Source organism: Micromonospora nigra (genome assembly GCF_900091585.1).
GTDB lineage: Bacteria > Actinomycetota > Actinomycetes > Mycobacteriales > Micromonosporaceae > Micromonospora > Micromonospora nigra.
In genome coordinates, this window is the sequence record NZ_FMHT01000003.1 from 2,571,515 (window position 1) to 2,655,000 (window position 83,486).

An 83,486-nucleotide genomic window follows, 5' to 3' on the forward strand; every position below is an offset into this window, starting at 1 on the left:
ATGTGTCGCAGCTGTTGACCCTGCGCACATTGCGTCTTAAGTTGCTCGTGGGGCTACTCAGCTTGGCGGCCGAGTCGTCCTGCCGTGGGTGCCCTGTCTCCGGACACGGCTGACCGGGTGCCCACGGGATCCCCAACGCCGGCGGGAGGCGCGATGACCAGGCCGAACGATGCAACTGATCCGACCGCAGGTTCCGCGCGGGATGCCGGCTACCACCAGAGTCGGGACAACAGCCGGCGACGCGTGTCCTACGACCAGTACATCTTGGCGGCGGCGCTGACCCTCGCCCGCCGGCACCGGCCCATCTGGTCATGGCAGCAGTGGCGGCGCATCTGCCGCTGCGGAAGCGACCTACCCTGCCGAAGCCGCCATCCCATCCCGATCAACCGCGGCCACTGGCCGAGCCAGGACGCGCCGCGATGACGACACACCTCCCGGTCACACCGGGCTGGACCTGCGGCGGCTGCGGAGCCGACTGGCCCTGCAAGACCCGCCGACGGGAGCTACGGGCGGAGTACGACCGCGCCCCGGTGTCGCTGGCCCTCTACCTGGCCGCCCAACTCGTCGACGCCGCCCAGGACCTGACCCACGTCCCCGCCGGCCACCTGCACCACCGATTCCTCGGCTGGACCCGATGAGCATCCTGCGACACGGCGACGAGAAGTACCACTACAGCGACGGCTCCCACAAGTGGATCCCGCCGGACCCCGACTACGACCAGGAGGTCTGGGACGAACAGGTCCGCCAACACAAGCAGGGCCACCTGAGGAACGAACAACCCAAGGTCCGCATCCAACGGCTCGTGTGACGCCCGCAGTACAGCAGCGAAGTACAGCAACCGTGCGACCCGTACCCGACCGAAACGAACGCCAGCAGGCCGGTTGACCTCGGACGACATGCCATCCGACCGGCTCGCCGAGAGTTCGGGACGAAGAGGTCGTCGGCTCGAATCCGGCCACCCCGACCGAGGTCAGGGGCCACTCTCCATCGATGAGAGTGGCCCCTGATGCATTCGTACAGCAGTCGCGTACGGCAGCGGCGGTCACCGCAGGCTCTCCCCCAGGCGCTTGAGCGCAGGCGATCCGGCCGGCGGTCGCGCGCATCGACGGTTCACCGCATCTTGTGGACTGCGTAGACGATCTCCTGCCGCAACAGCGCCGCCTCCTCGTCACGGTCGCACAGCAGCAGCACCTTGAACGGGCTGCCCTTGCCCTCCGGCTGGCCGAGCGGGCTCGCCCAGTGACGAACGGCTTGATACAGGATTCGGAATAACGTGTGCTGATCCTCGACACTGCTCGACAGCAACTGGGGCGCGTTCTCGACCACGATCAGGTACCCGTCCGCCGGTAACCAGTTCAGATCACGAAGGCAGTCGGACAACGCATCCCAGTTCCAGCCGAAGTAGCCAGGAAAGAGGAGCGCGTCGGAGAACTCGTAGAGGGCGTGGTCCGCATCCGTCATCCTCGTTCCGTCAAGGTGGGCAACGACGAACCTGCCCGTTGCCGGTAGCACAGCGGCGAGCTCCACCGGGGCACTGCCCGAGCAGACCGCGAGCTGGTCAGTGGAGCCGCTCCACCAGCCGTTCATCATTCAGCCCCATCACGATCGCCGTAGTTCACGACCTCAGCGGCCTCGTGCACGCCGTGCCCCATGGCCTTCAGTCTGCCCGGGAGGCAGCACAGCACGACGGGCAGGCCCTCGACCGATTGACTGGGTGTGCCGCGATCAGCGCGCTGAGGCGTCGCGCAGTTGGCGGTCGGGTGTCGCATATCAGCCGACGGAGGACACTGAGTTCCCCCCGCTTCGATGGAGCGGTGGTTACCTGCTGCCGGCTGGTGCAGGGGTGGCGATAGTTGGTTCGGCTGGGTTGTGCTGGCGGGTGTGCCAGGCGGTTTCGTGCTCGTCGGGGCTGAGGTAGCCCAGTTCCTTCTGAATGCGGCGAGTGTTGTACCAGCCGTCGATGTAGGCGAAGATCGCGTTCTCGGCCTCGTCGCGGGTCCGCCACGATGTGCGGTAGACGAGTTCGATCTTCAGTGTCGACCAGAAGTTCTCCATGAGCGCGTTGTCGAACGAGTCGCCGACGGAGCCCATCGACGGCAGGATCCCGTTGTCCTGTAAGCGTTCCGCGAAGCGGAACGACGTGTAGTTCGATCCCCTGTCGCTGTGGTGGATCAACTGGCCGTCGCGGACGTCGCGCGACCAGATGCCGTATTCGAGGGCGGCGAGGATCAGGTCGGTGTCGCAGCGGTCGGAGGTCTTCCAGCCGACGATCCGGCGGGAGAAGGCGTCCCGGACCGCTGCCAACCAGAACACCCCTTCGCCGCAGGGGATGCGGGTGGCGTCGGCGACCCAGAGCCGGTTCGGCCCGGTCGCGGTGAACTGCCGGTTGACCAGGTCCGGCGCCGGCGTCGCCCGAGGGTCCTGTCGGGTGCAGCCGCCCCGCCAGCCGCGACGCAGGAACGCGCCCTGCCAGCCCTGTTGCGCCATCAGTCGTTCCACCCGCTTGCGGCCCACGCGAATGCCGTCGCGGCGTAGCTGCCGGTGCACCCGGTCCGCACCGTAGGTGTGCCCGGACGCCTCCCAGATCTCGTGGATGTTGGAGATCAGGCCCAGGTCGACCACGTCGCGGTCGCAGGGCTGTTCGGCCTGCTTGAGCCACGCGTAGTACGTCGAGGCGCCGATGTTCAGGACCCGTAGCAGGAGCGCGACCGCGAACTGGTCACGGTGTTCATAAATGAACGTCATGACCGTCGCCGGGTCGGGTCGAGCTCCGCCGCGAAATACGCGCTCGCCGCTTTCAGGATCTCGTTCGCCCGCCGCAGCTCAGCGACTTCCCGGCGCAGCCGCCGGTTCTCCTCGGCCATCTCGCTGGTGGGCCGGTCATGACGCTCACCAGCGTCGGCCTCGGCCTGACGGATCCAGTTCCGCAACGCCTCGTGATGCACGCCCAACTGCTCGGCCAGGCGCCGGATCACGGGCTTGGGGTCCGAATCGAGGTACAAGCGCACAGCGCGCTGGCGCAACTCATCGGGGTACTTCTTCGGTGCTGCCACGGACGACTTCCTCCCCACGGCCATCAGACCATGATCAAGAAGCTCCATGAAAGCGGGGGTGGCTCAAGCCTGTGCGAGAGGCGCCCACCACTGTGTTGTCCGTTTCGCCTGACCGGTGACGTGTCCACGTGTTCTCGACGCGACCGAGAAGGGCGGACCTCACCAGCATGGCAGCGAAGAAGCGATCGGTCATCGGTGGTGTCGACACCCACCGCGACACCCACCACGCAGCGATCATTGACAGCACCGGGGGTCTCCTCGGCGACGCCGAGTTCCCCGCGACCAGCGACGGCTACGCGGAACTGCTGGCCTGGATGCGTTCCTTCGGCCGCCTGATCGCCGTCGGGGTCGAGGGCACCGGCAGCTACGGCGCTGGCCTCGCCCGGCACCTGGCCAGTCGCAAGGTCACCGTCGTCGAGGTGGACCGCCCGGACCGCAGGACCCGCCGGGCCAAGGGCAAATCCGACCCGATCGACGCCATCGCCGCCGCCCGAGCTACCCTCGCCGGCACCGCCATGGGTATCCCGAAGACCCGCACCGGCCCGGTCGAAGCCATCCGCGCCCTGCGAGTAGCCCGCCAAGGTGCGGTCAAGGCCCGCACGGCGGCGATCAACCAGATGCGCGGCCTGGTCGCCGCCGCGCCCGAGCCTCTGCGAGCTGAGCTGACCAAGCTCAGCGTCGCCGTACTGGTCAACCGCTGCACCGCCCTGACCATCGACCCGACCCGCCTCAACGACCCGGAACACGCCACCGCAGCCGCCTTGGCCGGACTCGCCCGGCGAGTCGCCGCTCTGACCGGGGAGATCACCACTCTCGACCGGCAGCTGGCACCGCTGGTCCGCCAGGCCGCACCACGCACCAGCGCCCTGTTCGGCGTCGGCACCGACGTCGCAGCCCAACTGCTCACCACCGCCGGCGACAACCCCGACCGGCTGCGCTCCGAAGCAGCCCTGGCCCACCTCTGCGGCGCGGCACCCATCCCCGCCAGCTCCGGACGGGTGCGCCGCCACCGCCTCCACCGAGGAGGCGACCGCGGCGCCAACCACGCCCTACACACCATCGCGCTCTGCCGCCTGCACTACGACCATCGCACCCGCGCCTACCAACAACGACGCATCACCGAAGGCCTCAGCAAGCAAGAGATCCTGCGCTGCCTCAAGCGCTACATCGTCCGCGACGTCTACACCGCCCTACGCGCAGACTTCGCCGCCCTCACCCCTTGACCTCCATAGGAGCATCGGGATGGCAACACCGCGCGAGGGCTGCTGCCGCCAGCTTTAAGCAGGGTGGCTGGGGGCCTATGCAGCGGCGCGGCTCGCCGGTGGAGGCGGGATGCTCGGCGGTCTCCTGCTTTTCCCATAGCGCTAGGTGTCGACACAATTCGAGCCCCGCTTTGCGGGGCCCGAATCGCATTGTTTCTAAAGAGAAATCAAGACTTGGCAGCTCGTTTGGGTGCCCTCTTGCGAGGTGGCGCTTTAGCGCCAATAGCCCGAGGCTCCTCCGGGGTCGTCGATGAATCCGGATAGGGCAGTTTGAAGGTCGCAAGAGTCAAAGGTGGCAGGCCCATTCGCGAGCTCATGCTCTGCACGAACTCCCTAGCGTAGGGGTAGAGGGCGATAGTGCCTGTCGTCTTCGAAAATGAGTAAAGTTCTGCGCCTTCGGGAGGATTTCTTCCGTTGACATCGAGTCGGTAGAGGCTGCCGAGCTTAAAGGCTATCGTAGCAAGTTTCCTTGGCTGCGCGTCCTCGCTGGAGATTCCGTCAACGAGCTCTTGGATCTCAACCTCGTATTCGATCTCCAGGATAAAGAAATCGTCACCCTCGTCATAAGAAAAGGAGGGGGTCATTTCGAGATGCCAGGTCAAGTCATTCCCCTCTTCGGGGAAATGCTCGAAGTTGAGCTGAGCGTTGAAGAGACGCACGTCTGCAATGTCGGCCATTGCTGCGACGCGAGAAGCCTCACGCTGTGCTCTCGCGAGGTCGAAATCTTCGCTCACAGTGCTCCCACAAGCCGAGTACGAGAAGAATCGAGATGTGCAACGGGCGCAGCAGGAGCACTGCTGCGCCAATTGCGGGCGGTCGAAGTAATCGGAGCGGGAGGTCTCGCATCCTTCAGGCGCGTAGAAGCCGGCGACCTGGAGTAAAAGCGGGCTTCGCACCACGGCGAGTCGTGAGGCATATCAATCGCAACCACAAGCCTCGCCGTAACAGCGCGCGCGTATCTCTGAAGCGTCGAAAGCTGAGGATCGACGTTCCCGTTTTCCAGATCAGAGACAGCGGACTGAGTCGTTTCCATCCGCTCGGCGACCTTTTTCTGACTGATTCGCAGGTCTCGGCGGACCTTCACGAGCCGACGAAGGAGAGCTTGGCGAAGCGCGACGTCTTCAAGGGAGGCCGCAAAGCTGGGGCTTCTCGAAGCGGCCTCCGCCAAGACCTCGCCCAGCTCATCGTAGTCGTCGTCCGGGTCGAGCACATCGGGGTTGGTCTTCTCGATCACGTTCGACATGAGGATCCCCCTGCTTCAGAAGCGGGTGACTGCGGCCGGTCATGGTCATACGAGGCGTAACGACGGTGTCCGCTATCGGTTACGACCGATAGTACAGTCCAGAGGTCGGGCATGCTACACGAATCTTTGCGGCCCGCCCTACTTGCCGCCCCGCTTGCGCCAGGCGTCCATACGCTGACGCGCCAGGTCGAGGTCCGACTTGCGGGCCTTCTCCTGGTTCTTGTAGACGCAGAGCGTCACGATCACGTACTTGGGGCCATCTTGGAAGAAGTACGCCCGGTACGGGTTGTTACGCACGTGGGTCCGGAACTCAAGCAGGCCCTTGCCCACGGCCTTGATCTCACCTCGGTTCTCCAGCCCGTGCTCGTAGCGCCTGAACAGGTCACCAAGGGCAGCTTGGCCCTCCTCCTCCAGGGCGAAAAACTCCTCACGTGCCACGGGGTTCCCGGTCTCTGACTTGTAAAACCGCACCCGCCGCACGCGGGGAGAGTCGTACACCGGTTCGACTCCCTTCTGGCTTCATTGCCCAGGGGTGGGGAAGGGGAAGGTCTTCGCAGGTCTTGCCGCTGAGGGGAGATCGAAGTGTAGTCGGGACGTGACGAACTGTCAGCTTTGGCGCGCGCGGAGGTTCATGAGACACGAGTGTCGACGTGTAGCGAACCCGACACGCCGTGGGAGCGGGCACAGGGCTCCCTGGCGCGCCTGGCAACCGCCGGGGAGCCTAGCTAGTGACGGAAGTCCGACCGCCGGCGCCCGGGAATGGCAGGCGCAGGCGGCACGGGCTCCATCGCGCGATCGCTACTTAACGAGCTTCAGCACGGGCCGCATCTGATCCATGCCAAGCAGACTCCTCACCCAAGGCGTTGGCCAGGAGAGATCTTCCGCTAGCTCTGCAACGGTGAGACCCTGCTTCCTGGCGAGGGCGAAGGCATGAGAGAGCATGGCGGGCTGCTCGCCTGTGTAGGCAGCAATGGATTCACCTCGGAAGCCTGGTTGCTCACTGACCGCTTGGAGGCGCTGAAACGCGCGGCTCGCGGCGGAGTCGGAGAGGAGGCCGACCTCTCGCGAACGATAGAGAAGTGACTTCACCGATACTCCCCAGGTCAACTGAAGATCCGCGAGCTGGCCTAGGTCTACCCGCTTGGGTAGCTGCGGGATAATGCTTTCACGTGGAGTTAAGAACTCGGCAGCAAATGCATCGGCTTCGCGCTCCTGCTGTAGGTCGCCGGGAACCGCCTCCCCGTGCAGAACGATGTGCCCCAATTCGTGAGCAGCACTAAATCGGTGTCGATATACGTTGTCCGCTCTGTTGGGGGTTAGAACGATTATCGGTCGAGGGGTAGCCGAGGTTGAAAAGGCGTCCACTGAACGGGCGTCCGGATCTGGAGGTGGTGTAGTTGCCACTATTCCGTGAGACTCGATGCGGCGTACGAGATGGGAGATTGGTCCGTCGCCCAGCCCCCAAGCTTGACGGACAATACGGGCGGCCATGCGTGGCTCACGTATCGTCTCAGGCATTTCAGGCAGATTCACCGGAGGGAGCTGAACGCGGCGTTCGAGGGCGTTAGACAACTCCCACACAATCTCGGTAAAGGAGACGGCCTTCGCTCTTTGATATGAGCGAGTGGCGCGGAGGCTTCGAAAGTGTGCCTTGGATGCGTCAAGCCTCGCATGCGGTCGGCCTGCCAGGAAGAACGAGGTTGGTACTCCGAGCTTTTCCCCCATCCGGGATATGAGTTCGGGCCGTGGCCTCGAAACGCCCAACTCGTACTGTCCTACAGCTGCTGATGTGACCCCGATCTCCTCCGCGAGTCTGCTTTTCGTCCACCCCGCAAGTTGGCGTGCTTGCGTGAGCCGGCTCCCATCAAAGGCATGGTTAATGCCCGAGGCGGAGACGTTGCCCCGCCTCGGGCGATCCGTCTGAACAAGGGTGAGTTGCTCGAAATCCTTCATGCTGTGCCGATCGGGTTGCCATTGTCGTCTCTGCTAGCGGGCAAGTTCTCCCGAGTCACCGGGGAAGCCGAGCGGGGGCAGATCGCCCTCGTTGAACCGGGGGGTAGCCGCGGGCTGGCTGACCGGCACGTTGATCGGGCCGCTCCGGCGGAAGCTGAGCAACGCATGCGAGACGGGCAGTTCCTCGGGATCCTGCCTCCAAGCGAGAGTTCCGTCGGCCTCCATCATGGCTTCGCCCCACCATGCCTTCAGAAGGCCGGAGTGGGCGTGCGAGACGTAAGGCACGTAGATGACCTTGGTCTGAGGTGCCAGGTAGATCAACTCAGGCCGCTTCAAGACGGGCGTCTCCGAGAGATCCTCCGGACTGAAGAGGCTAAAAAGGTCGGCGGCCGGAGCGGCGGCGGCAAGCATCGCGGAGAGTTCCCTGGCGACCTTGGTCGTCAGCCTCGCCTTGCTGGCAGGGACCGACAGGCTGTCCGCATGCCTGAACGGCAGAAGCAGGCGGCCGTTCACGACCATCAGGTTGTAGCAAGCGCGAGGCGGCCGGAACCGCTGCGCACCGGGCACCTTGCTCAGCTGCAGCTCGACCTCCTGATGGACCTTCGGCCACATCCCGCCGTAGGGCTGCTTGGTGTCCAGGCCAGACATCTGCTGAATGAGCACAGCTCGGCCCTGAGACTGAACGAGGGCGTCAACCAACCGGTGCTGGACATCGGTCGCCTGCGGGCCGAAGTTCTGCTGAGCCCAGTGCGACGCCGCCGGTTCCTGGAGCATGCAACCTCCACGAGGGACATGACTTTCCTTCTGTGCCGAATCCTAGCACAGATGCTTTACTTTCATGCCCAGATTTCCCGATCTCGCGCCTTCCTGCTCAGCCGTCACCACTCGACGGCACTCGGCAGCTGTGGTCGGATCTCCCGACGGGATCAACGTCCGGGTCAGCGTCGCTGCATGCACAGCGGAGGCGTTGCCACCGCCTGCTCGTCAACGACAACCTGTTGCCACCAGTCGCCAACAGCAGCGGCGACAGCAACGTGCCGATTCTCTGGATGCCAGCGACGGGCAGAGACGGACGAACGATCGAGGTCGCGGACGAAGGCAGAGGCGCACGGACGGCCTGCACAGAGCTTGTAAGCGAGGCGTCCGCGCCTCAGAAAGCGACCCCGGCTTACCGGGGAAGCGGGTTGGCGACGTAGACGCCCTTGCCCTGCCGGCCGTCGATCAGCCCTTCGGCCTTGAGCAGGAGCATGGCGGCGCGGATGACGGTGTTGCTGACCTTGTAGTGCTCACAGAGGGCGGCGAACGAGGGCAGCTTGTCACCCGGCTTCAACTGACCGGAGCTGACTTGCTCGCGGATATCCCGGACGACCTGTAGATAGGCAGCTTCAGACATCGGTGGTGCTCCCAGCTTGGCGGCTGGTGCAAGCAGACCACACCCAAGACCCGACTTACAACGCTATGTGTCGCAGCTGTTGACCCTGCGCACATTGCGTCTTAAGTTGCTCGTGGGGCTACTCAGCTTGGCGGCCGAGTCGTCCTGCCGTGGGTGCCCTGTCTCCGGACACGGCTGACCGGGTGCCCACGGGATCCCCAACGCCGGCGGGAGGCGCGATGACCAGGCCGAACGATGCAACTGATCCGACCGCAGGTTCCGCGCGGGATGCCGGCTACCACCAGAGTCGGGACAACAGCCGGCGACGCGTGTCCTACGACCAGTACATCTTGGCGGCGGCGCTGACCCTCGCCCGCCGGCACCGGCCCATCTGGTCATGGCAGCAGTGGCGGCGCATCTGCCGCTGCGGAAGCGACCTACCCTGCCGAAGCCGCCATCCCATCCCGATCAACCGCGGCCACTGGCCGAGCCAGGACGCGCCGCGATGACGACACACCTCCCGGTCACACCGGGCTGGACCTGCGGCGGCTGCGGAGCCGACTGGCCCTGCAAGACCCGCCGACGGGAGCTACGGGCGGAGTACGACCGCGCCCCGGTGTCGCTGGCCCTCTACCTGGCCGCCCAACTCGTCGACGCCGCCCAGGACCTGACCCACGTCCCCGCCGGCCACCTGCACCACCGATTCCTCGGCTGGACCCGATGAGCATCCTGCGACACGGCGACGAGAAGTACCACTACAGCGACGGCTCCCACAAGTGGATCCCGCCGGACCCCGACTACGACCAGGAGGTCTGGGACGAACAGGTCCGCCAACACAAGCAGGGCCACCTGAGGAACGAACAACCCAAGGTCCGCATCCAACGGCTCGTGTGACGCCCGCAGTACAGCAGCGAAGTACAGCAACCGTGCGACCCGTACCCGACCGAAACGAACGCCAGCAGGCCGGTTGACCTCGGACGACATGCCATCCGACCGGCTCGCCGAGAGTTCGGGACGAAGAGGTCGTCGGCTCGAATCCGGCTACCCCGACGGAGCGCAGGAAAGCACCCCCCCTTGAGCAGGCCGAACTTTGCGGCGGCAGATCGTTGGAAGCTTGACCAGCGCGGCGGCGTTGACCTGTTCCTCGGTGGCGGCGTGCAGCCGGCCGGTGACACGAACGCTCTGCGTTGAGATCGGCGGCAGCGCTCCCGGAGGAACGCTGACGCCGACTCGAACTCGCGGTTCCCGCATGGCCGGAACCCCTCAGGACGACGAGAGGCGGTTGGACGGCCAGGGACTTCAGTGAGTCAGGCGCTCCAGGAAGCGCAGGCGTGCCAGATCGCGGGGGCTCGCGCTGAGGTCGGCGTTGATCGGGGTGATACTGATCTTGCCGGCCTGGAGTGCGCTCCAGTCGCTGCCGGGCGCGGGCGTGCCCGTGGGCCCGCCGAGCGTCAGGGCGTACGTCCCGGGCTGGCCGGGCGCCCCGGTGGTGTTGGTGAAGCCGAAGCGCAGGTAGCTGTTCGGGTCCATGCGCGTCAAGCTCGTGCCTGCGACCGAGGTGGTTCCGGGATGGTTGATGTTCAAGCCGAGGCCTTCGGGAAGGAGGGCCCGGCCGCGGGCGTTGCGGGCGAGCGCCGCAACGACGTCACTCGTGTACTCGGCGACCCTGTCCTTGACCGCCACGGGGCTTGTGCCGCCGATGCTCACGGCGATCGCCGGAACGTCGTTCTCGAGAGCGATGATGGCCGCGGCGACGGTCCCGGAGTGGTTGACGATTGAGCTGTAGTTCCCGCCGGGGTTGATCCCGGACACGACGAGGTCGGGTGGTTCACCGTCGAACACGGCGTCGAGGCCGATGAGCACTGCGTCGGAGGGCGTGCCCGTCACGGTCCACACACGGGGTTCGGGGTTGGCGACGTCCACCGTCGGGTAGGTGATCATCGTTCCGGTGCCGCTCTGGTTCGTCGCAGGGGCGACGACGGTCACGTCGTGGCCGTCGGCGGCGAGGGCGTCGCGCAGCGCCACGATCAGGGGGGTGCTCGAACCGCCCGGTCCGATCCAGCCGTCGTCGTTGGTGATCAGGATTCGCAGGCGGCGGTCGTCGGACTGCTGGTCGGGCTGGGGCTGGTGGTTGGGCTGGGCGGCGGCGGTAGCGTCGATCGACGGGACCACAGCGACGGCCAGGGCCAGCACGAGGGGGACGAAACGACGAGCTGCACGCAAGGCAACTCCTCTCTGAGATTCCAAGCGGGACCGGATATCGCGGTTTCATGCCGGGAGGGCGTGGGCCTGACGGGAGCAGACGCGGATTCCGCGGCGTACGCGATGGTCGACTGTCGATTGTAGACACAGGCGGGATTCGCTGTGCTCCGCTGCCGGTTGGCAAGGTCGCGCTGCCGGTTGGCATGGTCGCGGAGGGTGTGCACCACCGCAGTTCCCGAGCTGTGCCGCCCTCGGGGGAAGGCAACACAACCGGTGCGCCCCCGCCCGGTCAGTCGTGCTGTTCGCCGCGTTCGATCTCGGCGAATGCCGCCGCCAGGAACGGATCCAGCGCCGCCCGTGTCTGAGCGAGCAGGTCGGCGACGAGCAGTGGGCCGTGCCGGGCGATCGCGGCCGGGTCAGGTGGGCTGTCATCGGCGTCCGGGTCGTACACGCCGAGCGCACCGGCCAGCAGCACCAGCACCACGTGCGGGTCCACGTCGGGCTGCCAGCGGGCAGCCGAGCGGACGCAGCGCTCCAGCACCTGCCTGACGTCATCGCCGTCGAGGCCGTCCGGGTGGCCGGTTTCGAGCAGCCGCCGGACCACTCCGCCGAGCACCAGGCCGGACCGGTCGGCCGCCGCGAGCCGCGCCACCGCCGGGGCGTACGCCTCGGGGTTCTCGGTCTGGGCGGCGGTGACCGCCTCGACGGCCGCGACGGCGATCTCGCGGGCGGGTGCGGGCAGGTGTCGCCAGGTCGTGCTCATCGCTCCCAGCATTGCAGACCCGCCGGATCGGTGCCGGCCCCGTGGCGGGGCCGGCACCGGAAGCTCAGCAGGACGTGTAGCTGCCGCGGCTGCCCCAGGAGCAGGAGTCGATCAGCGTGCCGGACGCGTTGCGCAGGTACGCCTTGTCGCCGGTGTTGTTCCAGATGTACGCCGACGAGCCCCAGTAGCGGTGGGTCGAGGTGTTGGTGCCCCTGCCGGTGTGGATGACGACGCTCTTGCCGGGGGCCAGCTTGACGTCGGTGGAGAACCGGTAGACGTGGTTGGCCTTGTCGCGCAGGGTCCACGACTTCAGGTTGATGGTGCGGGTGCGCCGGTTGGTCAGCTTCACGTACTCGGCGTTGAGGCTGGTGTTCGACCGCGTGTCCGTGCCGGGCGAGTTGTAGTAGACCTTGGTGATCTGGATGGCCGGGGTTGCGGCCTGGGCGGGGCCCGCCGTGGCCAGCGCGCCGCCGGCCCCGACGACGAGCGCGACCGCGAATCCGATCAGCCTGTTCCTCATGTGTGACCCCCACTGGAAGCGCCGGACGCCGGCGCGACGAGCCGTGCCCACGCACGGCCGGCCGAGGCTATCCACGCCGTCGCGTGGTCGGAATCGGCCACGCGCGCGCTGCGGGCGAATGTGCCCGGCCGAACGATCATGCGCGGCCGTAAGGTCACGGACGGTGGCCCGACAAACGCGGATGGCGGCCGGACGGTGTCGCGGAGCCGCCCGAATCCGCCCCGGCGACGACCGGCGGGAGTCGTCCGCTCACCGTCCGGCCGGCCCGCTGCCGCCGGCCGGATCAGTGGCCGCAGGTCAGGCCGGCGGGCGACCCACAGGCTGCGTCCACACCCTGTGGATGAAACATGTGTACGAACACAGCCGGGCACCAGCCACGCTGAGTACGCTTGATCGGCGAGTTTCCCCTAGCCGACCTGGAACGACGTGCGAGTGGATCACCAGCGAGTCATCCGTGACGTCACGGTCCGCCTGTCCATGGCGTCGACCGTCGTCGAGGCGTGCCAGTGGACCGTCGCCGCGCTCGCCCGACACACCCCGGCGACGATCTCGGTGCTGTTGGACGTGCACGACCGGCTGCGCTGTGTGGCCGCGACCGGGTCCTGGCAGGTGTTCGCCACCGTTCCACCGAAGGCGGGGATCGTCGGTCGGGTGCACGCCTCCGGGCAGTCCGCCGTCGTCCACGACGTCACCGCCGACCCCGACTACATCCCGGTACGCCCGGACGTCACCGCCGAGGTGTGTGTACCGGTCGCGGCCCCGGCGGGCCGGCCGGTGGGGGTGCTGGACCTCCAGTGGGGCGACCCGACCGGGCCGGAGCCGTGGCGGGGCACGGCCGAGCGGGTGGCCGCCCTGCTGGGGGCCCGGATCGCGGAGCTGGGCGGGCCACCGGCGGAGAGTCGCAGCGAGAAGCTGCTGCGGCATGCCGCCGCGATGACCGACGCGCCGACGCGGTGGGACCTGATGACCGCGGCGATCAGCGCTGCCCGGGACGTGTCGACCCTCTCCGCCGCCGTGCTGGTGCTCGCCGGCCGTCAGGGGCCCCGGCTGGGTGCCCCCACGGTGGCTCCGGGTGATCTGGAGTCACGGGTCCGGGCGGAACTGGCCGCGGCGGATCCGGCGGTGTTGGGCCGGCTGATCGCCCGCGCCCACCGGTACGGGGCGGGCTACACGTTGGGCGAGCCGGGCCACCCGCCGACCGACGACCACGAGCCGCTGGTCCGGGCGGGGGTGTGCACCCTGGTGGCGGTGCCGGTGGGGCCGCCGGACAGCGGTGGCGTGCTGCTGGTCGCCGACGAGCGGCTGCTGCGTCCCGACCCGACCACCGTCAACCTGATGGAGTTGCTGGCCAGCCAGGCGTGGAACTGCCTGGACCGGCTGCGTGCCCTGGCCCGGCTGCGCGAGCAGGCCGCCTCCGACCCGCTGACGGGGCTGCGGCACACGGGGCCGTTCGGCCAGCGGATCGCCGCCGCCACCCCGGGGCGTACGGCGCTGCTGGCGATCGACGTCGACGGGTTCAAGTCGGTCAACGACACGTACGGTCACCAGGCCGGCGACCGGGTGCTGGTCGGGCTGGCGCGGGCCCTGGAGGGGGCGCTGCGGCAGGGCGACGAGCTGTACCGGATCGGCGGCGACGAGTTCGTCGCGGTGATCGAGGTGGGTCTCCCGGAGGAGGCGGTCGGCATCGCCGAGCGCCTCACCGAGGCGGCCCGGCGCACCGGTCGCACCATCAGCGTCGGCGTGGCCCTGGCCGGTCCGGCCGAATCCGCGGAGGCGACGCTGCGCCGCGCCGACCAGGCCCTGTACGCCGTTAAGCGTCGGGGGCGGGACGGCGTCCACCTGGCCGCGTCCTGACCCGGCCGCGTCCTGACCTGACCCTCGCCCGGCCCACGGGTTGCCGCATACGGCGGTATCACGGCCGCCTGACACCGCGACCTGCCGCATGTCGCCGGCGCGCAGACGGGGTCGCCAGCGCGCGGACGGGGGCGGCGACCGAGGCGGACCGGGAACGGGGGCCAGGACGCATGTCGGGGGCCGGGGCGGGGCCGGTACCTCAGCGGCGAGAGAGTTCTCTGGCGAGCAGTTCGGCGATCTGGGCGGTGTTCAGGGCGGCGCCCTTGCGGAGGTTGTCGCCCGTGATGAACAGGTCGAGCGCGCGGGGGTCGTCGAGGGCGCGGCGGATCCGGCCCACCCAGGAGGGATCGGTGCCGACCGCGTCGATGGGCATGGGGAACTCGCCAGCGGTGGGGTCGTCGACCAGGATCACCCCGGGGGCGTTGCGCAGCACCTCGCGGGCTTCCTCGGCGTCGACCTCGGTGGCGAAGACGGCGTGCACCGCGACCGAGTGACCGGTGACCACCGGCACGCGGACGCAGGTGGCGGAGACCTTCAGGTCGGGCAGGCCGAGGATCTTGCGCGACTCGTTGCGCATCTTCATCTCCTCGGACGACCAGCCGTCGTCGGCGAGTCCACCGGCCCAGGGCACCACGTTGAGTGCCAGCGGGGCCGGGAACGGACCCAGCTCGTCGCCGACCGCCTGCCGCACGTCACCGGCGCGGGAGCCGAGCATCCGGTCACCGGCGACCCTGGTGAGCTGGGCGTGCAGGGCGTCCGCGCCGCCCTGCCCCACGCCGGAGGCCGCCTGGTAGGAGGCGAGCACCAGCTCGCGCAGCCCGTACTCGCGGTGCAGTGGGGCGACCGCGACGATCATCGCCAGGGTGGTGCAGTTCCCGTTGGCGATGATGCCGCGCGGGCGGTTGCGTACCTCGTCGGGGTTGATCTCGGTGACGACCAGCGGGACGTCGCGTTCCATCCGGAAGGCGCCGGAGTTGTCGACCACGATCGCGCCCCGCTCGACGGCGACCGGTGCCCACCGGGCGGAGACCTCGTCGGGCACGTCGAACATGGCCACGTCGACGCCGTCGAGGGCCTCCGGGGTGAGCGCCCGGACGGTCAGCTCCTCGCCCCGGCAGCGCACCCGCCGCCCCACCGAGCGCTCGGAGGCGAACAGCCGGATCTCGCCCCAGACGTTGCGCCGCCCGGTGAGCAGCTCGCACATGACGGTGCCGACGGCTCCGGTCGCTCCGACCACGGCCAGGGTGGGCAGCGACGGCACGCGGGCTACCGCCCGGTCCCCGCGTACACCACGGCTTCGGTGTCGCCACCCAGGTCGAACGCCTCGTGGATGGCGCGGACGGCGGCGTCGAGGTCGGTGTCCCGGCAGACCACGGAGACCCGGATCTCGGAGGTGGAGATCATCTCGATGTTCACGCCGGCGGCGCCGAGCGCGGCGAAGAAGCCGGCGGCCACGCCCGGGTGGGAGCGCATGCCGGCGCCGATCAGCGACACCTTGCCGACGTGGTCGTCGTAGAGCAGACCCTTGAACTGGACCGACTCCTGGATCCTGCTGAGCGCGGCCATCGCGACGGGCCCGTCGGTCTTGGGCAGGGTGAAGGAGATGTCCGTGCGGCCCGTGCCCTCGGTGGAGACGTTCTGCACGATCATGTCGATGTTGATCTCCGCGCCCGCGACGGTGTCGAAGATCTTCGCGGCGGCGCCCGGCTCGTCGGGCACCCCGACGATCGTGATCTTGGCCTCGCTGCGGTCGTGGGCGACCCCGGTGATCAGTGCCTGTTCCACGCTGAGGTCCTCCATCGATCCGGTGACCAGGGTGCCGGTGTTGGTCGAGTATGACGAACGGACGTGGATCGGCAACCCCGCGCGCCGCGCGTACTCCACGCTGCGCAGGTGAAGCACCTTCGCGCCGCAGGCGGCCAGCTCCAGCGTCTCCTCGTAGGTGATCTGCGTGATGTGCCGGGCGTTGGGGACGATCCGCGGGTCGGCGGTGAAGATGCCGTCCACGTCGGTGTAGATCTCGCAGACGTCCGCGCTCAGCGCGGCGGCCAGCGCCACCGCCGTGGTGTCCGACCCGCCCCGACCGAGGGTGGTGACGTCCTTGGTGTCCTGGGAGACACCCTGGAAGCCGGCCACGATCACCACCGCGCCCTCGTCGAGCGCGCCCTTGAGGCGGCCCGGGGTCACGTCGATGATCCGCGCCTTGCCGTGCACCGAGGTGGTGATCACGCCAGCCTGCGAGCCGGTGAACGAGCGGGCCTCGTACCCCAGGTTGTGGATGGCCATGGCGAGCAGCGCCATGGAGATCCGCTCCCCGGCGGTGAGCAGCATGTCCAGCTCGCGGCCCGGCGGCAGCGGGCTGACCTGGTTGGCCAGGTCGAGCAGCTCGTCGGTGGTGTCACCCATCGCGGAGACCACCACCACCACGTCGTCGCCGGCCTTGCGGGCGGCGACGATCCGTTCGGCCACGCGCTTGATCCGCTCGGCGTTGGCGACGGAGGACCCCCCGTACTTCTGCACCACGAGTGCCACGACGGTGCGCTCCCTCCCGGTTGCCCTGAGCGTGCCGACGCCGCCGGCACCGGGGCCGGCGGCGCGGGTCAGACGACCTCAGGGTATCGGTCCCGCTTGACCGCCGGGTCAGCAGATCCCACGATCCGGCCCCGGCCAAGCGGCGCGGGTGACGCGCGACACGCCGGGGACGGCAGCCGCTCGGAGGTGCCGCCGAGCCACCGGACGTGGCGAGAATGGCCGGGTGGACGCCCACCTTCGTACCGCCCGACGCCTCGCCGCCCCGCTGGCGTTCGCCGCCCTTGTCGCCGGCTGCGCCGACGATCCGCCCGTGGCTCCTCCGCCCGCGCCGACCCCCGTGTCCGCCCCGGCCGGGGCGGACGCGGCGCGTGACGAGTTGGCCGCCCTGGCCGCCGCCGCGCAGGACCGGCACCTGGTGGCGTCCTACACGCTGAGCACCCCCGGGCAGGCCGACCGGTCGATCGTGGTGACCAGCGCGAACGACGGGAGTTGGCGGGTGGACGTGCCCGGCGGCGCGCTGGGCGGCACGGCCGACATCTCCCTGGCCACCACGGCCGACGGGTTGTTCCAGTGCGCCCTGCCGTCGGCCGCCCGGCCGGAACCGGCGAGCTGCGTGCGCCTGGGCGATCCGGGCGACACCCTGCCCCGCCGCCTCGACCCACGGGTGCAGCACCCCTTCACCGACTGGCTCGACGTGCTCACGGACCGACGGGCCCCGCTGGCCGTGTCTGCCGCGTCACCGCCGCCCGGGGCGGTCGGGTCGTGTTACTCGGTGGAGAGCACCGCGGCCTCCATCAACCCCCCGGTCGACGTGGGCATCTACTGCTATGACGCCGACGGCACGCCGACCGCGGTACGCACGGCGACGGGCACCCTGACGCTGGCCGGACCGCCCGCCCCCGCACCGACGTCGGTGCGGCTCGCCGGGCCGGTGGTGGACGGCGAGCCGTTGGGCCCGGAGTCCCCCTCGCCGCCAGCGCCGACCGAACCCACGGGAGCACCGGGAACGCTCTGAACAACCATCCGTTACGGGTGGCCTTGCCCACATTCGCGCAGCCCCAGCTGGGGGTTAAATCGCCCATACGCGACGCTATGCGGATGATTGACCTCACGCCGCTGCTCGCGTTCCGGTGGAGCCCCCGGTCCTTCGACCCCACGGCCGAACTGCGCCCGGGCGAGGCCACCGCGCTGCTGGAGGCCGCCCGCTGGGCCCCGTCGGCGGGCAACGGCCAGCCGTGGCGGTTCGCACTCGGGCACCGCGACGACGACACGTTCAAACGGATCCTGGTCAACCTGCCCCCGCTCGACCAGCGCTGGGCGGGACGCGCCTCGGCCCTGCTGCTCGCCGCGCACCTCACCCCCGACGGCAGCCCCGGCCGGGCGCACGCGGCGTACGACCTCGGTCAGGCGGTCTGCCAACTGACCGTCCAGGCGACCGCCCTGGGACTGCACGCCCGGCAGGTACGCGACGTCGACCGGCGTGGCCTGCTCGCCGACCTGGAGCTGCCGGCCGACCTGGTGCCGTACGTGGCCGTCGCCGTGGGCCAGCTCGGCGACCCGCTCAGCCTCCCCGCCGACCTGCGGCACCGCGAGACCGGGCTGCGCCGACGGCATCCGCTGGCCGCCCTCCTGGTGCCGTACGCGACTGCGAACTCCGTCTCATAGTCCGGACCAGCCTTCCCACCCCCCGTCTCATCACGTAGTGTCACCCTGTCATGTGGCAGGCGCACCTTCTCCTTGGTCGCCGCGACGGGGCCTGACGGCCGGCACCTCGTCGCGGAGTCGAACCGCGCCGCCCAGCACCTTCCCGGATCTTCCGCTCGGCATCACCGCCGAGTGTCGACTGCTGACGCCACATGACCTCTTGGGAGCACTCCGCCATGGCTCACCCAGCCACCGACGCCGGAACCGACGCGATCGCCCGCCAGCGCCCCAGCCGGATGCCGTACCACCGTTATCAGCCGTACCAGCAGCAGTTCCGCGTCGACCTGCCGGACCGCACCTGGCCGACCCGGCAGGTCGAGGCCGCCCCGCGCTGGTGCGCCGTCGACCTGCGCGACGGCAACCAGGCCCTGATCGACCCGATGTCACCCGAGCGCAAGCGCCGGATGTTCCAGCTCCTGGTGCAGATGGGCTACAAGGAGATCGAGGTCGGCTTCCCGTCGGCCAGTCAGACCGACTACGACTTCGTCCGGCAGCTCATCGAACAGGACCTGATCCCCGACGACGTCACCATCCAGGTGCTGACCCAGTGCCGGGAGCACCTGATCGACCGCACCTTCGACTCGCTGCGCGGTGCCCGGCGCGCGATCGTGCACTTCTACAACTCGACGTCCACCCTCCAGCGCCGGGTCGTCTTCGGGCTGGACCGCGACGGGATCACCGACATCGCCACCACGGGTGCCCGGCTGTGCCGCAAGTACGCGGAGATCCACACCCCGGACACCGACGTCCACTACGAGTACTCACCGGAGTCGTACACCGGCACCGAACTGGAGTACGCCCTGGAGGTCTGCGCGAAGGTCATCGACGTGATCGACCCGACCCCGGACCGCAAGCTGATCGTCAACCTGCCGGCCACCGTCGAGATGGCCATGCCGAACGTGTACGCCGACTCGATCGAGTGGATGCACCGGCACCTGCCCCGCCGCGACAGCCTGGTGCTGAGCCTGCACCCGCACAACGACCGGGGCACCGGCGTGGCCGCCGCCGAGCTGGGCCTGCTGGCCGGCGCGGACCGGATCGAGGGCTGCCTGTTCGGCAACGGCGAACGCACCGGCAACGTCGACCTGGTGACGCTGGGGCTGAACCTGTTCTCCCAGGGCGTCGACCCGATGATCGACTTCTCGAACATCGACGAGATCAAGCGGGCCGTCGAGTACTGCAACCAGCTGCCCGTGCACGAGCGTCACCCGTACGCCGGCGACCTGGTCTACACGGCCTTCTCCGGCTCCCACCAGGACGCGATCAAGAAGGGCTTCGACGCCCTGGCCAAGGACGCCGAGGCCGCCGAGGTGCCGGTCGACGCGCACCCCTGGGCGGTGCCCTACCTGCCGATCGACCCGAAGGACCTGGGCCGCACCTACGAGGCCGTCATCCGGGTCAACTCGCAGTCCGGCAAGGGCGGCGTCGCGTACATCATGAAGACCGAACACCAGCTCGACCTGCCGCGCCGCCTCCAGATCGAGTTCTCCGGGGTGGTCCAGCAGGTCACCGACCACTCCGGCGGCGAGGTCGACCCCGGCGCCATGTGGGAGATCTTCGCCGCCCACTACCTGCTCGACCACCAGCGCGACCCGGCCGTCACCCTGGACGACTACGCCATCGGCACCGCCGAGGGCAAGGTCGAGATCGAGGCGCACGTCGGGATCGGCGGGGACCGCCGGTCACTGGTCGCGGTCGGCAACGGCCCCATCGACGCGTACGCCAACGCGCTGGCGTCGGTGGGCGTGCCGGTACGCGTACTCGACTACCACGAGCACGCGCTGTCCTCCGGCGGCGACGCGCAGGCCGCCGCCTACGTGGAGTGCGAGGTCGACGGCCGCACCGTGTGGGGCGTCGGCGTCGACCCCAACATCGTCAGCGCCTCCATCAAGGCCGTGACCAGCGCCCTCAACCGGGCCCGCGCCTGATCCCCCCGGGGCCCCCGGCGTAGTCCGGGGGCCCCGGGGATCGGCGCTCAGTCGTCGCGGCGGGTGAGGTGGAGTCCGGGGCCCCCGGAACCGGCGGTCAGCCGTCGCGGCGGGTGGGGGTCGACGCCGGAAGGGTCGGGCAGGGCTGGGCGGGCGGAGCCTCGCGGGGTGGACGGCGGATCAGCAGGACGGCCATGGCCGCGCCGGCCAGCAGCAGCGCCGCGCACCAGAGCAGCGCGCCCCGGTAGGCCGAGGTCAGTTCGGCGCGCTGCTCGTAGCCGGTGCCGGACAGGCCGACCAGCAGGGGCAACGCCGCCACCGCCAGCAGGCCCCCGGCCCGCGAGGCGGCATTGTTGAACCCGCTGGCCACCCCGGCGAACCGGTCCGCGACGGCGGCCAGCACCGACGCGGTCAGGGGGGCCACCACCAGCGTCAACCCGACACCGAACAGGGCCACTCCGGGCAGCACGTCCCACCAGTACGACGCGCCCGGCCCGACCTGCCGCAGCAGCAGCAACCCGAGCGCGGCCACCACCGGCCCCACGGTCAGCGGCAGGCGGGGGCCGATCCGCGCCGACAACGCGCCGGCCCGGGGCGAGCCCACCAGCAGCAGCGCGGTCATCGGGAGCAACGCGACGCCGGTGAGCAGCGCCGACCAGCCGACCACGTTCTGCAGGTAGACGGCGAAGAAGAACGTGAACCCGCCCAGCGCGGCGTAGACGAGCACGGTGAAGAGGTTCAGCACCGAGAACAGCTGACTGGAGAACAGTCCGGTGGGCAGCATCGCCGTGTCACCCCGGCGGCGTTCCACCAGCACGAACAGCACGGCGGCGGCCACCCCGACCGACACCGCCACCAGCACCGGCCCCGAGGCGAAGCCCCGCGCGGGAGCGTCGATCAGGGCGTACGTGACGCCCGCCAGGGCGAGCGCGCCGAGCAGCGCCCCGAGCACGTCGAACCGGCGGTGCTCCCGGCCGGGGCCCCGCGTACGGGACACGTCCTCGTCGCGGCTCTCCGGCGCCCAGCGCAACGCGGCCACCACGACCAGCGCGGCCAGCGGCAGATTGAGGAAGAAGATCCACCGCCAGGACAGCGCGTCGATGAGCCAGCCGCCGACGAACGGGCCGAGGGCGGTGGACACCCCGGACAGCCCCGCCCAGGCGCCGATGGCGCGTCCCCGGTCGTCGGGGTGGAAGCTGGCCTGGAGCACCGACAGCGATCCGGGGGTCAGCAGCGCCCCACCGGCACCCTGGAGGAAGCGGGCGGCGACCAGCCAGCTCGTGTCCTGGGCGAGACCGCAGAGCACCGAGGCGACGGTGAACCAGACCACCCCGAGCAGGAAGATCCGCCGCCGGCCGAAGCGGTCGCCCAGCGCCCCGCCCAGCAGCACGAAGGCGGCCAGCATCAGCAGGTAACCGTTGATCGTCCACTGCAGACCCGACACGGTGGCGCCGAGTTCGGCGCCCAGCCGGGGCAACGCCACGTTGACCACGGTGCTGTCCAGGAACACCATGCCGGAGGCGAGCACGGCGGCGGCCAGGGTGCCCCGGCCGGCGGCCGTGCCCATCCGGAGGTTCACGCCAGGTTCGGTCATGGGTACCAATCTTCCGTGCACCATGTGGGAGACGCCACGAAACGCCGAAACCCCGCACGGGTACTGTGCGGGGTCGCCGAAAGCCCGCAAGCTGGAAGGGTGTCGTCTGTGCGTACCAGATCAGGACCTCGCGTCGCGGCCGTCGCGTTCGTCGCGGCGCTGAGCCTCGGCGCAGCCGGCTGCGTTCCGGTGCCGGAGCAGCAGGGGCCGCCACCGAGCAGCGACGGCAACTCGGTGGAGAAGCTGGGCCAGCTCACGGTGGCCGAAGCCGGGTCGATGCGGGGCTACAGCCGGGACAAGTTCGCGCACTGGCGCAAGACGGGCAAGAACTGCGACGTACGCGACAGCGTGCTCCAGCGCGACGGGGAGAACATCAAGCTCTCCGGCTGCAACGTGGTCGGCGGCCGGTGGGAGAGCGCCTACGACGGCCGCAGCTTCACCGACCCCTCCGACGTGGACATCGACCACATGGTTCCGCTGGCCAACGCGTGGCGTTCCGGTGCCGACGAGTGGGACGACACCAGGCGGGGCGAGTTCGCCAACGACACGGACCGGCCGCAGCTCATCGCGGTTTCCGCCAGCTCCAACCGGGCAAAGGGTGACCAGGATCCGTCGCAGTGGAAACCGGCGAACCGGTCATACTGGTGCCAGTACGCCGAAGACTGGGTGACGGTGAAGCATCACTGGCGGCTGACGGTCACGAGCGCCGAGAAGGCCGCCCTCACCGACATGTTGGAGGGCTGCACATGGGCGAACAAGCCGTGACCGGAGCCGGAGACCACCCGAACCCGGAGCAGGCGCCGGACGCCGACGGCACCACGGCAGCGGCCACCGGCAGCCCCGGACCGACCACCGCCGGGATGACCGTGGACGGCGCACCCGCCGGCGGGACCACGGTGCCGGGGGCCGGCATGACCGCCGACGCGGGCGGGGCGACCGGCGCGCAGAGCCGGACGACGGACGTCGTACCCGGCCCCGGCGGGGTGATGACCGACGAGGTGGGCGTGGTCACCGGCGAGTTGACCCTGCGCACCGAGTACGCCGACGGTCAGGTCACGCTCCGGGTGCAGTACAAGGACGCCGACGAGTGGTACGCGGTGACCGGCGGCCGGGCCCCGCTGGCCGACCCGGCCGGGCTGGACGCGGTGCACACCGTCGCCGTCGGCCTGCTGAACCGCCCCGAGGGCTGACGTGCGGCGGCCGGCAGGGGCGGCGACGGGCCACCCCTGCCGGGCCGCTCAGACGAACGAACCCGGCTCACTCGGCGCGGACACCACGCCGGGGTCGTCACCCTCGCCCTCGGGCCGCACGACCTGCCCGGACGTCTTGTGCGGGCGCAGCTCCCCGCTGGCGATGCCCTCGGCGAAGTGGCAGGCCACCCGGCTGCCCCCGATGTCCCGCAGCACGGGCCGCTCGTCGGCGCACCGGGTCGGCTGGGCCCACGGGCACCGGGTGTGGAACCGGCAACCCGACGGCGGGTTGGCCGGCGAGGGCAGGTCCCCGGAGAGCAGGATGCGCTCCCGGCGGTCCTCCACGTCCGGGTCCGGCACCGGCACCGCCGACATCAGCGCCCGCGTGTACGGGTGCAGCGGCTCGGTGTAGAGCCGGTCGCTGGGCGCCTCCTCGACCAACGCGCCCAGGTACATCACGCCGACGGTGTCGGAGATGTGCCGCACCACCGCCAGGTCGTGCGCGATCACCAGGTAGGTCAGGCCGAGATTGTCCTGCAGTTCGTCGAGGAGGTTGACCACCTGGGCCTGGATCGACACGTCCAGGGCCGAGACGGGCTCGTCGGCGACGATCAGTTCGGGGCCGAGCACCAGCGCGCGGGCGATGCCGATGCGCTGCCGCTGCCCGCCGGAGAACTCGTGCGGGTAACGGGACAACGCCCACTGGGGCAACCCCACGGCGTCCAGCGTCTCGCCGATGATCTTCCGTCGCTCGTCCCGGCTGCCGCCGATCCCGTGGGCGTGCAGCCCCTCGGTGAGGATCGACTCGACGTTCTGCCGGGGGTCCAGGCTCGACATCGGATCCTGGAAGATCATCTGCATGCGGCGGCGCATCGCCCGCAGCCGGCCCGCCGGCAGGGTGGTCAACTCGACCCCGTCGAACCGGACCTCGCCGTCGGTGGGCGGAATGAGCTGCAACAACGCGCGTCCCAGCGTCGACTTGCCACAACCCGACTCGCCCACCAGGCCGTACGTCCGGCCGCGCACGATCCGCAGGTCCACCCCGTCGACCGCCTTGACGTGACCGACGGTACGGTCGAAGATCACCCCCCGTCGGATGGGGAAGTGCACCTTCAGGTCGCGTACCTCGACGAGGATGTCGCTCTCGGTCACGGCTTCTCCTCCTCGCGCGGCGCAGGCACCGCACCCGTGGCGGCCCCCGCCTGCCGGGCGGCGGCAGACGGCGGACCCACGGGCGCCGGGTTGACGCAACGGTAGCTGCGCCCCTCGTGGGTGAGCACCAACTCCGGTGGCTCACCCACGCAGGCGTCCTCCCGGCGCGAACAGCGCGGCGCGAAGGCGCAGCCCTCCGGCCAGGGCAGCAGGTCACGGACCGAGCCGGGAATGGGGTTGAGCCGCTCGCCCCGGCCCGCGTCCAGGCGGGGCACCGAACTGAGCAGACCCACGGTGTACGGATGCCGTGGCTCACGGAACAGCGGACGACGCCGGGCCGTCTCCACGACCCGACCGCCGTAGAGCACGTTGATGGTGTCGCACATGCCGGCGACCACCCCCAGGTCGTGCGTGATCATCACGAGCGCCGTGCCGGAGGAGTGCACCAGGTCCTTCAACAGTTCCAGGATCTGCGCCTGGATGGTCACGTCCAGCGCGGTGGTCGGCTCGTCGGCGATCAGCAGCCGGGGCCGGCAGGCCACCGCCATCGCGATCAGGGCCCGCTGCCGCATGCCGCCGGAGAGCTGGTGCGGGTACTCCTTGAGCCGCCGCCTCGGATCGGGGATGCCGACCCGGTCCAGCAGGTCGGCAGCCTCCTTCGTCGCCGCGTCGCCCTTCATCCCCCGGTGCCGGGTCAACACCTCGGTCACCTGGATTCCGATGGGGATCACCGGGTTCAACGACGACAGCGGATCCTGGAAGATCATCGCGACGTCCCGGCCCCGGACGTCCCGGCGGGCCCGGTCGTCGAGTTGGAGCAGGTCGGTGCCGTCGAACACGGCCTTCCCGCCGATCCGCAGACCCGGCTGCTTCGGCAGCAGGCCCATGATCGCCAGCGAGGTCACGGACTTGCCGCAACCGGACTCGCCGACCAGGCCGACGACCTCGCCCGCGTCGACGGAGAAGCAGACGCCGTCGACCGCGTGCACGGCCCGCTGACCACGCCTGCCGAAGGTGACGGAGAGATCGTCGACATCAAGCAGTGCCATGCTGGGCCCGCCTTTCGTTCGCGGCTGCGGGGCTCGCAAGCTCACTCCTCGCACTCACCGGAGCCCGCCTTTCGTTCGCGGCTGCGGGGCTCGCAAGCTCACTCCTCGCGCTCACGGGTACCTACTTCCGCAGTTTCGGGTCGAGGGCCTCGCGCATCGCCTCACCGAGCAGGGTGAAACCCAGCGCGGTGATGATGATGCCGACCGCCGGGTAGATCGCCAGCGCCGGCCGGACCCCCAGGTAGGGCTGCGCGTCCGCGAGCATCACGCCCCACTCGGGCACGGCCGAGTCGGGATTGCCCAGGCCGAGGAAGGACAGCGCGGCGGCCTCGATGATGGCGGTGGCCAACGTCAGCGTGGCCTGGACGATCACCGGGGCGAGCGAGTTCGGCAGCACGTGGGTCAGTGCGATCTTCGACTTCTTCACACCCAGGGAGGTGGACGCGAGGACGTAGTCGCTACCGGCCTGGGAGATCATCGAACCGCGTAGCAGCCGGGCGAACACCGGCACCGACACCATGCCGACCGCGATCATCACAGTGGTCAGGCTCGCGCCGAGCAGGGCGGCGATGCTCACCGCGAGCAGCAGGCTGGGCAGCGCCAGCAGCATGTCGATGAACCGCATCAGGACCGTGTCGACCATCCGGCCCCACCGCCCACCGAGACCCGCCGCGGCACCGGCGACACCGCCGATGAGGGCACCGACGGCCAGACCGATCAGCGTGGCCACCACGCCGACCAGCAGGGTCTGCCGGGCCCCGACGATCATCCGGCTGAACACGTCCCGGCCCTGGTGGTCGTACCCGAACCAGTGGTCACCGGACGGGCCGGGAATGACACCGGGCTTGATCACGCCCTCCCGGATACCCATGGTGTCCGTCGGGCCGTAGGGCACGAGGAACGGTCCGACGAGGGCGACCAGGACGAACACGGTGAGGATGGCGGCACCGACGATGGCGGCCGGGTTGCGGCGCAGTCGGCGGAACGCCTCCTGCCAGAGGCTGACGCCCCGCTCGTCGCGGGCGGTCACCTCGGCGAGCCGGTCGATCTTTTCCTTCTTCTTCGCACCGGTGATCGTCATCGGACCCTCACCCTCGGGTCGATCAGGCTGTAGGAGAGGTCAACGATCAGGTTCACCATCACGTACACCACCGCGATGATCATGATGAAGCCCATCAGCACCGGATAGTCCCGCTGGCTGATGGAGTCGGCGAGGAACGCGCCGATGCCGCTGAACGCGAACACCGTCTCGGTGAGCACCGCCCCCGAGAGCAGTCCGCCGGTGAGCAGACCGACGGAGGTGGCGACCGGGAGCATCGCGTTGCGCAGCACGTGGCGTCGGCGGACCACGCTCTCGGTGAGGCCCTTGGCCTCCGCGGTGCGGACGAAGTCCTCGTTCAGCACCTCCAGCACGCTGGCCCGGGTCATCCGCACGATGATCGCGAGCGGGATGCTGGCCAGCGCGATGCCCGGCAGCACCAGATGCCAGATCGCGTCGGCGGCGGCGTCCCACTCACGGGTCAGCAGCCCGTCGAGGACGAAGAAGTTGGTGATCCGGGTGGCTTCGATGGTCGGGTCCTGCCGGCCGCTGGCCGGGAACCAGTTCAGGTTCTCGGAGAAGATCGCCTTGAGGACGTACGCCAGGAAGAAGACCGGGATGCAGATGCCGATCAGCGACCCGCCGACGGAGGCGTGGTCGAGGAATCGGCCGCGCCGGCGGGCGGCGAGGTAGCCCAGCGGGATGCCGATGCCGATGGCGATCACCATGGCCATCACGGTCAGCTCGACGGTGCCGGGGAAGCGCTGGAGGAACTCGGTGGTCACCTCCCGCTTGGTGGAGATCGAGGTGCCCAGGTCGAGGCGGATCAGCCGCCGCACGAACCGGCCGTACTGGATCAGGATCGGCTCGTCCAGGCCGAGGTTGCGCCGGATCGCGGCGCGCATCTCGGGCGTGCCCCGCTCGCCGAGAATGGCGGTCTCGGGGCCGCCGGGAAGCCGGCGGAGCCAGATGAACAGCAGGATGGAGAGCCCGAACAGCGTGGGTATGAGCTGGAGCAGGCGTCTGACGATGAACCGGAACACGGCGGCCTCGAAGGGGTGCGGAGGGTGGCGGGCGGGCGCCGTGTGGCACGGCGCCCGCCCGTCACAGGTGCGTCAGGTCAGGACTTGAACTCGGCGGTGGCGAACCGCTCGTCGGTGAGCGGGCTCGCCTTGACCCCGGTCACGTCCTTGCCGAACACGATCGCCGGCGGCGAGTGCGAGATCGGCACACCCGGCAGGAAGTTCATGATGTCGGCGTTGAGCTCCTTGTAGAGCGCCACCCGGGCCGCCTGGTCCGCAGTGGTGTCCGCCTTCTTGAACTTCTCGAACAGGGCCGGGTTGTTGAAGCCCCACTCGTCCTTCTGCCGGTCGAAGAAGGTGCCGATGAAGTTGTAGCCGTCGCCGTAGTCACCGGTCCAGCCGAGGAAGTGCAGGTCGTGGTCGCTGCCGGAGGTGGTGGCGTTGAGGTAGTCCGGGCTCCACTTCAGCGGGATCGGCTCGACCTTGATGCCGGCCGCCTGCAGGTCCGCCGAGACCAGCTCGAACAGGTCCTTCGGGTTCGGCATGTACGGCCGGGTGACCTCGGTCGGGTAGTGGAACTTCAGCGTCAGGTTCGACGCGCCGGCCTCGGCCAGCAGCGACTTGGCCTTCTCGACGTTGTAGTCGTACTTGGTGACGTCGCCGTTCCAGCCCTCGACGGTCTCGGGGAAGAAGTTCACCGCGACCTGGGCGCCCGGGGGCAGCTTCGAGTCGACCAGCGCCTGCCGGTTGATCGCGTGCGCGATCGCCTGCCGGACCTTCAGGTCGGCCAGCTTCGGGTTCCCCTTCTGGTTGATCGCCAGGTAGAGGATGTTGAAGGCCGGGCGGGTCAGGACGTTGAAGCCCTCACTCTTCAGCGGCTCGACGTCGGCCGGGCCGACCAGGTCGTAACCCTGGATGCCGCCGGAGCGCAGCGCCTGCTTGCGGGCGTTCTCGTCCGAGATGGTCTGGAAGATCAGCGTCTTCAGCTTGGCCTTCTCGCCGGCGTAGTCCTCGTTGCGCTCCAGGGTCAGCGTCTTGTTGGCGATGTCCCAGGCCTTGAACTTGAACGGACCCGTACCGGTCGGGTGCCCCGTCGCGTACGCCGGGTACTTGATGTCGTCGGCGCTGCCGGCCACGTTGCTGGCGTCGTACTGCTCCAGGGCCTTGGGGCTGTGCATGGAGAACGACGGCAGCATCAGGGCGGCCGGGATCTTGCTGGAGACCCGGGTGAAGGCGAGGTCGACCGTGGTCTCGTCCTTGGCGGTGCAGGACTTGAAGAGGCTCGGCGGCAGCGTGTCGTCCTCGTTGGCGGCGAAGCCACCCATGACGTCCTGCCAGTACGCCGTGACGTCGGGGCTCTGCATCAGGCCCTTGGCGTTGTACCACCGGTTGAAGTTGACGCACACGGCCTCGGCGTTGAAGTCGGTGCCGTCGTGGAACTTCACGCCCGAGCGGAGCTTGAACGTCCAGGTGGTACCCGCGGCGTCCGGGGTCCAGGATTCGGCGAGGCCGGGGCTGACCTTGGTACCGCCCTCCTCGGGGCGGACCAGCGTCTCGAACACCTGGCGCGCGACGCGCAGCGACTCACCGTCGCTGGCGAAGCTGGGGTCGAGCACCTTCGGGTCTCCGGCGACGCCGAAGACGAGGGTGTCCTTCTTGTTACCGCTGGAACCTTCATCATCGCGGTCGCTCTCGGCACAGCCTGCTACCGCGAGGGCCGCAGCCGCGATGGCCGCGAGCGCGACCTTCGGCCTGGATGCACGCATGGTGCTTCACCTCGTCCTAGGGGGTACGGACAACGTGGTGACAGGGGTCACCGATGGCGGTGACCTTAGCCCCCGTTAGGACCAGCCGGAAACCGCTGCCGAAGGGGTTGGTACCGGATCGTGTCCTACCCGACACGCGCCTGGCGTATGCCCAGCATGGACTACCTGCGAAGAGTCTTTTTGTCCGTTCTCAGATATGCGGATTTGTTACATCGATCGGCATCCGGATCAGCCCGCATGTCAGAACACACTGTGGAGTCCGACCGCCCCGCGCCCCCCACCCGCAACCCGCGGGGATCGAGGGACGGCGGACGGCTCAGACCGCCCGACGCCCCTCGAAGGCCCTACCGAGAGTGATCTCGTCGGCGTACTCCAGGTCGCCGCCGACCGGCAACCCACTGGCCAGCCGGGTGACCGCGATGCCCATCGGCTTCACCATCAACGCGAGGTACGTAGCGGTCGCCTCACCCTCGGTGTTCGGATCGGTGGCCAGGATCAGCTCCCGGACGGCGCCCCCGCCCAACCGGGCCATCAACTCCCGCACCCGCAGGTTGTCGGGCCCGATGCCCTCCAGTGGATTGATCGCCCCGCCCAGCACGTGGTAGCGCCCCCGGAACTCGCCGGTGCGCTCGATCGCCACCACGTCCTTCGGCTCCTCGACCACGCAGAGCACCTCGTCGGTACGCCGCGGATCCCGGCAGATCCGGCACTGCTCGGACTCGGCCACGTTGTAGCAGCTGGTGCAGAACCGCACCAGCTCCTTGACCTTGCGCAGCGCGCCGGCCAGCCGGTTGACGTCGGCCGGATCGGCGGACAGGACGTGGAAGGCGATCCGCTGGGCGCTCTTCGGGCCCACGCCCGGCAGCCGCCCCAGCTCGTCGATCAGATCCTGGATGGCACCCTCGTACATGAAGCGGCTCAGAAACCGGGCAGGCCGAGGCCGCCCATGCCACCCGCGACCGGGCCCATCTTCTGATCGGTCAGCTCGCGGGCCGCCTCGGCGGCGTTGTGCATCGCCGCGACCACCAGGTCCTCCAGGGTCTCCACGTCATCCGGGTCGACGACCTTCGGGTCGATCTTGATGCCCCTGACCTCGCCGGAACCGGAGACCGTCACGGTGACCAGCCCGCCGCCCGCCGTGCCGGTCACCTCCGCCTCGGCCAGTTCGGCCTGCGCCTTGGCGATCTGCTGCTGCATCTTCTGCGCCTGCTTCAGCATCTGCTGCATGTTCGGCTGTCCACCAGGGCGCACGGAGACTCCTTCGACTCGTCTGCTCGACCGCCGCCAGCCTATCGGGCGGCACCGACCGCACTCGTCGGCGCGGCAGGCACCCCGACGGGTTCCCCGGACGGGCCGGGGCGCGGGACGGGGCGGGGCGGGCCCGGGGCGGGGCCGTGTCCGGGGCGGGCCCGTGTCCGGCCTTCCGCTACCGGGTGTCCACCTCGCTGATCTTCTCCGCGCCGAACGCCTCGCGGAGCAGCCGTACGGCCTGCTCCTCGCTCGACTCGCGGGCGGTCTTCTCGTCGATCACCTCGTCCAGCGGCTCGTCGCCCGGGTCGAACCCCTCGTACCCCGGCCTTGTCGCCGGGGTACCGCCGGGGCGTCCCCCACCGCCGCGGACCGGGCCGTCGAAGTCCGGGTCGTACGGCGGCTCGCCGGCCCAGTCGGCGTCCGCCGTCTTGCGGGTCGCCTGGGCGGGACGTGGACCGCGCCCGGCCGCCGCCGCGCGGGCCGCCGCGATCGCGCTGCTCACCGGAGCACCGTTGGCTGCCGACGCGGCCTGAACAGGCACGGGCCGGGACGCCGAACCACCTGCCCCGGCGGCGCTCTGCGCCGTCGCGGCGACAGCCGACGGGCCAGCGGGCGTCGCGCCGGTGCCCTGGCGGCCGGCGGGTGCCGCGCCGGGGCCCTGCACACCGGCGGGAGTCTCGCTGGCCCCCTGCGGGCCGGCAGGCGTCGCCGCACCACCGGCGGGTGCCGGGCCGGACGGTGTCGGAGCGGGCGGTGTCAGGCCCCGGTCACCACCCGGGCGGGCCGCCTCCGGCCAGTCACCGTCGTCGTCCCCGGAAGCAGCGGCGGACACCGGGCCCGAACCGCCCGGCCTGGCCGGCTCGGGCCAGTCGTCGTCGGAAGACCCCGCCTGGGCGGCCGGCGCGCCGGGGCGGCCGGCCCTTCCACCCTCCGGTGGAGACGCGGCGGGCGGAGCGGGTGGGGCGGACGTCGGTCGGGCCGGTGGGGACGCGGCGCGCGGACCGCCGAGCGGCACCCCGCCCCGCTCGCCGGCCACCTCGCACCGGATCTGCCAGCGCCCGCCCAGTTCCTCGTAGAGCGCGTCGGTGAGCACCTGGGCATGGTCGGCCATCATCTTGGCCAGCACCGAGGACTTCACGGTCAGCACCAACGCGTCACCGTCGAGGTCACGGACGACCGCGTCGCGCATCAGTGCCGCGATCCGCTTGTTGGTGCGGTTGACCTTGCCGACCACCTCGGGCCAGACCCGGCGTACCGCGACCGCGTCCAGCGCGCCGGGGGCCGACGCGCCGGGCCGGGGCGGCTCCGGGGTGGCCGGGTCCGGCATGACGGCCGACGCCGGCACGGCCCGCCGCGCGGGCGGGTCACCCGGGCCGGAGTCGCTCCGGCCAGGGGTCCCCCGCCCGTCGGACGCGCTCGCCGCGACGCCGGCGGAGGGGTCGGGGGTTGCGGCAGCCGCCGGCGTGCCGGCGGCCCCGGCCGTGGACGCGGCGTCAGCCGCCGCCGGGGCGGGAGGCTGCGGGCGTACCGCCGGGGGGTGGACACCGCAGGGGCGCCGGCGGCGACCGGCGGCGCGTCGGTGCCGGCGAGGGTGAGCCGGCGCTCCATGCGTTCCAGGCGCTGGAGCAGGCCACCGGCGGAGTCGTCGGCGCCGGGCAGCAGCATGCGGGCGCAGATCAGCTCCAGCAGCAGCCGGGGCGCGGTGGTGCCGCGCATCTCCACCAGGCCGTCGTGCACGAGGTCGGCGCAGCGGGACAGGGTGCCCGGCCCGAGTTGCTGGGCCTGGGCGGCCATCCGCTCGATCTGGTCGGTCGGCCCGTCGATCAGACCCTTGGCGGCGGCGTCGGGCACCTGCTGGAGCACGATCAGGTCCCGCAGCCGCTCCAGCAGGTCGGCGGCGAACCGGCGCGGATCGTGGCCGGCCTCGGCCACCCGGTCGACGGTGGCGTACGCGGCGGCCCCGTCGCCGGCGGCGAGCGCGTCGCACATCTCGTCGATCAGCGCCGCGTCGGTGACGCCGAGCAGCGCGGCGGCCCGCGCGTAGGTGACGCCCTCGGGCCCGGCGCCGGCGATGAGCTGGTCGAGGACGGAGAGGCTGTCCCGGGCGCTACCCCCGCCGGCGCGCACCACCAGCGGAAACACCGCCGGCTCGACCTGCACGCCCTCGGCCTGGGTGAGCTGCTCCAGGTACGGCCGGAGGGTCTTCGGGGGATCAGCCGGAACGGGTAGTGGTGGGTCCGCGACTTGATCGTGCCGAGGACCTTCTCCGGCTCGGTGGTGGCGAAGATGAACTTGACGTACTCCGGGGGTTCCTCGACCAGCTTGAGCAGGGCGTTGAAGCCGGCGGACGAGACCATGTGCGCCTCGTCGATGACGTAGATCTTGAAGCGGCTGCTGGCCGGGGCGAAGAACGCCTTCTCCCGCAGTTCCCGGGCGTCGTCGACGCCGCCGTGGCTCGCCGCGTCGATCTCGATCACGTCGATCGAGCCGCCCCCGTCGATGGCCAGCGACCGGCAGGAGTCGCAGGTGCCGCACGGCTCGGGGGTGGGACCGTGCTCGCAGTTGAGGGAGCGGGCCAGGATCCGGGCGCTGGACGTCTTGCCGCAGCCGCGCGGCCCGGAGAAGAGGTACGCGTGGTTGAGCCGCCCGCTGCGCAACGCCTGCGACAGTGGCTCGGTGACGTGCTCCTGCCCGATGACCTCGGCGAAGGTACGTGGCCGGTACTTGCGGTAGAGGGCCAGTGCCACCCGTTCCGCCTCCTCTCGACCGAGCCATTCTGCGCCGGTGCGGCGCGGGTGACCACCCACCACCCCGTGACCCGACCCGCGGGAACGCTACCGACACCCGGAGACAGAAAGGCCTCCCGTGCACCCGGCAGAGCTCGCTTATCCTTGCTGCCTTCCGGCCCTGGGGAGGTTCACGAGATACCGCCGCACGGGAGGTGAGTCCCACCCTACCCGACGACAGGTCGATCTTCAGGGGGTGGTGGGGTGGCCCACGCCGGGGAGACCTGTATTCTGGCTCGCGGAGGATTCGCCTAGAGGCCTAGGGCGCACGCTTGGAAAGCGTGTTGGGTTCACACCCTCACGAGTTCGAATCTCGTATCCTCCGCTCTCCTGAGCAGCACGAACGACAGGGCCGGCCCCACGGGGACCGGCCCTGAGTCGTCTCTACGGTCGCTTTCGTCTCAGTTTTCGTCTCACTTGCCCTGTTCCGGCTGGTCGGGCGGCGGCTCGGCGGACCTCTCCCCCGGCCCGGTCGGCAGGTCGCCCCAGAGCAGTCCGCCGAGTTGCTGCGCGATGTCCCGGCGTACCTGGTCGGTCATGTGCTGGTACCGGACTGCCATCGCCGAGTTAGACCAGCCCATGATGCCCATCACGGCGCGGCCGGAGACGCCGAGGACCAGGAGCGCGGTAGCGGCGGTATGCCGAGCGTCGTGCAGTCGGCCATCCCGCACTCCGGCGAGCTTGAGGAGCCGTTTCCACTCGTCGTAATCCGTCGCCTGGTGGATCGCCTCGCCGGTCGGCGAGGCAAATACCCATCCTTCGTCCCGCCAGAGTTGCGCGGCGGTTTCGCGCTCGGCGTCCTGTTCTTTCCGGTGCCGCCGCAGCAGGTCGACCAGCGCATCCGGCAGACCGATTGAGCGTCGACCGGCACGCGATTTCGTGTCAGCCGCAACCGGGCGTTCGTTCATCCGCTCGGGGCATTGACCGGGCAACCTCTGTTCGCACTTCCCGTCGCAGCCGTGCCGCCATTTCGGCCGAAGCAGTGCCCGGCGGACGGTAAGCGACCCGTTGTCCAAATCCACATCCGACCACTTCAAGCCGAGCGCTTCACCCTGGCGCAGACCGAGCGCCAGCGCCACCGCCCATCGCGCGCTGTTCCGCCGTGACGATGCCGCACGCAGGATCGCCTGTACCTCCGGAACGGAGTACGGCTGCACCTCGGAATCCGGCAGGCGGGGCGGCTTGGCCAGGGCGGCGGGGTTCCGGGCGAGGTGCCCACGGCGGACCGCTTCGCCGAGTGCCGTGCGGATGGTCCGGTGCGCCTGGTGGGCGGTGCCGGCCGCGCTGCCGTTGGCCATCATGCGGACGTACAGCCGTTCCAGGTGTTCCGGCTCTAGGCGGTCAAGGCGGTGGGCACCGACACCGGGAATCAGGTGCCGACGAACGGCGACCCGGTAGCCGTCGAGCGTGTTCGTACGGACCACCGGGCCGGCGATGTTCTCGACCCAGTGCGTTAGCCACTTCTCGACCGTCCAGCGACTTCCCGGCTTTCGAACCGTGCCGTTGTCGCGCTCCCGTTCCAGGGCTCGAACCTTGCGAATTACCTCGGCCTCGGTCTTCGCCTGAACGTGCCGCCGGTCCGGCTTGCCGTCGTCCTTGACGCCGACAGTTACCCGGCCATGCCAGTAGCCGTCACCGCCCTTGTAGATGCTGGATGCGCCGTTGGGCTTTCTTCCCACTCGTCGGGCTCCTTTCGTCAGGCGGCGTGGTCGAGGTCGGTCGGTTCGGCAAGCAGGCTCCGCACGTACTCGTCGAGGCAGAAGGTGGGTACGCGGCGGAGTCGGCCGATGGTGACGGTGCGGATTTGGCCGGTTTTGATGAGGGCGTACATGGTGGTGCGTCCGATGCCGAGTCGGTGGGCGGCTTCTTCGATGGTCAGGACGACGCGGTTTTCTGGGGTGGGCACGGCTTTCTCCCCGTGGTTCGGTTGGTCTGAGAGCGCCGGTGGCGGGCGTTCTCCGTGGGCGAGGGTCAGATGCTGGGCGACGAGGACAGATCGATGGAGACCGTTGTGGCGGCCCGCCGAGAGCGCCGGAGAGCCAAGATCTCGGACAGGTCGGTGCAAGGCGATGCGCCGGGTCGACTCAAGGGCTCTCAGGGGGTCGCCTGCGTGGTTCGGCGGCAGGTGGTTGTGCGTTGCTGCGTGGGGAGGGCTGAACCATCTCCGCATCTCCGCATCTCCGCAAACAGGGCTGTGAGCTGGGCGGATGCTTGCGGAGATGCGGAGTGCCGCTGAGGGGTCATCTCCGCAAAGGGGTGTCATCTCCGCAGTGGTTGCGGAGATGCGGAGATCGACGGTCTTCGAGGTTCCGATCTCCGCAGAGTGTTTCCCCTGGTAGAGCGCCGTTGCTGCGGCGTTGCGGAGATGCGGAGATGGTTCAGCCGGTTCCGGGTCACCCTTGGTGGCGTTCGACCCAGAACACCGACCGGTCACCCCGGTCGTTGCGCCCTGCCCGGATGACGTGATCACCGCGCCACCGTCCGGCTTGCCCGGTGAGGAGCCGGCCGAGTTGCAGGGGGTTGGGTAGGCGGCCGTTGTGGGTGGTGATGAACTGCCCGTCCCACGGGTCATTGACGTCGCTGCCGAGGTGCATCGGTTCCGCGTCCTGCCGTAGCTCAGCGGCGGTCATCGCACGACCGCCGTGGCGGTCGTGCCAGCAGGTGAGGAACGCGCGCCAGCGCGTTTCGTCCTCATCGATCTCACGAATGTCGGCCGCGTTGGTGAGGAACCCGTCGATGCCGTGGTGGGCGAGGAATCCGCCGAGGGCTTGCGCCCACGGCGTGAACTGCCGCATCGACAACCCCGACACCCTGGGTGCTCCCCGCCGCGTCCAGTCCAGGACGAGGACCAGGAGGTGCCACAGGACGGTGAGTTGGTTGCCGGGGTCGGTGATCCATTGGTCGAGGTGCGGGATACCGAACCCGCGTTGATCGCGCAGCTCCGGGCGAGGCATGTTCGGGTCGAGCCGTACCCGCACCGTGCGAGACGCCATGTCTCCACCAACTTGGAGGTTGTTGCCGGTGGCCATCCACAGCCGGTCGTTGACGGTGGCGACGTTGCGGGACGCGCCCAACTGCCGGTCGGACCAGACGCCGGAGGTGACGAGTTGGGCGAGGACGGCGGAGTCGATGACGGTGCCTTCGGCGAGGTTGTCCCAGATCACCACCCCGACCTGCTCGGCCAGAACCGCGGTGATGGACTTGCGGAGTTCTTCATCGGAGTAGGCCCAGGTCATCACACGTTGCCCGTAGAGCATGCCGGGGCCGGCGGTGAGGATCGTTTTGCCGGATGAGGGCATGGTGGCGTCGATGAGAGCGAACGGGGTCAGGGATCGGGTGAAGTGCCGCAGGATCGGCGTGGCCAGCAGCGCCACGTAGTTGGCCCGGTCGGCAGCGGATGCCCAGGGGAAGTCGCGCAGGAACCGGCCGAGCAGGAACGTGCGGGCCTGGTCGACCTGCTCGCGAGTGGGTTCGTCCGGCACCGGCGGCAGCGCCACCTTCGACGCGAGGTAGAGGCCGGTCGCCGGGTCATAGCCCGGCCGCTGCAACAGGGTGCCGTCACGGCGCAGCACCGGGGCACCGATGATCCCGCGCAGCGGCGGCACCCCCGGCCACGTCTTACCGGCCAGCACCGAGGACAGGATGTCGCGGGGCGGGGTCACCTCGTCTTCGTAGACCTCGGGGTCGCCGGTGTCGCTCTTGCGGGTCTTGAGCCGGTACACGTAGGCGTGTTGAGCGAGCAACCCGGCCAGACCGGCAGGGTTGACGGTGCTGGCGGCGACGGGCAGGGGTGAGTCTTCGTCGGCGGCGGTGGTGAGGCCACCGGAGACGGCTTCCATGTGCACGAGCTGCCCGGCCGACACATAGGTGTCGGGCAACAACCCGTCGACCAGGGCGGCTTTGAGAACGCGGATGGTTTCCGGGCCGGTGCCGATTTGCAGGCGGGTGGTCATGCTGCCGCCTTTCCGGTGCCGGCGATGCTGCGTGGGTTGCGTGCTCCGGTGCGCAGGCCGGACGCGATGGTGCGGGCGATCTCGGCGGGTCGGAGGCCGATGGTGAGGGCGGCGGGTTCGAGGACGGCGGTGACGTCGTCGTGGGTGAGCGCGCCTCCGGCGGCGAGTTGGCCGAGGGCGACGGCGGAGGTGAACAGGGCGTGGTTGCGTTGCCCGTCGGGGGCTGCGGTGAGGTGCGCGACCTGGCGGCGGATCGCGGCGGCGACGTAGCGGCCGTGCCGGTCGACCGACACCAGCGCTACCGACCGTGCCGCCGCCGGGCGTGGTGCCGGGGCGAGCTGGTCGGCGATCCAGGCCGGCAAGGGTGCCGGGTCGCAGTCGAGCGCCACCGAGTACGGGTGGCCGGCGGCAGTGCTGCCTGCGGCGACGACGTAGCCGCCGTGGGCGCGGGTGTCGACTTTCCAGCCGAGTCCGCCCCGGTCGCCGGTCGTGTTGCGCAGCTGCGGCCCGCCGGTGGGGTGCTGGTAGTAGAGGTGGCTGCCGCCGCTGGCGGTGGTGACGGTGTAGGTGACCTCGATACCGGCCCGAGGTGGCGTGTGGGGGCCGAACCCGCCGTAGGGGTCGGTGGGGGTGCCGTGGCGGTGGGCGAGGGTGGCGAACACGTCCAGGCCGTCACACGCCCCCGCCCATTCCGGCGGCGGGGTGTCGGCGGCGTTCTTCGGCACGTCGAGGTCGACCACGACGAGGCCGGAGGGGCCGCAGGCGATGCCGATGCCGTAGGGGCGCGTCGACCACGCCCGCCGGATGCGCTGCGGGTCGGTGGTGGCGCGGGGTTCCCAGCCAAGGTGCCGCCCGGCGGCGTGGCAGCGCGGGTCGTGGCCGGTGCAGTTCTCGGCGGTGTGGTCGGGGAACGCGGGTCGCTTGTCGTCGGGGCGTAGCGGGAAGACGTGCCAGCCGCGCGCGGCGTGGCCGAGAGCGGCGGTGAGCAGGTCAGCGTCAGGCATGGGGCTCCCTTCCGGTGGGGCTGGGGCGTGTATCGGTGTCGATGGGGGTTCGGGCTTTCCGGCCAGTGCTGCGGGGGTGTGGGCGGGGCAGCGCAGCCCCGGCAGGTAGCGGCGGATACCGCTGGTGGTGTGGCAGTAGCGGTGTTCGGTGCCGATCCAGTGGCCGCACCGGGTCACCGGCCTAGTGCGGCCGGCGGTCACCGGGCGGCCCGCCCGGGTCGCGGCCGGGCCGCGATCGCGGCGCGGGTGACGGCCTGGCGGAGGTCGCCGAGCAGGCCGACCAGTTGGCGGCGGGCGGCGACCTCGGTCGGGGCGAGGGCGATGCGGAGGCGTACCTCGGCGTGGTCGCGGCCGGCGGCGGTGCGCACCCGGACGAGGACGGCGCGAGCGCGGCCGGGAACGTCGACCACGATCTCGTCGGAGCGGTGTTCGCCGAGACCGCATCGGTGGTCCCGCCCGCACCACGTCGTGTGTCCGGCTCGGCCGGTGGTGCGGTTCATGGTTGGCCGTCGCGGTACTCGGCGCGGATGTAGTCGATGAGCCGGCGGCCGGGGCGGACACGGATGCCGGTGCCGTCGCAGCGGGTGCAGTCGCGGCGGGTGCCGATGCTGGTGTGGTGGTAGCGACGGCCGTGGCAGCGTCGGCAGCGTCCCCATGGCGACACCGCACACTTGATCAGGTATGACGCTGCGTAGATGAGGGTGGCGAGGCTAGCGAGCAGCAGGGTGAGGGTCACGAAATGCCTCCACGAGCCGGTTTGAGGGTGCGCAGGGCTTGCGCCGCTAGTTGTTAGGGCGCTGGCCAGGTGTCAGGTGGGTTGCTAGCGGGGGTGCTAGGTCTAGCGGGGGCCACCGCTAGACCTAGCAACCGATCGCTGTCCGGGTTAGGCGGCTTTGTCTCCGCGCCGCTTGTGACGCTCCGCAACCGCCCCGGCGATGTCGGCCCGGTCGATGCCGCGCCGGTTCGCGCCCTTGCCGGTGGTCGGGTCGGTGCCCCACACCTGCCCCGTGGTGACCCCGTACGGCTTGAGGGCCGCCGTCAGTTGGTCGCGGGTCAGGTCCCCGTACGCCTCCGGGTTCAACTCGGCGAGCCGCTCGGTGAGGGTTTCGGCCCACACCTTCGGCTCCGTCGCCGGGACCACGGTGAGGATGTCGTCCAACAGCGTGTCCCGGCGTACGGCCGGGGTCGGCGTGGCCTGCCCGATCGCGTGCCCGGTCAGCGTCCCGGCCGCCTCACGCAGGGCTCGCGCCCGGTCGGTGATCTTCTCAGCAGTCGGACCATCGACGTAGAAGGTGCGCACGATCTGCGCGTCGTCGGCCGCGCCGACGAGGTAGCCCACACCCTTGTCCTTCTTGGCGAACATGGTCGCCCGGATGCCGTTCTTGTACGCCGAGGTGCCGAGGATCATGTCGTTTTCGATCTGACCCATGACCCGCAGGCAGAACCGCGTCCCCGCATTCGCGCTCACGCCGGTGGGGAGGCTCTTGGCGTCGGGCCGCTGGGTGGCCACGACGAGGATGACGCCCAGGGCGCGGCCGAGCTTGATGATTTTCTCGGCCAGCTCGCCGGCTTCCTTGCCGAACTCCGGATGACTGAACAGTTCCTGCACCTCGTCCAGGGCGACGACCAGCCAGTGCAGGCCCAACTTCTTACGGCGGGCGAGGTCGGGGGTGACCTTGTTGTCCGGGCACACGGCCTTGGGTAGGCCCTTGATGACGGCGGCGCGGCGCTGGCATTCCTTGCGCAGCTCCCGCAGCGCGATCAGGCCCTCTTCGGCGGTGTCGTCGTCCTGCCCGGACGCGTACCGGGCCGACACCTTTTCGAGGGGGTCGAGTCCGCCGGTGCCCTTGAAGTCGAAGCACCACAACTCAGCGTACGGGTCGAGGGCTGCCGCGAGCATGGGGACCTGGGTGGCGGCGGTCTTGCCGTAGCCGGGAATCGACCCGATCAGCAGGTTCGTGTAGAGCAGGTCGATGGAGATGACCCGGCCGCGCGGGTCGGTGCCGAACGGCACCGGCCTGCCGAGGTCGAACCCGCCGGACGCCTTGAGCAGCGGCCACGGCTTCGGTGGGGTGGCGGCCATGTCCTGATCCCCCACCCACAACAGCAGGCGGCCGGGGTGCACCTCGGGTTGTCCTTCGGGCCAGACGCAGCCGAGGGGGCGGGTGAGGCCGGCGGCGAGCCGGTCACGCCGCTCGATCACATCCCCAGCCGTGACGCCGGGCGGCAGGTCGATGTCGGCCCGCCAGCCAGGGCCGTCGCGGGTGATCGGGGCGGTGAAGGCGATCGCGCGGTGTCCCTGCTTGGCGATGGCTTGGGTGATGCCGGAGATGCCGAGCACGGCCAGGGCCCGCACCACCACATCCGAGGTGAGTCGGGCAACGCGGGGGATGACCACGGCGGTGTCGAGTAGCGGCTTGTCGGCCGGCTGGCCGAGCATCCCGCACAGGGTGACCAGCAGGGCCAGGACGGCCCAGCGTGCCCACGGCGGCGCGAGGGCCACCGCGACACCACCGGCGAGGGTGATGGCGAGGGTGAAGGTGGCGACGATGCCCCGCCAGCGGACGCGCCGGTCACGCTGCCGGGACAGCTTCAGGTAGAGGTCACCGTCGCGGGTCTGGGAGGTCGACTGCCGCAACTGTTCACCTTCCCAGTCGAACACCCACCGGGTCGCACCCGACATGAGCCGGGCCGCACCAGCAGGGGCACGCAGGGCGAGTTTCCCGCCGTACTTCGGTAGGCGGGTGGCGTGATAGGCGGTGGTGTGCAGCAGATGCCCCACCGCCCACCGCATCACGTCGACCAGCTCGGCACGCGAGCACAGCCACGCGGGCAGGATCGGCCGACGCTGACCTGCGCGGACAGCCGACAGGGTAAACCGCGGTGACTTCTGCGCGTCCGGCGAGTCGACCAGCAGCGGGCCGGCGTCGGCCTGGTCGTCGTCGGGGTCGGGGGTGCGGGCGGCGCGGGCCGCGTCGAGGTCGACCACCTCGGCATCCGGGCCGGCGGTGGGGTTGGTGGGGTTGATGGGGTTGGTGAGGTCGCGTTCGGCGGCGTGCCAGTCGAAACGGTTGTCGTCGTGGGGGGACGTCATGATGGGGGTTCCTCCGGTCATGGGGATCGGTAGGGCCGGCGGCGCGGCGAAGGTTGGTCGCCAGGTGCCGCGCCGCCGGGCCAGCAGGAGCGGGGTAGTCGGGGCGGGTTGTTGGGGTGGGGGTTAGCGGCGCTTCTTGCGGTCGGTGCCGCCGGTGCTGCCGATGGCGGTTGCGCCGTTGCCGATCGCGCACTGACCGGTGACGGTGACGCGGCCGGTGGTGACCGTTCCGCCGCTGCTGGCGGTGGTGGGGTCGAAGGTGTAGTGACCGGCGGTGCAGATCGCGAGGGTGCCGGTGTCATCGACCGACACCGACCGGAAACCCTTGCCGCACTGGGTGCAGGACGAGATCGCCACGGTTTGCCTCCCTTGCGGCTGCCAGCGGGTCTGGCAACCTCCGCACCCCACCGGGCCAACCTCGGCAGGCTGGGCCGGTGAGGGCGGGGGTGGTCAGGCCGCGCAGAACAGGGCGGCGACGAACAGCCAGCCGATGTGCCACGACTGGTCCAGGGCGTAGGCGCCGGTGCCAAGGGACGGGTTGTCGTCGCGGCCGGGCCGGGGTGCGCCGAGGGCGTAGAAGCGTGCCGAACCGAGAGCAGCAGCGATGCGCTGGAGCGGGGTACGCCGGTCAGCGACGTAGTGCGACACCGCCGACACCGTCAGGCCGACCCCGACGCCCCACGGGTCGAGGCGTAGCCCGGTCGCCAGCACCATCGTGGCGAGGGTGATCAGGGCGGTGAGGGTGTAGGTGGCGACGTGGGCGGCGCACGCGATACGCCCGGCCCATCCGGGCTGGCCCTTGCAGTCGGCCTGCCGCTGGGTCTGCACCCAGTGGTCAGCGACCTGATGGGCGACGTAGAGGGTGGCGAACACGGCGGCGAACGTGGCGGCGTGTGCGCCGGTCGGATCTGCGAACATGGGTGGTCTCTCCCAAGGTCTGTTGGCTGAGGGGTGGAGGCCGGCGGCACGGCATCGGTTTGCAGGCCAGGAGCCGTGCCGCCGGGCGGGGCTAGTCGGTGATGCGGGTGCCGTCTGCGCGGCGCTGCCGTTCGTCGGCGGCCATGCCGTGAATCTCGCCCTGGACATGGGCGGGCAGGTCACGCCACGCCTGGCGGGTGGCGTCGTCGCGGTGGATCTGCGTCACCGCCCACTCAGCGACCAGGTTGGCCAGGTCTCGGCTGGTGGCCTTACGGCGGGCCATCAGGCGTTCTCCCGCACGAGGTGAGCGAGGGCGGCTCCCATGCCGAGTACCGCGACCGGGAGGCAGGCCACGGCGGTGGTGATCCACCACGGGGCCGAGGTGACCCCGGCGGCGACGAGCAGGTGGTAGGCGACCTGGCCGAGCGCGCCGACGGCGAGGGAACCCAGGGCCGACCACTTCGCGAACCGGCGTGCCCGGTCCGGTACCCGCCCGGACAGCCACACGTACAGCGCGTACGCGCCGTAGGTTTCGACACCGATGGGCAGGGTGATCGCGGTGTTGATGCTGAATCCGTCAGCGATACCGGGCAGCGGGTGCACGATGCCGAACCCGGTGAGTCCACCGAGTCCGACCCACCCCGACCAGATCGCGACGAACGCGGGCAGCGCCAGCAGGATCACCGGCCACGCGACAGCGCGGCGGGCGGGCCGGGGCGTGATGTTGGTGCCCAGGTCTACGACGGGTGCAGGCTGCGCCGACACCAGCGGCAGAGTGTCGTCGGCGGTCGGCGGCAGGTCCACCACCGGGCCGGCGTCGACCGAGGCGGGCGGGGCAGGCTCGGCCGGGTCCGCTGCCGGGCCGGGGTTGGGGTCGGGTTCGGGGTCGGCCGGCGGTGCGGGGGTGGGGTGTGGGGTGCGGGTCAGTTCGGCGAGGATCGCGTCGGCCTTCGGGCCGCCCACCCGCAGTTCCTTCTTGATGCGGTTACGGGACGGCAGCGTGCCGAGCTGCGCGGCCAGGTCGCGGGCGGCGGGCACGAGTTCCTCTACCGGCTTCGGATACGCCGACAGCGTGGGGGCAGTCATCAGGGGGAACCTCCGGTTCAGTCGGTGAGAAGGTCGGCGAGCAGGTCACGGTGGGCGGGGAAGACGGTGCCGGCGTAGACGTCGGCCAGGTGGCGCACCAGGCCGGCGAAGTCGACGGCGGGTACCCAGGCAGCGCGGCGGGCGTCGTCGCGGCCGGTCACGTCGGGCAGGCAACGCCAGCCGTCGCCGAGGTCGATGTGGACGGGGGTGGTGACCATCCATGCCTCGTCGGAGGCGCGGGGGTCGGGCACGTAGCGCGCCGGCAGGCGGGTGTGGCGCTCGCTGGCGCGGTCCAGGATCAGACCGGTTTCCTCGGCCAGTTCCCGCAACGCGGCGTCGGTGGGGTCTTCGCCGGGGTCGAGGTAGCCGCCGGGCAGCGCCCACCCATGCCCGTCGCCCCGCTCCACCAAGAGCAGCCACCGCCACCCGCCAGTGGTGGCGGTGACGATGGCGTCGGCGCACTGTTGCTCGCCCCAGTGGCCGAGCTGGTTGCGGCCGTAGCGGATACCGGTCGGCGCGTACGGGTTGACCGGACGCCCATCCACGAGGGGAAGGGGATCGCGGCCTGCTGGCGGCGTGGTGTCCAGTCGATAGCGGTGGGGTCCATGGTCGGGTCGGCCCACACCGCGCCTGCGGCGATGCCGTCGAGCACGGACGGGTCGGTGTAGTCGACAACCATCACGCCACCGCCAGGGCGGTGAGCTGGTCGGTGGTCGAGGGGTCGAGGGTGTCGCCGTCGGTGTATTCGCGGGCGTGGGCGAAGATCTCCCAGCCGTGCCACGTCGGGTAGGCCGACACCGCCCGAAACGGGCGACCGTCGGCGTTGGTGCTCTGACGCTCCGGGCTGGTGAGCAGGTCGGGGCTGTCCAGTCCGGCCAGGTGCAGCCAGGAGCGCAGCTCGGCGATGCTGTCGAAGTCGACGGCCATCGAGGTGCCGTCGGAGTGCACGGTGATCGCGGTCGGGTTGGCCAGTAGCAGCAGCTCGGCCATGAGGGCGCGTCGGTTCTTCCGGATACTCAACGCGGGCTCTCCTTCACGAGGGGGAACAGTCGAGGCACTCGCCGAGCGAGCGCGGGATGAAGTAGGGCCGCACCAGCCGGCAGGTCGGGCAGGTGCGGCGGGCCAGCAACGCCGCGGCGATCGCACGCCGCTGCGCGGGGGTGGCGGTGCGCTTCGGCCGGGCCAGATCCAGCCGGTACAGGTAGGCGGCGCGGGTGCCGCCGATACCGCGCCAGAGGATCTGGGCGGCGACAGGTTGGCCACCGGGGCGCAGGCCGGCGGCGCGTAGTTGACGGCGGGTGGCGTAGCCGGCGGGTGCGCCGCGCCACCAGAAGGTCGGAATGCCGTACCGCGACCCGTCCGGGTCGTAGTAGGCGGCGCGGATACGCGACATCAGGCGACGCGGTCGGGGCCGGTGGTGCGGTCGGCCAGGTCGGCGGCGGCGCGGGTCACGCGGGACTCAGCCCGACGCAACCGACGCCAGTCCAGCACCGTCGGGCCGCCGTGATCCTCGGCGTAGAGCAGGATGATTTCGGCATCGAGTACGTCCAGCTCGGCCGCGATCAACGGCCACTCCGCCTCGATCGCAGCCAGGTCAGCGGCGGTCGGCTCGGCGGTGACAGGGGCGAGGTGCTTCCGCACGGGAAACCTCCGGGTAGTCGGTGTCAACACGGGAGGGCGTGGCGGCGCGGGCCGAAGCTCGCGCCTCCACGCGATTCAGGGGGATGAGCTGCACGGACCTCAGCCGTGCGCGGCAGCCGTCGACCCCGTAGGCGGGATCGCGGCCCGGCGCTGACGCGCCGACCTTTTCGGTGGGAGGTGCGGCCCGATGCAGTTGTCACAGGACGTGCGCACGGCGACTCGTAGGCGCGCAGCGCCGCTAAGCGCTGCCTTCCCCGGTAGCCAACCGGCGGCATAGCTGATTTCAGCGCTAAAATTAGCGCTAATGTTGTGCGGTGTCAACGAGGAGGGGGACTAGGATCAGCGGATCAGGCAGTCAGACAGGGGGACGTCGGGTGGAGGATTGGCAGGCTGTAGCCAGCGCCATCAACGGCCGGATGGCTGAGTTGCCGATGACTCAGCAGGAGTTGGCCGAACGGTCCAAGGTGTCGGCGGCCACCCTGCGGGAGCTGCAATACGCGACCGCGACCCGCAAGCGGTCGGCCCGTACGCTCGCCGCGATCTCTCAGGCTCTCGGCTGGCCGGATGACTACCTCCGTGCCGTGCTGGCCGGGACTACGCCTCCTAGTGGCGGTGGGAGTGCTGGGCGGGCGGACAGTTCGTCGCTGGTGCTCGCGCGCCTCGATCAGATTCACGCCGAGGTGCGGAGGCTCGCGGATGCTGTGGAGCGGCTCGCGGTCGGTGTTGGACATGCCGACAAGGACACCAGTTCTGGGCGCGCATCCGAACGCCGTTCGCCAGCCGGGTAAGCGCCATCTACTAGGCATCGACTAGGCACGGTTTGATCGTCGGTGCCTACGCCAGCAAGGAGGATCGTCGTGTCTGCTCGTGCCAGCGACGCCACCCCGAATCTCGCGCTCTACAACCTTCGAGACGGGGCGGGCGAGACTCAGCAGGACGTCGCGGACGGGCTGAACCGCCTCGGGGCGGGGCGCGGGAAGCGGTTGGCCGTGACCGCCAATCAGGTGAGCAGGTGGGAGCGGGGAATCACGTTCCCGTCGGCGCTCTACCGGCAGCTCCTTGCCGAGCACTTCGGTGTCTCCGTGCAGGATCTCGGCCTTACTCGGCAGCGGGTCACGCCGCAGCAACGCGACAGTCCCGAGAACGACGACTCCGGAGGTTTCGCGATCTACCAGGATTCCGAGTCTCACCCACACGCCGAGGAAAGCCAGGAGGAGTGGCGGGCAGTCCGACGGAAGTTGAACACCCACCGGGTGCAGCTCGCCCGGGAGGCAGCGCGTCTCTATGACGTGGAGCAGCGAGTAGGCGACAGCGGCCTGATCGCGCCGCCGCAGTGGTTGCCGTCGGCTCCCGTCGAGTTGACGCAGTTCGGGATAGGGATCGCGCCGGAGGGCACCGCGCCCGTCGTCACCGGGACCGAGGATGCGTCAGCCGGCGTACGGCCGTTGGCGGCGGACGGGCGGCGGCACCAGCGCTACAGCCTCGCGCTACGGGATGTCGAGCAGCCCCGGCTCTTTGAGAACCGGCTTGCTTGGCATCTGGCGGGGGTCGACTGGAATCAGCGTGATCGGGCGCTCACGTTCACCACCGGTACGTACTTCGGTGGCGTTGACGTCTCAGAAGCGCTCGCGCACGAAATGGCGATGTACCACGTAGCCGGCGACGGGAGCGGCATCCTGCCGGCGTCCTGGCGGAACTTAAACTTCCGGCGGCTCGTAGGCGACCCGTTCACCCCCAGCCGTCGGCCGACGGCACCGTCAACCGACACGCTCACCCTGCGGGTGGACGACGACGGGGTCTCCTTCGTGCTCCACAACCGTGCTGCCGGCAACGTGGCCGTAGCCGGAGGAATGCTGCACATCATGCCGGCGGGAGTCTTTCAGCCGTCGAGCGTCCTCCCCGCCGCTCAGACGGCCGACTTCAACCTCTGGCGCAACATGATGCGCGAGTACAGCGAGGAGTTTCTCGGCAGCGCCGAGCACGGTGGCGAAGGCGAGCCGGCGGACTACACCGCCGAGCCGTTGGCGGCCTTCGACCGCGCCTATGCCGCCGGTGGTGTCCGGGTCTACTGCCTCGGAGTCGCGCTTGACGCACTCACCCTGTGGGGCGAAATCCTGACCGTCGCGGTGTTTGACGGGCCCACCTATGACCACCTGTTCGCCAACATGGTCAGCGCCAATGCCGAGGGGACCGTAGTAAAGACCGGTCGGGTACGGCCCACGTCAGCGCTGCCGTTCACCCGCCACACCATCGACGAACTGACCGCCAGCGGACGGCTGGCCCCGGCGGCAGCCGGATGCCTCCAACTCGCGTGGGAGCATCGCCGCACGATCCTAGGGAGAGGCTGACGTGCACGTACTGGTAACCGGCGGCCTCGGCTTCCTCGGCCACGCCGTCAGCCGCGAACTGCTCGCCACCGGCCACCGGGTCACCGTCATGAGCCGGGGCCGCGGTGACCGCAACCCGCCCCCCGGCTTCGAGCTGGTGACGGGAGACATCCGCGACCGCGCACGGGTCGCCGAGATCGTTCAGGAGGGCGGGTACGACGGAGTCGTGCATCTGGCCGCTCTGACCAGCGGCCGGGACTCGTTCGCCGACCCGCTGAGTTACTTCGATGTCAATGCGACCGGCACTCTGAACCTGCTCATGGCTTTAGACGCTGCGCGCACGACCACCGCGCCGGCTCTGGTCTTCGCCTCCACCAACATCGTCTACGGATCGCAGCACCACGGCGCACTGTCCGAACACCTCGACCCCCACCCGGAGAGCCCGTACGCGGCGTCGAAGGTCGCGGCCGAACACATGGTCGCGGCCTACGCGGCAACCGCAGCAATCGGCGCGATCATCGTCCGGCCCTTCAACATCGCCGGGGCCGTTGACGGCGTCACCGACACCGACCGCGCGCGGATCATCCCGAACGTCTTTCGCGCGATCACCGGCCAACTCGACCACGTCACCCTCAATGGCGACGGATCGGCAGTGCGAGACTTCGTTCACGTCGCCGACGCGGCCACCGCCATCCTGCTCGCGCTGGGCGCGTGCATTCCTGGGACCTGCCAGACCATCAACCTCGGCTCAGGTGTCGGAACGAGCATGGCCAGTGTGCTGACCACCGCCGAGCAGGTCACTGGCTGCCCGGTCCCTATCCACCATCAGTCACCCAAGCCTGAACCGCCGATCCTAATCGCGGACACCAGCCGGTCCCGTGCCGTCCTTGGCTGGACCCCAGCAAGGTCTATGTTGACCGACATTCTCGCGGATGCGTGGGAGGCATGGCCGGATGCATTGTCTGGCCAATTCTCTGCCACGTTGCCGAAACAGTCTCCGTAGAAACGAGGCGGCGCGAAGCGGCTGCGCCCAACGCATTCGAACCTTTGCCTTTCAAACCTCGACTCACTTCCGACGCCTCTGCAAGTCACGCCCACCCGAAGCGCACAGGGCTGGACTGCAAGTTGCTCGGCACTGAACTGGGCCAGGCCAGCCAATCGCCTCGGCAGAGGTCCCGCCTCTTGACGGGTGCCCACTCCGGTTTTAGCGATAATCCGACACTCTGACAATTCAAGCAAAGAAGACAAAGCGGCATTCATGCGATATGATCGGACGCAGCGGCCCCAGGAAGACTGCCTACCTCCATGCCAGGTATTGATCTTACCCGTCACGCAAATTAGGATTTCCGCATGTTGATGTCAGACTCTTTCGTCAGCGAAGCGGACATGTACCCTTCCGCCGCAGCGTGCAAGGATGTCCTAGCATCCACATTCGACGTCGCGGTTAATCACTTCTTTCAGGTCAAGGCGGCCGTTGGAATTCCCGATCTCGTCCTAGCGATCTTTGACGACCAGGAACTCGAATATCGCTCTCAGAATAAGCTGACGCCAATCGTCGACGCACCTGACGTAGCCGCCATGTCTTATCTGGGTAATCGATGGAGTGAGAAATGCTCTACCGCTGAGGTAGCCCAAGCGGTTGGCATGTCGGCCGGCTATATCTCGTCGGAGGTTCTTCCACGGCTAGTAACCGCCGGTCATGCCGAAAAGGTGGCTCGGGGCAAGTGGCAGGCTTGCCATTCTTTTCGCTCTACGGTTCGCCTACTGGTCACGGTCGAAGCCAAGGTTTCCGCGTGGAAGCAGGCGTTATGGCAAGCCCAGCGACATTCGGCCGGCGCTGACATGGCCTGGGTACTGCTTGACACCCGCGCAGTAGAGCCAGCTATGCGCAACCGAGCCTTCTTTCGGAAGATGTGTGTTGGGGTCGCCAGCCTTAATGTGTCGGGGTCATTAACTGTGCACCAACAGGCACCCGCCCGAGCCACCAGCCCCATCGAAAGAACGATCTTAGCTGAGCGCGTAATGCACCTCTACCTCTCAGGGAGGTCCGAGTGGGATTGGTCTTCGATGTTCGGGCTGGCGACCGGGCCTAAAGCATCTGGAGCCAGCTAGAGAGATGCTTAGGGTCATCCTTTCCTAGCAGCACCTGACTCTCGCGGAACTGTTGGGAACGGCGAACAATCCGGCGAACAGCTGCACGAGATCCGCCGGCAGAGATGGTGCCCTTAGCTGCAGCACACAACTGCCCTTGACTGTAGAGCGTGTGCCACTGGAGAATGCTCCGGTTATAAACGCCCGTTCCATCAACGGCCTCGCACCATCGACAGTCACACGGCAGGTAGCCCTTTTGGCCTACGAGTGAGCGGTGCGTCCGATATTCAATAGCGTGGATGAGCGCCCTCTCAAATATTCGCTGCACATCCGTAATATTCTGCTGGCGGCCGAATACTCGGTGCTGGAAAAATGCCTGCTGGGCTGCGGCAGTTCCCGTCCCGAAACCCTTTGCTCCATGTGCGAGGAAATACCAGCCCGTAAGGCCAGACTGCGGAAGAATTAGTTTTCTCTCCTCTTCCTCAGCCAGGTTGCTGAGCTCTTTGTAGAACGAAAGAACATCCGGGTCCCGAAGCAGCGGCCCACCTTCGTTATAGCGCCATTGCCCACGGACGTACCAAGTGTCAAACTGGTCACGTTCCAAAAGTTCGGCGAGCAGCATCTCCCCCAACGCTTTATTAGTCATAAAGTCGTGCGGCAGCGTCAAATTTAGGGCCATTCGCTCGTCGCCTCTCAAGAGCGAATGAAGGTGATCGCCCTCCTCGACCAAGTCTGCGATGCTTCGAGCAGCCGTAGACGGATTCAAAGCCCGTCCCGAAGTGAGGATAACGTTCGCCCCTGCCTGCCTTTGTGCCGCTACAACCTCTGAAACAAACTGGTCTTGGCCTACCATTCCGAGATAGGGAGCTCGATCCCGCATATTGCTGGCCTTGCGGGCCGCCCGCAGCCCAGCATCCTCGTTAGGGTACGAGGCAGGGTCTTCGCTCTCCAATAACAAAGAACCGCGGTCGGCCCAAAAGCCCTCAGGATCGGCGATGCGAATAGCCGCGACATGACAGTCAAAGACATCCGCGATTTTCTTTGGGGTATGACGTGGGATGCTTGTCACCACCCCGATCCCCAGCGCAGCACCGTTCATCGCATGTAGGCGACTCAGCACCTCTCTGCCTTGTGTGAAGTTGGGCTGGCCAGCGTGGTACAAGAACAGCAGCCTCTGCCCATCGATGGCTTGATCCCTTGAAGGAATCGCGGAGGCGATGCCGCTACGCGTGACCGAGCCGGGAGGCGGGGTAGAGACGACAGTGCCGGAAGGACCACCGGCGAGGACTAGATAGGCGGGATGCTCCTCGGCCAACTCCATGACCTCGTAGCGAGCCGGGGCCATGCTCTCCTGGGAAGTGCCACCCTCATTCTCGCTGAGTTCGTCGAGCTCATCCCACGGGTAGTCATCTGACCACTCTTCCTCGGCGTCCGCCACAGCTTCCTCCCCTATGCCTGCTCCAAGATCCGAAGATTGCTCCTGGTGCTACCGCGCCGGTGAGCCTGGACAGAGAGTAGTCGATCTAAGACACGGCGCAACCCCTCAGGGGTTTCAGCAGGTAGTGCACGGGACCCGCTCTCCACTGCCCGCAACATGGCATCGAAATCGTAGACCTTGCCATCTTCATAAAATGGGTGTTCCCTTCTGAGCACCTGATGCACCATGACGCCAACCGCGAACAAGTCGCTCGCCTTCTGCGCCGGCTGGCTGCGCAGCTGCTCAGGGGCCATGTAAGGCGGAGTGCCAAGGAATCCAGGGTAGACGGTCAGGGTGGCCGCGTCGACTTGCTTTGAAAGGCCGAGATCCAGGATGACTGGTTTACGCCAGTCGCCATTTCTCAAACCGACATTTGCAGGTTTCAAGTCGCGGTGGATCGTGCCACTCTCGTGAAGTTCATGCAACCCAGTTAGAAGCGCGGTGAGCAGGCTTCCGGCCTCCGTTTCAGTCGGCCACTCTTGCTTGCCTATCCGCTCAGCCATATCGCCACCGGCAATGTATTCGAATTCAAGCGCGGGATAGGTGCGGTCCCCGAATGCTAGGTGCGTCAGCCCGTAGAGACGGACCACATTCTCGTGATTTACACGCTGCAGTGCTTCTACCTCGCGCTCTACGCGGCGTGGGTCGGCGGGGGCACCGCACAAGATTTTGACCGCCCGCCCTCCGGCCTTCCACGTGTCACCGAAGGTACCGACACCAAGAAGAGCGGCATCCGATCCTAGGACCGAAGTTACGAGGCGTGGATCCAGTCGAGGGTTTGGCAAGGTCATGCACGTCAGCTTAAGGAATCAACACCGCGACTGGCGAGCGCCAACCGTTTTGTCTGGAATGATTCATTAGAGCAATTTGGCAGATGATGAGGCTCCTCATTGCTCCAGCATTCCTGTGACCGCCAGTGCTTGAAAACTGCCCAAGGTCCACCCCGCCGAGGCACCAGTCCGAGGCCGTCGCAGTTGTCGTCTCGTTCGGCTACGTCGGCGAACGAGAGACGACAGACTTTGAAAGGGTGGCGGACAGGCCGGGCGCGCGCCGTGGAACTGGAACAGTCAAAAACCCGACAGCGTCGCGTGACTGTCGATGGGCCTAGCCACGGCATGCTGCCCCGCATGCCATCGGTCAACTGGGACACTGTCGCCACCGCCGCCACCACAGCCCTGATCGTCACCATGGGTACCGAATATGCCGCTAAGCCGCGCCTTGAGGCCCGCAAGGAGCGAATCACCACCGCGCTCCGGTCGCGCCGTGAGCTATCAGCGGCGCTCATCGCCATCTGCCTGCCGGCAACGTTCCTCACCTTGGACATACCTAAAGAAGCGGAACCGCAGGTCCGCGAGACCCTGAAAGCAGAACGACAGCGCCAATACGAACGGATGCGCCAGCAGGTGCAGGCAATGACGGACAGCATGGACCGACACGCCAGCACCTTCCACTCCATGCCCATGAAGATCGTGATGTCATACATCGGCACCGTGCAAGGCGCCATGCTGTCAGCCCGTACCCGCCACGACAAGGCAAAGCTCATCCTTGAGTTGTCGCAGCAGATGGCGTTAATTCTTGACGGCCGCTGGTGGCAGGCGGTGGCGCGAGTAAGAGCGCTGCAGAGGTTCCACGAGCTTGTGGTCGAGAGCGAGAAGCAGGCGGACAAGGTACCGCAGCGCGAAGGGGAGACGGCGTCGCCAGTCGCTTAGGTCGTCCTCACTCCTCGGGAGCGGCACCTCCACGTTCCGCCAGTGCAGGTGGTTGAGGATCATGCCGAGCAGCTGTACGGCTTTCCACACGTCGCGCTGTCGAACCGGCACGGACGCGTGGTCGCAGACCTCGAAAGCGTGTGCGGCCAGTCTTGGGCCGTCTCAGTTGTCGTCTCGTTCGGCCACGTCCAAGGTCATCCGCTGAAGTCCCATACCGCGCGGACGTCGCTGCCTGGGACGGGTGCGAGCTGCGGTGAACGCGAGACGACAGACTTGGAAAGCGTGTTGGGTTAACACCCTCACGAGTTCGAATCTCGTATCCTCCGCTCTCCTGAGCAGCACGAACGACAGGGCCGGCCCCACCGGGTGCCGGCCCTGAGTCGTCCCTACGATCGCTGCCGTCTCAGTTGTCGTCCTGCCTGCCCTCTTCCGGCCTGTCCGGCTGCTCGTCGCGGGACTCCCTGGGCCGACGCGGCAGGTCGCCCCGGAACAGTCCTGCGAGGCTCCCACCGCCTCGCCGGCTCCGGGCGTCGCTGACGGTGGCCTCAGCCGATGCCGATGCCGACGGCCAGGAGAACCGCTGCCACGACCAGCAGAGCGACGATCAACAGCGGGACGCGGGATCCTCGGACGAGTAACCGCCGCTGCGTCGCTCGGAACTCGTCCGAGACGTTGGTGACCGGAAAGGGCTCGTCCGGTACCGGCACGCCCAGGAACTCGCACAGTGGTTCCCAACCCTGCGACACGTCGTACACGAGAAGACGGTCCGCCGGTACCCGCTGCCGCACGTCGCGAACGTGGCGCTCGTAGACCTCGACGGTGTGGGCTCGGTCGTCGAACCGGCCGCCGAACTGCCGATCCCAGATCAGCCGCTTCGTCATCGGGCCCCAGTGCCGCATCAGCCAGCGACCGCGCATCGTACGGCCGTACATGGCAGCCAGGCGGTACCACAGGATGAGCCGACCGAACGGGGTGGCGGACTCCCGGAACATCCAGCCGATCGCCCGGTCCGCGCTGGTGTACCAGGCCTGCGCGTCACGGGTGGTCAGGATGACCTTCGCGTCGGGGTAGGCGTCGACCAACTCCCGCCAGAAGGTGACCCCGGGCCAGTCGACGGTGGCGCGGTAGCCGGCGAAAAGAGCCTCCCAGTCGGGCGTGGCGCCATCCACCACCGCTGTCCATGCCTTCGTCCGCTCCGGTACCCGCCACAGCAGCTCGGACATGTGGTGACAGGGCCCGACGCCGAGCCGCTCCAATGCCGTCTTGAGCGATTTGGTGCCGGTACGCCCAAAGCTGGCGCCCACTACCTCCAACATCGTTTCCTCACCCGTCGACTCCGTTGCCGCTCCACCCTAGGCGACGGCAAGACCACCGTCGATGGCCGAGGACGCTGCGGCACGGGCTTCACACCCCTCACGCCGGGCTGGATGCTGTCTCTCGGTTGTGACGGATCCCCCCGTGGCGGCACCCTTCTCAGGTGCCATCGGAGGTCATCGTTGCACCCGACCGTCGATCCGCGCTGCCGCCTGTCCGGCGACACCCCGGTCGGACCGCGATCGCGCGCCGCGATGGCCGCCCGGCGCCCACTACGCTGAGGGTTCATCGCCGGGGGACCTTCGTCGTACACATGTTCTATCCACAGCCTGTGGACGCAGGAGGTGAGCCGATGGGTTACGAGCTCAGCGCGGTGGTGGCGGACGCCGACCTGCTCGGCGAGGAGACCTGCGGACTGGACCACGCCGTCCTCGGCGGGCTGCGCCAGGATTTCGCCCTGCTCCCGATGACCCCGCAGCTCGTGGCCGAGCTGACCGGTTCGCCGCCGGACTTCGCGGTCGACGAACGCGACTCCGAGCACCCGTTCACGCTGGTGCTCTCCCCCGCGCTGGAACGAGGTGCTGGCCCGCTGGTCGCGGCGGGGCCCGTTGGCGTACGTCGAGGCGGAGTTCGCGGGCGGAGTCGGCCACCAGGCGGCGGCGGTCTGGCTCGACGGCGACCTGACCTGGGGACCCCGTTTCGACGCGACGTTGGACGGCCCTCGGGACGGCTGGCCGATCAACGGGGCGCTCGTCGAGCTGGGCGTCGAGCCGGGCGTCTGGATCGACCCGTTCGCCGAACTGGGGCTGCACGTCGAGCGGGACACCGCCGGCTGGCTGGCCCACGGTCGGCGCGGGCTGAGCGCCGACTACTGGGACGAGCTGGCCGAGGATTGGGAAAGCGGGCAAAATACCCAACGCCAGCAACCAGATGCCTCCCGCCCCGTTGGGGACTGGGGGATTCCATGAAATTGCGACAATTCGGCTTCATTGCCGCACTGCTGACCGCTGCCTCGATCGCGGGCAGCGGCGCGCTTCCAGCGGACCAGACACCCGTCCACGAACCGGCGGGTGCCGTCACCGTGGTCGACCTCGACGGGCTGCCCGAGGTCGACTTCGGCGACACCGAGGACGAGCTGACCCGTCGGGGCATCCTGCGCACCGACGTCGACGCCTGCGGTCCAACCCTGTCCGGGCACCAGACCATCAGCCCGATCTTCGCCGAGGACCGCCTGGTGCTGCTCTGGGTCGGCGACCCGGTCCGCACCCCGGAGGGCGTCGCGGCCGGCACCCCCATCGCCGAGGTGAGGACCCGCTACCCGGCGGCCCGCCACCTCCGTGCTCCACAGGGGACGTACCGCTTCGACGGCCTGCTGGCCCGCGACGGTGACCGCGCCTACCTGTTCCTGCACGACGGGCAGCGGGTCCGCAAGGTCATCGCCGGGTACGCCGACTGGGCGCAGCGCGCGTTCGACGAAGGCCACGGCCCCTGCTGAGCACCGATGCGAAACGCCCGGTCGATCCGACAGGATCGACCGGGCGTTCTCGCTGTTCACGAGCGGTGGCGGCGGGATTTGAACCCGCGGAGGGCGTAAACCCTCACACGCTTTCGAGGCGTGCTCCTTAGGCCACTCGGACACGCCACCGCCGAACAGGCTACAGGATCACGGGTTCCGACGCCGAACCGGTGTCCCCCCGACCGGCCTGGCAGGATCTCTGGCATGAGTACGCACATCGGCGCGAAGCCGGGCGAGATCGCCGAGCGGGTCCTGATGCCGGGTGACCCCCTGCGGGCCAAGTGGATCGCGGAGACGTACCTCGAGGGCGCGACCTGCTACTCGACGGTACGCGGCATGCTGGGCTTCACCGGCCGCTGGAACGGCGTCGACGTCTCCGTCCAGGGCTCCGGCATGGGCATGCCGTCGGCCTCGATCTACGCGCACGAACTGGTCGACGAGTACGGCGTGAAGTCGCTGATCCGGGTCGGCTCCTGCGGTGCCCTCGTCGAGGATCTCAAGCTGCGCGACGTGATCGCGGCGATCGGCTCGTCCACCGACTCGAACATGAACCGGATGCGTTTCGACGGCCTGATCGACTACGCCCCGGTGGCCGACTTCGGGCTGCTGCGGACCTCCGTCGAGGTGGCCGAGCGGCGCGGCGTCAGCATGCGGGTGGGGCCGATCCTGGCGGCGGACGCCTTCTACAGCGACCGGCCGGACCTCTACGACGCGTTGGCCGACTACGGCGTGCTCGCGGTCGAGATGGAGTCGGCGGCGCTCTACACGATCGCCGCGCGGTTCCGGGCCCGCGCCCTGACCATCCTCACGGTCAGCGACCACATCAAGACCGGCGAGAAGACCACCTCGCAGGAGCGCGAGCAGACGTTCAGCCAGATGGTCGAGATCGCCCTGGACACGATCATCGCCTGACGGTCCACCCTCCGCTGCCCCGTCCCACGAAGCCCCGCCGGGCGGGGCAGCGCCGCGCCCGCCGGGGACGGGGCAGTGCCGCGCGTGGGGCGGGTCAGCGGAAGAAGGCGCGCAGGACCGCGGCGGCCTCGGTGCCAAGGACTCCGCCGTAGACCTCGGGGCGGTGGTTCAGCCGGCGGTCGCGCAGCACGTCCCACAGCGACCCGGCCGCGCCGGTCTTCGGCTCCCACGCCCCGAACACCACGGTCGACACCCGGGCGAGCACGATCGCGCCCGCGCACATCGTGCAGGGTTCCAGGGACACCACGAGCGTGCACCCGGCCAACCGCCAACGGCCCAGCCGCTCCGCCGCCCGGCGCAGGGCCAGCACCTCCGCGTGCGCGGTCGGGTCGCCGGTGAGTTCCCGCTCGTTACGCCCGGTCGCCAGTTCGGCCCCGTCGGGCCCGTAGAGCACCGCCCCGACCGGCACGTCGTCGGCCGGGTCACCGGTCACCGGCCCACCGGCGCTCGTGGGCCCCGAGGACGACGGGCCGGTCACCGCGATCTCCAGCGCGCGACGCATCCACAGTTCGTGCCGTTGCCGCCGACCCGCGCCCGTTGGATCGGCCAGCCCCTCGTCGGCGCCGGGCCCGACCCGGCCGAGCCGGCCGGGCGTGGGCTGTCCGGGACGGACGGTCTCCAGCGCCGGGTCGGTGGCGTCCGCCGGCTCAGACCTCACGCAGTTCCTCGACCTCGTCGGCGCAGCCCAGCGCCTGGCACACCTCGGCGGTGACGTCGGCCGGCATCATGCCCTCGTGCCCGCACAGGGCGAGCAGCTTCGCGGGGGAGACACCCAGGTCGGCGAGGAGATCCGCATCGCCGACCGGGTCGGCCTCCGGATCGACGGCCGGCTGCTCCTCGTCGTCACCACCGTCGGTCGCGGGGCGGGCCTCCTCGATGTCGTCGAGGCCGGTGACGGAGGTCTTCAGGTCTCCGACGAGCAGCGCACCGAGCCGGGACTCCTCCGCGTACGCGGAGTCGGAGCCGAAGACCCGCAGATCCTGCCCCTCGTCGAGGCGCAGGATCACCAGGTACGTGTCGTCGGCCTCCACGAACAGCAGGGACAGGTCGGCATCGGGCTCGGCATCGCGCAGCCGGTCGGCGACCTCCTCGATGTCGGTCACCCCGCGCAGGTTCACCTCGGCGGCCGACCAGCCGCTCCCGTCGCGCACCACGGCCGCAGCGAAGTACGACATGGTTCCCCCAAGTAGCCTCGGCACAGCACGCCGCCCTCTTTACGCGTGCACGTTAGCCGGTCAGGTCGGCGAGGGACCGGTCAACGCCCCGAAGGGCCGGCCGATCGTGGCAAAAGTCGTCAGTCGGTGGCGCGACGACGGGTGGCGATGAGCTGCCGCAGCTGCTTGGTCCGGGCCCGCTGGGGTCGCTCCCGCTCGCGTACCGTCCGGGCGTCTGCCAGCTGCGCGAGAAGCTGGAGGCGACGGCGACTGCGCTCGGGATCCAATCGCGGAGTGGTCCAGGCCATACTGGCGAGAGTGCCGAGTAACGGCGGTCACGTCAAGACGGGCTTCGCTGCGCAGCCGGGAGGCCACAGACCGCAGCCGGAGCGCGCCTCACCACATCGGCCAGTCCCCGCTGGTGGCCCAGCGCACGGCGACCGCCGCCGCGGCGACGCTCCACCCGCCGGCGGTGACGATCGCGATGCCGGTGGCCACCCCACGGTCACCGGAGCGCACCAGGAGCAGCGCCACCAGCCAGGCCAGACCACCGGCCACGACGGTCCACCACGCGTAGCCGGGGACGCTCCGCCCGAGCAGGCCGAACAGGATCAGCCAGCCGGCGGCCCCGGCTGCACCGGCGGCGACGCCGGCTCCGGTGACCTGGTGCGGCTCGCGCCACGTGGGGCGCGGCGGCCCGCTGGCCGGGAACAACCCCGAGGGGGTACGCGGCGACATGCTCACGAGACTCCCTTCCGGCGTACGCGCGGCGACCCGACCACCGTACCGACTCTGGGAGGATGCTCGGATGTCATCGCCGACGCCCGGATCCCGCCCACGCCCGACGGCGCTGCTGCTGCTCGTGGTGGCACTCACCGCCGGCTGCGGTGCGCCGCCCCGGGCGGCCGACGGCCCGCCGCCGACCGCGCCGACGCCACGGGTGGTGAGCGGCGCACCGGCCGGGCCCGACCGGACCGGGCCGGCCACCGCGCAGCCGCCCGCGTCGTCGGCCGCACCGACCCGCGCGGCGTCGCGACACGTCTTTCCGGTACGGGCGGCCGACGTGGCCTACCACCCGACGCACTCGGCCTACCCGGGAACGGACATCTTCGCCGACTGCGGAACGCCGTTCGTGGCGGTCACCGACGGGACGGTCGCCGAGGTCAGCCGGGTGGACCGGTTCGATCCGCGCGGGCCGAGAGGCCCGTTCAACGGTGGCCTGTCGGTGTCGCTGATCGGCGACGACGGGGTGCGCTACTACGGCTCGCACCTGAGCCGGATCGCCGACGGCGTCGACCCGGGGGCTCGGGTGCGGGCGGGCCAGCGGCTCGGCGCGGTGGGTCGGACGGGCAACGCCAACAATGTGTGCCACCTGCACTTCGGCATCTCACCACCATGTGTGGGCCGGGACGGCTGGTGGATCCGGCGCGGGGTGGTGTGGCCGGCGCCGTACCTGGACTCGTGGCGGCGGGGCGGCAACCGCGAGCCGGCGGCGGCGGTGGCCGCGTGGCACCGCCGGCACGGCTGCCCGGCGGAGCCGCCGGGCTGACCTGGGCACCCGCGGTCCTCCGGCAACTTCCGGGCCACCGGGCCGGTCACCCGCGCGCCGGTCGTCCCCCGACGGGCGGCGCGGGCGCGTAGGTTGCAGGGCATGACCGCCCGGGATCCCGTCGCCGACCTTCGCCGGATCGCGTTCCTGCTGGAACGGGCCAACGAGGCCACCTACCGGGTACGTGCCTTCCGGTCCGCCGCGAAGGCACTGTCCGCGCTGCCGGCGAAGGAGGTGGCGCAGCGGGCCCGCACCGGGAAGCTGACCGAGTTGTCCGGGGTGGGCGACGTGACCGCCCGCTGCGTCGCCGAGTCGCTGGCCGGGGAGGAGCCGGTCTACCTGCGCCGGCTCGTCGCCACCGAGGGCACCGACCTGGGCGCCGAGGCGGCGGCGCTGCGCACGGCGCTGCGCGGCGACTGCCACACCCACTCCGACTGGTCGGACGGCGGTTCGCCGATCGAGGAGATGGCGCTGGCCGCCGCCGAGCTGGGTCACGAGTATCTGGTGCTGACCGACCACTCCCCCCGGCTCAAGGTGGCCAGGGGTCTCACCGCCGACCGGCTGCGCCGGCAGCTCGACCACGTCGCGGCGCTCAACGAGGCCCTGCCCGACGGGTTCCGCATCCTCACCGGCATCGAGGTGGACATCCTGGCCGACGGTTCCCTCGACCAGGACGAGGACCTGCTGGCCCGCCTGGACGTGGTGGTCGGCTCGGTGCACAGCGGCCTCAACGACGACCGGGCGAAGATGACCCGCCGGATGTTGACCGCGATCGCGAACCCCCACCTGGACATCCTCGGGCACTGCACCGGGCGGATGGTGACGTCCCGCCCGGCGGGGGTGACCGGGCCGGGCGACCGTGGGCACCGGGCCCGTAGCCGCGCCGAGAGCGACTTCGACGCCGACGCGGTCTTCGCCGCCTGCGTGAAACATCAGGTGGCAGTCGAGATCAACTCGCGGCCGGAGCGTCAGGACCCGCCCAAGCGGCTGATCCGCCGGGCGATGGAGGCGGGGTGTGTCTTCGCCGTCAACACCGACGCGCACGCGCCGGGCCAGCTCGACTGGCAACGTTTCGGCTGCGAGCGGGCGGCCCGGTGTGGTGTTCCCGCCGATCGGGTGGTCAACACCTGGGCCGCCGACGACCTGGTCGCCTGGGCTCGGGGCCGCCCCTGACCGTGGTGCCTGCCGCGCGCTGGCCGGCCCGGCGCGCTACGCCGACCTCGACGCCGCCCAGACGGCCCTGGCCGGCCCGTCACCGTCGGCCGCACCCGGGCGGTGGCCTTTCGACCAGGGTGTCGCGCCGAGCCCGGACGTCCCGTCCCTAGACGCGGGCGGGCGGCGGGGTGACCGGCAGGCCCGCGGCACCGGCCGGTGGCGTCACCCGGCGGCGTCGACCGGCGCCGAGCAACCCCTGCGAGACGGCGACACCGGCGAGCACGATCAGGGCGCCGACCGGCTGGTGCCAGGTCAGCCGCTCACCGAGCACGAGCGCGCCGATCAGCACCGCGAAGACCGGGATCACGTAGGTGACCGTGGAGGCGGTGGTGGCCCCCGCGATGCGGATGTTGCGCAGGTGGATGACGAAGGCCAGGCCGGTGCCGAGCGCGCCGAGCGCCACCACGGCCGCGACCACCCGTGGCGACAGGGCCGTGGGCAGCGGGGGCACCCCGCCGAGCGGCGCGACGACCGCGAGCTGGGCCGACGCGACCAACAGCTGCGCCGTCGACAGCGAGAGGCCACTGTGGCTGCTGCCGGCGACGAACTTCTTCTGGTACGGGATGGCCACGCCGTAGCAGGCGGCCGCGCCGAAGCAGAGGAGTTGCCCGACGAAGTGCGCCCCGCCGACGCCCTGCCACACACCGAGCACCACGAGCACCCCGGTGAAACCCAGGGCCAGTCCGACCGCGCCGCGCAGGGTCAGCCGCTCGGTGCGGAAGACCAGGACGGCGAGCGGCAGCACCACCAGCGGGGTGGTCGCGTTCCAGATTCCGGCGAGCATCGACTCGACCCGCTGTTCGCCGTACCCGAACAGGGTGAACGGCAGCGCCACGCCGAACGCCGCGACGACCGTCAGGTGGGCCCAGACCCGGGGCTCCCGGGGCAGCCGGTCGCGCAGCACGGCGAGCACCACGAGCAGGGTGGCCGCGCCCGCACCCGCCCGGTAGAGGGTGAGGTGCAGCGGGTGCAGCTCGGTGATGCCGACCTTGATGAACAGGAAGCTGGAACCCCAGATCGCCGCCAGGGCCAGGAAGCCGGGCAGCCAGTTGCGCAGCGCCGCCCGGTCAGGAGTGATGTCCGTGGTCACCCCTGACACTCTGCCCCCGCGGCGCGGCGAAGTCTTGCGCTTTTCGGCCACCGTGTCGTCCGCCACAGGAACCACCTCCGCTGGTGGTGGCGTTCGGCTTCGACGCGGCCGACCTGCTGCCCCGAACACGCCACGAACACGGTCGACAGTGGGCCGGGTTCCTCGCGTAGGGTCGCCGTGTGGGACGAATCGACGACCTCGCGAACCGGTACGTGGCCGACTGGGCCCCGCTCAACCCGGCCGGCGCCACCTACGTCGGCATCGCCGGGCATGACGACCGGCTCGACGACCTGTCGCCCGACGGGTACACGGCCCGCGCCGAGCTGACCCGGCGCACCCTGGCCGACCTCGACGTCACCGAGCCGGATTCGGAGGCCGAGCGCGCGGCGAAGGAGGCCATGCAGGAGCGCCTCGGCCTCGAACTCGCCCGCTACGAGACCGGTGAGACGACCAGCGAGGTCAGCGTCATCACCAGTGGGCTGCACGAGATCCGCATGGTCTTCGACCTGATGCCCACCGGAAGCGCCGAGGCGGTGGCCAACATCGCGGCCCGGCTGAACCGCTTCGCCGCCACGATGGACGACTACAAGACGACGCTGCGCGAGGCCGCGGCGCAGGGCCATGTCAGCGCCCGGGCCCAGCTCGTCGAGGTCGCCAAACAGTGCGACGTCTGGGTCGACCCGGAGGGCGACAACTTCTTCCACGGCCTGGTCGAACGACTCGACGCCGACGGCGTGTTGGAGGCGGAGCTGCGCCGTGGCGCGGCGGCCGCCACCGCCGCGACGGCCGAGTTCGGTCAGTTCCTGCGCACCGAACTCGCCCCGCAGGGCCGGGAGAAGCAGGCCGCCGGCCGGGAGCGCTACGAGCTGGCCTCGCAGTACTTCCTCGGCGCGAAGGTCGACCTCGACGAGACGTACGCCTGGGGCTTCGCGGAACTGGCCCGCCTCGAGGCCGACATGCGGACGGTGTCCGCGCAGATCGCCGCGCCCGGCGCCAGCATCGACGAGGCCGTCGCGGCACTCGACGCCGACCCGGCCCGCACCATCCAGGGCAAGGAGGCGTTCCGGGACTGGATGCAGGCTCTGGCCGACCAGGCGGTGAACGACCTGCACGGCACCCACTTCGACATTCCCGAACAGGTCCGGCGGCTCGAGTGCATGCTCGCCCCGACCAGTGACGGCTCCATCTACTACACCGGCCCGAGTGAGGACTTCACCCGGCCGGGGCAGATGTGGTGGGCGGTGCCGCAGGGCATCACCGCCTTCTCCACCTGGCGCGAGGTGACCACGGTCTACCACGAGGGCGTGCCGGGCCACCATCTCCAGGTCGGGCAGACCGCCGTGCGGGCCGAGGTGCTCAACCGCTGGCAGCGGCTGCTCTGCTGGGTCTCCGGCCACGGCGAGGGCTGGGCCCTGTACGCGGAGCGACTGATGGAGGAACTGGGCTACCTGGACGATCCGGGCGACCGGCTCGGCATGCTCGACGGTCAGGCCTTCCGGGCGGCGCGGGTGATCGTCGACATCGGCATGCACCTGGAGCTGGAGATCCCGAAGGACAATCCGTTCGGCTTCCACCCGGGCGAGCGGTGGACCCCGGAGCTGGGCTGGGAGTTCATGCGGGCGCACTGCCGGGTGCCGGACGAGAACCTGCGTTTCGAGCTGAACCGCTACCTCGGCTGGCCGGGGCAGGCACCCTCGTACAAGGTGGGCGAGCGGATCTGGTTGCAGGCCCGGGAGGACGCGAAGGCCCGTAAGGGCGCTGACTTCGACCTGCGTGAGTTCCACCGGCAGGCCCTCGACCTGGGTTCCCTGGGGCTCGATCCGCTGCGCCGGGCGCTGGGCCGCCTCTAGGGTCTGTCGTCGCCTGGTGCTGCGGGGTCAGTGGACAACCGGCCCCGCAACTGTGATGAGGCGGGTTCAGTCCAGCGTCAGCTTCGGTCTCGGCTTGGCGATCAGCGTGTCACTGGTGATGAATGCCAGGCTGGTCACCGGGTCGCCGAAAAGCACGAGGGATGGACCGCAGCCGGTCCACCCCTGCGTCGTACGCGCTGCTACATCGGTCAGCGCTTCTCTGCTTCGCCGGTTGACGAGCGCTGGGTGGGCACCGACGGGTCGTCGCCCTTCCAGTTCGTCGACGCCGGTGGGATCTCGTCAGTCAGCACGCCGCCCGCGGGCTCCGTCCTCGGCTGCTCCACGGTCGGGGTGTCATCGCGTACCGGCGTCTGGTCCACCCGGGTCGGGGTGAGGCCGGCAACCGGGGCCGGCTCGGCCCGGTGCCGCGCCTCGACGGCCGCCGTGGCCGAGCCCTGCCGACCGACCAACAGACCGGCCAGGACCAGCACGAGGCCGAGCAGGGCCGCACCCGCCGGGGCGTACACGCCCAGCATCGTCAGGCTGTCGCGGCTCTCCTTCGCCCGCTCCACGGACCCCTTGATCGTCTCCTCGGTGTACGCGAAGTCCGCGTTCAGCAGGTCCACGGGCGCCCCGGTGTTCGGGGTCAGCGTCTTGCGCTGCACCTCACGCACGTTCAGGAAGGAGCCGGTGACCGGGTCGATCCACACCGTCCGGGTGTTGCTGTACTTCACCTCACCGGCCGTCGCACCCGGTGCCAGCTTCGGCAGCAGCAGCCCGATCCGGTCCGCCGGCAGGTCCAGCTTCTCGTCGGAGATCACCTGCTCGAAGCGGTACGCCTCGATGCCCTGGATGTCCTCGGTGCCCTTGAACTCGGCCACCCGCTTGGCCCGCAGGTCACGGTCGAAGATCTCGTACGACTTCTTCTCCGTGTTGAACGGGAACTTGTACAGCTGCCCGGAGAAGTTGACGTCCTGTCGGGTGCCGGAGTCGTCGAGGTACTCCTTGTCCCACTCGAGCGCGGCGCCGGAGACCCGGTCCAGCGCGAGGGCGGCGCCGTACGCGCTGACCAACTGCTTGAGGTCGGTGCGGTCGACGGTCTGACCGACCTCCCAGACCACCGCCTTGCCGTTGAGGTCGCCGGTCAACTCGCTGGTCGCCTTCGCGTTCGGCGACACCAGCACGGTCGACTTGAGATCGGCCTGGTAGATGCCGACGTCGCCGTCGGTGATCTGCAGGAACGTGGCCCCTTTCGCCTCGGCGACCGAGGTGGTGGGCTCCAGATCGTAGGGCAGCTTGGTCATCGCGGGCTTGACGACGAAGACCAGTCCGGCGGCCAGCGCCAGGAGCAGTACGCCGCCGCCGAACAGCACGGCACCGATGGCGCGGTGCTTCATGTTTCCTCCCTGGAGGAGCTAGTTTCGTCGCTATCGATCAGTGGGATGGCCGCGAGGTTACTACCTGGTCACATAACAACGCGACCCCCGGTCAGCTCTGTTTTTCCACCGCGCTGTGCTGATGGGGCCCGGTCCGACGAAGCACGAGCAGGAAGTTCCACGCCGCGATCTCCCGTGCGCCGGGCACCCGGATGATCCAGCGTGCCCACCAGGGGTGGTAGCGGGGCAGCGCGTCGACCACTTCGACCGCGGGGTTGGAGCGGGCCCACCGCAAGGTCGCGGAGATCGAGGTCGGGAAGAGGGTCTCCCGGTACCGGTTCTTCGGCGGCCGGCCGTTGCGACGCTCGTATCGACGCGCCGCCCGCTTCCCGCCGAGGTAGTGCCAGGGCGCCGTCTCGTGCCCGCCCCACGGGGAGAGCCACGGCGTGAACGAGATGAAGAGCGTGCCGGCCGGGCGGGTCACCCGGACCATCTCGTCGAGCATGCGGGCCGGCTCGGCGACGTGCTCCAGCACGTTGGACGAGAACGCCACGTCCACCGCGCCGGACCGGACGGGCAGCGCGGTGCCGCTTCCCCGCAACATCCCGGCCGACGCGCCGGCCTGCGCGAAGTCCCCGACGTCCGGGTCCAACCCGACGTAGGCGGCCCCGGCCTCCCGGAACGCCGCCGCGAAGTAGCCCGGACCACCGCCCACGTCGAGCACGGTGCGCCCGGCCAACGGGGTGTACCCGGAGATCTGCCGGACGGAGTCCGCGGCGAGCAGTCCGTAGAACCGGTCCGGGTCGGTCTGTTCGACGAGGAAGGCCCTGAAGAGGGCCACTGAACGGTTGAGCGTGGCGAACCGGCGGCGGGCCGCCCGATCCCCGCGCACGTCCTGTGCCGCAGTCATCGCGCTCCCGTCCCGTCGTCGTCCCGAATCGTGTCCGGCGTCACATCATCCGGGTCGGTCGTGTCCGCCCGCGCGCGGGGTCCGCCCTCGTCGCCCTCCCCGGGGCGGACGCCCGGCACCGGCACCACCGCGGCGACCACGGCGCCGACCGCCACGAGCATCGCGCCCTGCACCCAAGGCCCGTACGTCCACTCCTGGCCGTGGCCCTGTAGTCGGCCCGCCACCGCGGTCACCGTGGCGACCGTGAGGCCGCCGAGCACCACCACCGGCAGGGCCCGCTGGGCCAGTTGCCGCAGCAGCATCCCGGCCAGCACGATCGCCACCGGCAACACCCCGCCCAGCACGGCCAGCAGCGCCACCAGCAGCGCACCGACGAACCACCCCGGCGCCTCGGCCGGCAGCTCCGGACCGGCGGCCACCCGGCGACGCACCGGCAGCGCCGCCAGCACCAACACGGCCAGCGCGGCCAGCGCACCGACCGCGAGGCCGCCCCGGTAGGCACGGTCGGGTGTGAACACCAGTCGCACCTCACCGGCCGCTCCAGCCGGCACGACCCACGCCTGCTGCCAGCCATCGACCCGGGTGGGGACCAAGCTGCGTCCGTCCAGGGTCGCCGTCCAGCCGGCGTTCGCGTTCTCCGGTACGACCAGCAGCGCCTCGCCGCCCGCGCCGATCCGCACCCGCCGGTCCGTCGGATCCCAGTCGAGCACCGAGACCTCGCGTTGCCGGGGCGGGGTGCCGGCACGGTCGGGCCGCAGCGCGGCGTCCTGCACCAGGAAGCCGGCCGACGGCATGGTGGCCAACCGCTGCCCGCCGGCCTGGAGGTCCACCTCCGCACCGGTGACCCCGCAGACGGTGACCGGCACCGGCCGGCCGGCGACCACGTCGGCGAGAGTGGCCCGCACGGCGGTGTCGTACCTTGCTCCGGCCAGTTCCACCCGTGGACCCGAGCCACACCGCTCGACGACCCGGGTGCTGCCGGGCACCGGACGGAGCAGGTCGGCCAGAGCCGGGATCTCCACCTCGGCCACGCCGGTGGTGGCGGTCCAGTTGTCGCGCCGGTCGGCCACCCGCTCGGCGCTGTCGAGCACCGCGATCTCGATCCGGTCGGTCCGCAGGGCAGGGAAGCGGACCCACCCGTCGGCGTCGACCGGCAACTCCTGGGTGCGGCCCGGAGTACGTACCTCGACCCGCTCGGGCACCGCACCGACCGGGTTCACAGCCGGGCGCAGCCGCAGTCCGTCGACGCGCCGCGCCCCGGACCAGCCCAACCGCAGAGTCGGACGCACGTCCTCGGTGCCGGCGAGCCAGGCCGTGCCCGGATCACCGTCGACCGCCGCGTACGCCGCCACCGCCGGATCCCCGGACAGGTGCGACGACGCGGTCGCCGCCACCGGCACCCCGGACAGGGTGACCGGGCCCCCCGGACGGGGCACGGCGGTCAGTGCCAGCCGGTACGTCCCGGTGACCGGGCTGCGGAACACCCGGTCCAGGCCGAGCGGCTCCTCGCCGACCCGGGCGAGGAAACGGTCACACCGCATCACGGTGCCCGGCTCGTCACCCCCCGACCCGGCAGGCTGCCGGGTCGGCAGGCACGCCGGCCGGTCGGCGGATCCACGGCTGAACGACCACGCCACCGGCCCGGCGAAGTCTTCTGGCAGGTCGGTCGGCACGCGCAGGGCCCGACGCGGTTCGACGCCCGGGATGGACAGTTCCCGGATACCGACGCCGCCGTCGACCCGTCCGCCGGCCACCTCCACCACCGTCACCCGGATTCGGCTCGTCGAGCCGGGCAGCGTGTAGTAGGGGTGGGCGCCGAGTTTCCGGGCCACCTCGTGCTCCACCGTCCCCCGGTCGGTGGAGAGCCGGAAGCGGGTCACCGGCCAGCCCACCGTGAGGTCGTTGACGAACTCCAGGGACACGGTGTCGACCTGGCGCGGGGTGTCCAGGTCCACCTCCAGCCACTGCCCGTTCGGACCGCTGAGGGGTGCCGAGCGCCAGGCGGTGGAGTTCTCCCCGTCGACCGCCGCGAAGGGCAGGTGCGACGGGTCAGCGGGGGCGAGGGTGTCCACGAAACTCGCCGCCGAGGAGGCGGTCACCGCCCGGACGCCCTGGTAGACGGCGACGGTCTGGTGCCGGCCGGCGGAGAACGGCAGCAGGTCCAGGGCGACCCGTCCCTGCCGGCCCGCCTCCGCCGCGGTCAGGGTCTGGCTGAGGTTGTCCCGCACCCGCCCGACGTCGCGCTCCCGGCGGCGCAGCCCGTCGGTGACGATCCACCTGTCCCCGGTACCGGCCCGCTCGGTCCCGTCCACCGGCCGGTCACCGGCCAGCACCACCGGGCGGTTCCGCTCGACGAGTCCCTGTTCGAGCAACGGCAGCAGGGACTCCGGCCCACCACTGACAGTCGGCACGTCCGCGGTCAGCACCGCGGCGGCGACCGGCACCTCGCCCCGCACCTGGTACACCTCGACCGCCGGCAACTGCCCGGCGTCGTCGTCTATCGGGCTGCCCGGGGTGATCCCGAAGCGGGTGGTGGTGCCGAAGGACGCGACCCGGGTGATACCGGGGGAACCGGCCAGGGCCCGGCGCAGCACCCCGACCGGCGGCGCGTCCACCTGGGTCCGGTCGATGTCGTTGCGCAGCACCACATGCCGGAACCCGGCGCGGGCGAGGAAGTCGGCCAGGCCGGCGGAGCCACGGCCACCGGCCAGCACCGCCTCGACGGTGTCCATCATCCGGGTGTTGCCGGCCGAACCGAGCGGAATCTGGTTGCGGACCGCCCACGGGGCACCGGCCAATGCCTGCAACGGCTCGTCGACGGACCGGCCCCACTCGTACTGGCCGAAACCGGAGCCGGGCACCATCAGCGTGCGGGCCAACGCATCCCGCTCGGCCAACCAGGTCGCCGTCGCCCGCCAGTGCGCCGGCAGGTCCGACCAGCCCGGACCGGGCCGCAGCAGCCCCAGCCAGGCCGGCGCGGCGGCCCCGAGGACCAGTAGCAGCACCGGTACGAACACCAGGGGCCGCAGACGCAGACCGGGCCGCCGCCTGGCGGTTGCGTGGTGCAGTCGGGTGACCCAGGCGTCGACGCCGTGGGCGAAGCCCAGCATCAGCGGCAGCCGCAGCACCGGGTCCAGCTTGTGCACGTTGCGGAACGGCGCGAGGGGACCATCCAGGAGGTTCCGGACCTGCTCCGAGACGGGGCTGTCGAGGCTGCCGACGTAGCCCACGGTCAGCAGGGTCAATCCGGTGAGGAAGCCCAGCACCAGGAAGCGGCGCTCCGGCAACAGGTTCCCGGCGAGGCCGGCGAGGCCGAAGAGGGCCACCAGTGCGGTGAGCGTCATCAGCGCCGGGTTGTCGATCAGCAGCCACCCCGCCGGCCACCACGGCTCGCCCTGCACGACGTACGCGACCCACTGGTTGGTGCCCCGGACACCCTGAAACAGCGAGGCGACCGCTGTGGTGGTGGTGGACGACTCGATGAAATCCAGGAACGGCAGGCTGTACTGGCCGAGCAGCAGCAGCGGCACGACCCACCACAGGCTGACCGCGATGACGCAGCCGCACCACCAACCCACCAGCCGCAGGTGGTCGGCGTTCCAGCGACGGCTGAGCAGCCAGACCCCGGGCAGCAGCAGGGCGAGCAGCACCACCGCCGCGTTGATGCCGCCCATACCGAGCACCGCCAGCGCGGACAGCGCCGCAGCCCGCCGTGGCGAACCGATCTTCCGGACGGTGACCAGGGGCAACAGCACCCAGGGCAACATCGCGGCGGAGAGCGTCTCGGAGGACAGCGCCCCGATCTCGGTGAGGATCCGCGGGGCCAGCGCGTAGCCGAGCGCCGCCGCGTACCGGCTGGGTTCGGTGCCGATGTCCATCGCGCGGGCCAACCGGAGCAGCCCGTAGAACGCCGCGACGAGCAGCAGGGCCGTCCACAGCCGCTGGGTGATCCACGGCGGTACACCCAGCAGTTGGCCGCCGGCGAAGAAGGGCCCCATCGGGAACAGGTAGCCGTACGCCTGGTTCTGCAACTCGCCCGAGGTCGCCTCGGGATTCCACAGGTGCAGTGCACGCGCCATGAAGTGCAGCGGGTTGGCGGCGAGATCGAGCTTGGTGTCGAAGGTGACCTGACCGGGTCGCTGCACGAACGCGATCACGGTGAGCAGCAGCAGCGCCAGTGCCGTGCAGGGCGCCTCGCGTACCGCCCGCAGGAGCGGGCGCGGCGTCCACGGCCACGACCGGATCACCGGCGGCACTCCGGTGGCAGGCAGCTCAGATCGGCGAGCGCGGAGAAGAAGATCTGGCGGATGCCGCTCGGCTCGTCGGTGCGGAACACCTGTCCACCGGTCACCTTCGCGACGGCGTTCAACTCGTCCGGGTCGACGTCACGGCCCAACCCGATGAAGACCACCGGGAGCGGCCGGCGCGGATCCTGCAACTTCGTCAGCTCGGCAAGGAACTTCGTTCGGCCGATGCTGTCCCCGTCCTCGTCGCGGCCGTCGGTCATCACCAGCACCAGGTTGATCCGGCCGGGTGTCCAGTTCCGCCTGGCGTCCCGGTAGGCGGCGAGCGTGGTGTCGTACAGGCCGGTGCCGCCGCGGGGCTTCACCCGTACCTCGGCCAGACGGTCGGCCAGTCGTTGCCGATGCGCGTCGCCGAGCGGAGCGACGGGGAGGATCTCGCGGTGGTCGCGGTCCCCGTCCACCCGCGTGGAGAAGACCCACACTCCCAGCTCACTGTTGTCCAGCAGCAGTGCGGAGCCCTCGCGGGCGGCCTGGAGGGTGGCGTCGAGGCGAGACTCGCCACCGGGCACCTTTGCGGCCATCGAGCCGGAGATGTCGAGCACGGTGAGGATGCGGGCACTGCGCTGCACGCCGCTCCACCCGGTCAGCAGGTCGGTCACCGCCTCCTCCGCGGGCAGCGGGGTCGGGCGCAGCTCCTCGGTGCTCAGCCGGTCGTCCCGGGGGATCGCCGGCGGGAAGCCGGCCGGGCTGCGGAAACCGGCGTCGGCCAACGTGTCCCGAGCCCGGGCGGTGAGCAACTCGGCCAGCAGTCGGTTCGCCGCGTCACGGACCGCGTCACGGGCGTTGGGCAGGACCGCGTACGGCAGGTCGAGTGCGGGGACCGCCACCTCCGGGTACGCGCCGACAAGCTTGGCCGAATCGGCCAGCGTGTTGTGTTCGAGGACCGCCTGCTCCGTGGTGGCGACGGCCTCCGCGCGGCCCGGCAACTGCCGTCCGGACACCAGAGCAGACCCCTCCTCGGGTGGGGTGAACGTCCGGCCGGCGAGCCGCCGCAGGGTGGCCGTCAGCGCACCGTCCGGCTCGCGCTCCCCGGCGACGAGGGCCCGTACGCCGACCAACGTCGCCACTCCGGCCGGGTCGACCGCCGGGTCGGGCAGCCGGACCGACACCTTCGTCGCCCGGCCGACCAGGGTCCGCCAGGTCAGCGCCCGCCGTGGCCAGCCCCACCGGCGGGCCGACGGCTCGGTCACCGCGAGCACCACCGGGGTGCTCGCCACCGAGGTGCCCTGGGCGGGAACCTCGAAGGCTCCGGCCGATCGCGCCCGGCGTAGCCAGAACGTCGACTCGGGCAACCACGCGTCGGCGACGTCCACACCGTCGGCCAGGTCGCGGACCATCTCGCCGGACTGGCGAGCCTCCACGACGACCGACACGCAGGGCTGGCTGCCGACGCTGGCCCGCGCGATCCGGTCCAGGGCCGGCGCCACCACCGGGGCGGCGGCCAAGCGCAGCCGGATCTGGTCGCTGCAGGCCGGCACACGTCGCTCGGACGCGACGTACGTGACCGTGGCCCATCCGAGCAGCAGCACCGCCAGAGCCGCGCTGAGCAGGACCACCGGGGAACGACGGAGGATGTCACGCGACGAGGTCAAGGCGTTACGCAGCATTGTCCGGCCACCTCCCCGATGTGTGCGCCCGGCGAGTCCGGTGGCAGATCACGACCGCTGCCCCGGGGTGGCGCATGCGGCGCCCGCCACCGTACGCGGTCGCGCTGCACACCCTGCCAAGGTTTTCGTTCGGCGGCAAACCCCCGTTCGCCCAGCCTGCTCCGGCGATCGTCGCTGCCGGTGTGACCCATTGCGCAGCACTCCCGGCCCGCCCTAGGGTGGCGCGATCGCGCCCGATTACTCGTCGGTAGGAGCAGCGTGGACAACTCCGGCACCACCGCACGCCACGTCCTGTTCCTGAACTGGCGGGACACCACCAACCCCGAAGGTGGAGGCTCCGAGGTCTACATCGAACGGATCGCGGCCGAGCTGGTCACCTTCGGTCATCGGGTGACCCTTCTCTGTGCGGCGCACAGGGCAGCGGGCGACTCCGACACCACCGACGGGGGCGTTCACGTCCTGCGTCGCGGCTCCCGCATGTCCGTGTACCTCCGGGCGGCTCTGACCTGCATCGCCGGCCGCGTCGGTTTCGGTCCGCTGAGCCGGCGCGGCCACGGCCGACCCGACCTGGTGGTCGACGTGTGCAACGGGGTGCCGTTCTTCGCCCCGCTCTACGCCGGCCGGCCGGTGGTGGCCCTGGTGCACCACGTTCACCGCGAGCAGTGGCCTGTGGTGTTCGGCCCCTTGATGGCACGGCTGGGTTGGTGGATCGAGTCATGGCTGGCGGTACGGCTGTACCGGCGCTGCCGGTACGTGACGGTCTCCGAGGCCAGTCGCACCGAGCTTGCCGATCTTGGCGTCGACCCGGAGCGCATCGACGTCGTGCCCAATGGCACCCCGGCCGTCACCGGTCAGCCACTGCCCCGCACCCCGCACCCGTCCCTGCTCGTCCTCGGCCGGCTGGTCCCGCACAAGCGGGTGGAGATAGCCCTGCGGGCCGTCGCCGCGCTGGTCGAGGAGCTACCCGATCTGGAGCTGGTGGTGGCCGGTCAGGGCTGGTGGGAGACACCGCTTCGGGAGCTGTCCGAGCAGCTCGGCATCACCGACCACGTACGCTTCGCCGGCTTCGTCAGCGAGGAGGACAAGCACGTGGCACTCTCCTCGGCGTGGCTGGCGCTCACGCCGTCGCTCAAGGAAGGGTGGGGGCTCACGATCGTCGAGGCCGCCGCCCGCAGCACCCCGACGGTCGCGTTCCGCTACGCAGGTGGTGTCGCCGAGGCAATGATCGACACGGAGACCGGCCTGCTCGTCGACGACGAGGAGGAGTTCCTGGGGGTGATCCGCGAACTGCTCGCCGACGACGTGCGTCGCAAGGCGATGGGCGAGGCGGCGTTGCAGCACGCGGCCCTGTTCACCTGGACCGCCGCCGGGGCCCGCTTCGCCCAGCTGGTCACGGGGACGACGGCCCGGGGCTGACGAGGGCCATCGCCACCCGCCGTGAAGGCACCCGCGCAGCGGGTGCCTTCACGGCTCGTCAGAGCTCAGCGAGCGCCGTACTCGATCGGCTGCTCGACAGTGCTGGTGTTTCCGGCCTTCTCCGCAGCGTCCTGCGCGGAGGTGCCGAGACCGTTCGCCAGACCAACGCTCAGCAGCAGGCCGAGCACGACTCCGAGTGCCCCCACGGCAACGAACGCGGGCAGGTTCTTCATCCACCTTCTCCTTCCGCGGGACTCGCGTGTCGGGACGCTACCACGGGCCGGAGCCTCCGCACAGTGCTCGAAAGACAGATGCCGATCATCGCCGCTCCGGCCAGTAGATGGGCCACCCCTACCGGGCCGGGGCCGCTGACGGTGGCGGCGGGCGACGGCGACCAGGCCGGGTTCTCGTAGAGGCTCAAATCCGGTCCGGCGTACACGACCCGCAGCCCGACCAGCGCGGACGCAGGCGGCGGCGGACCCGGGACGTGCTGCACCAGCACCCACCGAGGATCCTCGACCGCCAACGGCCGGCCGTCGGCGATCAACCTTCGGACCCGCGCCGCGCGCGGGTCCTCGCCGGCCACCGCCCGACCACCGACCCAGAGGGTGTCGTCGACCAGCACCGGCACCGCGAGGTACCGGGGTGCCGGGTCGATCACCACCACGTCACGGTTCCAGGCCGGCCGCTGGTACTCCTGGAACGGCAGCGAGATCACCTCACCCGGACGCGCCGCCGTCAGCCGGGCCACCGTCGCCCAGTCCGCCGGCCAGTCGACCGGTCGCAGCCGACCCGCCGCGCCGAACGCGAGGTCGGGCAGGACCGCCACCGGCAGCAGCACCGCGCCGACCAGCAGAACCCGGCCGGTCACCACGTTGAAGCGGGAGGTGATCCGGTCGGTCAGCCGTTCCGTGCCGAGCGCACCGGCCACCGCCAGGGCCAACGCGTACGGCAGCAGCAGTTTCTGCCCGTCCCGGACCAGTCCCGCGCCGGGGACGGTGGCCACCAGCCAGCCGAGCATGGCGGCTCCGCCGGGCAGCACCCCGAGGGCCGCGGCCAGCCAGGAGCCGGCCGCCAACAGGCCCAGCCGTCCGACGAACGCCGCCGGCCAGCGCCGCCGCAGCAGCGGCACCCCGCAGCCGGCGATGGCCAGCAGGAGCACCGTCGCCACCGGCACCAGCACCGATGCTCGTGAGGCGGGGGTGGCCTGCGCGTTCCAGATTCCTCCGGTGCCGGCCAACGAGACCAGCGGTCCGGCCCAGTTCTCCGCCCGCGCGGCGAACGCCGCGACCCCGGCCGGATCGGACCGGCCGGCACCGGTGCTGATCGCGCCGGCGACCAGCCAGGGCGCGCTGAGCAGCACCGCCGATCCGAGCACCAGGGCGGTCGACCGGCCGGCGCGCGGGTACCGTCCAGGCACCAGGACCCCGACCGCCACCAGGGCCAGCGCGCCGCCGGTCGGCGTGATCGCGGACGCCGCCACCGCCAGCAGCAGCCGCCGGACCGCACCCGGTCGACCCGTCCGCAGCTCCAGCGCCGCCCGCACCAGCCACGGAAACGCGGCGTACGCCACCAGCAGCCCCCACTGCCCGATCAGCAGCCGCTCGGCGAGGTACGGCGTCCAGGCATACCAGAGAGCGGCGACCACCCGCACTCCCGTCCGATCGGTGGGCACCAGCCGGGCGGCACCGAGCGCGGCGAACCAGACGATCGCCACCAGCACCAGCCGTTGCAGCGCCCACCCCGGCAGCAGTTGACCGAACAGCGCCACCACCGCGTCCTGCGGCACGGCCCGGGGCAGCGCCGTGGCGGGGGCGACCGACTCCCAGCTCAGCGTGGGGCGGGGCACGAAGACCATGTCGTAGCGGAGCACGTACCCGGGCAGCGCCAGTGGCGCCAGGACCACCGCCGTCACCACGGCGGCGACACTGTGGGGCACCAGCCGCTCCCGCATCCGACCGTCCTCACCGCCGTCGCCCTACGCGATCACCCTCGCACCGGTGGCGGACACTGTACGCGGCGGCCGGGCCCCCGGCGTTCCGTCTCCGCCGCCCCGCGACGCGGAGCTCCCGGCCCCGATGTCCAGCTTGACGCAACGGCACGTCGGTCAGGCCGAACGAGTCCAGCGTGATCCGCCGGGCCTCCGCACGGGCACGGGTCGTCCGTTCAGGGCTGTCGGGTCGTTCGGCCGACCGGTACCGTCTCCCCGGTCGGGCGGCCGGCCCGACCGGTCCGGCGACGACAACCCGCAAGGCGCGGGCCGTCCACCGGTCGTGTCCGTCTCGGGCGCATGGTGGCGGGGAGACGCGGGGTTGGCATGACTCAGACGACCGGCGGTGCGACCACGGCGGTCCGGCTCGGCGCTGCCGGCGCCGCCGTCACCGCCGCCACCGTGCTGATCAACGCGCTGGCGTACGCCGTGCCGGTGCTCGGCGCCCGCCGGTTGACGCCGGCAGACCTCGGCGCACTGGCCACGGTGCTCGCCCTCGCGACGATCGCCGCAGTGCCCGGCTTCGGGCTCCAGATCGCGGTGGCCGCGCACCGGGCCCGCCGGGGGGTGAGCGACCCGACCCGGCTCGCCCTGCGCACCGCCGCCGTCACCGCTGGGCTGACCGCACTGGCCGCACCAGTCCTGAGCTGGGCCCTGACGTTGCCGCTCGCCCTGACGCTGCTGCTGGCCGCGAGCACGTTCGCGACCGTGCTGGCCGGCCGCCGGATCGGTGAACTCCAAGGCGACCAACGGTTCCTGCGGCTCGCGGCGGCGATGGCGGTGGTCGCCGCCGGCCGCTACGGCGGGCTGGTCGTCGGGCTCGCGTTCGGCCGCAGCCCGGTGGACTGCCTGGCCCTCGGGACGGTCACCGGGTTCCTCGTGCTGCCGATCCTGGCCCGCCTCGCGCAGCCCACGGAACCGGTTCACACCGGGCCGCCCGGGGCCGGGCCGGCCGATCCACTGGGGCCCCGGCAGGTGCTGACCGCCTGCGCGGCCTCCCTGGCGATGCTCACCATCTCGTATGCGGACCTGATCCTCGCCCGCCAACTGCTCAGCGCCGACGCCTCCGGCGGCTACGCGGTCGGCTCCGTGCTCACCAAAGGCGCGCTCTGGGCTCCGCAGGTGGTCACCCTGCTCGTCCTGCCCCGGCTGGCGCGGGGCGACCGGCAGGCACGGGCATGGGCGCTGGGCCTGATCCTGTCCTGCGGGGCGGTGCTGGTCGGCGCGTCCGTGGTCGCCGGCGATCTGGCGTTCCGGTTGGCCGGTGGCGCCGCGTACCTGCACCTGGCCGGCGAGGCACCGCTCTTCGCCGCCGTCGGCGCCCTCTACGCGGTGGTCTTCATGCTGGTCAACGACCGGGTGGCGACGGGTGCCCGGTGGCCGGGCGCACCGCTCTGGGCCGCTACCGGGGCGCTCGGCCTGACCGCCCTGCTGGTCGCTCCGCGCACCGTGTCGGGTGTTCTCGCCTGCGCCCTGGGCACAGCGGTGTTGACCGCCGTCGTGATGGCATTGCTGACCCTGCGCCCCGCCCGCCGCTGACACCGTCGCGACGGTCGGGGCCGTCAGTCGCCGTCGGCGAGCCAGCTGTGCAGCAGGTGGTGATCGATCGCGTCGGGACGGCCCAGCGACCGGCCGACGGCCAGCCGGGCCCTCAGGTCGGCCCTGCTGAACCAGCGAGCCGCGAGCAGTTCCTCGCCGTCGACGCGTACCTCCTCGGTGGTGGCGGTGGCCCGGAAGCCGACCATCAGGCCGGCGGGGAACGGCCATGCCTGCGACCCCTGGTAGGTCACGTCGATGACGGTCACCCCGGCCTCCTCGGCCATCTCCCGCCGTACCGCGTCCTCCAGGCTCTCGCCCACCTCGACGAAGCCCGCCAACGTCGACCAGGCGTCCTCTCCCGCGCCGGCGTGCCGGGCCAGCAGGCAACGCCCCGGGGGTCCGGGCGCCTCCACGAGCACGATGACCGCCGGTTCGATCCGGGGAAACAGCAGCCGGCCACACTCCCCGCCGGTGCAGGACCGCGCGTGCCCGCCGCCGTCGACGACGGCCGGCGCGCCGCAGGCACCACAGAACCGCTGCTGCCGGTGCCAGTACAGCACCCCTCGCGCGTACGCCTGGACGGCCGCGTCGGCGGGGTCGAGTCGTCCCACCACCGCCCGCACGTCGACGGTCCGCACGGCCCCGGTCATCTCGACGGCGGCCTGCTCGGTCAGCGCGGAGAGATCCACCGCGAAGACTCCCCGGTCGTGGTCGACCGCCGCGTCGCTGTTGACTCCCCGGTCGCCGTCGAGGCCCAGGAAGACGATCTCCCTGGCTGCGGTCCGGGCCAGAGTCGCCCGGTCGCTGGTCAGCCGGACCGGGCCGTCGCCGTCGACGAGACAGCGGTCCCGCCACAGGGGCAGCACGACGCTGTCAGGACGGGCCAGCAGCGCCGCCATCCGCTTCGGGTCGGTTCGCACGGTGCCCGCCCGGTCGAGCCACCCGCCGCCGTACGCCAGGGCATCGTCGTGCAGTCGCATGCCCTCACCGTGCCATGCCTGGCGACCGGCTCCCACCCTCGGGCCGGCGGCCCCGGCACGCCGGGTCGACACGCCGTACGAGATCGACCAGACGTCGGCTGCCCGCCTGCCCGGTCGTTGGCTACCGTTGGTGTCTTCCGGCTGGGGTCCGCTTGCTCCCCAATGTGGTACGTCCCGAAGAGGTAGTTGTGACGCAGTACGGCGAAAAGCACCCACCCCCCGACGACCGGCCGACCATCCAGGTCACCGCGGTCGCCTGGCCCGTCGAGGAACCGTCGCCGACCGTGGCACCGCCCCCGGGGGGCGGCCAGTCGCGCTCACGCCGGTTCCGGCTGCTGCTGGCCGCCGGGGTCGCGACCGCCGTGCTGGGCTCGCTCGCGGGGGTAGGCACCTGGGCGTACGCCGGTGATGTGCCGCGCGGCACCACGGTGCTCGGCACCGAACTGGGCGGACGCAGCCGGGCGGACGCGGCCCGCGAGCTGCGGGCGGAGTTGGAGCGGCGCGCCGCCGTGCTGGCCGCCCCGTTCGAGGTGCGGGTCGGCGAGCGGACCGCCCAGATCACCCCGGCCGATGTCGGCCTCGCCGTCGACGTGGAGGCGACCGTGGCGGCGGCTGCGGCCGCGCAGGCGCACGCCGTCGACCGGTTGGTCGGCTCCCGCGAGGTGGAGCCGGTGGTGCGGGTCGACGAGGAGAGGCTGAGCGCGGCACTGGAGAAGCTGGTCGGCGACCAGGGCCGAAAGATGATCAAACCGGCGATCACGTTCGCCGGCACGAAGCCGAAGGTGCGCTACCCGCAGCCGAGCCTGGCGGTCGACCCGCAGGACGCCGCCCGGGTGGTCACGGCGGGTTGGCTGGGCGGACAGCCGGTGACGGTGCCGCTGGTGGAGTCGCATGCGGCGACCACCGCCGAGGAGGTCGACCGGCTGGTCGTTGAGCTGGCGAAGCCGGCCGTGGCGGCACCGGTGCGGCTGGTGACCGACAAGGGTGCGGTGACCATTCCACCGGCGGCGATCGCGAAGAGTCTGCGGTTCGTGGCGGACGACGCCGGCAAGCTGACCCCGAAGGTCGACGTGAAGCGGCTACGGGACGCCCTCGGCGACGACCTGGCCGAGATCGAGGTCGCTCCGAAGGACGCCCGGATGACGATCTCCGGCGGCAAACCGAAGGTCGTGGCGGGTCGTCCTGGTCAGCAGCTCGACCCGGCGGCGTTGGGGCGGGACCTGCTGGCTGTGCTGCCGAAGGTCGACGGCCGGGAGGTGGCCGGCAAGCTGGCGCCGGCGAAGCCCGAGCTCACCGCGGAGAAGCTGGCGGGGCTCGGCATCAAGGAGAAGGTGTCGTCGTTCACCACGCGGTTCACCGGTGGGCTGTCGTCGCCGCGCAGCCAGAACATCGTCACGATCGCGAAGGACGTCGACGGCACGGTGGTCATGCCGGGCGAGACGTTCTCCCTGAACGGGCACACCGGCGAGCGCAGTTACGCGCAGGGCTACCGGGACGCTCCGGTCATCCTGGACGGGAAACTGGTCCCGGGGGTGGGCGGCGGTACGTCGCAGTTCACCACCACCCTGTTCAACGCGACGTACTACGCCGGTCTGGAGGACGTGCAGCACAAGCCACACTCGTACTACTTCAGTCGCTACCCGGCGGTGATCGAGTCGACCATCTTCTGGCCGAACCTGGACTTCAAGTTCCGGAACAACACCGAGTACGGCGTGCTGATCGACACCTCGTACACGGGCAGTTCGGTGACGGTGTCGATCTGGAGCACGAAGATCTGGGACAGCGTCAAGACGGAGTACGGCCCCCGCCGGAACATCACCAGCCCCAAGACCGTCTACCTGGAGCCGGGGCCGACCTGCATCCCGGCCAACGGCAGCCAGGGCTTCACCCAGGACGCCTTCCGCGTCATCAAGAAGGACGGCAAGGTCGTCAAGCGGGAGAAGTTCAGCTGGACCTACAGCGCGGAGCCCCGCTTCATCTGCGGTCGCGGACCATCCTGACGTCCACTCCCGACAGCCCGTCACGGCCCCGCCGGCGCATCTCGCCGGTGGGGCCGACTCATCGGGTACGCCCCGCCCTCCGTGGCACTGCCGACGTCGACTGGCACTGCCGACGCCGCCCGTCGCGTTGTCGGGGCGACACCGTTGCGTTGTCAGCGAGTGGGGACGACCGCGACGTGTGGAGCCCTCTCCGGCGGATCGAACGCCGATCGCGGGGAACAACCCACGGGGATACGACGCCGGCGGTCTGCGCACTCGCGCGAAGCGCATGGTTGCGGCCTGAATGTGGTTGGTGGGTGGTGGCCGGAGGTGGTGGTGTCCTTGCGGGTGTCGGCCTCCGGGCCCGGGGCTTTCGAACCCGAGGTCCGTCCCGGTTTTGGTGGGTGTCCGGCTCGGGTGTGGTGTGGTGTGGGAATGCGTTCAGGGCCACCCCATGAAATGGGGTGGCCCTGAACGAATGTGTGTCCGGCGGTGTCCTACTCTCCCACACCCTCCCGAGTGCAGTACCATCGGCGCTGGAGGGCTTAGCTTCCGGGTTCGGAATGTTGCCGGGCGTTTCCCCTCCGCCATGACCGCCGTAACTTTATGGACATGTCAAACAAACCGTTCCATCGACCCCGATGTTTCTGGGGTGTGGTGTGGTGTGTTCGTTTGTCTAGAGTTGCACAGTGGACGCGTAGCAGCTTGGTAGTCAAGTCCTCGGCCTATTAGTACCGGTCAACTGAACCCGTTACCGGGCTTACATTTCCGGCCTATCAACCCAGTCGTCTAGCTGGGGGCCTTACCCCACCAATGGTGGGTGGGATACCTCATCTTGAAGCGAGCTTCCCGCTTAGATGCTTTCAGCGGTTATCCCTTCCGAACGTAGCTAACCAGCCGTGCCCCTGGCGGGACAACTGGCACACCAGAGGTTCGTCCGTCCCGGTCCTCTCGTACTAGGGACAGCCCTTCTCAAGTATCCTACGCGCACGGCGGATAGGGACCGAACTGTCTCACGACGTTCTAAACCCAGCTCGCGTACCGCTTTAATGGGCGAACAGCCCAACCCTTGGGACCTGCTACAGCCCCAGGATGCGACGAGCCGACATCGAGGTGCCAAACCATCCCGTCGATATGGACTCTTGGGGAAGATCAGCCTGTTATCCCCGGGGTACCTTTTATCCGTTGAGCGACACCGCTTCCACTCGCAAGTGCCGGATCACTAGTCCCGACTTTCGTCCCTGCTCGACCTGTCAGTCTCACAGTCAAGCTCCCTTGTGTACTTGCACTCAACACCTGATTGCCAACCAGGCTGAGGGAACCTTTGGGCGCCTCCGTTACCCTTTAGGAGGCAACCGCCCCAGTTAAACTACCCACCAGACACTGTCCCTGAACCGGATAACGGTCCGAAGTTAGATACCCAAATCAACCAGAGTGGTATTTCAAGATTGCCTCCACCCATACTGGCGTATGAGCTTCACCGGCTCCCACCTATCCTACACAAGCTAATTCGAATACCAATGTCAAGCTATAGTAAAGGTCCCGGGGTCTTTCCGTCCTGCCGCGCGTAACGAGCATCTTTACTCGTAATGCAATTTCGCCGGGCCTGTGGTTGAGACAGTGGGGAAGTCGTTACGCCATTCGTGCAGGTCGGAACTTACCCGACAAGGAATTTCGCTACCTTAGGATGGTTATAGTTACCACCGCCGTTTACTGGCGCTTAAGTTCTCCGCTTCGCCCCGAAGAGCTAACAGGTCCCCTTAACGTTCCAGCACCGGGCAGGCGTCAGTCCATATACATCGAATTACTTCTTCGCATGGACCTGTGTTTTTAGTAAACAGTCGCTTCCCCCTGCTCTCTGCGGCCATACAACGCTCCACCCGCGTGGGGCTTCACGTCTCCGGCCCCCCTTCTCCCTAAGTTACGGGGGCAATTTGCCGAGTTCCTTAACCACAGTTCGCCCGATCGCCTCGGTATTCTCTACCTGACCACCTGTGTCGGTTTGGGGTACGGGCCGCTCAGAACTCGCTAGAGGCTTTTCTCGGCAGCATAGGATCACTGACTTCACCTGAATCGGCTCGGCATCACGTCTCAGCCTTCATGCGTCGCGGATTTGCCTACGACACGGCCTACACGCTTACCCCGGCACAACCACCGGCCGGGATCAGCTACCTTCCTGCGTCACCCCATCGCTTGACTACTACCCGTCAGGTTCCCACGCTCCCCATCATCGGTCCGAAGACCTCCGACAGTTCGGGTGGTTAGCACAACGAGGTTCATCAGGGACGCTCTTTCGCGGGTACGGGAATATCAACCCGTTGTCCATCGACTACGCCTCTCGGCCTCGCCTTAGGTCCCGACTCACCCAGGGCGGATTAGCCTGGCCCTGGAACCCTTGGTCATCCGGCGGAAGGGTTTCTCACCCTTCTTTCGCTACTCATGCCTGCATTCTCACTCGTGCCGCGTCCACAACTCGATCACTCGGCTGCTTCACCCCCGGCACGACGCTCCCCTACCCATCCACACACCTGCACAACACATCAAGGCGTTGCGAAGTCACATGTGAATGCCACAGCTTCGGCGGTGTGCTTGAGCCCCGCTACATTGTCGGCGCGGAACCACTTGACCAGTGAGCTATTACGCACTCTTTAAAGGGTGGCTGCTTCTAAGCCAACCTCCTGGTTGTCTATGCGACCCCACATCCTTTTCCACTTAGCACACGCTTAGGGGCCTTAGCTGGTGATCTGGGCTGTTTCCCTCTCGACTACGAAGCTTATCCCCCGCAGTCTCACTGCCGCGCTCTCACTTACCGGCATTCGGAGTTTGGCTGATTTCGGTAAGCTTGTGGGCCCCCTAGACCATCCAGTGCTCTACCTCCGGCAAGAAACACGCGACGCTGCACCTAAATGCATTTCGGGGAGAACCAGCTATCACGGAGTTTGATTGGCCTTTCACCCCTAACCACAGGTCATCCCCCAACTTTTCAACGTTGGTGGGTTCGGCCCTCCACGCGGTCTTACCCGCGCTTCAGCCTGCCCATGGCTAGATCACTCCGCTTCGGGTCTAGGACACGCGACTGAATCGCCCTATTCAGACTCGCTTTCGCTACGGCTCCCCCACACGGGTTAACCTCGCCACATGCCACTAACTCGCAGGCTCATTCTTCAAAAGGCACGCCGTCACCCCGCAAGGCTCCGACGGATTGTAGGCGAACGGTTTCAGGTACTATTTCACTCCCCTCCCGGGGTACTTTTCACCATTCCCTCACGGTACTCGTCCGCTATCGGTCACCAGGAAGTATTTAGGCTTACCAGGTGGTCCTGGCAGATTCACGGCAGATTTCAGGGGTCCGCCGCTACTCGGGAACACTCACAGGAGGTCAGCCACTTTCACCTACCGGACTTTCACCGCCTACGGTCAGCCATTCCAGACTGTTCGGCTAGCAACTGACTTTGTAACTCCTCACACGAGTGTCAGCTCGTGTAGCAAGGTCCCACAACCCCGACCACGCAACCCCTGACAGGTATCACACGCAGCCGGTTTAGCCTCAATCCGCTTTCGCTCGCCACTACTCACGGAATCACTAATTTGTTTTCTCTTCCTACGGGTACTGAGATGTTTCACTTCCCCGCGTTCCCTCCATACACCCTATGTGTTCAGGTGCAGGTGACATCACATGACTGATGCCGGGTTCCCCCATTCGGACACCCTGGGATCACAGCTTGGTTGACAGCTCCCCCAGGCCTATCGCGGCCTCCCACGTCCTTCATCGGCTCCTGGTGCCAAGGCATTCACCGTTCGCCCTTGACAACTTGACCACAAAGATGCTCGCGTCCACTGTGCAATTCTCAACAAACGACCAACCCACAACCCTCAAGCCCCACACCAGCAACACCAACCCCACCCACAAAGGAGCGACACCAGCATCCGGTATGCGAGACCAGGCCATGCCTGGCAACCACCACCCACCCACACAGATGGGAGACGGCACTGAAACAACAACCCACCGGTTGTTCCTTCAGGACCCAACAGGGTGCCCTACATCCCCTCCCAGCCGCACCCACCCGCCGTTCCCACCACCCCCGAAAGAGCAGCTGTACTAAACGAAAGCAGGCCGTTGCCAGAAGAAAACTCGCCAGTGTCTCCGCCATCGAGCACCCCGACCCGACATCCGCGGGCCGCGGGCTCCA

General features: G+C 69.7%; 75 protein-coding genes, 2 tRNA genes, 2 rRNA genes, 1 other RNA gene and 3 pseudogenes. 26 read left to right on the plus strand and 57 right to left on the minus strand.

Translation table 11 applies throughout. The features are described 5' to 3' along the window. Positions 1 to 419 precede the first annotated feature (419 nt). Positions 420 to 638: a flavin reductase gene (locus GA0070616_RS10960; RefSeq protein WP_091080410.1), complete on the plus strand. Its 219-nt coding sequence runs from the start codon at positions 420 to 422 to the stop codon at positions 636 to 638. Further along, on the plus strand, positions 635 to 808 hold the full coding sequence (locus GA0070616_RS28055; protein WP_175440037.1) for a hypothetical protein: 174 nt from the start codon (positions 635 to 637) through the stop codon (positions 806 to 808). Before GA0070616_RS10960 ends, GA0070616_RS28055 begins: the two co-directional genes overlap by 4 nt. Before the next feature lie 302 nt (positions 809 to 1,110). On the opposite strand, the gene GA0070616_RS10965 is transcribed toward GA0070616_RS28055, so the two are convergent. From GA0070616_RS10965 to GA0070616_RS10975, 3 genes are all read right to left on the minus strand, one after another. After that, the gene (locus tag GA0070616_RS10965; RefSeq protein ID WP_245712722.1) at positions 1,111 to 1,590 is read right to left on the minus strand and encodes a barstar family protein; all 480 of its coding nucleotides are present in this window, start codon (positions 1,588 to 1,590) and stop codon (positions 1,111 to 1,113) included. A 228-nt stretch (positions 1,591 to 1,818) separates the two neighbouring features. Further along, the gene (locus tag GA0070616_RS10970; protein ID WP_091080413.1) at positions 1,819 to 2,745 is read right to left on the minus strand and encodes an IS3 family transposase; all 927 of its coding nucleotides are present in this window, start codon (positions 2,743 to 2,745) and stop codon (positions 1,819 to 1,821) included. Beyond that, positions 2,742 to 3,053: a transposase gene (locus GA0070616_RS10975; protein ID WP_175440038.1), complete on the minus strand. Its 312-nt coding sequence runs from the start codon at positions 3,051 to 3,053 to the stop codon at positions 2,742 to 2,744. The genes GA0070616_RS10970 and GA0070616_RS10975 overlap by 4 nt, the downstream gene beginning before the upstream one ends. 167 nt (positions 3,054 to 3,220) lie before the next feature. On the opposite strand from GA0070616_RS10975, the gene GA0070616_RS10980 reads away from it, so the two are divergent. After that, positions 3,221 to 4,276 carry an IS110 family RNA-guided transposase gene (locus GA0070616_RS10980; RefSeq protein WP_091080419.1) on the plus strand — a complete coding sequence of 352 codons (1,056 nt, stop codon included), beginning with the start codon at positions 3,221 to 3,223 and terminating at the stop codon, positions 4,274 to 4,276. 206 nt (positions 4,277 to 4,482) lie between these two features. Here GA0070616_RS10980 and GA0070616_RS27565 read toward each other — a convergent pair whose 3' ends face one another. The 6 genes from GA0070616_RS27565 to GA0070616_RS11005 form a co-directional block, all read right to left on the minus strand. After that, a complete protein-coding gene (locus tag GA0070616_RS27565) occupies positions 4,483 to 5,049 on the minus strand; it encodes a hypothetical protein (RefSeq protein WP_139128874.1) in 567 nt (188 codons plus the stop codon). Continuing rightward, positions 5,046 to 5,558 carry a helix-turn-helix domain-containing protein gene (locus tag GA0070616_RS10985; protein ID WP_091080422.1) on the minus strand — a complete coding sequence of 171 codons (513 nt, stop codon included), beginning with the start codon at positions 5,556 to 5,558 and terminating at the stop codon, positions 5,046 to 5,048. Before GA0070616_RS10985 ends, GA0070616_RS27565 begins: the two co-directional genes overlap by 4 nt. Before the next feature lie 138 nt (positions 5,559 to 5,696). Further along, a complete protein-coding gene (locus GA0070616_RS10990; RefSeq protein WP_091080425.1) occupies positions 5,697 to 6,056 on the minus strand; it encodes a type II toxin-antitoxin system RelE/ParE family toxin in 360 nt (119 codons plus the stop codon). A gap of 300 nt (positions 6,057 to 6,356) precedes the next feature. After that, positions 6,357 to 7,511 (minus strand): helix-turn-helix domain-containing protein, encoded by a 1,155-nt coding sequence (locus tag GA0070616_RS10995; protein WP_175440039.1) that lies wholly within the window; start codon positions 7,509 to 7,511, stop codon positions 6,357 to 6,359. A 33-nt stretch (positions 7,512 to 7,544) separates the two neighbouring features. After that, positions 7,545 to 8,285, minus strand: coding sequence for a hypothetical protein (locus GA0070616_RS11000; RefSeq protein WP_091080428.1), 741 nt, complete (start codon positions 8,283 to 8,285; stop codon positions 7,545 to 7,547). A gap of 394 nt (positions 8,286 to 8,679) precedes the next feature. Continuing rightward, a complete protein-coding gene (locus GA0070616_RS11005) occupies positions 8,680 to 8,904 on the minus strand; it encodes a winged helix-turn-helix domain-containing protein (RefSeq protein WP_091080404.1) in 225 nt (74 codons plus the stop codon). A 484-nt stretch (positions 8,905 to 9,388) separates the two neighbouring features. On the opposite strand from GA0070616_RS11005, the gene GA0070616_RS11015 reads away from it, so the two are divergent. Then, a complete protein-coding gene (locus GA0070616_RS11015) occupies positions 9,389 to 9,607 on the plus strand; it encodes a flavin reductase (RefSeq protein ID WP_091080410.1) in 219 nt (72 codons plus the stop codon). Continuing rightward, complete coding sequence (locus GA0070616_RS28060; protein ID WP_175440037.1) at positions 9,604 to 9,777, plus strand: hypothetical protein; 174 nt, start codon at positions 9,604 to 9,606, stop codon at positions 9,775 to 9,777. Before GA0070616_RS11015 ends, GA0070616_RS28060 begins: the two co-directional genes overlap by 4 nt. A gap of 405 nt (positions 9,778 to 10,182) precedes the next feature. On the opposite strand, the gene surE is transcribed toward GA0070616_RS28060, so the two are convergent. From surE to GA0070616_RS11030, 3 genes are all read right to left on the minus strand, one after another. Beyond that, a complete protein-coding gene (surE, locus tag GA0070616_RS11020; protein WP_217628185.1) occupies positions 10,183 to 11,106 on the minus strand; it encodes a 5'/3'-nucleotidase SurE in 924 nt (307 codons plus the stop codon). A 268-nt stretch (positions 11,107 to 11,374) separates the two neighbouring features. After that, complete coding sequence (locus tag GA0070616_RS11025; protein WP_175440040.1) at positions 11,375 to 11,848, minus strand: hypothetical protein; 474 nt, start codon at positions 11,846 to 11,848, stop codon at positions 11,375 to 11,377. Positions 11,849 to 11,912: 64 nt separating this feature from the next. Then, positions 11,913 to 12,368 carry a lamin tail domain-containing protein gene (locus tag GA0070616_RS11030; protein WP_091080437.1) on the minus strand — a complete coding sequence of 152 codons (456 nt, stop codon included), beginning with the start codon at positions 12,366 to 12,368 and terminating at the stop codon, positions 11,913 to 11,915. Positions 12,369 to 12,845: 477 nt separating this feature from the next. Here GA0070616_RS11030 and GA0070616_RS11035 point away from each other — a divergent pair, with 477 nt between their 5' ends. Next, a complete protein-coding gene (locus GA0070616_RS11035) occupies positions 12,846 to 14,222 on the plus strand; it encodes a GGDEF domain-containing protein (protein WP_425412990.1) in 1,377 nt (458 codons plus the stop codon). Positions 14,223 to 14,421: 199 nt separating this feature from the next. Here GA0070616_RS11035 and GA0070616_RS11040 read toward each other — a convergent pair whose 3' ends face one another. Both GA0070616_RS11040 and GA0070616_RS11045 read right to left on the minus strand, forming a co-directional pair. After that, positions 14,422 to 15,483, minus strand: coding sequence for an aspartate-semialdehyde dehydrogenase (locus GA0070616_RS11040; protein ID WP_091080443.1), 1,062 nt, complete (start codon positions 15,481 to 15,483; stop codon positions 14,422 to 14,424). Positions 15,484 to 15,488: 5 nt separating this feature from the next. After that, positions 15,489 to 16,754: an aspartate kinase gene (locus tag GA0070616_RS11045; protein ID WP_091080447.1), complete on the minus strand. Its 1,266-nt coding sequence runs from the start codon at positions 16,752 to 16,754 to the stop codon at positions 15,489 to 15,491. 223 nt (positions 16,755 to 16,977) lie between these two features. Between GA0070616_RS11045 and GA0070616_RS11050 the strand changes: the two genes are divergently transcribed. The 3 genes from GA0070616_RS11050 to leuA all read left to right on the plus strand — a co-directional run bounded on the left by GA0070616_RS11050 (position 16,978) and on the right by leuA (position 20,386). Continuing rightward, a complete protein-coding gene (locus GA0070616_RS11050; RefSeq protein WP_091080452.1) occupies positions 16,978 to 17,769 on the plus strand; it encodes a hypothetical protein in 792 nt (263 codons plus the stop codon). Positions 17,770 to 17,852: 83 nt separating this feature from the next. After that, positions 17,853 to 18,419, plus strand: a complete 567-nt coding sequence (locus tag GA0070616_RS11055; RefSeq protein ID WP_091090477.1) for a nitroreductase family protein — start codon at positions 17,853 to 17,855, stop codon at positions 18,417 to 18,419. 215 nt (positions 18,420 to 18,634) lie between these two features. Next, the gene (gene leuA, locus GA0070616_RS11060) at positions 18,635 to 20,386 is read left to right on the plus strand and encodes a 2-isopropylmalate synthase (protein ID WP_091080456.1); all 1,752 of its coding nucleotides are present in this window, start codon (positions 18,635 to 18,637) and stop codon (positions 20,384 to 20,386) included. Between the two features lie 97 nt (positions 20,387 to 20,483). Here the strand turns inward: leuA and GA0070616_RS11065 are convergent, their stop codons facing one another. Beyond that, positions 20,484 to 21,980 carry an MFS transporter gene (locus GA0070616_RS11065; protein ID WP_091080459.1) on the minus strand — a complete coding sequence of 499 codons (1,497 nt, stop codon included), beginning with the start codon at positions 21,978 to 21,980 and terminating at the stop codon, positions 20,484 to 20,486. Positions 21,981 to 22,088: 108 nt separating this feature from the next. On the opposite strand from GA0070616_RS11065, the gene GA0070616_RS11070 reads away from it, so the two are divergent. Both GA0070616_RS11070 and GA0070616_RS11075 read left to right on the plus strand, forming a co-directional pair. Continuing rightward, on the plus strand, positions 22,089 to 22,745 hold the full coding sequence (locus GA0070616_RS11070) for an HNH endonuclease family protein (protein ID WP_091080462.1): 657 nt from the start codon (positions 22,089 to 22,091) through the stop codon (positions 22,743 to 22,745). Further along, the gene (locus GA0070616_RS11075) at positions 22,727 to 23,170 is read left to right on the plus strand and encodes a hypothetical protein (protein WP_091080466.1); all 444 of its coding nucleotides are present in this window, start codon (positions 22,727 to 22,729) and stop codon (positions 23,168 to 23,170) included. Before GA0070616_RS11070 ends, GA0070616_RS11075 begins: the two co-directional genes overlap by 19 nt. 48 nt (positions 23,171 to 23,218) lie before the next feature. Here GA0070616_RS11075 and GA0070616_RS11080 read toward each other — a convergent pair whose 3' ends face one another. The 9 genes and pseudogenes from GA0070616_RS11080 to ffs form a co-directional block, all read right to left on the minus strand. Next, entirely contained in the window at positions 23,219 to 24,322 is a 1,104-nt protein-coding gene (locus tag GA0070616_RS11080; protein ID WP_091080469.1) for an ABC transporter ATP-binding protein, read from the minus strand. Then, on the minus strand, positions 24,319 to 25,371 hold the full coding sequence (locus GA0070616_RS11085) for an ABC transporter ATP-binding protein (protein ID WP_091080473.1): 1,053 nt from the start codon (positions 25,369 to 25,371) through the stop codon (positions 24,319 to 24,321). Before GA0070616_RS11085 ends, GA0070616_RS11080 begins: the two co-directional genes overlap by 4 nt. 121 nt (positions 25,372 to 25,492) lie before the next feature. Beyond that, positions 25,493 to 26,452: an ABC transporter permease gene (locus GA0070616_RS11090; RefSeq protein WP_091080476.1), complete on the minus strand. Its 960-nt coding sequence runs from the start codon at positions 26,450 to 26,452 to the stop codon at positions 25,493 to 25,495. Then, entirely contained in the window at positions 26,449 to 27,453 is a 1,005-nt protein-coding gene (locus GA0070616_RS11095) for an ABC transporter permease (protein WP_091080480.1), read from the minus strand. Before GA0070616_RS11095 ends, GA0070616_RS11090 begins: the two co-directional genes overlap by 4 nt. 77 nt (positions 27,454 to 27,530) lie before the next feature. Continuing rightward, positions 27,531 to 29,198: an ABC transporter substrate-binding protein gene (locus GA0070616_RS11100; RefSeq protein ID WP_091080484.1), complete on the minus strand. Its 1,668-nt coding sequence runs from the start codon at positions 29,196 to 29,198 to the stop codon at positions 27,531 to 27,533. Positions 29,199 to 29,514: 316 nt separating this feature from the next. Beyond that, a complete protein-coding gene (recR, locus tag GA0070616_RS11105) occupies positions 29,515 to 30,108 on the minus strand; it encodes a recombination mediator RecR (RefSeq protein ID WP_091080491.1) in 594 nt (197 codons plus the stop codon). An 8-nt stretch (positions 30,109 to 30,116) separates the two neighbouring features. Continuing rightward, positions 30,117 to 30,425 (minus strand): YbaB/EbfC family nucleoid-associated protein, encoded by a 309-nt coding sequence (locus GA0070616_RS11110; RefSeq protein WP_217628255.1) that lies wholly within the window; start codon positions 30,423 to 30,425, stop codon positions 30,117 to 30,119. Between the two features lie 199 nt (positions 30,426 to 30,624). Further along, a pseudogene (locus GA0070616_RS11115) lies at positions 30,625 to 33,196 on the minus strand (DNA polymerase III subunit gamma and tau). A 107-nt stretch (positions 33,197 to 33,303) separates the two neighbouring features. Continuing rightward, positions 33,304 to 33,393: signal recognition particle sRNA small type (gene ffs / locus GA0070616_RS11120), an RNA gene on the minus strand. 82 nt (positions 33,394 to 33,475) lie between these two features. Here ffs and GA0070616_RS11125 point away from each other — a divergent pair. Then, positions 33,476 to 33,560 (plus strand) — tRNA-Ser (locus tag GA0070616_RS11125). Positions 33,561 to 33,648: 88 nt separating this feature from the next. Here GA0070616_RS11125 and GA0070616_RS11130 read toward each other — a convergent pair. From GA0070616_RS11130 to GA0070616_RS11200, 15 genes and pseudogenes are all read right to left on the minus strand, one after another. Then, complete coding sequence (locus tag GA0070616_RS11130) at positions 33,649 to 34,914, minus strand: tyrosine-type recombinase/integrase (RefSeq protein WP_091080498.1); 1,266 nt, start codon at positions 34,912 to 34,914, stop codon at positions 33,649 to 33,651. Positions 34,915 to 34,931: 17 nt separating this feature from the next. After that, complete coding sequence (locus tag GA0070616_RS11135) at positions 34,932 to 35,141, minus strand: helix-turn-helix domain-containing protein (RefSeq protein WP_091080502.1); 210 nt, start codon at positions 35,139 to 35,141, stop codon at positions 34,932 to 34,934. A gap of 487 nt (positions 35,142 to 35,628) precedes the next feature. Then, the gene (locus GA0070616_RS11140; protein ID WP_091080506.1) at positions 35,629 to 37,188 is read right to left on the minus strand and encodes a hypothetical protein; all 1,560 of its coding nucleotides are present in this window, start codon (positions 37,186 to 37,188) and stop codon (positions 35,629 to 35,631) included. Next, complete coding sequence (locus tag GA0070616_RS11145) at positions 37,185 to 38,192, minus strand: bifunctional DNA primase/polymerase (RefSeq protein WP_091080509.1); 1,008 nt, start codon at positions 38,190 to 38,192, stop codon at positions 37,185 to 37,187. The genes GA0070616_RS11140 and GA0070616_RS11145 overlap by 4 nt, the downstream gene beginning before the upstream one ends. A 197-nt stretch (positions 38,193 to 38,389) precedes the next feature. Next, positions 38,390 to 38,692 (minus strand): hypothetical protein, encoded by a 303-nt coding sequence (locus GA0070616_RS11150; RefSeq protein ID WP_091080513.1) that lies wholly within the window; start codon positions 38,690 to 38,692, stop codon positions 38,390 to 38,392. Beyond that, positions 38,689 to 38,928, minus strand: a complete 240-nt coding sequence (locus tag GA0070616_RS11155; protein ID WP_091080514.1) for a hypothetical protein — start codon at positions 38,926 to 38,928, stop codon at positions 38,689 to 38,691. The genes GA0070616_RS11150 and GA0070616_RS11155 overlap by 4 nt, the downstream gene beginning before the upstream one ends. 147 nt (positions 38,929 to 39,075) lie before the next feature. Then, a complete protein-coding gene (locus GA0070616_RS11160; protein ID WP_091080517.1) occupies positions 39,076 to 41,286 on the minus strand; it encodes an FtsK/SpoIIIE domain-containing protein in 2,211 nt (736 codons plus the stop codon). A 123-nt stretch (positions 41,287 to 41,409) separates the two neighbouring features. Further along, positions 41,410 to 41,643 carry a hypothetical protein gene (locus GA0070616_RS11165; protein ID WP_091080521.1) on the minus strand — a complete coding sequence of 78 codons (234 nt, stop codon included), beginning with the start codon at positions 41,641 to 41,643 and terminating at the stop codon, positions 41,410 to 41,412. 93 nt (positions 41,644 to 41,736) lie between these two features. Continuing rightward, positions 41,737 to 42,204 carry a DUF3307 domain-containing protein gene (locus GA0070616_RS11170; protein WP_091080525.1) on the minus strand — a complete coding sequence of 156 codons (468 nt, stop codon included), beginning with the start codon at positions 42,202 to 42,204 and terminating at the stop codon, positions 41,737 to 41,739. A 91-nt stretch (positions 42,205 to 42,295) separates the two neighbouring features. After that, complete coding sequence (locus GA0070616_RS11175) at positions 42,296 to 42,487, minus strand: hypothetical protein (RefSeq protein WP_091080529.1); 192 nt, start codon at positions 42,485 to 42,487, stop codon at positions 42,296 to 42,298. Next, a complete protein-coding gene (locus GA0070616_RS11180) occupies positions 42,487 to 43,290 on the minus strand; it encodes an ABC transporter permease (RefSeq protein ID WP_091080531.1) in 804 nt (267 codons plus the stop codon). Before GA0070616_RS11180 ends, GA0070616_RS11175 begins: the two co-directional genes overlap by 1 nt. 17 nt (positions 43,291 to 43,307) lie before the next feature. Continuing rightward, positions 43,308 to 43,969: pseudogene (locus GA0070616_RS11185) on the minus strand (NUDIX domain-containing protein). Continuing rightward, positions 43,969 to 44,280, minus strand: a complete 312-nt coding sequence (locus GA0070616_RS11190; protein WP_091080534.1) for a hypothetical protein — start codon at positions 44,278 to 44,280, stop codon at positions 43,969 to 43,971. The pseudogene GA0070616_RS11185 and the gene GA0070616_RS11190 overlap by 1 nt, the downstream one beginning before the upstream one ends. Before the next feature lie 43 nt (positions 44,281 to 44,323). Further along, the gene (locus GA0070616_RS11195; RefSeq protein ID WP_091080538.1) at positions 44,324 to 44,683 is read right to left on the minus strand and encodes an RRQRL motif-containing zinc-binding protein; all 360 of its coding nucleotides are present in this window, start codon (positions 44,681 to 44,683) and stop codon (positions 44,324 to 44,326) included. Then, positions 44,683 to 44,931 (minus strand): DUF6284 family protein, encoded by a 249-nt coding sequence (locus GA0070616_RS11200; protein WP_091080541.1) that lies wholly within the window; start codon positions 44,929 to 44,931, stop codon positions 44,683 to 44,685. The genes GA0070616_RS11195 and GA0070616_RS11200 overlap by 1 nt, the downstream gene beginning before the upstream one ends. A 374-nt stretch (positions 44,932 to 45,305) precedes the next feature. On the opposite strand from GA0070616_RS11200, the gene GA0070616_RS11205 reads away from it, so the two are divergent. The 4 genes from GA0070616_RS11205 to GA0070616_RS27575 all read left to right on the plus strand — a co-directional run bounded on the left by GA0070616_RS11205 (position 45,306) and on the right by GA0070616_RS27575 (position 49,370). Beyond that, a complete protein-coding gene (locus tag GA0070616_RS11205; protein WP_175440042.1) occupies positions 45,306 to 45,719 on the plus strand; it encodes a helix-turn-helix domain-containing protein in 414 nt (137 codons plus the stop codon). 69 nt (positions 45,720 to 45,788) lie between these two features. Next, positions 45,789 to 47,279, plus strand: a complete 1,491-nt coding sequence (locus tag GA0070616_RS28705; RefSeq protein ID WP_175440043.1) for a helix-turn-helix domain-containing protein — start codon at positions 45,789 to 45,791, stop codon at positions 47,277 to 47,279. A gap of 1 nt (position 47,280) precedes the next feature. Next, the gene (locus GA0070616_RS11215; RefSeq protein ID WP_091080544.1) at positions 47,281 to 48,261 is read left to right on the plus strand and encodes an NAD-dependent epimerase/dehydratase family protein; all 981 of its coding nucleotides are present in this window, start codon (positions 47,281 to 47,283) and stop codon (positions 48,259 to 48,261) included. 347 nt (positions 48,262 to 48,608) lie between these two features. Next, positions 48,609 to 49,370: a hypothetical protein gene (locus tag GA0070616_RS27575; protein ID WP_139128875.1), complete on the plus strand. Its 762-nt coding sequence runs from the start codon at positions 48,609 to 48,611 to the stop codon at positions 49,368 to 49,370. On the opposite strand, the gene GA0070616_RS27580 is transcribed toward GA0070616_RS27575, so the two are convergent. Together GA0070616_RS27580 and GA0070616_RS11220 are read right to left on the minus strand one after the other, a co-directional pair. Next, the gene (locus GA0070616_RS27580) at positions 49,348 to 50,787 is read right to left on the minus strand and encodes a hypothetical protein (protein ID WP_139128876.1); all 1,440 of its coding nucleotides are present in this window, start codon (positions 50,785 to 50,787) and stop codon (positions 49,348 to 49,350) included. The two genes, GA0070616_RS27575 and GA0070616_RS27580, sit on opposite strands and share 23 nt — an antisense overlap. An 11-nt stretch (positions 50,788 to 50,798) precedes the next feature. After that, positions 50,799 to 51,617, minus strand: coding sequence for a serine/threonine-protein kinase (locus tag GA0070616_RS11220; RefSeq protein ID WP_091080547.1), 819 nt, complete (start codon positions 51,615 to 51,617; stop codon positions 50,799 to 50,801). 261 nt (positions 51,618 to 51,878) lie between these two features. Here GA0070616_RS11220 and GA0070616_RS11225 point away from each other — a divergent pair, with 261 nt between their 5' ends. Beyond that, positions 51,879 to 52,535, plus strand: coding sequence for a hypothetical protein (locus tag GA0070616_RS11225; protein ID WP_139128877.1), 657 nt, complete (start codon positions 51,879 to 51,881; stop codon positions 52,533 to 52,535). Positions 52,536 to 53,080: 545 nt separating this feature from the next. Here GA0070616_RS11225 and GA0070616_RS11230 read toward each other — a convergent pair. Beyond that, positions 53,081 to 53,851 carry a sulfotransferase family protein gene (locus GA0070616_RS11230; RefSeq protein WP_175440044.1) on the minus strand — a complete coding sequence of 257 codons (771 nt, stop codon included), beginning with the start codon at positions 53,849 to 53,851 and terminating at the stop codon, positions 53,081 to 53,083. 350 nt (positions 53,852 to 54,201) lie between these two features. Here GA0070616_RS11230 and GA0070616_RS11235 point away from each other — a divergent pair. Beyond that, a pseudogene (locus GA0070616_RS11235) lies at positions 54,202 to 54,817 on the plus strand (hypothetical protein). A 32-nt stretch (positions 54,818 to 54,849) separates the two neighbouring features. Further along, the gene (locus GA0070616_RS11240; RefSeq protein ID WP_091090481.1) at positions 54,850 to 55,344 is read left to right on the plus strand and encodes a thioredoxin domain-containing protein; all 495 of its coding nucleotides are present in this window, start codon (positions 54,850 to 54,852) and stop codon (positions 55,342 to 55,344) included. A gap of 63 nt (positions 55,345 to 55,407) precedes the next feature. On the opposite strand, the gene GA0070616_RS11245 is transcribed toward GA0070616_RS11240, so the two are convergent. Continuing rightward, a tRNA-Ser gene (locus tag GA0070616_RS11245) sits at positions 55,408 to 55,494 on the minus strand. A gap of 75 nt (positions 55,495 to 55,569) precedes the next feature. Here GA0070616_RS11245 and deoD point away from each other — a divergent pair. Further along, the gene (gene deoD, locus GA0070616_RS11250; RefSeq protein ID WP_091080555.1) at positions 55,570 to 56,277 is read left to right on the plus strand and encodes a purine-nucleoside phosphorylase; all 708 of its coding nucleotides are present in this window, start codon (positions 55,570 to 55,572) and stop codon (positions 56,275 to 56,277) included. Between the two features lie 94 nt (positions 56,278 to 56,371). On the opposite strand, the gene GA0070616_RS11255 is transcribed toward deoD, so the two are convergent. The 4 genes from GA0070616_RS11255 to GA0070616_RS11265 all read right to left on the minus strand — a co-directional run bounded on the left by GA0070616_RS11255 (position 56,372) and on the right by GA0070616_RS11265 (position 58,229). Beyond that, entirely contained in the window at positions 56,372 to 56,839 is a 468-nt protein-coding gene (locus GA0070616_RS11255; protein WP_091090483.1) for a nucleoside deaminase, read from the minus strand. 145 nt (positions 56,840 to 56,984) lie between these two features. Continuing rightward, the gene (locus GA0070616_RS11260; RefSeq protein WP_091080559.1) at positions 56,985 to 57,512 is read right to left on the minus strand and encodes a tRNA adenosine deaminase-associated protein; all 528 of its coding nucleotides are present in this window, start codon (positions 57,510 to 57,512) and stop codon (positions 56,985 to 56,987) included. 119 nt (positions 57,513 to 57,631) lie between these two features. Next, positions 57,632 to 57,799 (minus strand): hypothetical protein, encoded by a 168-nt coding sequence (locus GA0070616_RS28065; protein WP_175440045.1) that lies wholly within the window; start codon positions 57,797 to 57,799, stop codon positions 57,632 to 57,634. 88 nt (positions 57,800 to 57,887) lie between these two features. Next, on the minus strand, positions 57,888 to 58,229 hold the full coding sequence (locus GA0070616_RS11265; protein ID WP_091080563.1) for a hypothetical protein: 342 nt from the start codon (positions 58,227 to 58,229) through the stop codon (positions 57,888 to 57,890). Between the two features lie 70 nt (positions 58,230 to 58,299). On the opposite strand from GA0070616_RS11265, the gene GA0070616_RS11270 reads away from it, so the two are divergent. Then, complete coding sequence (locus GA0070616_RS11270; RefSeq protein WP_091080566.1) at positions 58,300 to 59,040, plus strand: M23 family metallopeptidase; 741 nt, start codon at positions 58,300 to 58,302, stop codon at positions 59,038 to 59,040. 102 nt (positions 59,041 to 59,142) lie between these two features. After that, positions 59,143 to 60,213 carry a PHP domain-containing protein gene (locus tag GA0070616_RS11275; protein WP_091080569.1) on the plus strand — a complete coding sequence of 357 codons (1,071 nt, stop codon included), beginning with the start codon at positions 59,143 to 59,145 and terminating at the stop codon, positions 60,211 to 60,213. Between the two features lie 148 nt (positions 60,214 to 60,361). Here the strand turns inward: GA0070616_RS11275 and GA0070616_RS11280 are convergent, their stop codons facing one another. Further along, positions 60,362 to 61,345, minus strand: a complete 984-nt coding sequence (locus GA0070616_RS11280) for a DMT family transporter (RefSeq protein WP_091080573.1) — start codon at positions 61,343 to 61,345, stop codon at positions 60,362 to 60,364. A gap of 179 nt (positions 61,346 to 61,524) precedes the next feature. Here GA0070616_RS11280 and GA0070616_RS11285 point away from each other — a divergent pair, with 179 nt between their 5' ends. After that, positions 61,525 to 63,195 (plus strand): DUF885 domain-containing protein, encoded by a 1,671-nt coding sequence (locus tag GA0070616_RS11285; protein WP_091080577.1) that lies wholly within the window; start codon positions 61,525 to 61,527, stop codon positions 63,193 to 63,195. Between the two features lie 209 nt (positions 63,196 to 63,404). On the opposite strand, the gene pgfA is transcribed toward GA0070616_RS11285, so the two are convergent. The 4 genes from pgfA to GA0070616_RS11305 all read right to left on the minus strand — a co-directional run bounded on the left by pgfA (position 63,405) and on the right by GA0070616_RS11305 (position 71,392). Then, entirely contained in the window at positions 63,405 to 64,592 is a 1,188-nt protein-coding gene (gene pgfA / locus GA0070616_RS11290; RefSeq protein WP_091080580.1) for a cell envelope lipid trafficking protein PgfA, read from the minus strand. Positions 64,593 to 64,683: 91 nt separating this feature from the next. After that, the gene (locus tag GA0070616_RS11295; RefSeq protein WP_175440046.1) at positions 64,684 to 65,481 is read right to left on the minus strand and encodes a class I SAM-dependent methyltransferase; all 798 of its coding nucleotides are present in this window, start codon (positions 65,479 to 65,481) and stop codon (positions 64,684 to 64,686) included. Further along, complete coding sequence (locus tag GA0070616_RS11300) at positions 65,478 to 69,728, minus strand: alpha-(1->3)-arabinofuranosyltransferase (RefSeq protein ID WP_245712724.1); 4,251 nt, start codon at positions 69,726 to 69,728, stop codon at positions 65,478 to 65,480. The genes GA0070616_RS11295 and GA0070616_RS11300 overlap by 4 nt, the downstream gene beginning before the upstream one ends. Beyond that, positions 69,725 to 71,392 (minus strand): substrate-binding and VWA domain-containing protein, encoded by a 1,668-nt coding sequence (locus GA0070616_RS11305; protein ID WP_091080587.1) that lies wholly within the window; start codon positions 71,390 to 71,392, stop codon positions 69,725 to 69,727. The genes GA0070616_RS11300 and GA0070616_RS11305 overlap by 4 nt, the downstream gene beginning before the upstream one ends. A 258-nt stretch (positions 71,393 to 71,650) precedes the next feature. Between GA0070616_RS11305 and GA0070616_RS11310 the strand changes: the two genes are divergently transcribed. Then, positions 71,651 to 72,808, plus strand: a complete 1,158-nt coding sequence (locus GA0070616_RS11310) for a glycosyltransferase family 4 protein (protein WP_091080591.1) — start codon at positions 71,651 to 71,653, stop codon at positions 72,806 to 72,808. A 65-nt stretch (positions 72,809 to 72,873) separates the two neighbouring features. Here the strand turns inward: GA0070616_RS11310 and GA0070616_RS28070 are convergent, their stop codons facing one another. Together GA0070616_RS28070 and GA0070616_RS11315 are read right to left on the minus strand one after the other, a co-directional pair. Further along, positions 72,874 to 73,041 carry a hypothetical protein gene (locus GA0070616_RS28070; protein ID WP_175440047.1) on the minus strand — a complete coding sequence of 56 codons (168 nt, stop codon included), beginning with the start codon at positions 73,039 to 73,041 and terminating at the stop codon, positions 72,874 to 72,876. Further along, positions 73,038 to 74,762 (minus strand): MmpA family trehalose lipid delivery protein, encoded by a 1,725-nt coding sequence (locus tag GA0070616_RS11315; protein ID WP_091080595.1) that lies wholly within the window; start codon positions 74,760 to 74,762, stop codon positions 73,038 to 73,040. The genes GA0070616_RS28070 and GA0070616_RS11315 overlap by 4 nt, the downstream gene beginning before the upstream one ends. A gap of 363 nt (positions 74,763 to 75,125) precedes the next feature. Between GA0070616_RS11315 and GA0070616_RS11320 the strand changes: the two genes are divergently transcribed. Next, complete coding sequence (locus tag GA0070616_RS11320; protein ID WP_139128878.1) at positions 75,126 to 76,337, plus strand: polysaccharide biosynthesis protein; 1,212 nt, start codon at positions 75,126 to 75,128, stop codon at positions 76,335 to 76,337. A 23-nt stretch (positions 76,338 to 76,360) separates the two neighbouring features. On the opposite strand, the gene nudC is transcribed toward GA0070616_RS11320, so the two are convergent. After that, on the minus strand, positions 76,361 to 77,317 hold the full coding sequence (gene nudC, locus GA0070616_RS11325) for an NAD(+) diphosphatase (protein ID WP_091080598.1): 957 nt from the start codon (positions 77,315 to 77,317) through the stop codon (positions 76,361 to 76,363). 188 nt (positions 77,318 to 77,505) lie between these two features. Between nudC and GA0070616_RS11330 the strand changes: the two genes are divergently transcribed. Continuing rightward, positions 77,506 to 79,317, plus strand: a complete 1,812-nt coding sequence (locus GA0070616_RS11330; RefSeq protein WP_245712725.1) for a VanW family protein — start codon at positions 77,506 to 77,508, stop codon at positions 79,315 to 79,317. Positions 79,318 to 79,780: 463 nt separating this feature from the next. On the opposite strand, the gene rrf is transcribed toward GA0070616_RS11330, so the two are convergent. Together rrf and GA0070616_RS11340 are read right to left on the minus strand one after the other, a co-directional pair. Next, positions 79,781 to 79,897, minus strand: a 5S ribosomal RNA gene (gene rrf, locus GA0070616_RS11335). Positions 79,898 to 80,004: 107 nt separating this feature from the next. Then, positions 80,005 to 83,114: ribosomal RNA gene (locus GA0070616_RS11340) — 23S ribosomal RNA — on the minus strand. Between the last annotated feature and the right edge of the window lie 372 nt (positions 83,115 to 83,486).

What these genes read in the sequence shown, in the direction of transcription:
- GA0070616_RS10960 (WP_091080410.1), top strand. Translation starts at nt 420, where the DNA reads ATGACGACACACCTCCCGGTCACACCGGGCTGGACCTGCGGCGGCTGC.
- pgfA (WP_091080580.1), bottom strand. Translation starts at nt 64,592, where the DNA reads ATGAAGCACCGCGCCATCGGTGCCGTGCTGTTCGGCGGCGGCGTACTG.
- GA0070616_RS10985 (WP_091080422.1), bottom strand. Translation starts at nt 5,558, where the DNA reads ATGTCGAACGTGATCGAGAAGACCAACCCCGATGTGCTCGACCCGGAC.
- GA0070616_RS11180 (WP_091080531.1), bottom strand. Translation starts at nt 43,290, where the DNA reads ATGACTGCCCCCACGCTGTCGGCGTATCCGAAGCCGGTAGAGGAACTC.
- GA0070616_RS28055 (WP_175440037.1), top strand. Translation starts at nt 635, where the DNA reads ATGAGCATCCTGCGACACGGCGACGAGAAGTACCACTACAGCGACGGC.
- GA0070616_RS10980 (WP_091080419.1), top strand. Translation starts at nt 3,221, where the DNA reads ATGGCAGCGAAGAAGCGATCGGTCATCGGTGGTGTCGACACCCACCGC.
- leuA (WP_091080456.1), top strand. Translation starts at nt 18,635, where the DNA reads ATGGCTCACCCAGCCACCGACGCCGGAACCGACGCGATCGCCCGCCAG.
- GA0070616_RS11305 (WP_091080587.1), bottom strand. Translation starts at nt 71,392, where the DNA reads ATGCTGCGTAACGCCTTGACCTCGTCGCGTGACATCCTCCGTCGTTCC.
- GA0070616_RS10970 (WP_091080413.1), bottom strand. Translation starts at nt 2,745, where the DNA reads ATGACGTTCATTTATGAACACCGTGACCAGTTCGCGGTCGCGCTCCTG.
- GA0070616_RS11260 (WP_091080559.1), bottom strand. Translation starts at nt 57,512, where the DNA reads ATGTCGTACTTCGCTGCGGCCGTGGTGCGCGACGGGAGCGGCTGGTCG.
- GA0070616_RS11190 (WP_091080534.1), bottom strand. Translation starts at nt 44,280, where the DNA reads ATGGCCGAGCTGCTGCTACTGGCCAACCCGACCGCGATCACCGTGCAC.
- GA0070616_RS11065 (WP_091080459.1), bottom strand. Translation starts at nt 21,980, where the DNA reads ATGACCGAACCTGGCGTGAACCTCCGGATGGGCACGGCCGCCGGCCGG.
- GA0070616_RS11150 (WP_091080513.1), bottom strand. Translation starts at nt 38,692, where the DNA reads ATGAACCGCACCACCGGCCGAGCCGGACACACGACGTGGTGCGGGCGG.
- GA0070616_RS11000 (WP_091080428.1), bottom strand. Translation starts at nt 8,285, where the DNA reads ATGCTCCAGGAACCGGCGGCGTCGCACTGGGCTCAGCAGAACTTCGGC.
- GA0070616_RS11090 (WP_091080476.1), bottom strand. Translation starts at nt 26,452, where the DNA reads ATGACGATCACCGGTGCGAAGAAGAAGGAAAAGATCGACCGGCTCGCC.
- GA0070616_RS11145 (WP_091080509.1), bottom strand. Translation starts at nt 38,192, where the DNA reads ATGCCTGACGCTGACCTGCTCACCGCCGCTCTCGGCCACGCCGCGCGC.
- GA0070616_RS28070 (WP_175440047.1), bottom strand. Translation starts at nt 73,041, where the DNA reads ATGAAGAACCTGCCCGCGTTCGTTGCCGTGGGGGCACTCGGAGTCGTG.
- GA0070616_RS11265 (WP_091080563.1), bottom strand. Translation starts at nt 58,229, where the DNA reads ATGTCGCCGCGTACCCCCTCGGGGTTGTTCCCGGCCAGCGGGCCGCCG.
- GA0070616_RS11055 (WP_091090477.1), top strand. Translation starts at nt 17,853, where the DNA reads ATGATTGACCTCACGCCGCTGCTCGCGTTCCGGTGGAGCCCCCGGTCC.
- GA0070616_RS11220 (WP_091080547.1), bottom strand. Translation starts at nt 51,617, where the DNA reads ATGACCTTGCCAAACCCTCGACTGGATCCACGCCTCGTAACTTCGGTC.
- GA0070616_RS11320 (WP_139128878.1), top strand. Translation starts at nt 75,126, where the DNA reads ATGACTCAGACGACCGGCGGTGCGACCACGGCGGTCCGGCTCGGCGCT.
- GA0070616_RS11160 (WP_091080517.1), bottom strand. Translation starts at nt 41,286, where the DNA reads ATGACGTCCCCCCACGACGACAACCGTTTCGACTGGCACGCCGCCGAA.
- GA0070616_RS11015 (WP_091080410.1), top strand. Translation starts at nt 9,389, where the DNA reads ATGACGACACACCTCCCGGTCACACCGGGCTGGACCTGCGGCGGCTGC.
- GA0070616_RS11255 (WP_091090483.1), bottom strand. Translation starts at nt 56,839, where the DNA reads ATGCGTCGCGCGCTGGAGATCGCGGTGACCGGCCCGTCGTCCTCGGGG.
- GA0070616_RS11075 (WP_091080466.1), top strand. Translation starts at nt 22,727, where the DNA reads ATGGGCGAACAAGCCGTGACCGGAGCCGGAGACCACCCGAACCCGGAG.
- GA0070616_RS11315 (WP_091080595.1), bottom strand. Translation starts at nt 74,762, where the DNA reads ATGCGGGAGCGGCTGGTGCCCCACAGTGTCGCCGCCGTGGTGACGGCG.
- recR (WP_091080491.1), bottom strand. Translation starts at nt 30,108, where the DNA reads ATGTACGAGGGTGCCATCCAGGATCTGATCGACGAGCTGGGGCGGCTG.
- GA0070616_RS11295 (WP_175440046.1), bottom strand. Translation starts at nt 65,481, where the DNA reads ATGACTGCGGCACAGGACGTGCGCGGGGATCGGGCGGCCCGCCGCCGG.
- GA0070616_RS11230 (WP_175440044.1), bottom strand. Translation starts at nt 53,851, where the DNA reads ATGTTGGAGGTAGTGGGCGCCAGCTTTGGGCGTACCGGCACCAAATCG.
- GA0070616_RS10965 (WP_245712722.1), bottom strand. Translation starts at nt 1,590, where the DNA reads ATGATGAACGGCTGGTGGAGCGGCTCCACTGACCAGCTCGCGGTCTGC.
- GA0070616_RS11030 (WP_091080437.1), bottom strand. Translation starts at nt 12,368, where the DNA reads ATGAGGAACAGGCTGATCGGATTCGCGGTCGCGCTCGTCGTCGGGGCC.
- GA0070616_RS11170 (WP_091080525.1), bottom strand. Translation starts at nt 42,204, where the DNA reads ATGTTCGCAGATCCGACCGGCGCACACGCCGCCACGTTCGCCGCCGTG.
- GA0070616_RS11085 (WP_091080473.1), bottom strand. Translation starts at nt 25,371, where the DNA reads ATGGCACTGCTTGATGTCGACGATCTCTCCGTCACCTTCGGCAGGCGT.
- GA0070616_RS28060 (WP_175440037.1), top strand. Translation starts at nt 9,604, where the DNA reads ATGAGCATCCTGCGACACGGCGACGAGAAGTACCACTACAGCGACGGC.
- GA0070616_RS11275 (WP_091080569.1), top strand. Translation starts at nt 59,143, where the DNA reads ATGACCGCCCGGGATCCCGTCGCCGACCTTCGCCGGATCGCGTTCCTG.
- GA0070616_RS11175 (WP_091080529.1), bottom strand. Translation starts at nt 42,487, where the DNA reads ATGGCCCGCCGTAAGGCCACCAGCCGAGACCTGGCCAACCTGGTCGCT.
- GA0070616_RS10995 (WP_175440039.1), bottom strand. Translation starts at nt 7,511, where the DNA reads ATGAAGGATTTCGAGCAACTCACCCTTGTTCAGACGGATCGCCCGAGG.
- GA0070616_RS11035 (WP_425412990.1), top strand. Translation starts at nt 12,846, where the DNA reads ATGGCGTCGACCGTCGTCGAGGCGTGCCAGTGGACCGTCGCCGCGCTC.
- GA0070616_RS28065 (WP_175440045.1), bottom strand. Translation starts at nt 57,799, where the DNA reads ATGGCCTGGACCACTCCGCGATTGGATCCCGAGCGCAGTCGCCGTCGC.
- GA0070616_RS11110 (WP_217628255.1), bottom strand. Translation starts at nt 30,425, where the DNA reads ATGCAGCAGATGCTGAAGCAGGCGCAGAAGATGCAGCAGCAGATCGCC.
- deoD (WP_091080555.1), top strand. Translation starts at nt 55,570, where the DNA reads ATGAGTACGCACATCGGCGCGAAGCCGGGCGAGATCGCCGAGCGGGTC.
- GA0070616_RS27575 (WP_139128875.1), top strand. Translation starts at nt 48,609, where the DNA reads ATGTTGATGTCAGACTCTTTCGTCAGCGAAGCGGACATGTACCCTTCC.
- GA0070616_RS11195 (WP_091080538.1), bottom strand. Translation starts at nt 44,683, where the DNA reads ATGTCGCGTATCCGCGCCGCCTACTACGACCCGGACGGGTCGCGGTAC.
- GA0070616_RS11005 (WP_091080404.1), bottom strand. Translation starts at nt 8,904, where the DNA reads ATGTCTGAAGCTGCCTATCTACAGGTCGTCCGGGATATCCGCGAGCAA.
- GA0070616_RS11025 (WP_175440040.1), bottom strand. Translation starts at nt 11,848, where the DNA reads ATGAGCACGACCTGGCGACACCTGCCCGCACCCGCCCGCGAGATCGCC.
- nudC (WP_091080598.1), bottom strand. Translation starts at nt 77,317, where the DNA reads ATGCGACTGCACGACGATGCCCTGGCGTACGGCGGCGGGTGGCTCGAC.
- GA0070616_RS11100 (WP_091080484.1), bottom strand. Translation starts at nt 29,198, where the DNA reads ATGCGTGCATCCAGGCCGAAGGTCGCGCTCGCGGCCATCGCGGCTGCG.
- GA0070616_RS11140 (WP_091080506.1), bottom strand. Translation starts at nt 37,188, where the DNA reads ATGACCACCCGCCTGCAAATCGGCACCGGCCCGGAAACCATCCGCGTT.
- GA0070616_RS11270 (WP_091080566.1), top strand. Translation starts at nt 58,300, where the DNA reads ATGTCATCGCCGACGCCCGGATCCCGCCCACGCCCGACGGCGCTGCTG.